At 70.1% G+C, this 112432-nt stretch carries 110 protein-coding genes and 4 tRNA genes (2 of these 114 running past the window's edge); 75 read left to right on the top strand and 39 right to left on the bottom strand.

Annotated elements, in window-relative coordinates; all coding sequences use genetic code 11:
- The 3 genes in view from HW566_RS05290 to HW566_RS05280 are tightly spaced (at most 51 nt apart) and all read left to right on the top strand, a layout consistent with a single transcriptional unit that may run on beyond the window.
- Positions 1–1009, top strand: partial view of an FAD-dependent oxidoreductase gene (locus tag HW566_RS05290; protein WP_178011023.1) — the 3' portion only. Its footprint begins 380 nt before the window's first position; 1009 of the gene's 1389 nt are visible here — the last part of the coding sequence; its start codon lies beyond the left edge, outside the window; it ends in the stop codon at positions 1007–1009.
- 47 nt (positions 1010–1056) lie between these two features.
- Positions 1057–1422: a hypothetical protein gene (locus tag HW566_RS05285; protein ID WP_178011021.1), complete on the top strand. Its 366-nt coding sequence runs from the start codon at positions 1057–1059 to the stop codon at positions 1420–1422.
- A gap of 51 nt (positions 1423–1473) precedes the next feature.
- A complete protein-coding gene (locus HW566_RS05280) occupies positions 1474–2451 on the top strand; it encodes an alpha/beta hydrolase (RefSeq protein WP_178011019.1) in 978 nt (325 codons plus the stop codon).
- A 97-nt stretch (positions 2452–2548) separates the two neighbouring features.
- On the opposite strand, the gene HW566_RS05275 is transcribed toward HW566_RS05280, so the two are convergent.
- The 3 genes from HW566_RS05275 to HW566_RS05265 all read right to left on the bottom strand — a co-directional run bounded on the left by HW566_RS05275 (position 2549) and on the right by HW566_RS05265 (position 3982).
- Positions 2549–3040 (bottom strand): YajQ family cyclic di-GMP-binding protein, encoded by a 492-nt coding sequence (locus HW566_RS05275; RefSeq protein ID WP_178011017.1) that lies wholly within the window; start codon positions 3038–3040, stop codon positions 2549–2551.
- 160 nt (positions 3041–3200) lie between these two features.
- On the bottom strand, positions 3201–3527 hold the full coding sequence (locus tag HW566_RS05270) for a hypothetical protein (protein WP_178011016.1): 327 nt from the start codon (positions 3525–3527) through the stop codon (positions 3201–3203).
- A 119-nt stretch (positions 3528–3646) separates the two neighbouring features.
- On the bottom strand, positions 3647–3982 hold the full coding sequence (locus HW566_RS05265) for a hypothetical protein (RefSeq protein ID WP_178011014.1): 336 nt from the start codon (positions 3980–3982) through the stop codon (positions 3647–3649).
- A 238-nt stretch (positions 3983–4220) separates the two neighbouring features.
- Here HW566_RS05265 and HW566_RS05260 point away from each other — a divergent pair, with 238 nt between their 5' ends.
- The 3 genes from HW566_RS05260 to HW566_RS05250 all read left to right on the top strand — a co-directional run bounded on the left by HW566_RS05260 (position 4221) and on the right by HW566_RS05250 (position 5269).
- A complete protein-coding gene (locus HW566_RS05260) occupies positions 4221–4541 on the top strand; it encodes a hypothetical protein (protein ID WP_256728878.1) in 321 nt (106 codons plus the stop codon).
- A 57-nt stretch (positions 4542–4598) separates the two neighbouring features.
- Positions 4599–5090: an FBP domain-containing protein gene (locus HW566_RS05255; protein ID WP_178011012.1), complete on the top strand. Its 492-nt coding sequence runs from the start codon at positions 4599–4601 to the stop codon at positions 5088–5090.
- A 94-nt stretch (positions 5091–5184) separates the two neighbouring features.
- Positions 5185–5269 (top strand) — tRNA-Tyr (locus tag HW566_RS05250).
- 121 nt (positions 5270–5390) lie between these two features.
- Here HW566_RS05250 and HW566_RS05245 read toward each other — a convergent pair.
- On the bottom strand, positions 5391–6059 hold the full coding sequence (locus tag HW566_RS05245; RefSeq protein WP_178011010.1) for a response regulator transcription factor: 669 nt from the start codon (positions 6057–6059) through the stop codon (positions 5391–5393).
- Between the two features lie 13 nt (positions 6060–6072).
- Positions 6073–7347 carry a sensor histidine kinase gene (locus HW566_RS05240; protein WP_178011008.1) on the bottom strand — a complete coding sequence of 425 codons (1275 nt, stop codon included), beginning with the start codon at positions 7345–7347 and terminating at the stop codon, positions 6073–6075.
- 117 nt (positions 7348–7464) lie between these two features.
- Between HW566_RS05240 and HW566_RS05235 the strand changes: the two genes are divergently transcribed.
- A complete protein-coding gene (locus tag HW566_RS05235; RefSeq protein WP_178011006.1) occupies positions 7465–8352 on the top strand; it encodes a hypothetical protein in 888 nt (295 codons plus the stop codon).
- A gap of 30 nt (positions 8353–8382) precedes the next feature.
- Here HW566_RS05235 and HW566_RS05230 read toward each other — a convergent pair whose 3' ends face one another.
- From HW566_RS05230 to HW566_RS05220, 3 genes are all read right to left on the bottom strand, one after another.
- Positions 8383–9537, bottom strand: coding sequence for a sensor histidine kinase (locus HW566_RS05230; RefSeq protein ID WP_178011004.1), 1155 nt, complete (start codon positions 9535–9537; stop codon positions 8383–8385).
- A 217-nt stretch (positions 9538–9754) separates the two neighbouring features.
- The gene (locus HW566_RS05225) at positions 9755–10264 is read right to left on the bottom strand and encodes a hypothetical protein (protein WP_178011003.1); all 510 of its coding nucleotides are present in this window, start codon (positions 10262–10264) and stop codon (positions 9755–9757) included.
- The gene (locus tag HW566_RS05220; RefSeq protein WP_256728939.1) at positions 10261–10548 is read right to left on the bottom strand and encodes a PadR family transcriptional regulator; all 288 of its coding nucleotides are present in this window, start codon (positions 10546–10548) and stop codon (positions 10261–10263) included. The genes HW566_RS05225 and HW566_RS05220 overlap by 4 nt, the downstream gene beginning before the upstream one ends.
- A gap of 214 nt (positions 10549–10762) precedes the next feature.
- Here HW566_RS05220 and HW566_RS05215 point away from each other — a divergent pair, with 214 nt between their 5' ends.
- The 13 genes from HW566_RS05215 to HW566_RS05155 all read left to right on the top strand — a co-directional run bounded on the left by HW566_RS05215 (position 10763) and on the right by HW566_RS05155 (position 20244).
- Positions 10763–11407, top strand: a complete 645-nt coding sequence (locus HW566_RS05215) for a response regulator (protein WP_178011000.1) — start codon at positions 10763–10765, stop codon at positions 11405–11407.
- A 156-nt stretch (positions 11408–11563) separates the two neighbouring features.
- On the top strand, positions 11564–11872 hold the full coding sequence (locus HW566_RS05210; protein ID WP_178010998.1) for a hypothetical protein: 309 nt from the start codon (positions 11564–11566) through the stop codon (positions 11870–11872).
- Between the two features lie 74 nt (positions 11873–11946).
- A complete protein-coding gene (locus HW566_RS05205) occupies positions 11947–12456 on the top strand; it encodes a hypothetical protein (protein WP_178010997.1) in 510 nt (169 codons plus the stop codon).
- Positions 12453–13046, top strand: a complete 594-nt coding sequence (locus HW566_RS05200) for a hypothetical protein (protein ID WP_178010995.1) — start codon at positions 12453–12455, stop codon at positions 13044–13046. The genes HW566_RS05205 and HW566_RS05200 overlap by 4 nt, the downstream gene beginning before the upstream one ends.
- Positions 13047–13062: 16 nt before the next feature.
- On the top strand, positions 13063–13989 hold the full coding sequence (locus tag HW566_RS05195; protein ID WP_178010993.1) for an ATP-binding cassette domain-containing protein: 927 nt from the start codon (positions 13063–13065) through the stop codon (positions 13987–13989).
- Positions 13986–14843 (top strand): hypothetical protein, encoded by an 858-nt coding sequence (locus tag HW566_RS05190; protein ID WP_178010991.1) that lies wholly within the window; start codon positions 13986–13988, stop codon positions 14841–14843. Before HW566_RS05195 ends, HW566_RS05190 begins: the two co-directional genes overlap by 4 nt.
- Complete coding sequence (locus HW566_RS05185; RefSeq protein ID WP_178010989.1) at positions 14840–16414, top strand: hypothetical protein; 1575 nt, start codon at positions 14840–14842, stop codon at positions 16412–16414. The genes HW566_RS05190 and HW566_RS05185 overlap by 4 nt, the downstream gene beginning before the upstream one ends.
- Positions 16398–17039, top strand: coding sequence for a heme ABC exporter ATP-binding protein CcmA (gene ccmA / locus HW566_RS05180; protein WP_178010987.1), 642 nt, complete (start codon positions 16398–16400; stop codon positions 17037–17039). The genes HW566_RS05185 and ccmA overlap by 17 nt, the downstream gene beginning before the upstream one ends.
- A gap of 10 nt (positions 17040–17049) precedes the next feature.
- Positions 17050–17847, top strand: a complete 798-nt coding sequence (locus HW566_RS05175; RefSeq protein ID WP_178010985.1) for an inositol monophosphatase family protein — start codon at positions 17050–17052, stop codon at positions 17845–17847.
- Positions 17848–17982: 135 nt separating this feature from the next.
- On the top strand, positions 17983–19350 hold the full coding sequence (locus HW566_RS05170; RefSeq protein WP_256728877.1) for a peptidoglycan DD-metalloendopeptidase family protein: 1368 nt from the start codon (positions 17983–17985) through the stop codon (positions 19348–19350).
- A gap of 63 nt (positions 19351–19413) precedes the next feature.
- Positions 19414–19485: transfer RNA gene (locus tag HW566_RS05165), tRNA-Thr, on the top strand.
- 24 nt (positions 19486–19509) lie between these two features.
- Positions 19510–19586 (top strand) — tRNA-Met (locus HW566_RS05160).
- Positions 19587–19731: 145 nt separating this feature from the next.
- A complete protein-coding gene (locus HW566_RS05155; protein WP_178010984.1) occupies positions 19732–20244 on the top strand; it encodes a hypothetical protein in 513 nt (170 codons plus the stop codon).
- Here the strand turns inward: HW566_RS05155 and HW566_RS05150 are convergent.
- A protein-coding gene (locus tag HW566_RS05150) for an IS3 family transposase (RefSeq protein WP_178010982.1) occupies positions 20190–21427 on the bottom strand; the annotation gives its coding sequence in 2 pieces (ribosomal slippage) (positions 20190–21142 and positions 21142–21427; 1239 coding nt in all). The two genes, HW566_RS05155 and HW566_RS05150, sit on opposite strands and share 55 nt — an antisense overlap.
- Positions 21428–21671: 244 nt before the next feature.
- Here HW566_RS05150 and HW566_RS05145 point away from each other — a divergent pair.
- The 3 genes from HW566_RS05145 (at position 21672) to HW566_RS05135 (ending at position 28318) form a co-directional block, all read left to right on the top strand.
- Complete coding sequence (locus HW566_RS05145) at positions 21672–24878, top strand: RHS repeat domain-containing protein (protein ID WP_178010980.1); 3207 nt, start codon at positions 21672–21674, stop codon at positions 24876–24878.
- 736 nt (positions 24879–25614) lie between these two features.
- Positions 25615–26780 (top strand): IS3 family transposase gene (locus HW566_RS05140; protein WP_178009562.1). Its coding sequence is split into 2 segments (ribosomal slippage): positions 25615–25899 and positions 25902–26780, totalling 1164 coding nucleotides; the frame shifts between segments, so codons are not numbered across the junction.
- 566 nt (positions 26781–27346) lie between these two features.
- The gene (locus tag HW566_RS05135) at positions 27347–28318 is read left to right on the top strand and encodes a hypothetical protein (RefSeq protein ID WP_178010978.1); all 972 of its coding nucleotides are present in this window, start codon (positions 27347–27349) and stop codon (positions 28316–28318) included.
- Here the strand turns inward: HW566_RS05135 and HW566_RS05130 are convergent.
- The 4 genes from HW566_RS05130 to HW566_RS05115 are packed head-to-tail and all read right to left on the bottom strand — an operon-like array spanning position 28311 to position 32090.
- Entirely contained in the window at positions 28311–29546 is a 1236-nt protein-coding gene (locus HW566_RS05130; protein ID WP_178010977.1) for a multidrug effflux MFS transporter, read from the bottom strand. The genes HW566_RS05135 and HW566_RS05130 overlap by 8 nt on opposite strands.
- Positions 29536–30504, bottom strand: a complete 969-nt coding sequence (locus HW566_RS05125) for an aldo/keto reductase (protein WP_178010975.1) — start codon at positions 30502–30504, stop codon at positions 29536–29538. The genes HW566_RS05130 and HW566_RS05125 overlap by 11 nt, the downstream gene beginning before the upstream one ends.
- A 39-nt stretch (positions 30505–30543) precedes the next feature.
- Positions 30544–31566: a LacI family DNA-binding transcriptional regulator gene (locus HW566_RS05120; protein WP_178010973.1), complete on the bottom strand. Its 1023-nt coding sequence runs from the start codon at positions 31564–31566 to the stop codon at positions 30544–30546.
- Complete coding sequence (locus HW566_RS05115; RefSeq protein ID WP_178010971.1) at positions 31563–32090, bottom strand: hypothetical protein; 528 nt, start codon at positions 32088–32090, stop codon at positions 31563–31565. Before HW566_RS05115 ends, HW566_RS05120 begins: the two co-directional genes overlap by 4 nt.
- A 39-nt stretch (positions 32091–32129) precedes the next feature.
- Between HW566_RS05115 and HW566_RS05110 the strand changes: the two genes are divergently transcribed.
- The 7 genes from HW566_RS05110 (at position 32130) to HW566_RS05080 (ending at position 39320) form a co-directional block, all read left to right on the top strand.
- A complete protein-coding gene (locus HW566_RS05110) occupies positions 32130–32786 on the top strand; it encodes a ThuA domain-containing protein (protein ID WP_178010969.1) in 657 nt (218 codons plus the stop codon).
- Between the two features lie 73 nt (positions 32787–32859).
- The gene (locus tag HW566_RS05105; protein WP_178010968.1) at positions 32860–34161 is read left to right on the top strand and encodes an ABC transporter substrate-binding protein; all 1302 of its coding nucleotides are present in this window, start codon (positions 32860–32862) and stop codon (positions 34159–34161) included.
- A gap of 59 nt (positions 34162–34220) precedes the next feature.
- Positions 34221–35204 (top strand): carbohydrate ABC transporter permease, encoded by a 984-nt coding sequence (locus tag HW566_RS05100; RefSeq protein WP_178010966.1) that lies wholly within the window; start codon positions 34221–34223, stop codon positions 35202–35204.
- Positions 35205–35215: 11 nt separating this feature from the next.
- Positions 35216–36106: a carbohydrate ABC transporter permease gene (locus tag HW566_RS05095; RefSeq protein WP_178010964.1), complete on the top strand. Its 891-nt coding sequence runs from the start codon at positions 35216–35218 to the stop codon at positions 36104–36106.
- A complete protein-coding gene (locus HW566_RS05090) occupies positions 36103–37107 on the top strand; it encodes an aldo/keto reductase (RefSeq protein ID WP_178010962.1) in 1005 nt (334 codons plus the stop codon). The genes HW566_RS05095 and HW566_RS05090 overlap by 4 nt, the downstream gene beginning before the upstream one ends.
- Entirely contained in the window at positions 37083–38330 is a 1248-nt protein-coding gene (locus HW566_RS05085; protein WP_178010960.1) for a multidrug effflux MFS transporter, read from the top strand. The genes HW566_RS05090 and HW566_RS05085 overlap by 25 nt, the downstream gene beginning before the upstream one ends.
- 90 nt (positions 38331–38420) lie before the next feature.
- Positions 38421–39320, top strand: a complete 900-nt coding sequence (locus HW566_RS05080) for a dihydrodipicolinate synthase family protein (protein ID WP_178010958.1) — start codon at positions 38421–38423, stop codon at positions 39318–39320.
- A gap of 569 nt (positions 39321–39889) precedes the next feature.
- On the opposite strand, the gene HW566_RS05075 is transcribed toward HW566_RS05080, so the two are convergent.
- Positions 39890–41206: a cytochrome P450 gene (locus tag HW566_RS05075; protein WP_178014698.1), complete on the bottom strand. Its 1317-nt coding sequence runs from the start codon at positions 41204–41206 to the stop codon at positions 39890–39892.
- A gap of 65 nt (positions 41207–41271) precedes the next feature.
- Positions 41272–42195 (bottom strand): DUF368 domain-containing protein, encoded by a 924-nt coding sequence (locus HW566_RS05070; RefSeq protein WP_256728875.1) that lies wholly within the window; start codon positions 42193–42195, stop codon positions 41272–41274.
- Positions 42196–42371: 176 nt separating this feature from the next.
- On the opposite strand from HW566_RS05070, the gene HW566_RS05065 reads away from it, so the two are divergent.
- From HW566_RS05065 to HW566_RS05040, 6 genes are all read left to right on the top strand, one after another.
- Positions 42372–42731: a sugar ABC transporter ATPase gene (locus HW566_RS05065; protein WP_178010956.1), complete on the top strand. Its 360-nt coding sequence runs from the start codon at positions 42372–42374 to the stop codon at positions 42729–42731.
- Positions 42728–44518 (top strand): glycoside hydrolase family 15 protein, encoded by a 1791-nt coding sequence (locus HW566_RS05060; RefSeq protein WP_178010955.1) that lies wholly within the window; start codon positions 42728–42730, stop codon positions 44516–44518. The genes HW566_RS05065 and HW566_RS05060 overlap by 4 nt, the downstream gene beginning before the upstream one ends.
- Complete coding sequence (locus HW566_RS05055; RefSeq protein ID WP_256728874.1) at positions 44508–45392, top strand: SMP-30/gluconolactonase/LRE family protein; 885 nt, start codon at positions 44508–44510, stop codon at positions 45390–45392. The genes HW566_RS05060 and HW566_RS05055 overlap by 11 nt, the downstream gene beginning before the upstream one ends.
- A gap of 41 nt (positions 45393–45433) precedes the next feature.
- Positions 45434–46330, top strand: coding sequence for an SDR family oxidoreductase (locus tag HW566_RS05050; RefSeq protein ID WP_178010951.1), 897 nt, complete (start codon positions 45434–45436; stop codon positions 46328–46330).
- Positions 46331–46416: 86 nt separating this feature from the next.
- The gene (locus tag HW566_RS05045) at positions 46417–46908 is read left to right on the top strand and encodes a MarR family winged helix-turn-helix transcriptional regulator (RefSeq protein ID WP_256728873.1); all 492 of its coding nucleotides are present in this window, start codon (positions 46417–46419) and stop codon (positions 46906–46908) included.
- Positions 46905–47327, top strand: a complete 423-nt coding sequence (locus HW566_RS05040) for an organic hydroperoxide resistance protein (RefSeq protein ID WP_178010949.1) — start codon at positions 46905–46907, stop codon at positions 47325–47327. Before HW566_RS05045 ends, HW566_RS05040 begins: the two co-directional genes overlap by 4 nt.
- A 27-nt stretch (positions 47328–47354) precedes the next feature.
- On the opposite strand, the gene HW566_RS05035 is transcribed toward HW566_RS05040, so the two are convergent.
- A complete protein-coding gene (locus HW566_RS05035) occupies positions 47355–48050 on the bottom strand; it encodes a GTP pyrophosphokinase (protein ID WP_178010948.1) in 696 nt (231 codons plus the stop codon).
- A gap of 139 nt (positions 48051–48189) precedes the next feature.
- On the opposite strand from HW566_RS05035, the gene HW566_RS05030 reads away from it, so the two are divergent.
- Genes HW566_RS05030 through HW566_RS05000 form a run of 7 tightly spaced genes read left to right on the top strand, consistent with a single transcriptional unit; the run spans position 48190 to position 55675 of the window.
- Complete coding sequence (locus tag HW566_RS05030) at positions 48190–49917, top strand: ABC transporter ATP-binding protein (protein WP_178010946.1); 1728 nt, start codon at positions 48190–48192, stop codon at positions 49915–49917.
- The gene (locus HW566_RS05025) at positions 49914–51965 is read left to right on the top strand and encodes an ABC transporter ATP-binding protein (protein ID WP_178010944.1); all 2052 of its coding nucleotides are present in this window, start codon (positions 49914–49916) and stop codon (positions 51963–51965) included. The genes HW566_RS05030 and HW566_RS05025 overlap by 4 nt, the downstream gene beginning before the upstream one ends.
- Positions 51966–52009: 44 nt before the next feature.
- Positions 52010–52828 carry a DUF2510 domain-containing protein gene (locus HW566_RS05020; RefSeq protein ID WP_218621650.1) on the top strand — a complete coding sequence of 273 codons (819 nt, stop codon included), beginning with the start codon at positions 52010–52012 and terminating at the stop codon, positions 52826–52828.
- Positions 52828–53673 (top strand): sulfite exporter TauE/SafE family protein, encoded by an 846-nt coding sequence (locus HW566_RS05015; protein WP_178014692.1) that lies wholly within the window; start codon positions 52828–52830, stop codon positions 53671–53673. The genes HW566_RS05020 and HW566_RS05015 overlap by 1 nt, the downstream gene beginning before the upstream one ends.
- 9 nt (positions 53674–53682) lie before the next feature.
- On the top strand, positions 53683–54132 hold the full coding sequence (locus tag HW566_RS05010; protein WP_178010940.1) for an FAS1-like dehydratase domain-containing protein: 450 nt from the start codon (positions 53683–53685) through the stop codon (positions 54130–54132).
- Entirely contained in the window at positions 54129–54536 is a 408-nt protein-coding gene (locus HW566_RS05005; RefSeq protein ID WP_178010938.1) for a MaoC/PaaZ C-terminal domain-containing protein, read from the top strand. The genes HW566_RS05010 and HW566_RS05005 overlap by 4 nt, the downstream gene beginning before the upstream one ends.
- Before the next feature lie 2 nt (positions 54537–54538).
- Positions 54539–55675, top strand: coding sequence for a UDP-N-acetylmuramate dehydrogenase (locus HW566_RS05000; protein WP_178014690.1), 1137 nt, complete (start codon positions 54539–54541; stop codon positions 55673–55675).
- A gap of 12 nt (positions 55676–55687) precedes the next feature.
- On the opposite strand, the gene HW566_RS04995 is transcribed toward HW566_RS05000, so the two are convergent.
- Positions 55688–56887 (bottom strand): pyridoxal phosphate-dependent aminotransferase, encoded by a 1200-nt coding sequence (locus HW566_RS04995; protein ID WP_178010936.1) that lies wholly within the window; start codon positions 56885–56887, stop codon positions 55688–55690.
- Positions 56888–57014: 127 nt separating this feature from the next.
- Between HW566_RS04995 and HW566_RS04990 the strand changes: the two genes are divergently transcribed.
- Positions 57015–58301: a histidine phosphatase family protein gene (locus tag HW566_RS04990; protein ID WP_178010935.1), complete on the top strand. Its 1287-nt coding sequence runs from the start codon at positions 57015–57017 to the stop codon at positions 58299–58301.
- Positions 58302–58328: 27 nt separating this feature from the next.
- Here HW566_RS04990 and HW566_RS04985 read toward each other — a convergent pair whose 3' ends face one another.
- Complete coding sequence (locus HW566_RS04985; protein ID WP_178010933.1) at positions 58329–59882, bottom strand: PucR family transcriptional regulator; 1554 nt, start codon at positions 59880–59882, stop codon at positions 58329–58331.
- An 84-nt stretch (positions 59883–59966) separates the two neighbouring features.
- Between HW566_RS04985 and gabT the strand changes: the two genes are divergently transcribed.
- Genes gabT through HW566_RS04955 form a run of 6 tightly spaced genes read left to right on the top strand, consistent with a single transcriptional unit; the run spans position 59967 to position 68008 of the window.
- Complete coding sequence (gabT, locus tag HW566_RS04980) at positions 59967–61352, top strand: 4-aminobutyrate--2-oxoglutarate transaminase (protein ID WP_178010931.1); 1386 nt, start codon at positions 59967–59969, stop codon at positions 61350–61352.
- Positions 61345–62703 (top strand): flavin monoamine oxidase family protein, encoded by a 1359-nt coding sequence (locus HW566_RS04975; RefSeq protein WP_178010929.1) that lies wholly within the window; start codon positions 61345–61347, stop codon positions 62701–62703. The genes gabT and HW566_RS04975 overlap by 8 nt, the downstream gene beginning before the upstream one ends.
- On the top strand, positions 62700–63602 hold the full coding sequence (locus tag HW566_RS04970; protein ID WP_178010927.1) for a universal stress protein: 903 nt from the start codon (positions 62700–62702) through the stop codon (positions 63600–63602). Before HW566_RS04975 ends, HW566_RS04970 begins: the two co-directional genes overlap by 4 nt.
- Positions 63599–65158 (top strand): APC family permease, encoded by a 1560-nt coding sequence (locus tag HW566_RS04965; RefSeq protein WP_178010925.1) that lies wholly within the window; start codon positions 63599–63601, stop codon positions 65156–65158. The genes HW566_RS04970 and HW566_RS04965 overlap by 4 nt, the downstream gene beginning before the upstream one ends.
- Positions 65155–66621 (top strand): NAD-dependent succinate-semialdehyde dehydrogenase, encoded by a 1467-nt coding sequence (locus tag HW566_RS04960; protein ID WP_178010924.1) that lies wholly within the window; start codon positions 65155–65157, stop codon positions 66619–66621. Before HW566_RS04965 ends, HW566_RS04960 begins: the two co-directional genes overlap by 4 nt.
- Before the next feature lie 19 nt (positions 66622–66640).
- Positions 66641–68008 (top strand): NAD-dependent succinate-semialdehyde dehydrogenase, encoded by a 1368-nt coding sequence (locus HW566_RS04955; protein WP_178010922.1) that lies wholly within the window; start codon positions 66641–66643, stop codon positions 68006–68008.
- A 112-nt stretch (positions 68009–68120) separates the two neighbouring features.
- Here the strand turns inward: HW566_RS04955 and HW566_RS04950 are convergent, their stop codons facing one another.
- Positions 68121–69506: an HNH endonuclease signature motif containing protein gene (locus tag HW566_RS04950; protein WP_256728872.1), complete on the bottom strand. Its 1386-nt coding sequence runs from the start codon at positions 69504–69506 to the stop codon at positions 68121–68123.
- A 304-nt stretch (positions 69507–69810) separates the two neighbouring features.
- On the opposite strand from HW566_RS04950, the gene HW566_RS04945 reads away from it, so the two are divergent.
- The 6 genes from HW566_RS04945 (at position 69811) to HW566_RS04920 (ending at position 73797) form a co-directional block, all read left to right on the top strand.
- Positions 69811–69883 (top strand) — tRNA-Trp (locus HW566_RS04945).
- A gap of 44 nt (positions 69884–69927) precedes the next feature.
- Positions 69928–70185, top strand: coding sequence for a preprotein translocase subunit SecE (secE, locus tag HW566_RS04940; protein ID WP_178010920.1), 258 nt, complete (start codon positions 69928–69930; stop codon positions 70183–70185).
- Positions 70186–70259: 74 nt separating this feature from the next.
- A complete protein-coding gene (gene nusG, locus HW566_RS04935) occupies positions 70260–71321 on the top strand; it encodes a transcription termination/antitermination protein NusG (RefSeq protein ID WP_178010918.1) in 1062 nt (353 codons plus the stop codon).
- Between the two features lie 209 nt (positions 71322–71530).
- Complete coding sequence (gene rplK, locus HW566_RS04930; RefSeq protein ID WP_178010916.1) at positions 71531–71962, top strand: 50S ribosomal protein L11; 432 nt, start codon at positions 71531–71533, stop codon at positions 71960–71962.
- Between the two features lie 13 nt (positions 71963–71975).
- Complete coding sequence (gene rplA, locus HW566_RS04925; RefSeq protein ID WP_178010914.1) at positions 71976–72665, top strand: 50S ribosomal protein L1; 690 nt, start codon at positions 71976–71978, stop codon at positions 72663–72665.
- Positions 72666–72753: 88 nt separating this feature from the next.
- Entirely contained in the window at positions 72754–73797 is a 1044-nt protein-coding gene (locus tag HW566_RS04920) for an NAD(P)H-dependent flavin oxidoreductase (RefSeq protein WP_178010913.1), read from the top strand.
- Between the two features lie 53 nt (positions 73798–73850).
- Here the strand turns inward: HW566_RS04920 and HW566_RS04915 are convergent, their stop codons facing one another.
- Positions 73851–74126 (bottom strand): acylphosphatase, encoded by a 276-nt coding sequence (locus HW566_RS04915; RefSeq protein WP_178010911.1) that lies wholly within the window; start codon positions 74124–74126, stop codon positions 73851–73853.
- A gap of 14 nt (positions 74127–74140) precedes the next feature.
- Positions 74141–74758, bottom strand: a complete 618-nt coding sequence (locus HW566_RS04910; protein ID WP_178010909.1) for a LysE/ArgO family amino acid transporter — start codon at positions 74756–74758, stop codon at positions 74141–74143.
- 70 nt (positions 74759–74828) lie between these two features.
- Here HW566_RS04910 and HW566_RS04905 point away from each other — a divergent pair, with 70 nt between their 5' ends.
- Entirely contained in the window at positions 74829–75710 is an 882-nt protein-coding gene (locus tag HW566_RS04905) for a LysR family transcriptional regulator ArgP (RefSeq protein ID WP_178010907.1), read from the top strand.
- Between the two features lie 27 nt (positions 75711–75737).
- On the opposite strand, the gene HW566_RS04900 is transcribed toward HW566_RS04905, so the two are convergent.
- The 3 genes from HW566_RS04900 to HW566_RS04890 all read right to left on the bottom strand — a co-directional run bounded on the left by HW566_RS04900 (position 75738) and on the right by HW566_RS04890 (position 79151).
- Positions 75738–76766: an NADP-dependent oxidoreductase gene (locus HW566_RS04900; RefSeq protein WP_178010905.1), complete on the bottom strand. Its 1029-nt coding sequence runs from the start codon at positions 76764–76766 to the stop codon at positions 75738–75740.
- A gap of 152 nt (positions 76767–76918) precedes the next feature.
- A complete protein-coding gene (locus HW566_RS04895; RefSeq protein ID WP_178010904.1) occupies positions 76919–77431 on the bottom strand; it encodes a MarR family winged helix-turn-helix transcriptional regulator in 513 nt (170 codons plus the stop codon).
- Between the two features lie 10 nt (positions 77432–77441).
- Positions 77442–79151 carry an MDR family MFS transporter gene (locus tag HW566_RS04890; protein WP_256728871.1) on the bottom strand — a complete coding sequence of 570 codons (1710 nt, stop codon included), beginning with the start codon at positions 79149–79151 and terminating at the stop codon, positions 77442–77444.
- 182 nt (positions 79152–79333) lie between these two features.
- Between HW566_RS04890 and HW566_RS04885 the strand changes: the two genes are divergently transcribed.
- The gene (locus HW566_RS04885; RefSeq protein ID WP_178010902.1) at positions 79334–79846 is read left to right on the top strand and encodes a 2'-5' RNA ligase family protein; all 513 of its coding nucleotides are present in this window, start codon (positions 79334–79336) and stop codon (positions 79844–79846) included.
- Positions 79847–79910: 64 nt separating this feature from the next.
- Here the strand turns inward: HW566_RS04885 and HW566_RS04880 are convergent, their stop codons facing one another.
- Together HW566_RS04880 and HW566_RS04875 are read right to left on the bottom strand one after the other, a co-directional pair.
- Entirely contained in the window at positions 79911–80570 is a 660-nt protein-coding gene (locus HW566_RS04880; protein WP_256728870.1) for a YqaJ viral recombinase family protein, read from the bottom strand.
- A 197-nt stretch (positions 80571–80767) separates the two neighbouring features.
- Entirely contained in the window at positions 80768–81751 is a 984-nt protein-coding gene (locus HW566_RS04875) for a type IV toxin-antitoxin system AbiEi family antitoxin domain-containing protein (RefSeq protein ID WP_178010898.1), read from the bottom strand.
- Positions 81752–82212: 461 nt separating this feature from the next.
- Between HW566_RS04875 and rplJ the strand changes: the two genes are divergently transcribed.
- Complete coding sequence (gene rplJ, locus HW566_RS04870; protein ID WP_178010896.1) at positions 82213–82701, top strand: 50S ribosomal protein L10; 489 nt, start codon at positions 82213–82215, stop codon at positions 82699–82701.
- Between the two features lie 48 nt (positions 82702–82749).
- Positions 82750–83133, top strand: a complete 384-nt coding sequence (rplL, locus tag HW566_RS04865; protein ID WP_178010894.1) for a 50S ribosomal protein L7/L12 — start codon at positions 82750–82752, stop codon at positions 83131–83133.
- An 84-nt stretch (positions 83134–83217) separates the two neighbouring features.
- Here rplL and HW566_RS04860 read toward each other — a convergent pair whose 3' ends face one another.
- Positions 83218–84267: a LacI family DNA-binding transcriptional regulator gene (locus HW566_RS04860; RefSeq protein WP_178010892.1), complete on the bottom strand. Its 1050-nt coding sequence runs from the start codon at positions 84265–84267 to the stop codon at positions 83218–83220.
- A gap of 275 nt (positions 84268–84542) precedes the next feature.
- Between HW566_RS04860 and HW566_RS04855 the strand changes: the two genes are divergently transcribed.
- The 3 genes from HW566_RS04855 to HW566_RS04845 all read left to right on the top strand — a co-directional run bounded on the left by HW566_RS04855 (position 84543) and on the right by HW566_RS04845 (position 88290).
- Positions 84543–85871, top strand: coding sequence for an ABC transporter substrate-binding protein (locus HW566_RS04855; RefSeq protein WP_178010890.1), 1329 nt, complete (start codon positions 84543–84545; stop codon positions 85869–85871).
- Between the two features lie 110 nt (positions 85872–85981).
- A complete protein-coding gene (locus HW566_RS04850; protein WP_178010888.1) occupies positions 85982–87319 on the top strand; it encodes a carbohydrate ABC transporter permease in 1338 nt (445 codons plus the stop codon).
- Positions 87319–88290: a carbohydrate ABC transporter permease gene (locus HW566_RS04845; RefSeq protein ID WP_178010886.1), complete on the top strand. Its 972-nt coding sequence runs from the start codon at positions 87319–87321 to the stop codon at positions 88288–88290. Before HW566_RS04850 ends, HW566_RS04845 begins: the two co-directional genes overlap by 1 nt.
- A gap of 36 nt (positions 88291–88326) precedes the next feature.
- On the opposite strand, the gene HW566_RS04840 is transcribed toward HW566_RS04845, so the two are convergent.
- Positions 88327–89022: a DUF305 domain-containing protein gene (locus tag HW566_RS04840; RefSeq protein ID WP_178010885.1), complete on the bottom strand. Its 696-nt coding sequence runs from the start codon at positions 89020–89022 to the stop codon at positions 88327–88329.
- Entirely contained in the window at positions 89019–89723 is a 705-nt protein-coding gene (locus HW566_RS04835) for a DUF3105 domain-containing protein (protein WP_178010883.1), read from the bottom strand. The genes HW566_RS04840 and HW566_RS04835 overlap by 4 nt, the downstream gene beginning before the upstream one ends.
- A 325-nt stretch (positions 89724–90048) precedes the next feature.
- Here HW566_RS04835 and HW566_RS04830 point away from each other — a divergent pair, with 325 nt between their 5' ends.
- From HW566_RS04830 to HW566_RS04810, 5 genes are all read left to right on the top strand, one after another.
- Positions 90049–91278 (top strand): multidrug effflux MFS transporter, encoded by a 1230-nt coding sequence (locus HW566_RS04830; RefSeq protein ID WP_256728937.1) that lies wholly within the window; start codon positions 90049–90051, stop codon positions 91276–91278.
- A gap of 61 nt (positions 91279–91339) precedes the next feature.
- A complete protein-coding gene (locus HW566_RS04825; RefSeq protein ID WP_178010879.1) occupies positions 91340–93238 on the top strand; it encodes a helicase HerA-like domain-containing protein in 1899 nt (632 codons plus the stop codon).
- A 97-nt stretch (positions 93239–93335) separates the two neighbouring features.
- On the top strand, positions 93336–94955 hold the full coding sequence (locus tag HW566_RS04820; protein ID WP_178010877.1) for an SDR family oxidoreductase: 1620 nt from the start codon (positions 93336–93338) through the stop codon (positions 94953–94955).
- Positions 94956–94964: 9 nt separating this feature from the next.
- On the top strand, positions 94965–95441 hold the full coding sequence (locus tag HW566_RS04815; protein ID WP_178010875.1) for a MogA/MoaB family molybdenum cofactor biosynthesis protein: 477 nt from the start codon (positions 94965–94967) through the stop codon (positions 95439–95441).
- Positions 95438–95866, top strand: a complete 429-nt coding sequence (locus HW566_RS04810; RefSeq protein ID WP_178014684.1) for a molybdenum cofactor biosynthesis protein MoaE — start codon at positions 95438–95440, stop codon at positions 95864–95866. The genes HW566_RS04815 and HW566_RS04810 overlap by 4 nt, the downstream gene beginning before the upstream one ends.
- A gap of 23 nt (positions 95867–95889) precedes the next feature.
- On the opposite strand, the gene HW566_RS04805 is transcribed toward HW566_RS04810, so the two are convergent.
- The 4 genes from HW566_RS04805 to HW566_RS04790 are packed head-to-tail and all read right to left on the bottom strand — an operon-like array spanning position 95890 to position 98987.
- On the bottom strand, positions 95890–96126 hold the full coding sequence (locus tag HW566_RS04805) for a MoaD/ThiS family protein (protein ID WP_178010873.1): 237 nt from the start codon (positions 96124–96126) through the stop codon (positions 95890–95892).
- The gene (moaC, locus tag HW566_RS04800; RefSeq protein ID WP_178010871.1) at positions 96126–96605 is read right to left on the bottom strand and encodes a cyclic pyranopterin monophosphate synthase MoaC; all 480 of its coding nucleotides are present in this window, start codon (positions 96603–96605) and stop codon (positions 96126–96128) included. Before moaC ends, HW566_RS04805 begins: the two co-directional genes overlap by 1 nt.
- Positions 96606–96609: 4 nt before the next feature.
- Entirely contained in the window at positions 96610–97872 is a 1263-nt protein-coding gene (locus HW566_RS04795; protein WP_178010869.1) for a molybdopterin molybdotransferase MoeA, read from the bottom strand.
- Positions 97869–98987 carry a ThiF family adenylyltransferase gene (locus HW566_RS04790; protein ID WP_178010867.1) on the bottom strand — a complete coding sequence of 373 codons (1119 nt, stop codon included), beginning with the start codon at positions 98985–98987 and terminating at the stop codon, positions 97869–97871. Before HW566_RS04790 ends, HW566_RS04795 begins: the two co-directional genes overlap by 4 nt.
- 119 nt (positions 98988–99106) lie before the next feature.
- Between HW566_RS04790 and HW566_RS04785 the strand changes: the two genes are divergently transcribed.
- The 5 genes from HW566_RS04785 to HW566_RS04765 all read left to right on the top strand — a co-directional run bounded on the left by HW566_RS04785 (position 99107) and on the right by HW566_RS04765 (position 102903).
- Positions 99107–99499, top strand: coding sequence for a TOBE domain-containing protein (locus tag HW566_RS04785; protein WP_178010865.1), 393 nt, complete (start codon positions 99107–99109; stop codon positions 99497–99499).
- Positions 99500–99504: 5 nt separating this feature from the next.
- A complete protein-coding gene (modA, locus tag HW566_RS04780; protein ID WP_178010864.1) occupies positions 99505–100320 on the top strand; it encodes a molybdate ABC transporter substrate-binding protein in 816 nt (271 codons plus the stop codon).
- Positions 100321–100382: 62 nt separating this feature from the next.
- Positions 100383–101204 carry an ABC transporter permease gene (locus HW566_RS04775; RefSeq protein WP_178014682.1) on the top strand — a complete coding sequence of 274 codons (822 nt, stop codon included), beginning with the start codon at positions 100383–100385 and terminating at the stop codon, positions 101202–101204.
- Positions 101201–102250, top strand: a complete 1050-nt coding sequence (locus HW566_RS04770; RefSeq protein WP_178010862.1) for an ABC transporter ATP-binding protein — start codon at positions 101201–101203, stop codon at positions 102248–102250. The genes HW566_RS04775 and HW566_RS04770 overlap by 4 nt, the downstream gene beginning before the upstream one ends.
- A gap of 47 nt (positions 102251–102297) precedes the next feature.
- Complete coding sequence (locus tag HW566_RS04765; protein ID WP_178010860.1) at positions 102298–102903, top strand: GNAT family N-acetyltransferase; 606 nt, start codon at positions 102298–102300, stop codon at positions 102901–102903.
- Between the two features lie 3 nt (positions 102904–102906).
- Here HW566_RS04765 and cydC read toward each other — a convergent pair whose 3' ends face one another.
- The 4 genes from cydC to HW566_RS04745 form a co-directional block, all read right to left on the bottom strand.
- On the bottom strand, positions 102907–104571 hold the full coding sequence (gene cydC, locus HW566_RS04760) for a thiol reductant ABC exporter subunit CydC (RefSeq protein ID WP_178010858.1): 1665 nt from the start codon (positions 104569–104571) through the stop codon (positions 102907–102909).
- Complete coding sequence (gene cydD / locus HW566_RS04755; RefSeq protein ID WP_178010857.1) at positions 104568–106286, bottom strand: thiol reductant ABC exporter subunit CydD; 1719 nt, start codon at positions 106284–106286, stop codon at positions 104568–104570. The genes cydC and cydD overlap by 4 nt, the downstream gene beginning before the upstream one ends.
- Positions 106287–106540: 254 nt before the next feature.
- Positions 106541–107572, bottom strand: a complete 1032-nt coding sequence (cydB, locus tag HW566_RS04750) for a cytochrome d ubiquinol oxidase subunit II (protein ID WP_178010855.1) — start codon at positions 107570–107572, stop codon at positions 106541–106543.
- 11 nt (positions 107573–107583) lie between these two features.
- Positions 107584–109011, bottom strand: coding sequence for a cytochrome ubiquinol oxidase subunit I (locus HW566_RS04745; protein WP_178010852.1), 1428 nt, complete (start codon positions 109009–109011; stop codon positions 107584–107586).
- Positions 109012–109206: 195 nt separating this feature from the next.
- Here HW566_RS04745 and moaA point away from each other — a divergent pair, with 195 nt between their 5' ends.
- On the top strand, positions 109207–110217 hold the full coding sequence (gene moaA / locus HW566_RS04740; RefSeq protein WP_178010850.1) for a GTP 3',8-cyclase MoaA: 1011 nt from the start codon (positions 109207–109209) through the stop codon (positions 110215–110217).
- Positions 110218–110227: 10 nt separating this feature from the next.
- Here the strand turns inward: moaA and HW566_RS04735 are convergent, their stop codons facing one another.
- The gene (locus tag HW566_RS04735; protein ID WP_178010848.1) at positions 110228–111382 is read right to left on the bottom strand and encodes an MFS transporter; all 1155 of its coding nucleotides are present in this window, start codon (positions 111380–111382) and stop codon (positions 110228–110230) included.
- A 59-nt stretch (positions 111383–111441) separates the two neighbouring features.
- On the opposite strand from HW566_RS04735, the gene HW566_RS04730 reads away from it, so the two are divergent.
- Positions 111442–112008: a TetR/AcrR family transcriptional regulator gene (locus HW566_RS04730; protein ID WP_178010846.1), complete on the top strand. Its 567-nt coding sequence runs from the start codon at positions 111442–111444 to the stop codon at positions 112006–112008.
- A gap of 15 nt (positions 112009–112023) precedes the next feature.
- Here the strand turns inward: HW566_RS04730 and HW566_RS04725 are convergent, their stop codons facing one another.
- Positions 112024–112432, bottom strand: partial view of a helix-turn-helix transcriptional regulator gene (locus HW566_RS04725; protein WP_178010843.1) — the 3' portion only. Its footprint extends 218 nt past the window's final position; only the last 409 of its 627 coding nucleotides appear in the window; the start codon falls outside the window, past its right edge — the gene reads right to left on this strand; the stop codon is at positions 112024–112026.

The raw sequence follows: 112432 nt of genomic DNA, 5'->3' as shown, positions 1-112432 counted from the left end.
CTGGTACGACGGCCACCCCGACTTCCCGCGTGAATGGCCCCTGGATGCGGCATCCGTCGGAGTCATCGGCAACGGCAACGTCGCTCTCGACGTCGCCCGCGTGCTGGCCAAGCATGCCGACGACATGCTCGTCACCGAGATCCCCGACAACGTCTACCAGGGCCTGCGGCAGTCGGCCGTCACCGACGTCCATGTGTTCGGGCGTCGCGGTCCCGCGCAGGTGAAGTTCACACCGCTCGAGCTGCGCGAGCTCGGCGAGCTGCGTGATGTCGACCTCGTCGTCTACGACGAGGACTTCGACTACGACGAGGGGTCGAAGGCGGCGATCGCGTCGAACAAGCAGGTCATGGTCATCGATCGGGTGCTGCAGTCGTGGCGCAAGCGGCCCGCTGCGAACGGCGCGGGCGGCGACGCCTCGCGGCGTCTGCACCTGCACTTCTACGCCAAGCCCGTCGAGGTCAGGACCGATGCGGACGGTCGCGTCGCCGCACTCGTCTACGAGCGCACCCGGCCCGACGGAGAGGGCGGGGTCGAGGGCACGGGTGAGCTGCGGGAAGTCGCGATGCAGGGTCTGTATCGCGCGGTCGGCTACTTCGGGTCCCCGTTGCCCGATGTGCCGTTCGACGAGACCCACGGCGTGATCCCCAACCAGGAGGGGCAGGTGCTCCACCAGGATTCGAATGAGCGGGTGCCGGGCGTCTACGCCACCGGTTGGATCAAGCGCGGACCGGTCGGCCTCATCGGTCACACCAAGTCCGACGCGATGGAGACCGTCCGCCACGTCATCAACGACCAGGGGTCGTGGTGGCAGCCGGTCGATCCGTCCGAGCAGGGCGTGCTCGATCTGCTCGAGCAGCGCGGCATCGCGTGGACCGATCTGGCCGGATGGCACCGTCTCGACGAGCACGAGATCGCCCTGGGCGAGCCCGCCGAGCGTGCCCGCGTCAAGGTCGTCGACCGTGGCGAGATGGTCTCGATCTCGCGGGGCGAGAACCGGGACGCGCTCTAGGATCGAGTCGACCGCCGCCCCCGCTCGATGATGGAGACGACCGCGCCATGCCCTTTCGCAGCAAGCAGACACTCGACGCGTGGATCGAGGAGTTCCACCGGTTCGGCTATTCGCTCGCCGTGAAGGTGATCCCGCAGGACGGCAGTCTCGGGCGCGACACCGGACTCGTGGCGATCACGATGATGAACGCGCAGACCGTCACCTACATCGAGCCCGACGTGCCCGGCGGCAACAAGTGGCGCATCACCTTCGAGCCGCGCGAGAGCGAGCTGCTCCTGGACGCCGGCGGCGCGTTGCGGCTGTCGACGGAGCTGGCGATGGTGTCGGCGCTGTGCACCTTCCTCGAGACCAAGTCCAACGCGTTCGCCGGTGACGACCCCGCCGCGCCCCCCGGGGATCTCGCCACGGTCTGAGGGCTTCGCAGTGCCGGGACGCTCGAGTGCGGTTCCTTCTAGGGTGGGGGCATGGACCGCGGCGAGGACGTCACCTGGGAGCCGGATCTGCTCGGCGCCGGGTTCGAGCGGGCGACGCTGCCCCTCGGCTCCGATGACGAGGGCGATGTCGTCGCCACACTCGTGCGGTCGATGCCGCACCCGGGCCTGCGTCTGTTCGGGCCGTGGCGCGACGTCGACGTGTTGTACGTGCACGGCTGGTCGGACTACTTCTTCCAGACCGACCTCGCCCGGCTGCTCACCGAACGCGGCGCGCGCTTCCACGCTCTCGATCTGCGCAAGTACGGACGCAGCATCCGTCCGGGGCAGGCCCGCGGCTACATCACCTCGCTCGACGTGTACGACGCCGAGGTCGAGGCGGCGCTCGCGGCGATGGGCACGGAGCGGCAGGGGCGGAGGCTCGTGCTCGTCGGCCACAGCACGGGCGGGCTCACGCTGACGCTGTGGGCGGCGCGCCACCCGGGACGCGCGACGGCACTCGTGCTGAACAGTCCGTGGCTCGAACTCCAGCTGGGACCGCTGGGACGCCAGGCCGTGGCGCCGCTGGTCGAGGTGCGGGCACGTTTCGACCCGCGCGGCAGCCACCCCGTGGTCGACCTCGGGTTCTACACGCGTGCCCAGCGTCAGCTCGGCACCCTCCCGGGCTCGCCCGACGGATGGCGGCCGCCGCAGGGTTTTCCCACCCACCCCGCCTGGCTGGCGGCGGTCATCGCGGGACACGCACGCATCGCGGCCGGGGTCGACGTCGGCTGCCCCGCCCTCGTGCTGCTGTCGGCACGCTCCACGCCGGCGCTGCGCTGGAACGAGGCGATGACCTCGACCGACTCGGTGCTCGTCGTCGACGACATCGCCCGCGCGGCCACCCGGATCGCCGGAACCGTCACGATCTCGCGCATCGATGGCGCGATCCACGACGTGTTCCTCTCGGCGGAGCCCGCCCGGATCGAAGCCGCCGACCGACTCGTGTCGTTCCTCGCCGGAGCCCTCTGACCCGCGCCGCGCCTCGTCGCCGAGAACCGGCATCCGCGCCGAGACTCAGCGCCCGCGGTGGGTTCTCACCGCGGAGGCCGATTCTCGCCGGGCATCCTTACCGGTAGTTGACGAACTGGAGGTCGACGTCGAGGTCGGCGGCCTTCAGCATCCGCTGGAGTTCCTGCAGGTCGTCGCGCGACTTCGACTGCACGCGCAGCTCGTCGCCCTGGATCTGCGACTTGACCGACTTCGGGCCCTCGTCGCGGATCATCTTGCTGATCTTCTTGGCATCCTCCGACGAGATGCCCTCCTTCAGCGTCGACATGATCCGGTACTCACGGCCCGAAGCGGTCGGCTCGCCCGAATCGAGGCTCTTCAGTGAGATGCCGCGCTTGATGAGTTTGGTCTGGAAGACGTCGAGGACGGCCTTCGCGCGCTCCTCCGAGTTCGCCTTGATGAGGATCGACTCGCCGGACCAATCGATCGATGCGTCGGTTCCCTTGAAGTCGTACCGCTGCTCGACCTCCTTGCGCGCCTGGTTGAGGGCGTTGTCGGCCTCCTGGCGATCGATCTTGCTGACGATGTCAAATGAAGAGTCTGCGGCCATGAAAGTGAGTCTACAGCCGCGGAATTCCGGGGATCCGACGGTTGCGGGCTCATTTTCATCGCGGTCTGACGCAACGTGTCGAAGATCGACCAGGAGGTCACACTGGGGCATCCCGCGAACGTCATCGCGCCCCGTGCGCAGTGCCCGCGAGGTGGGCGACCTATTGCTCGAACTCTGCGTTGACGTCAGCGAACTCCGCGACCTCATCGCTCAGGCGCTTCGTCAGCGAGCGCCCGTCGCGCAGCCATCTCTGGCGGTTTGCTTCGGCGTCCCAGCCCTCGAAAGGGTCGGCGTGCGTTTCCCAGAAGGACTGCCACTCGGCAAGGTCTGCGGAGAGTTGCGCGGACAGGCCGTAATCCTCAGGGCCCGTGGTGTAGCCGACATCCCAGGTCGATGTCGAACTCTCCCAGAGTGGATAGACGCGCGAGTAGTCCGGGAAGAGCCGGATGATTCGCCGCTCAGGCGGAGTCTGTGAGTGCGGTTGCATTGGGCGGAACCTGGGGGCTGGTGGTCAGTGGTTATGTGCGCTCGATGTCGAACGAGGAACCTGCCATGTCGAGAGTTTAGCGAAGCAGGGTCTGCGCGACGGAGTCGTCCGTGGGCCGGCTATCGCGCGGCCGGCGCGTAGACGTTCGGGGTGATCGCGGTCAGACCGGCCGGCGGCGTCTGGCCGTCGGGGACGACGGTGAACGAGCCCGCGACGCTGCGGAGCTCGAGCTGGTCGGCACCGCCGCAGCCGAACGCCCAGTTCGTCTCGTCTGGATAGGCGAGGAGGCAGACCTCGAGGCCGGGCGCCTCCTCGCCGGCGCCGCGAGCGAGCCACAGCGAGGTGCCCTCGTGCTCGCCGACGAACCGTTGCGAGCCGAGGCGGATCTGTTCCGTGGCATAGTCGGGCAGCTCGGCGGGAAGCTCGTCCGACGGCCCCGGGTCCCGTTCCAGCACCGCGTACGGTGAGTCTGTCGCGGCACAGCCCGCCAGAACCGATGCCGCGCAGATCGACACCGCGGCCGCCGCCGCCCGCAGGACCGCGGGATGACCGAGACCGCCGGATCGTGTCGGGGCAGGTGGAAGGGTCGGATCTGTCGTCGTGCGCCGCATGCTCTCCAGCTTCTCCCAGGGCGGCGGTGAACGAAAGGGCGGCGACCGACCGAGGGCGGGAGGCAGACAGTAGGCTCACGCCATGACTCGCATCCCTCCGCCACGGCGCCGACGAGCGCTGGCGTGGGGGATCGCGGCGACCGTCGTCTCATCGCTCGGCATCCTCGGCGTCGGCATCGTGATGCTGCTCGCCATCACCGTGGACGAGAACTACGCGTGGCTCCTGTTGGTCGTCCTGCCCGCCGCCCTGATCGGCGGAGCGATCGGCGGCATCCTCGGGGTGGTCGGCCTGGTGTTCGCGCGGATCGACCGCGGCGGATTCGCGTGGCCGGCCGTGGGGCTGGTGCTCGGCGCCGGGCAGCTGCTGGTGGCGACCGCGCTCCTCAACGGCTGGTTCGTCTGACGCCGGCCTGGCACAGCTTCGGAGCCGCCCGCCGGCGCGCTTCGTAGACTGGAATCCATGCAGGCACTGACCGAGGACCAGGTGCGCACAGCATTCGTCAACGCCGTTCCCGATGAGGTGCGCCAGCTCGCGCTCCCTCACGACTTCCCGATCGTCGAGTGGGATCACCTCGACTTCCTCGCATGGCCTGACCCGCGCACCCGCGGTCGCGCGTACGTGCTGGCCGAGCTCGACGGCGAGCCGACCGGTGTGGTGCTCCGTCGCGCCGACGGTCGCAGTGCCGCCCGCGCCGCGATGTGCAACATCTGCCACACGATGCAGCCGGGTGACCAGGTCGCGCTCTTCACGGCGCGCAAAGCGGGGGATGCCGGTGACCGCGGCGACGCGGTAGGCACCTACCTCTGCGCAGACCTGGGGTGTCACGAGAACGTCCGGCTCGCAGCGCCGCTGGCCCCCAGCGAGCTGCGCGCGAGCGTGGATCGACGCATCGACGGCACCCGCCACCGGGCCGAGGCCTTCGTCGGACGTGTCGTCAGCGCGGAGGCCTGACGACCCGCATCCGTGGTTCGGAGCACTCCTTCACCGGGGGTAATATGGGTTCTCGCGCCTCTGGTCGACTGCATAAGCCGGGCGGGTGCGCACTGGCGAGTTACCCAAGCGGCCAAAGGGATCTGACTGTAAATCAGACTGCATTGCATTCGGGGGTTCGAATCCCTCACTCGCCACCATCACGAGACAGGCCCCCGACATTCGGGGGCCTTCGTCGTTTCGGGCGTCGGTCCGCGCCCACGGCCGACGGGTGCCGGCATCCGTCGTCGGTTTTCATCCGGATGGATGAAGCGGGCCAGTTCACACGCGGTTGCGGGCTCCCCACAGGGCGAGCTGTGTGCGGTCGGCGAGGCCGAGCTTCCGAAGCGCCGAGTGCAGCTGCGACCGCACGGTGTGCACCGACACCTGCAGCGATTCGGCGATCGCCTCGTTGCTGGTGACCCCGCGCGAAAGAGCGGAGATGACCCGACGCTCGGCCGCCGTGAGCACGGTGCCGGCCTCCACGTCCTCGGTGGCTGAGCCTCGCCGGACGAACTCCCGGATCAGCGGCGCCGTCACGCGCGACGACACGAGCGCCTCCCCGCGGGACGCGGCGTAGATCGCGCCGACGAGCTGGTCGGAGTCGTGGCTCTTGAGGAGGTACCCCACGGCCCCGGAATCGAGGGCCTCGCTGACATAGCCGTCGACGGCGAAGCTCGTCATGACGATGACGGCGACGGGGGTGGAGTCGTCGTCGGGACGCGCGAGCAGGCGGGTCGCGGCCAACCCCGACATCTGCGGCATCTGGATGTCCATGAGAACGACCTGCACGCGTTCGGCGCGCGCGACATGCACTGCGTCGATGCCGTTGGACACCTCGCCCACGACGTGGATGCCGGGAGCCCCTTCGAGCTGGAGTCGGAGGCCGCGCCGGACCGTGCGATTGTCGTCGGCGATGAGCACGCGGATGCGCTCTGTCGGACGATTCATGCCGTTCTCCTTGTCACGGAAGGGGGTCGATCGGAATCGCGATCCGCACTTCCCACCCGCCGGTGGCGGTCGGCCCCGCGAACAGTGTGCCGCGAAGCAGCTCGACGCGTTCACGCATTCCGCGGAGCCCCCAACCCAGGTCGAGGCCGGGGAGCGGCGCCGATTCCTCGTGTCGTGCGCTGTTGCAGACCCGCACGTCGAGCCGGTCCGCGGTCACGGTCACACTCGCCTCGACGGGAGCGCCCGGGGCGTGCTTCGCGGCGTTGGTGAGTGCCTCTTGGAGGCCGCGGTACGCCGTCGTCGTGACCACGGCAGGCAGATCCGCGACGGCGCCCGACCGCGTGAACGCGATGTGCATGCCCCGCTGCGTCCAGTACTCGACCAGTTCGTTGCTGCGCCGCAGGTCGCGCGTGGTCTCGGCCGGCTCCGCGGAGTCGGCGTGCAGGTCGGTGAGCGCCCCGGCGAGGCTCGCGGCGGCGAACCGGCCCTCGTTGCGCACTTCTCCCACCAGCCGGATTGCTTCGTCCGGACGCGCCGGCGCGAGCGAGATCGCCGCATCCGCCAGGGTCACGAGGCCGGCGAGGTGCTGGCCGGCGACGTCGTGAAGCTCCTGCGCGATGCGCGCACGCTCCCGCTCGCGGGCTTCGGCCACCCGCGCATCGTGGTCGCGTCGTGCGAGCAGGGCCTGCTCGCGAGCGAACTCGACGCGGCGCACCTGGACGTTCCACCAGATGCCGAGGGCGGTCGCGCCGAGCACGGGCGCGGTGAACCCGAGGAATTGGTTCGCCATGAACGACAGGGCCAAACCCGCGTCCCCGGTGTAGAAAACGCCCCAGACGAAGAGGCCGCCCATCTCGAGCAGGATCAGTCCCAGGAGGCAGCCCACGGCGGAGGCCACCGGCAGGCGCGATGCCAGCAGGAACTGCCCCAGGGCGACGACCAGATAGGTGCCGGTGAGCCAGTTGGGGATGTCGAGCCCCATGAGCATCGCGAGATAGACCACGACGGTGGCGAAGACGGCGGTTCGCGGCAGGCGATCGCTCAGCAGCAGGGCGGCGGCCTGCACGGTGCACGCGACGGTCAGGATCAGGAAGATCACCGGCACCGAGAACGCGAAGGGCCAGTCGACCGGTCCCGCGAGCATCGCCGTGATGGGCGATGAGAGCACCTGCAGCGTGCTCATCGCGGCGACGATGACGACGAAGACGATCGACGCGCGGCGGGTGCGGAAGAAGGTCTTGATGGCCACGGAATCGAACCCGACACCGGGTTCTCGAGGGGGAATCACGTCAGCATCCTCTCAGGACGCGGCCGGCGCGCGTCGTCTCGGGCGGGAGCAAGGCCGGACGCGCGACAACCCGGCGTGCCAGGATGAGGTGCACCCACCGCGGAAGGATCACTGCCGATGAGTCAGCCCATCACGTCACCGGAATCGAACAAGCTGCTGCGTGCCGCGATCTGGGTGGCGATCGGAGCCCTCATCGCCGCCGCGATCGTCTGCGTGGTGTGGGTGCTCATCGGATCGGGCACGGGCATCGTCGCACGCGCGTTCCTGACGGTGCTGCTGCTGGCCGCGTTCGCGGGGGTCGCGATCCTCGAATCGCACCTCGCCGGCCGTCGCCCCGCGTGGTTCTCGCTCACGAGCATGGTGACGTGGGTGGTCGCACTGCTCGTCGGTGCGGTGATGATCTGGCTGCCCGCACCCGTCGAGACGTTCGGCTGGGGTTACGAGCGGTTCATGAAGTTCCTGCTGATCGTGCTGATCCTGCAGCTCGCGCTGCTGCACCTGCGCCTGTTCTCGAAGGCCTACGTGCGCAACCCCACGACGTTCCTCTCGATCGTCACCTATGTGACCATCGCGTTCATCGGAATCGTCGCCGTCATGCTCATCGTGCCGCTCGTCGGCGGGGAGTGGTTCTCGTTCCTGCCGATCTACTGGCGAGTCGTCGTCGCGCTGACGATCCTCGCCGCGGTCGGCACCGCCCTCGTCCCGCTCGTGAACGCGCTGCTGCTGCCGCGTCCGCCCAAGCCCGCCGCGTCGACGTGGCCGACCTATGCCGACGGTCGCACGCCGCTGCCCGTTCTCGGCGATGGGTCGCCCGACTGGCAGGCCTACTACACGGGTCGTCCGACCTATCCGCAGGGGTACCTGCCGCAGCAGGCGCCGGGTGCCGGTTACGGCGCCGCCCCGCAGACCGCATCGCCGGCACCGGCATCCGCCCCGGCTCAGCCCGGCTACGGCGACTACCCGCCGCCGCCCCCGCTTCCCGACCAGCCGGTCGCTCCCCGCTGAGCGGCCCGAGTGGGTGGGCGCGGCCTCGCCTCAGGCGATCGGCAGGCCGGCCGTCACCACCCACTCGCGCCCCTCGCGCTGGGAGTCGAACCCGCCGCCGAGCAGGATCGCTCTCTCCCGCATCCGGATACTCCCGTAGGCGCTGGACGGCAGCGGGGTGAGGGGACGGCGCCGACCGAGGCGACTGCGAACGCTCAGCCGGACCGTTCCGTCGACGATGTCCACGGAGATGGAGACCGGCCCCGGGCCCGCGTGCTTCAGGATGTTCGTGACGCTCTCACGGACCATGCGGGCCACGGTGGTATCGATGATCTGGGGAAGCTCGAAGGCGCGATCGGACACGGACGCCGAGAGGGGGAACCCAGCTCGCTCGAGGTCCTGCGCCGCACTGCGCAACGCGGTACGAAGCGGTTCCGTCGCCGATGTGTCGGCACGTTCGTCTTGTACTCGTGCGACGAGTCGATGGAGGTCGCGCAGCGCCCGTCGCGCTGCGTCGCGAATGGTGGCCTGCGATTCGTGCACCGATCCGGGCTCAGCGTCGAGCGACATGAGCTCGGCCTGCATCACGATGATCGTCAGATCCCTCGACACGACGTCGTGGAGCTCGTCGGCGATCAGCAGCCGTTCGGACTGACGCACCTCCTGCTCGATGATCGTCTGCCGGGTGAGCTGCTCGCGAAGGCGCTGCTCGCGGTTCCGGGCGAACCGCAGCAAGAGCCCGGTCGCACCGGAGACCGTCGCAAGCAGCAGACAGATCACGATGATCGACAACTGGTCGGATGCCGCCGAGAAGACCGCCGCGGCGACCGAGACGAGGAGGAGCCCGACGTACGCGGCGAGCAGCCGGGTTCCGGCCGTACGCGCGGCGAGGCCGGTCGCGACGGCGAGCGCGAGGAGCATCTCGGTCGAGGAACCGATGAGCAGAGACAGCCCCATCGACGTGGCGAAGGCGATGATCGTGACTGCTGGGCTGACGAGAAACCCCGCGAACAGTGCGGTGACGACGACTTCGAACGCGGCTTGCCATGCGTTCTCGCCGCCCCTCGTGATCGCGAGCACGGTGCTGGTGATGACAGCGACGACCACGATGGCGAGAACCGCCCAGCGCTCGATCCCCGTCAGGGGCGGTGCTGACGGATGAGCGCCACGCGCGTGCCGCGCCGGCAGGAGTACGCGTTCTGCCATGCGTTCCATCATGGTCGACTCGTCGACCGGTCTCACGAGTGTCGGTCGGACCCGTGTGATCTGCCGTCGTCTCGACCGCGACGGCGGGAGGCGCGGAGCGCGGACGTCACTTACACAGTCCGAGCACTTCGCAGAGCGTGGTCCAGAGACTTGCGGTGGGCAGGATGCCGAAGATGCGCATGCGTTGTTCTCTCTTCGCTGTGGGATGGGTATGGGGTCAGCGCAGTGCGGCAAGCGCCAGGACGAGGCCGGCGAAGCCGATGAAGGTCCACGGCACGAGCAGGAGCAGCGTGGATGCCCGTGACCATTGCGCGTCACTGCGCTGGTCGAGGACATCTCGCAGCGCCGCGGCGACAGCCCGCCGTGTGAGCGAGACAGACAAGGTCACCACGGCGATCATGAGGCCGACGCCTCCGACGATCGACCACGGCGACGCCGAGGCGTCGCCGTCGACCCAGCGCACCGATGCGATCACGAAGACGATGAACATCGCGATCGCCGCGAAGAGAGCGAGGATGATCGACCTGGACGGCACATCGTCAGAACGCGGGCTCGCGAGCGTCGCCGCGTATGCCACCGGGTCTCCGAAGGCATCCTGCGCGTCGTCGTCTCCGTCGCGGAGATGGACTCTCACGGTGTCGACCTCGTCGCGGATACGTTCATCCGACACGTCGCGACGCTCGAGCTCGGTGCTGAAGAGTGCGATCCAGCGTTCATTCGTGTTCATCGAGCGGTCCCTTCGAGAGTGATGAATGTGTCGACGGTCGTCGCGAAGCTCCGCCAATCCCCGGATAGCCGGTCGAGTTCCGCGTGGCCGTGAGGAGTCAATGCGAAGTACTTGCGGCCGGGGCCACCCTCACCGGGTCGCCATTCCGTCGTGACCAGCCCTGCAGACTCGTGACGTGTGAGCAGGGGGTACAACGTGCCGCCTTTGACCCCGCCGAACCCGCATCGCGCAAGACTCGCGCTGATGGCGTAGCCGTACGACGCGCCTTCATGGAGTGATCGCATCACCAGGAGGGGGAGAAGGCCCCGCATCCATTCGCCGTTCCAGGATCCACTGCGACGTGACGCGTTCGGGTCGTCGATTGCGTTCATGAGTAGATAGCAACACGAGCTAGTCCGACGGACCATCTACTTCTGTCCAGAGGAGCCTCGACTTTCGTCCTGTTGCCTCGGTCCGCCCGAGCCGTTGCGATAGCCTCCCGATGTGGGGGAGATCCGAGTGGTCATCGTCGATGACGATTCGCTGGTCCGGCGAGCGTTGGGCGCTTACATCGCCGCGGCAGAGGGCATGCACGTCGTCGGCGAAGCGGAAGACGGTGACGTGGCGGCCGACGTGGTGGTCCGATCAGCGGCCGATGTGGCCCTCGTCGATCTGCGCATGCCCCATGTCGGAGGGTTGGAAGCGACCATTGCGATCCTGGCGGTGAAGCCCGACACGAAGGTGATCGGCATCACGACGATGGCGACGGCTGAAGCGGTGATTCCGGTGCTTCGGGCGGGGGCCGCGGGCTATCTGGTGAAGGATTCGTCTCCGGACGAGATCACGGATGCGATCCGGGCCGTGTATCGCGGTACCGGAGCGCTGTCACCTGCGGTGACCGGACAGCTGATCCGTGCCCTTCAGACGGCGGAGAGCGGCGCGTTGCGGCTGCCCACCGAGTCCGAGAAGCTGTCGGCGCGCGAGGCCGAGACCGTTCAGTATCTGGCAGCGGGCCAGTCGAATGGTGAGATCGCCCGCTCGATGCACGTATCCGAAGGCACGGTCAAGGCGCACCTGAGCAACATCATGCTCAAGTGGAATGCGCGCGATCGAGTTCAGGTGCTCATCACGGCCGCGCGATTCGGGCTTGTCAGCTTCCGATGAAGCGACCCTCCGGCCAAGTGTGGCCGAAAGGCCAGGAAAGTATCGCCTCGAGTCCGACGTGCTGCCAGCCACGTCGCAACTAGCTTCGCTGTCACATCCATTGACCGATCCCGCACCGGGTGGGCTCGGAGGATGCCAGTGAAGGAGAAGCGCTACATGAGTGCAATCACGGCGGGCGTCGCCCGCGAGCAGCAGTCAACCTCGGTCGTGAAGCTGGCCGCCATCGGTGTGGCTCTCGCCGTTGCGATCACCGGTCTGATCGTGACGGGATTCAGCCCGATGTGGATCGCCGGTTCGCTCGGAATCAGCGCGGCGGCCGCGACGCAGCTCGTCGCTGCCATCAAGGCGGGCAAGAACGCGTTTACCGTCATCGCGGCCGTTGCCGGTGCCGGTGTCGCCTCCGCGCTGACCGCGACCATCGTGTGGCTCGTCTTCAACTGGGCCGTCGAGCCCGCCGTCGCCTGAGCGACTCTCATCGGGGCCGGCGGGCTGAGCGCGTCGGCCCCCTCACCCACGTTCTCTCGACTGAAAGCGGAAACATGTCGATCACGCCGTATGCAGCCCCCGTTCGTCCCTCGACGCTCGTGATGGCCTTCTGGCTGCTCCTCGCCTCGGCCGCCCTCACTGTCGTCTCGAGCGCGACTGCGGCCCTCGCCGTGTTCTCGCCCGAGGGGGAGGCGGCGCTGCGAACGAGCCTGGAGGCGACACCGGGGGCGCAGGTCGGCGAGATCGGCACGGACACGCTCGTCGCGGTCTCTCAGACGACCGCCGTGGCCATCCAGGCGTTCCTGGCGGTCTTCTCCGTAGTGATCGTGCTGTGGATCGCGTTCTCGCTCCGGGCCGGTCGCCGGTACATTCGCGTCGTCCTGACCATCTTGACCAGCCTGCAGCTGATCGCGACCTTGGCGGCGCCGTCGGTCATCGCGGTCGTCAGCCTCGTCGTCGTGCTGACGGCGGTCGTGCTCGTCTGGTTGCCGGCTTCGAGCGGGTACCTCAACGCCCGCACCGCGGCGCGTCGTGGTGCGACCGAGCCCGTCATGGTCGGATGACCGCGACTCTCTCCTCCCGCGTTCCGCGGACCCTCTCGCCTCGTGTCCGAGTCGCTGTGCTGGTCACGGTGCTCGTCGTGACGATCGTCGGCGGCGGCGCAGTCGGCGGAGCGCTCGCCGTCGTCGGAGCCACGGCGCCCGGCGAACCGGGCGAGCGTGCCGGACTGTCCGGGGCGAACGGATTCGGCGAGGTGTTCCTGGCCATCGTGGCGTTGAATGCACCCGTTGCGGCCTCGTTGGCTGCCGGCGCGGTGACTGCCGGCATCTTCACCACCGGATCGGGCCTGCTGCTCGGCCTCTATCTCGGAGCCACCGTGACGACGGCGACGAACACCGTCGGCAGTCAGGCGCTGATCGGCTCGGTCGCCGCGTACGTCGGAATCGAGATGCTGGGTCTCGTGATGGCGGCGATCGCCGGTTTCCTTCCCATCGCGAACGCGGTCGCAGGACGACGCGTCCCCGGGCAGGGTGCGGTCCGGCGATACGCATCCGCACTCGCGCCGGCGGGGGTCCTCATGCTTATCGCCTTGGTCCTCGTGCTGGTCGGCGCGCTGATCGAGGCCGCCGTCATCACCGGTGGCGTCGGATGAGCCGGCTGGAGGCGACATGATCGAGATTTTCGACGCGCACAAACGATACGGCTCGTCGGTCGCGCTCGCCGCGGTCGACCTCTCCGCGGAGCCCGGTCAGGTCACCGCCGTCATCGGTCCCAACGGCGCGGGCAAGTCGACGTTGTTCCGTGCCGTCCTGGGGCTGGAGATCCTCGACGCGGGAACCGCGCTCGTGGACGGGCGGCCTTACGAGCGTGCGCGAGCGCCTCTGCGCACCCTGGGTGCCGCTATCGATCCATCGGCGTTCCACCCCGGACGACGGGTCGTCGACGAGGTCCGCATCGCGACCGTCTCGCAGGGTCTGTCGAGCCGTCGCGTCGACGCGGTACTCGATGAGACGGGGCTGGGGCTCGTGCGTCGCCGCCGAATCCGTGCTCTGTCTCTGGGCATGCGGCAGCGGCTGAACCTGGCCGTGGCGCTGATCGGCCGTCCGCGCAATCTCATCCTCGACGAACCGCTCAACGGCCTCGACGTCGACGGCATCCATTGGATGCGCGGTCTGTTGCGCGAGGCTGCAGACGGCGGGTGCGCCGTCCTGATCTCTTCGCACATCCTCTCGGAACTGGAGCGGGTTGCCGATCGGATACATGTCCTCGCGAGCGGGCGGATGATCTCGTCCGCCGATATCGCCTCGGCCGGAGAACCCTCGCGGCATGTTGTCGTCGTGAGCGACGACCCCGAAGCGCTGCGGGCTCTTCTCATCTCTCATGCCACCGACGTCGCTCGCGAAGGACGTGCTCTTCTCGTCAGGGGCATGACCGTCCGAGCCGTCGCCGATGTTGTCTTCCGGAATCGGTTCTTCGTCGAATCGCTCGCGGAGTCCCGCGACTCGCTCGAGAGCGACTACCTCCGCCTGCTGGCCGAGGCGGCTCCCTTCGACCCGGTGCTGAGGGAGTCTCCGCGCCCGGAACGGCCGTCATGACGAGATCGATCGAGTCGACCCCGATCAGGGGCCGCGCGCGCCGGACGCAGCGCCTCGGCGACGTGATCCGGGCGGAGGCGCTGAAGGCCCGCACGCTGCGCGCCCAGACGCTGCTCTGGGTGGCCGGGGTGCTGGGTGCCGTGACGGGCACCGCCGCGGCCCTCCTGTTCGCGAGCATCCTCGGTTCCATCGACGCCGATCTGCCCCAGGGAGAGATCGCCCGACTGGTCGCGCGGGCACCGGTTGCCGGCGCCGGCATCGCCGCGCTGTTCTGGGGGTTCGCCGCCATATACCTCACCGCGAACGAACGTGCCACGGGACGCGAGCGGTTGACGGATATCGAGGTGCCGTCGCGAAGGCGGACATTCACCGCGCGGCTGGTGCTCGCGACCATGGGCTCCGGGGTGCTGGCGTTGGGCACCTACGCACTGGGAGCTGCTGTCACCGCGTCCTTCGGGCTCGTGAGCGGTGGTGAGGTGCTCATCGCGCCGGGCGACGTCGTCGGGTGGCTGTGTGTCGCGCTCGCGACGAGCTTGTGTGTCGTGTGGGCGGCGTGTCTGGGGCTCGCGATCCGCAACGGGATCGTCGCTGCCGCCACGCATCTCGCCGTGTTCGTCGTCGTCCCCGCGGTGTTCGGCTCTCTCGCGGCCACCACACGGCAGGACGTCTACGCCTGGGTCGCGTCGATGATGCCGGCTGGGCGGCTGGGCTTCGTGGTCGATGCGTCCCGTGAGGGTGACGTTCTGCCTCTCCTCGGCGCATGCGGGGTGCTCACGGTGTGGTTCGCGGGTGCGGCCGCGGTCGCCTGGCTGCGCTGGCGCAAGCCAGCGGTCAGAAGTGAGGCGCGCCGGTGATCGCGGATCTGCGCCACGGGGGGATCGTCACCGCCACTCTGGCGACGCGTCGTCTGCGACGCCTCTGGCCGACTCCGTTGCTCGCGCAGCGGACGGTCGTCGCTGTGGCATTCATCACTGTCGGTCTCGCGCTCGGCGTCGGTGTGTGGGCCGGGCACGTGCTTCGCTTGATCGGCGTCTCAGCGCAGACCGGTGCGGGCGTCGTCATCCTCATCGGACTCGTCCTCGGCGTCGGGACGGGAGCTATCTGGGGAGAGGTCCGACCGGCGCTCATCGAGAATCGCAGTTGGCACGTCTTCGCCGATCGCGGGGTCTCGCCTCCGGCCTACCTGCTCGGACGGCACGTCCTTGGACGCTTCATCCGCCTCGTCGCGAGCAGTACGGGCATGCTCGCAGCGCTCCTGGTGCTCGACGGGGCCGCCCGCTCCCTCGACGCCTGGACCTGGGCAGCCGCAGCCCTCGCGGGACCGGGATCAGCCTCGTGCGGCATCGTCTTCGCGCTCCTGCGCATGCCCTCCGCGCGGCGTAGCGCGGCGCTTGCAACCACCTGGGCCCTCGTCGCAGTCGCGTTCGCCGCCGTCACGGTCGGCTGGGTCGGCATGTGGGGCAGCCAGGCCTTCGGAGCCGTGTCAGGCGGTCAGGGGGTGGGGGTCGTGGTGGCGGCCCCGGCCGGTCCGACTGCGGGCTTGGCTCTGTGCTCTCTTGCCGCTGCGGTCGTGGTGGTGGTGGCCTTCCGCCAGGTGCGGGCGATCGAGTGGGCAGACATCGTCGGGCGAGCGGATCGAGTCGGAGGGGGAAGGGCAACCGCGCTGAGGACGAGCCGTTCCTTCAGCGGTCGACGAGTGGCGGCGTTGGCGCTGCTCGATGTCCGCCGCGGTCTGCGGTCTTTCGAGTGGCGCGTCCGGCCGACGCTGTTCACGCTCTTCGCGATGTTCCTCGCCATCATCGCGCTCGGGGCGCTCGGCGGGTGGCTCCTGGCCGAGCCGATCCGGGAACTCACCGCTCAGCCGGTGGGCGCGACGGTCGTCGGCGGAGTCTGCGCAGGGTACGGCTTCGTCGTGTTCTCATCGCTCGCGCCCTGGGTCTCGCTCGACTCCGACCGCCGCGCGGTCGTGCTCATGCGTACCTTGCCCGGAGGCATCCGCTCCTTCGCCGTCACACGAGCGGTCAGCGGCAGCGTGGTGACGGCGGTGGCCGGTGCGGCATTCATCGGCGTGCTCGTCGGGATGACACCGCTCCTTCCACGCGCCATCGGGACGGCGGCGATCGCGTGCGCCGCCGTGTCGGTGGTCGCACCCACGCTGGCCTGCGCCGTCTCGATGAGATATCCGCAGATGGAGTGGAAGGAGGCGAGCGAACTCGGCCAGCGCGGGTGGATGCGCGCCGCCGCGACATATGTCGTGGGCATCATGATCGCCATCGCGCTGTCGGTCGCATCCGCCGTTCCCTGGACGCAATCGTCCGCAACCCTCACCGTCGTCGTTCTGGTCGTCGGGTCACCTCTGGTCACGGCCGCCACGACGGCGCTCCTGCCCACAGCCATCGGAGTACACCATGGTCCTCGTCGTTGATGCTGAGATCGGCTACAGCCGAGGCGTCGTGCTCCACCGGGCGCGATTCCACGTTGCGCCCGGGGAGGCGCTTCTCGTGCGCGGCCCCAACGGAGTCGGCAAGTCGACCCTCTTGTCCACCATCGCGGGCGTGCGACGTCCGCTGCGGGGATCGGTGAACGTGCGCGGATCGAGAGCCACCGCGTCTGCGGCCAAGCGGAGCATCGGCTACGTGACAGACCCGCCGCACCTCTTCGAGGAGCTCTCGCCGGGAGAGCATCTCGAGCTCGCCCGATCGCTGTGGGCCGCGGCGAAGGTCCCGTCGAACGGCGCGGATCTGAGCGGTCGCATCCTCGATCGGACTCCGGACCTCCCCGCTGCGATGCTGTCGCTCGGTCAACGCAAGCGCGTCGGCATCGCGCTCGGGCTCCTCCACGCGCCGCCGTTGTGGGTGCTCGACGAACCCTTCAACGGCCTCGATGCCTCGAGCGTCGACGTACTGCGCGGCCTCATGATCGGTCACCTCGCTCGGGGCGGCGCGGTCGTGTGTGCCACGCACGACGAGAAAGCACTCGAGGCGATCGAACCGCGAGTCCTGGATCTGGGGATCGCGGCGGCGACTCGGATCTCGGGCACGACCCCGTAGCGTTGAGGGCATGGTGGATGCCCGAGAGCTTGCTGACCTTGCCGTCGAGATCGCCCGTGAGGCCGGGGAGCTGGCTCGGCGCCGCCGCGGCGAGGGGGTGGCGATCGCGGCCACCAAGTCGGCGCTCGCCGACATCGTGACCGAGGCCGACCGAGAGGTCGAGCTGCTCATCCGCGACCGCATCGCCGCCGCGCGGCCTGACGACGGGTTCCTCGGCGAGGAGTCCGGAGCGGAGCGGGGCGAGAGCGGGTTGACGTGGGTCGTGGACCCGATCGACGGCACGGTCAACTACGCCTACGGCATCCCGCACTACGCCGTCAGCATCGCCGTCGTCGAGGGTGAGCCCGACCCGCAGGCCTGGGATGCGCTCGCCGGCGTCGTGTACACCCCGGTGGTCGACGAGCTCTTCCGCGCGAGCGCCGGCGACGGCGCGTGGCTCGGAGCGACGCGGCTGACCGTGTCGGAGCCGACGGATGCCGGCGCGCTGCTGGCCACGGGCTTCGGGTACGACCCCGCCACCCACGCGGGGGACCTCGCACGGCTGGGCCGCATCATGCCGATCGCCCGCGACATCCGCCGTGCGGGCGCAGCGTCACTCGATCTGGCGTACGTGGCCGCGGGCCGACTGGACGGCTACGTCGAGCGCGGCCTCCAGCCGTGGGATCACGCCGCCGGAGCGCTCCTGGTGACCGAGGCGGGGGGAGCGGCGACCGGGATGCCGGGGGAGCGGCCGGGGCGCACCATGACGATCGCGGCGTCTGCTGCGCTCCACAGCCGGCTTGCGGAGCGCGTTTTCCACGAGTCCTGACGTGTGGATCGCATTCTCAGCCTCGAGTGGTTAGTGTTTATCCGTTCGTTATCTTCGTTACCCGAGCGGAGCGGCGAACACCACCCGCTTGTTTCCGCCGTGCTTCCGCGCGCGCCGTTTTCGAGAGCCTGCGATTTGACTTCTGAGACCGCCCCCGCCGAGGCCGCGACATCGCGCCCGACCCCCGGGGAACCCGCCCTCGGCGCGGCGACCGGTCTCACCCGTGCACAGTGGCGTCGCATGATGGCCGAGGCCGAGCTGGCCGCGAAGGTCGCCGCCGCCCCCGGGCACGACGTGGCCACGGCCGATGAGCCCGGAGAGCCCGACGAGTCCGTCGCGCAGGAGCCGAGCGATGATCGATCGCAGCCGGCTGATCCGGCTCCTCGGTCGGAGTCGCCCGAACGGGATGCATCGGCGCAGCCCGTGGCGGCCGACGAAGAGATCGTGCTGACCGTAGTCGACAGCGACGCCCACGCCGGCGCCGAGTTCGTTATGCCGTCTCGTCGCCGCCGCGCGCGCGACGAGACGGTCGCCCCGGCGCCGACCCCCGGCGAGTCGTTCGGTCCTGCCGCGACCGCCGCGGGCGATCACGGCGATGAGTCCGGCGGTGCCACCGGATCGAGCGACGGCAACGACGTCGACGAGTTCGAGTTCGCCGCGCGACTGTTCTCGTTCACCGCGCAGACGCCCGTGCAGGTCGCCACCGATGCCATCGTCGAGCAGGAGACGCGCGAGGTGGCCGCCCCGCGTCGGGCACGTCGCCTCCGCCACGTCGGCAAGCGTGTCGCCGCGGCATCCGTGTCGATGACCGCGGTCGCGGCCGTCGGTCTCCTCTCGATCGGCCTGACGAGCCCCGCTGCGGCGGTCTTCGCGTCGGGCGACACCGGCCGCGACATCCGGGCGGAGGCCGCTCAGCCCGTCGCGACCGTCGAGCCCGAAGAGATCCAGGCCTACGTCTCGTCGTCGTCGGCCGGGGTGACCTTCGACCGCAGCGAGACCTTCGACGTCACCTCGGTCTCTGAGCTCGCAGCCGACTCCGGCGTCACCAACTTCGCCGGCACGTGGGTCAACGACCCCAACGCTGCGATCCAGTGGCCGTTCCCGGTCGGCGTGCCGATCTCGGCGGCCTTCGGCTCGGTGTCGTACCTGTCGCAGTTCTCGCGTCCGCACCGCGGCGTCGACCTCACCCCGGGCGCCGGTGCCGAGATCCACGCCGTCGCGGGCGGCACCGTCCGCATCGCCACCGAGGCCGGAGGGGACTACGGCGTCACCGTCGTCATCGACCACGTCATCGACGGTGAGCTCGTCTCGACGCGCTACGGGCACATGCAGTACGGCTCGCTCCAGGTCGAGGTCGGCGACACCGTCGAGGCCGGCCAGGTCATCGGCAAGGTGGGCAGCACGGGCAAGTCCACCGGCGCGCATCTGCATCTCGAGGTGCTCGTCGGTGGCACCACGCAGATCGACCCGATGGCGTGGTTGCAGGAGCACACGAAGAGCTGAGCCGGTTCGGCGCGAGGCCGCCGAGATGGTATCCTCTTCTAGTTGCCCGCTCGCGGGTGGCACGCCCCGATAGCTCAGTGGCAGAGCACTTCCATGGTAAGGAAGGGGTCGTCAGTTCAATCCTGACTCGGGGCTCGCAGCATCCTTCGGATGCGTTGCGGCAGGGTAGCTCAGTTGGTGAGAGCGCACGACTCATAATCGTGAGGTCGCGGGTTCAAGCCCCGCTCCTGCTACCAAGGTATTTTTACTCGAACAAATGACCTTGAGATAAAGGTCTAGAGGTTCAGCTACAGAGGCGTCGGAGATTTCTCCGGCGCGTTTTCCGGGGACTACCGGTTCAGCATCATCGGCTACCAGGAATGGCGTGGCGTTGAGAACACTGTGTCCATCGACGGGCCCGGCGTCTCGTGGAGCCACACGATGCAGGACTTCGTGTTCGCTGCAGACCGTGACATCCCCACCTACATCGACCCGGCCGTCACCGCGCAGTTGAGCACCGGGGAGTATGACGTGACCGTGACAAGCTCCGTCGGCGGAGGCTCTATCGCGCGAACCGCCGCCGACTGCGTCACTGTCCAGTGCGGCGACGTGACTCCGCCGGTCGACCCGACCGACCCGACGGCGCCCGAACCGGCCAGCCCGGACGGGCCCGCCATCGACGAGCAAGCCTTTACGATCACGATTCCGGACGACCGGTTCTCGTACGCCATCGGTGACACGCAACTCGAGACCGGCGTGAACACGCTCGGAGCCATCGGCGCTGGCACCATCACCGCAACTCCGCGAGATGGCGTGACGATTGCTCCCGACGCGGTACTGAATCGGCCTGACTTTTGTTCCTATCGGGAGCCTTGTCCGGCAGGTGCAGGCTGGGCTGATTCCAGGTCAGCGTAGTATGCCTGCTCGACCTCGAGTGGGGTGCGCATGTCGAGCTCGCCGTGGAGGCGCTGGTTGTTCCACCACCACACCCATTCGAGCGTCGCCACCTCGACCTGCTCAACGGTCCGCCAGGGACCGCGTTGGCGGATGAGCTCGGTCTTGTACAGGTTGTTGACCGCTTCTGCCATCGCATTATCGAAACTGTCGCCGACCGTTCCGGTCGAGGGAACGGCGCCGAGTTCGACGATCCGGTCGGTGTAGACCATCGCCCTGTAGTTCGATCCATGATCCGAGTGATGCGTCAGCCCTGTCAGGTCGTCACCGGCGTCCCACGCGGCCATATCGAGCGCCTGCATCGGCAGGATCTCCGCCCGAAGCGTGGCTGCGACGTTCCATCCGACGATGCGCCGAGAGTAGACGTCGGTGACGAACGCGACGTACGCGAACCCAGACCAAGTCGCTACATACGTGACGTCGCAGACCCAGAGCAGGCGGGGACCGTCGGCGGTGAATCGGCGATTGACGAGATCCGTCGGTCGTCGCAGGGCGGGATCGGACTTCGTCGTGAACACTCGCTTGGACTTGCGCACCCCGCGAACACCGGCGAGCCGCATCAGCCGTTCGGTCTGGTCACGCCCGATACCCCACCCCTGTCGTCTCAGCAGCGCGTGCATCTTCCGCCGCCCATAGACGCCGTAGTTCTCCGCGTGCAGCCGGGCAACCTCGGGCACCAGCAGATCATCCTGCAATCGCCTGGCGGACGGAGTCCGATTCACCGCGGCACGGAAGCCGCGTGAGGTGAGGAATCCTCTCACTGCCGGTCGTAGGACCTGGCAGATGAGCTCGACCCCGAAACGATCCCGGTGTTCGCTGATGAACCGGATCATCTCGTCGAGGGGTGGTCGAGCTCCTTCGCGAAAAAGATGCTCGCAGCCTTAAGGATCTCGTTCGCTTTCCGCAACTCCGAGACCTCCTTCTGCAGCCGCTTGATCTCCGCGGCCGCTTCGGTCGTGACGCCGGGCTTCACACCAGCGTCGACCTCGTAGCGACGCTGCCACAACCGCAGCGTCTCCGGACTCATCCCCAGCAACCCGGCCACATGGCGGACCGCGCTCATCATCGTGGGGTGCGACGGCCGCGTCTCCGCGAGCATCCGCAACGCCCGCTCACGCATCTCCGGCGAATACTTCCTGTTCATCGTGTTCCATCCTTACTTGAAGAACGGAACGAAAGTCAGGCCGATTCACTGTGGCCTGCCGGAAACAGCGTCCGGAACCTGGTTTTGGTGGATGTTTGCGGCCGGTCGTTCGTCGAAGCAGTGGGGTGTGGAAAGTTTTTCTATGCGTGGGCTGGGTGTTCGCGGTACGGTGAGCCGCCGCTTACGCAGAGTCGCGCAGGTCGGTGTGTGGTCATTATCGGGGTTGTGACTGTTCGGGGGCGTTGTGGGTTTTGTGCTGTCTCGTCGGGGTTCTTTTCGGGTGAGGTCGATCGGGTTCAGTGTTGCGCTTCTCGCGGCCGCGTTGACGTTCACGGCGGTGTCGCCTTCGTCAGCGGTGCCGCTGGTGGTGACCTTCGGTCTCCCCGCGGGTGGGTATGACGTCGGCGCGGGCGGGGACCGTCCGGGCGCGACAGAGCTTCAGTTCCCAGTCTCCGATTCGGTGACCGCGTTCGTGGACGTGGGGACCGGGAACTTCCGGGTTCAGACCACCGGGCTCAGCCTCCCGGGTGTGACGCAGCAGGTGGGGTTCAGTGAGTCCTACAGCTCTCTCACCCCGACGAGTGGTCCGGTGAGTCCGGTGGCGGCGTCGCGGTGGACGTTCGGGGTGCAGGGCATCGGCGGCCTCAACTCCGGTGCGGCGTCGGGCGTGGTGGAGTACACCGCAGCTGATGGCACCCGCTGGTCGTTCACCCCGGTGTCGGGTTCGACGACAGCGTTTGCGTCTCCGGCGGGGGTGAAGGCGGATCTGGTGAAGGTCGGCACGGATTACCGGCTCACGTTCCGTGAGTCCAGTGTCGTGGCGACATTCAACGCGGATGGGCGGGCGGTGTCGATCGCGGATCGCAACGGCAACACCACCGCCCTGGCGTACGGGTCGACCATGACCGTCACCTCCACCGCCGGCCCGACAGCTGCGCGGACGGCGACGATCACCACGTCGACGACGACCACGACGGTGTCGCAGTCCTCCGGTGGTTTGTCGCGGTCGATGGTGTACACCCGTGACGGTTCCGCGAATCTGACGAAGATCACCGACCTCACGGGTAAGGACACCGTGTTCGGGTATGGGCCGGCGAACACGTTGACTTCGATCACGGCGCCTGATGGCGGTGTGATGACGATCACGTACGACAACCAGAATTCCCGCAAGGTCACCGCCATCTCCCGCGCGAACACCTCGGCTGGTTCCCCGGGGACCTCGGTCACCCGGTTCGCGTACCCATCGGCGACGCAGACCCTTGTGGCGCAGCCGAACACGAACGAGGCCGCGGCGGTGAACACCGTCCCCCGCATCACCTACACGGTCAACGCGACTTCGAAGCTGGTGACCGCATCGACCGACGAGCTCGGGCGCGCCCGCGCGGCGACCTACACCGGCAACGGCGATGTCGCGACAGCAACCCAAGGGTCGGGCGCGACTGCTGGCACGACCACCGCCGGGTACGACGCCAACAACGGCGACTCTCGCACGTCGCTGCAGTCTCCGACTGGCTCCACCGAGTCCGCGGCGTATGCGAACACGGCGGCGTCGACGAAGTATCTTCCGTCCTCGTCGACGGACGGGTCGGGGAACACCACGACGTACACCTACAACGGTGCCGGTAACGCACTGACGTCGTCGAACGCTCTGGCGGCGACGTCGACGCTGACCTACAACACCAACGGCACGCTCGCGACAGCGCTCGCTCCGGGGAACGGGTCGAACAAGACCACCTACGGCTACAACAGCGACTTCCAGCTCAATGCGCTCACCCCCGTCACCGGGTCCTCGCTGGGTGCGAAGGCGTTCACCTACGACGCGTTCGGCCGGGTTCGCACCGCAACCGATGGCAAGGGCGTGACCCTGACCTACACGTATGACAACGCGGACCGGTTGCTGTCGACCGCGTTCACCGGGGGGACGGCGACCGTGACGAACACCTACGACGACAACGGCCGTCAGAAGACCCGCGTAGATGGCAACGGCACAACCACGTACGGGTACGACCAGCTGGGTCGCCTCACCTCCCGGGTCAACACGTTCGCCGGCGGCACCATCACTTATGGGTACGACAAGGCCTCCAACCTCGTCTCCACCACCGACAGCCGCGGCACCACCACGAACACCTTCGATGCTTCCGGCATCCCGGTCTCGATGACCTACCCGGACGACTCCGGGACGGGCCTGCTGAACTTCGCCGTCGATGATCAGGGCCGACGCACCGACACCTGGCTGGACTCCAACACCAGCAACACCGCCTGGAAGGCGCACAGCAAGCAGGAGTACGACAAGTCCGGGCGGGTGTCCCGCGCGATCGCGGAGACCGTCAACAGTGCCGGCAACCCCGTCACCGTCAGCGACATCTCCTACTGCTACAACACCGGCACCGCCGCCCCCACCTGCGGCACCGCCACGAGCGGGGACCGGTCGAAGCTGCAATGGCAGCTCGATAACAAGACCGGTCAGTCGACCACCTACGGTTACGACACCGCGGGACGCCTGGCCTCCGCCACTCAGGCCGGGGGCACGAACCCGACGTCGTGGACGTACACGTACGACGCCCGCGGGAACCGGCTGACGGCGAACACCACTGGCGGCACGACGAGCTCGCAGACTCTCACCTTCAACGCCGGCAACCAGGTCACCACCACCGGGCACACCTTCGACGGTGCCGGCAACCTCACCGCCGACCCCTCCGGCACGTACGCATACAACGGTGCCGAACAGATGACCGGGGTCACCACCCCTGCCGGATCTTTCACATATAAGTACGCCGGGACCAGCCAGGTCGAGATCCTTCAACAGCAGAACGAAACCGCGACACGCAAGCTCACCTACGGCCGCACCAACCAGGTCGGCCAGCCCATCCTCGAGCAGGCGCAGGTCGGGTCGGTGACGGCGTACCTGGAGAACGACCCGGTGACGGGGCAGCCGCTGATGCTGCGCACTTCCACCGGCACCGTCAGCCTCTACGTGTACGACGGGCTCGGGAACCCCACCGCCATCGTCCGAGACACCGGCGGCACCGGATACACCTACCAGTACGACCCGTACGGGCTCCCCACCCTCACCTCCACCAGCGGCGGCGCCGGCACCTCCCAAAACCCGTTCCTGTTCAAGGGCGGCATCCAAGACCGCGCCACCGGATGGATCCTCTTCGGCAACCGCTGGTACAACACCACCATCGGCCGGTGGACCCAGCAAGACACCCTCGACGCACCCATCGACCCGGTCAACGCCAACCGCTACGCCTACGCCGGCGCCGACCCCATCAACCAGACGGACCCGACTGGGCGCAACACATGCAGTACCGTCGCTGGCGTCACCGGCGTTGTTCACTCATTCGCCTGGGGCCTCGCTGTGGGTGCCGCTTTTGGCAATCTCCCGGGCGCGTTGGTCGGCGCTGGAGTAAGCGTATTCTGGCTTGTTATTTCCGAGTTGGGGTGTTGATAGATGGCGGACGAACGGGATCAGAAGGCACCGACTGGGCTCATCATGACGGTCGCTGCATCCCTGCTCGTGGTCGGTGCGCTGGCGCTCGTCGGGCAGGCCGTAGGAGTGGTAGATCGCGCTTCTCTCTTCCCACGTGTGCTGTCAGCGGGAGCCCTGGCTATCCTGACTTCGGCTCTGCTTTGGCGTGTCCTCGAACGTACGACGTGGACAGCGGCTCTCCGGGCGGTTGCGACAGTGATCAACTTTGGCGCAACGGTGTTCCTTGTATGGCTGATCATCAACGCCATCCAAGCGTGATGACCTCTACGTCTCCGATGGACTCGGAAACCTCACCGCCATCGTCCGTGACATCAGCGGCACCGGGTACACCTACCAGCGGGGGTAGTGCGGTGGTACGCACCTTGGCTTGTCGGCGGCTGGGGTGTCTGAGCGGTGGTCCGTCGTGGCCGATCTCGGCGCGCTTCTTCTCTGAGGCGGTTTTGCTGGCGCGCTGAAGACACTGACGGACCGTGGCGCCGCGAAGCGGCGTTCCGACCGGACCTCGCCGTAAACGATGGTGATCTCAACCGGTCAACGCACCATCCGCGCTGTCGAGCGTATCCGCGTCAGTTCGTTGCGCGGCTGAGCTCGCGGTAGATCGTGGTGCGGGACACGTCGAACAGTTGGGACTGCTGCACGAGTAGGTGACATCTGATCTGGCTTGCCCGGAGGGTCGGCCTGGAAGGATGTTGCCGTGCCCAAGCCGTACCCGAGCGAGTTCCGTAGCGACGTGGTCCGCGTCGCGCGCAACCGCGAGCCCGGAATGACGATCGAGCAGATCGCGAAGGACTTCGGTGTTCACCCGATGACGCTGCAGAAGTGGATGCGTCGCGCGAACATCGACGAGGGTGCCAAGCCCGGTCAGACCCGCACCGAGTCCACGGAGCTGCGGGAGGCGCGTAAGCGGATCCGGTTGCTGGAGCAGGAGAACGAGGTGCTGCGGCGGGCGGCGGCGTATCTGTCGCAGGCGAACCTGCCGGGAAAAGGCTCTACCCGCTCGTGACCGAGCTCGCCGCCGACGGGATCCCCGTCGCGGTGACGTGCCGGGTTCTCAAGCTCGCCCGCCAGCCCTACTACCGGTGGCTCGCGGGCCCCATCACCGACGCCGAGGTGATCGAGGCGTATCGCGCCAACGCGTTGTTCGACGCGCACCGTGACGACCCCGAGTTCGGGCACCGGCTGCTCGCCGATGAGGCCCGCGAGGTGGGTGAAGCGATGGCGGATCGCACCGCGTGGCGGATCGCCTCGAGCAACGGCTGGTGGAGCACCTTCGGGAAACGTCGCCGCGGCAAGGGCGGCAAGGTCGGCCCACCCGTGCACGACGACCTCGTCGAGCGGGATTTCACTGCCACCGGTCCGAACCAACTGTGGCTGACCGACATCACCGAGCACCCGACCGGTGAGGGCAAGCTCTATCTCTGCGCGATCAAGGACGTATTTTCCGGAAAGATCGTCGGCTACTCCATCGACTCGAGGATGAAGTCACACCTCGCGGTCAACGCACTCCGCAACGCGGTCGCGATGCGCGGGAACGTCGCCGGCTGCGTCATCCACAGCGACAGAGGATCGCAGTTTCGCAGCCGGAAGTTCCTCCGCGAGATCAGCCACCACCGGATGGTGGGATCCATGGGCCGCGTCGGTGCCGCCGGCGACAACGCCGCGATGGAATCGTTCTTCGCGCTGCTGCAGAAGAACGTCCTCAACCGCCGCACCTGGGGCACCCGCGAAGAGCTGCGGATCGCAGTCGTGACCTGGATCGAGCGGACCTACCACCGACGCCGCCGACAACCCCGCCTGGGCCGTTTGACCCCAGTCGAGTTCGAAGCCATCATGAACACGCCAGCCGCTCTCGCGGCGTGACTAGAAACTGTCACCTATCCGTGCAGCAGTCCCGGTGGCGCAAATGGATCGATGTGTTCTACCGCAACGCGCTCGTCGACCGCGTGCAGGCTTACGACGTGGGTGGCGGCAGAGCCTACTTCCCGTCCTACAACCAGCGCAGAACCGATGACGGTCGGGGCAACGATTCGCCAACCCGAGGTGGCGATTCGAGATTGAACGGTGACCGTACGATCTGACCCGACTCATCGAGTACTCCACGCAGAGCGCGGGTGTGGTGGCGCCTGCTTCGTACCGCGCGACAATCTCGGCCACCACACACGCATCCAGCCGTCGACTCAGGCGGTGCGGAGTCAACTCTTGGCCGAGCGCATCAGCCAAACCCACCTTGAGACTCGCGAGCTTCTCGAGATCCCGAAGGCTCTCCGGCGCATTTTGCGCCGGGATCGACCCACGCATCACGAAGGCGTGAGCCGATCGGCTCCGAAGCCCCGCTCCTACACTCCCTCGATGACAGGCCTCTTGCCCCGTCTCCGCGCTCGTCGCGCCCGTTTGCTTTGTCGATCACGTGAGGGGAGGCTGTGGTCATGATCTCGTTCGAGCGGTTCTTGAGCTCCGCGCGCCGAACACTCGAGGGGCGCGCTCGTGGCCACGGCTACGCGAGGCTCGCCGAGAGCATCGACCACGATCTCTACGGCACGGCGGCCGCGGTCGGCATCCTGATCGGTCTGGGAGAGCGCCCGGAAGGTGAGCTCGCCGCAACGCTCCGCTCGGGCATCCTCGACTTCCGCCAGGCGGACGGGACCTTCGCCGACCCGACCCACGGGGTTCACCACCGGGCCGCGACGGCGCTGACGACGCTGCGCGCTCTCGGAGGCAGCTCGCCGGAGCCGTCGGCCGTCGCGCCGCTTCTTCGGGCAGAGTCGGTCCGACCCTTCCTGGACCAGCTCGACTGGAGCGACCCGTGGTTGACGTCTCACGATGCGGCGGGCGTGCTCGCGATCGGCCTCTCGACCGAGGCCGTCGATGCGCGAGCTCGCCGCCTCTGGCTCGACGCGTATCTGGATTGGCTCGCTGAGAATGTCGACCCCTCGACAGGGCTCTGGCGCAGGGGCGCGATGGGTGATCTCGACGATTTCCCGGGGCTGTTCGGCAACCTCGCCTGCAGCTTCCACCTCCACTTCCTGCTCACGCATCTCGGGCGACCGTGGCCGTATCCGACGCGGGTCGTCGATACCGGTCTGGCGCTGTACCGAGACACCGCGGCCGTCGTGGGAGGAGAGAGAGCCGACTGGGGGTTCCGCCAGCTCGACTGGGTGTACTCCGTCGCTCGCTCCGGTGACGGGGGGCATCGACCCGTCGAGGTCACCGAATGCCTCGTCGACCTGGCCGAGCGAGCTGCGGTCGCGTTCGAGGACCCCGATGCGGCGGCGGGAGACCTCCACGTCCTTCAGGCTCGGGTCTGTCTCGTTGCCGAGCTCAGCCGCCATCTTCCCGATCGTCTCGATGTCGGAGAACGTTCGCTCGTGACGATCCTCGACGAGCGCCCGTTCATCTAGTCGCCGCTCCCGCGCGCCGGTTCCTGCTCGACCGGTAGCCGATCAGAACGACGGTGCATGCCGCCACCGCGCACGCCGCGAGAAAGGCGGATGCGGGAATCGCCGACCCGATCCCGAACCCTGCCACCAGCGGCGCCGCGACCGCGCCCGCGATCATGCTCGCGGCGCCCAGGATCGAGGCCGCCGTGCCCGCGCGTTCCGCGTGCGATTCCAACGCGATGGCCTGCAGGCACGGGCCGAGGACTCCGAAGGCGCCGGTGAAGCCGAACAGGGGGATGAGGAAGGCGATCAGCGTCGCCGGGGGAGCGAGCGTGACGGAGACGACGAGGCTCAGAGCCGAGATCCCCGCCAACGCCGCGCCGACCCTCGCGACACGCGCAGGGCCGAAGCGCCCGGCGAGCACAGCGCTCGCTTGCGCCGCCGCGATCATCACCGCACCGTGTCCTCCGAAGATCACCGCGTACGTCGTCGCGTCCAGGCCGTAGACGCCCTGGAACAAGAAGGACGACGAGGCCATGTAGCCCATCATCCCGGCCCAGATCAGCGTGTTCGCGATCAGGACGACGGCGTACGCGCGATCGCGCATAAGCGCGAGGTAGTCGGTCGCCAGGAGGTGCAGGTCTCGCGCGCGTCGACGTTCCCGCGGCAGCGTCTCGTTCCGCGCGACGGTGAGCGCGACCACGGTGACGAGCAGTGCGCCGAAGGCGACCAGGATCCAGAACAGCCCACGCCAGTCGGTCGCGCCAAGCAGTACCGCGCCGAGGGCCGGCGAGAGCACGACGAACGAGCCGTTGATGAGCTGCAGTCGCGCGAGCAGCCGCACCATCCGGGCACCTGCCGCACAGTCCCGCACGATCGCGAGGGTGATCACCGCGCCCGCCGACGACCCGATGCCCTGGGCGACGCGGGAGGCGATGAGGACCTCGACAGACGGCGCCAGGGCGCAGCCGATGGATGCCACGACGTAGACCCCCAGCGCACCCAGCAGCGGACGCATCCGACCGATTCGGTCGGACAGCGGCCCTGCCGTGAGCTGTCCGGCGGCCATCCCGATGAAAGCGCCGGTGAGCGTGAGCGACACCATCGCCGGGGCCGCTCCGAGATCGCTCTCGATCATCGGGAACGAGGGCAGATAGAGGTCCATGGTGAGCGGCCACAGTGCTTGGACGAATCCGAGCACGATGAACGCGGTGGTCGTGAGCGAGGAAGCCTGCGGCCTACCAGGCATACGCCTCCGGCGCGGGCGCTCCGGGGCCCGGCCACATCCGGTCGAGCGCGGCGAGGTCGTCGCCGCTGAGCTCGACGTCGACGGCATCCAGCGCACTCAGCATGTGTCCCCGTCGCCGCGGTCCGACGATGGGGGCGGTGACGACGGGCTGGTGCAGCAGCCAGGCGATGCCGAGCGTCGCAGGATCGATTCCCCGCTCGTCGGCGAACCGTTCGTACTCGCGGATCTGCGCGGTTCGTTCCGGACTCAGGCGCGATGCATCGCTACGCGACGTGTCGCTCTTGCGGAGGATCCCCGCCAGCTCGCCGCCGGCGAGCGGCGACCAGGGCAGGAGGCCCATCCCGTATGACTCGGCGGCCGGCGCGACCTCGAGCTCGACCGACCGCTGGGCAAGGTTGTAGAGGGACTGTTCCGTGACGAGGGGCGTCTGCCCGGTGGCGGCGGCGACCTCCCGGTACTGGGCGATGTGCCAACCGGCGAAGTTCGACGACCCGAGGTACAGGATCTTGCCCTGATCGCGCAGGCGCGTGAAGGCGTCGAGGACCTCGTCGACCTGCACGTGACGGTCGATGTGGTGCATCTGGTACAGGTCTATGCGATCGGTCTGCAGCCGTCGGAGCGAGTTCTCGACGGCCGCGCGGATGTGCACCGAGGAGAGACCGCGATCGTTCCTTCCGTCGCCCATCGTGCCGTAGACCTTGGTGGCGAGGACCATGTCGTCGCGGCGACCGCGAGACTCGAACCACCGCCCGACGAGTGCTTCGGTCTGACCGGGCTCGTCTCCCCAGGGTGAGCCGCCGTAGACGTCGGCGGTGTCGAGGAACGTCACCCCGCGCTCGAACGCTTCGTCCAAGATCGAGAAGGATTCCTCCTCGTCGATCACCGGGCCCATGTTCATGGTTCCCAATGCGATGCGACTCACGACGGCGCCGGCGCGGCCGAGACGGGTGTACTTCATGCGGGTGCTGCCTTTCGAGCGGACGGGGAAGCAGGAGGATCAGGAGCTGCCTCGGACGACGAGCTCCGGCTGGAACACGACGTGGCTTTCGCCGACGTCGAGCCCGGTGAAGGTCGCCTCGAGCAGTCGGATGGCCGTCTCGCCCATCTCTCGGGCCGGCTGGCGCACGGTCGTCAGGGGGACCGCGGCGGTCTCGGCGGTCTCGATGTCGTCGTAGCCGGTCACAGCCACGTCGATCGGCACGCGGATGCCGGCCATGATGAGCGCGTGCAGCACGCCGAGCGCGATGACATCGGTGGGGCAGACGACGCCGTCGGGACGCTCGCTCTCCGGTCGGTCCACGAGGGTCCGCGCCGCCCGGACGCCGGCGGAGAGGGAGGCGTCCGGCGGTGCGATCGTCTCGAGCGTCACCCCGCTCGCACCGGCGACCGCGCGGCGGACGCCGGCGAGCCGATCGCGCGTCTGGTGGAGGGCGGGGTTCGAGTTGCCGATGAAGGCGATCCGCCGCCGTCCCGACTCGATCAGGTGCTGGGCGGCGAGCCATCCTCCGCGTTCGTCGTCCACGGACACGGAGGGGATGTGCGAGCCCGATGGTGCCGCACGGTCCACGAGGACGACGGGGATGCCCTGCGCGGACAGCCTTTCGACGCGCGCCAGATCCTCGGTCATCGGCGAGAGCAGCACACCACGGACGCGCTGCTCCTCGAACGCGTCGAGGTAGCGCGCTTCGCGGTCCGCGCTCTGGTCGCTGTTGCCCACGAGCACGGCGGTTCCGAAGGCCTCGCACGCGTCGTCGGCGCCGCGCGCGACGTCGGTGAAGAAGGGGTTGGACATATCCAGCACCACGAGGCCGACCATGCGGCTGCGGCCGACGCGCAGCTGTCGCGCGGCATGGTTACGGACGAAGCCGAGCTTGTCGATCGCCTGCTCCACCCGGACGCGGGTCTGCTCGGTGACGCGCTGCGGGTGGTTCAGGGCGTTCGAGACCGTGCCGGGCGAGACGCCGGCCAGCCGCGCCACGTCACGGACGCTGACCTGCTGGCCCGGCGCGACTGACGTCATGCCGGCCCCGCAGGCATCGGGCGGCCGTCGAGCCGTGCGCGGACGCGGAGGTCCGCAGTGCGGGCCAGGACTTTCTCGGGCGCGGGGCCGTGAACGAGGTACACGACGACATTCTCGCCGACGACGACATCGCGATCGGCCTCGGGATGCAGCGAGCCGAGCTCCGTGCCCACGACGGCGAACCCGCCCTGTTTCCAGGTCGCGTCACCCGTCCGCTCGATGACGAGCGTGGTCGCGTCGCGGGCGACGACCGATGCCACGACGCGACCGTGGCTCGTCACATGGACGACGTCCGCGCCAGCCGGCGCTTCGAGGCCCAGATACCCGGACACCAGGCGGCTTCCCGTATCACCGTGATGTGTGTGCGCGTCGGCGAAGGGGGTGCCGACGGCAGCGACCGCGCCGGGCCCTCGGACGAGCGCGATGGTCTCGTAGTGCACGGCGACGGCGGCGACCGGGTCGTGAGCGCCGAAGGACAGAACCCCCGTCGCGGGGGCGACGACTTGCTGCTGCACCGTTGCCATGGCCCGAGTATATTCGAAAAATCGATTTATGGAGGACTGATGCCCAGTGCGATGATCCTGACCGGAATGGAGCCGTACCGTGATCTGTGGCACGGCCTCGGTGCCACGTCGGAGCGCGTCTCGGAGCTGCTGCGGGGGTGGGGGTTCGACACCGAGCTCACCGACGATCTGCTGGCGGGCGTCGATGCCGCGCCGGACCTGCTGGTGGTGAACATCGCGGGGAGGGGATCGCACCCCGACCCGCGCGAGGCGCGGACCGCTCGGGGGCTGAACCGCATCCTCGACGAGCGCGTGCCCGTACTGGCCCTGCACTCCGCGGCCATCGCGTTCGCCGATCAGCCTGTGTGGCGGCAGATCATCGGTGGTCGCTGGGAGCCGGGCATCTCGGGGCATCCGCAGATCGGAACGAGCGCGATCCACGTGTTGCGCGGCCATGAGATCACGCATGAGCTCGATCCGTTCGCTGTCTACGACGAGCGGTACTCGCGCCTGACCCGAGACTCCGGCGTGGCCCTCGCCGAGCACGTCGAGGACGGCGTGCGTCACGAACTCGCGTGGGCACTGGAAGCGGATGACGGGCGTCGAGCGGTCTACGACGGACTCGGTCACGCGGTCGAGTCGTACGACTCGCCGGGCCGCGTCGAGCTGTTCCGTCGCGAGGTGGCGTGGCTCAGCCGCATCCGGATTCGCTCTTGACGGGGCTGCGGCGTCGGCTTTACAGTCGTGCCTGATCGAGTTAAATCGATTTAATAGTTACGAGGAGGTAACTGTGCGGTCACGAAAGCTCGCCACCACGACGGTGGCTGGAATCATCGCTCTGGCGCTCGCCGGTTGCGCCGGAGGGGATGCCGGCGCGGACGCATCGACCGACGATGTCGTCACGCTCGACTGGTGGACGTGGTGGGGCAACGCCGAGGCGTACGCCGACGCGTGGAACGCCGAGAACCCGAACATCCAGATCAAGGTCAGCAACGTCGGCATCGGCGAGGAGCAGACCGCGAAGCTGCTCGCGGCCGTCCGCGCCGGAGAGGGGCCGGACCTCGCGCTCGCCGAGTATCAGACTCTGCCTTCGTACGTGGTGTCCGGCATCGCCGAGGACATCACGCAGTACGTCTCGGACGCCGAGGACCGGTTCACCGAGCCCGTCTGGAATCTGACGACGCTGGAGGGAACGACGTACGGGGTGCCTGTCGACCTCGGCCCGATGATGCTGTTCTACCGGCCGGACCTCTTCGAGCAGTTCGGCATCGACGTCCCCGAGACGTGGGCCGAGTACCGCACGGCAGCCGAGACGGTCAAGGCGCAGGACCCGTCGGTGTTCATGAACGTGTTCTCGCCCATCGACGCCGGCAAGTTCGCCGGTCTCGCCCAGCAGGCCGGCGCCGAATGGTGGACCGTGGAAGACGGAACGTGGTCCGTCGACATCAACGACGACGCCAGCAAGAAGGTGGCCGATTACTGGCAGGGCCTCGTCGACAGCGAGCTCGTCTCGGCGCAGCCGTGGTGGACGCCTGAGTTCTACAAGCTCGTGGCCGACGGCAAGGTGCTGTCGTTCCCGGCGGGCGCGTGGCTGGGCGGCTCGAACTTCGTCACGAACATCGGGCCGGAACAGGCGGGCCTGTGGCGCGCCGCGCCGCTGCCGGTGTGGGACGAGGGCGACCCGACCGGGTACATGGGCTCGTCGACCATCGTCGTCACGACGACGAGCGAGCACCCCGAGCAGGCCGCGGAGTTCGTGAAGTGGCTGGGTGCCACTTCTGAGGGCAACGCCGAGCTCCACGACGTCGGTGCTCCGATCGCGTCGCTCGCCGGGCTCGAGGAATATGCCGACGAGCCCGGCCCCGACGGCAGCATCGTCCAAGGCCAGGAGGAGTACTACGGGCTTCTCGCGACAGTGCTCGAGAACACGGCATCCGTGACGTACGGGCCGAACTCCGTGGCGACCTTCACGGCGTACCGCGACGAGATCGGCCGCGCGCTGCGAGACGGATCGTCGTTCGCCGATGCGCTGGATGCCGTTCAGCAGGCCACGGTCGACGACCTCGAAGCCAGCGGCTTCACCGTCAACTAGTCCGCACTCATCAACGCCGGCTCGGCCCTCAGCGCGCCGGGCCGGCAGAGAGGCCAATCATGTCCGTCACCCTGTCCACTCCGCCGGTCGCGGATGCGGCTCCGACCCCGCTGCCCCCGCGCTTGCGCACCCCACGCGGCGGACGCGGACGCGGCCGGTCCGCGCGCGCGACGCCCTACCTCATGATGGTGCCGGCCATCGTCCTGTTCGTGGCTTTCTTCGTCATCCCGCTGGCGTACGCCGTCTTCCTGTCCTTCCAGACACGGTCGGTCGCGGGCGGGTCCGCCTACGGGCGCCGGGAGCAGGTGTTCGCGGGACTCGACAATTACGCCGCGGCGCTGTCGAACCCCGAGCTGCTCGCGTCGTTCGGACGGCTCGCCGTCTACGGCGTCGTGGTCGTGCCGCTCACCCTGCTGCTCGCGCTCGCCTTCGCGCTGCTGCTCGATCACCCGCGGACGACGTTGGCCAGCCCGTCGCGCATCGCGATCCTGCTGCCCTACGCCGTGCCTGGGGTCATCGCTTCACTGCTGTGGGGCTTCCTCTACCTGCCGAGCACGACGCCGTTCAACGCCGTCACTGGCATCTTCGGGATCCCGCCCACCGACTTCCTCGGATACCCCGAGGTCTTCGGGTCCCTCGCGAACATCGCGATCTGGGGTCACGTCGGCTTCAACATGATCATCATGTTCACGGCCCTCCGCGCGGTACCGGCGGAGATCTACGACTCGGCTCGCGTCGACGGGTGCTCCGAGTGGCAGATCGCGTGGAAGATCAAGATCCCGCTGATCGCTCCGGCGCTGGTGCTGTCCGGACTGTTCGCCTTCATCGGCACGCTGCAGGTGTATTCGGAGCCGACGATCCTCCGCACTCTCACGAGCTCGATCTCGTCGACGTTCTTCCCCCTGATGTCGATCTACCGGGATGCGTTCCATACCGACAACGTCTATGGCGCGGCAGCCACATCCGTGGTGCTCGCGATCGGCACGCTCGTCGTCTCCCTTCTCGTCCTGAAGTTCTTCCAACGTCGCGCGTTCACCGAGTGACCGGAGCCATCATGACCACTCTCACCTCACGTCCCACGCCCAACCGGGCGACGGCATCGCCTGCGCGGCGTCGTCCGCGCGCGGCGATCCTGCCCACCGTCATCCTCGCCGTCGGAGCGCTCTACTGCGTCATCCCGATCGCCTGGGTGCTCATCGCCGCCACGAAGGCCGGCTCCGAGCTCTTCACCACACCGACCTTCCAACCCGGCACCGGCCTGCTGCAGAACCTCGGCGACCTGTTCGGATACTCCTCGGGCATCTTCGGAGCGTGGGCGGCGAACTCGCTGCTCTACGCCTGCGGCGGTGCACTCGGATCCACGCTCGTGTCGGCCCTCGCCGGCTATGCGCTGGCGAAGTACGAGTTCCGCGGCAAGAACGCGATCTTCGTGATCCTGCTCGCCGGGGTGCTCATCCCCGGCATCACCCTGGCCATCCCGCAGTACTTCGTCATGTCGGCGCTGGGGCTCGCGAACACGCACATCTCGGTGCTGCTGCCCGTGCTCATCAGCCCGTTCGGCATCTACCTCACCCGCATCTACGCCAGCGCGTCGGTGCCGGACGAGACCATCGAGGCCGCGCGCATCGATGGGGCCAGCGACGTCCGAATCTTCGGCTCGATCGGCATCCCGATGATGCTGCCGGGCCTGGTCACGGTGTTCCTCCTCCAGTTCATCTGGATCTGGAACAACTTCCTGCTCCCGTACCTGATGCTCAGTGACGACTCGCGCTTTCCGCTCACCCTGGGCTTCTACACGATGATGAACCGCGGCTCGACGGAGCCGGCTCTGTACTCGGCGGTCATCACCGGGTCGGCGATCTCGATCCTCGCGATCATCGCGCTCATGGGGTCGCTGCAGCGCTTCTGGAAACTCGATCTACTCAGCGGAGGACTCAAAGGATGACTACCGACCAGACCACCACGACGACGTCCGCCGTCGACTCCGCCGCTCGCCGTCCGCTCTGGGCCGGCGGCCCCGAGGTGACGGGCCTGTGCATCGGCACGGCGGGCTGGAGCAGCGTCCCGGGCTTCCGCCCGGCCGCTCCCACCCTGCACGAGACCGAGCTCGCCGCCGAACGGCTGTTCGCCGGACCGGTCAACTTCGCCGACACGTCCAACAACTACGGGGGAGGCGAGAGCGAGCAGCGCCTGGGCCACGTCATCGAGCGCAACGGCGGGCTGCCGGACGGCTTCGTTCTGCAGACCAAGCTCGACCGCGACATGACGACGGGCGAGTTCTCGGGGAGTCGCATCCGTCGATCTCTCGAGGAGAGCCTCGAGAGACTCGGGCTCGACCGCCTGCCGATCGCCTATCTGCACGACCCCGAGAACACGACCTTCGACGAGGCGACGGGGCCCGGGGGCCCGGTGGATGAGATGAAGCGGATGCTGGACGAGGGGCTCATCGGTGCGCTCGGCATCTCGGGGGGGCCCGTCGAGATGCTTCTGCAGTACATGGACCTCGGCATCTTCTCGACGGTCATCACGCACAACCGATACACGCTGGTGGATCGATCGGCCGCGCCGGTGCTGGACCGTGCGCGCGAGCTCGGGATGGGAGTGCTGAACGGCGCTCCCTACGGAGGGGGGCTTCTCGCCTCCTACCCGCCGATCACGAACATCTACCACTATGCGCCCGCGCGACCGGCGATCCTCGCGGCAGCGGAGAGCATGGGGGCGCTCCTCCAGGCTCGCGGCATCCCGCTCGCCGCTGCCGCTCTGCAGTTCAGCCTGCGCGAGCCGCGCGTCACCTCCACGATCGTCGGCGCGCTTTACGCCGAACAGATCGACGCGGCCCTCGAGCTGAGCCGGGTGCCCATCGATGAGGACGTCTGGGTGGAGCTCGATGCGCTCACCCCGCCGGCATCCGAGTGGATCCCATGGCCGCTGCCGACGCGGTCGTGACCAAGCGCGATCGGGCGCCGGTCTCACCCGCCGGCCGGCGATATGCGCTTCTGGTCATCACGCTGGGCTTGCTTCACACGCTGGGCACGCTGACGGTCGACATCTATCTGCCCGCCTTCCCGCTCATCGGCGATGAGTTCGACGCGTCGCAAGCCGTCGTGCAGTTCACCTTCACCGGCGCGATGGTCGGGATGATGTTCGGCCAGCTGACGATCGGACCATGGAGCGATCGGGTGGGACGACGACTGCCGCTCGTGCTGTCGAGCGTCGCCCACGTGGCGGCGTCGGTCCTTTGTGCGACAGCCCCGACCATCGAGATCCTGATCGCGGCGAGGTTCCTCCAGGGGGCGGCATCCGCCGCGACGGTCGTCGTCACCATCGCGATCGTCCGCGACCTCTTCATCGGGACGAAGATGCTGCGCCTGCTCGCCAATCTCGCGCTGATCTACGGGACCGCGATCGTCGTGGGGCCATTCCTCGGCTCGCAGCTGTTGCTGGTGATGGACTGGCGGGGGGTGTTCTTCTCGCTCGCCGGCTATGCGGCTGTCATCGGCATCCTCGCCGCCTCGACCCTCGCCGAGACGCTCCCCGCCAGTCGCCGGCGGCAGCCGGGGCTCGCGCCGATCCTCGCGAGTTACCGCGCGGTCGCCCTCGATCGGCAGTTCATGGGGCTGTCCCTGGTGGGCGGGTTCGCCTGGGGAGGGATGTACGCGTACCTGAGCTCGTCGTCGTTCCTGTTCCAGCAGACGTTGGGGCTCAGCCAGTGGCAGTACGGTCTCGCCTTCGCCAGTCATGCGGTCTTCATGCTCGCCGGCTCACAGCTGGCGTCGCTGGCGATCACCTGGTGGCCCGCCCGACGGCTCCTGGCATTCGCGACCGTCAGCCTGCTCGTGGCGCCGGTGGCGCTGCTTCTCCTCCACGGCACGGGGTGGGGGCTGTGGGCGGTTCTGCCCCCGCTGTGGCTGTTCACCCTCGCGCTCGGCATCGCCAAGCCCTGCGTCCAGACGCTCGCCATGTCCCGCGTCACCCACCATGCCGGCGTCGCTTCGTCTCTGCTCGGAGGACTCAACACCGGCGTCGGAGCGCTCGCCACGCCGCTCGTCGGTCTGATCGGAATCACCTCGGCGGTCCCCGTCGCCGCGGTGATGATCGGGTTCGAGCTGCTGGCAGTTCTGGCGCTCGTCCTCGTCGGTCGGCCGGCAACCCCACCCCGCCACGCGTGACGTCTGTGCTTGTCTGGCAGCAGCACCTCGACGTCGACCTCTCGTCCGCGGCATCCGCCCCGGAGAACCGAACCACTCGATAGGAGAATCATGTCCACACTGCCCGACGGCGCCTACCCGGTCATGCTCACACCGTTCACCGATGACGGTGTGGTGGATGTCGACGGGCTGGACCGCTTCACGGACTGGCTCATCGACCGGGGAGCCGCGGGGCTGTTCCCCGTCGCCCTCTCGGGTGAGATGTTCGAGCTGTCCGAACCGGAGCGCTTGGATGTCGCTCGTAGGGTCGTGCAGCGGGCCGCGGGACGTGTGCCGGTGCTCGCCTCCGTCGTCGAGTTCGGCGACGCCGAGGCCGTGGCGGCCGCTACCGCACGTCTGGCTGAGACCGGCGTCGACGTCGTCGTGCTCATCGCCTCGGTGCTCCTCGCCGAATCCGACCCGGAATCGGCGCTGTGGGACAAGATCGACGCCGCGTTGGCGGCGGCACCCGAGGTGAGCTTCGGCGTGTACGAGTGCCCGCTTCCGTACCATCGGATTCTGAGCACGGCAGCCGTCTCGCAGCTGGCGAGCACGGGTCGCTTCACGTTCTTCAAGGAGACGAGCCACGACATCGCGACGATGGCCGAACGTGTCGCGGCCTCCGACGGAACTCCGCTCAAGGTGTTCAACGCGGGAATCGAGTCGCTCGTGGAGTCGCTCGAGGTGGGGGTGTCGGGTCTTTCGGGCTGGATCGTCAACGTTTACCCGGAGCACGTGCAGTGGATCGTCGAGAACGGTGCGACGGCGCGAGCACGCGAGCTGCAGACGGCGCTCGATCACGTCGAACGTTCGATGGGTCCGACCTACCCTGCCTCGGCGAAAGAGCTCGTCGAGCAGCGTGCCGGGCTGGGCTGGGGCCTCGGTGGTCGGTGGCAGCCGCGGGATGTCGATGCGGCAGCGATGTCGCAGCTCCTGGCCGGTGCCGACGCCATCGCGGCGGGCGGCCGCTGAGTCCGGCCCATCGTCGACCTCGGTGAGCCATGATCGGTCCACCGAGCCTTTCGCCGGAGAACGCGCGGGCTGAGCTCGCACAGGCCAGGAGGGCGCCCGGGGCCCCTCCAGAGCCCCGGGCGCAGGCCGGGCGCGAGCGAGGATTGTGCTCGCGGCCGTGGGGTCGAGCAGGCCCGCCCTGCTCCCCAGCAGCGCCGGATCGCGCCCGACGGGACCATCATGCCGCGCATGGCACAGGCGCGACACGGTCGCGTTCGGGTGGCGGGACGAGATAAAGCCCCGGTCAGGCTGCGTAAACGAGATCTCCCGAGCACCGTCTCCGGCCCCGCGCAGCACGACCTTGGGCTCGAGATTTCATCCGATCGGATGACGCGCGGCCGGAAGACACGCGCGCAGACCCGACGTGCGCGACCCGACGACAAGAACGCCCCGGCATCCGAGGATGCGGGGCGTTCTGCGATCCGGGGGAGACCGTCGACGTTCTGCTTCGACGCTACGGCCGGGCGGCGCCGCCGTCGAGTCGGCTCTTCGGGGGACACGGCGGCACGCCGCGGCGGCGGGTCGCACCATCAGCGGCGGTGGAACGGGCAGCGCGCGCCCTCACCGGTCTTCTGCACGCGGCCGCCGGAAGCGGGCTTGGTGGGCAGCCGCCGGAGGTCGACGTCGAGCCCGTCGCCGAGGATGGTCACGCCGGGGTCGCTCAGGACCGTGACGGCGGTCGCGAGGCCCGCGATCGCGAGCTTCTCGCCCGGGCAGCGGTGCCCGGTCGCGACGTCCGCGCCGCCGTGCGGCACGAAGGCCGTCAGCGCCTCGTAGTCCTCGACGCCGACGAAGCGCTCGGGGGCGAACGAGTCCGGGCGCTCCCACGACCGTTCATCGAGGTTCGTGCCGAGGATGTCGAGCACCACGCGACCACCCGCCTGCACGCGCTGGCCGTCGAGCTCGACATCGGCCACCGCGCGGGCGGGCAGCATGGGCACGAACGGGGCCGTGCGCCGGATCTCCTGTGCGAACGCGACCGCGAGCGGCCCGCCGTCGAGCGTGCCGCGGTCGGCGGATTCCGCAGCGATGCGCTCGCGCCATTCCGGCCGCTCGTGCAGTTCCTTCGCCGCGAATGCGACGAATCGTGCCACCGCGATCATCGGACGCATGCTGTTCTGCAGCTCGATGCCGGCGAGGCGCGCCGACAGCAGCACGCCCGACCGGTCCCGGTGCCAGGTCCACGCGCGCAGCGCCGCTCCCTCGGGGGCATCGAGGTCGCCGTCGCGCACCGCTTCGATGAGGCGCTGTGCGTGCCGATCCGACCATGACCGGTTCAGCCACGCGAGTGCGTACTCGGGGGAGTAGGGCACACCGAATCCGTCCACGATCTGGGCGAGGCGTGCGGCCCAGCGGGTCTTCGCCGCGGGGGTTCCGGGCAGGCCCGCCCAGCGCATGACCGCTCGACCGAAGGCGCCCACGGCGGCGTCGTAGGCGGATCGCTCGCCACCGCTCAGCCAGTCGTCGAGCTCCGCCCGCCATTCCGCGGCCAGCAGCGGCCGCAACCGCTCCACCTGTTCGTCTTCGTACGCCACGGTCAGGAACGTCGCCTTGCGGTGGCGGTGCTCCTCGCCGTCGAGGCTGTGCACGGACCCGTGCCCGAAGAGCGTCTCCTGCACGATCCCCGGCATCGCGCCGTGACGACGGATGCGGCTCTCGTCGTAGAACAGCTCGACGCCCTCCGCCCCCCGCACGAACACCGTCGGGTCGCCGAGCAGCCCCATCGGAGCCGACCGGGCGCCCGCCGGCACCCGCCTCCAGATCCGCTTGCCGAACCCGTAGCCGCGCAGCAGCAGGTGGGGCGAGTCGTCTCGCAGCGTCCGGGCGGCGGCGGTGATCGAGGCCATCATCCCCTCACGCTCACACGCCGTGCCCGCGGACCCCAGGGGGAGGCGCATCGCCGGCCGCTGTGCTAGCCGTCGGCGTCGCCGGCATCCAATCGACGGGCGGCGCGCCGGAGCACGGCCGACTCGATGAGCAGCACGCCTCCCACTGCCGCGGCTCCCAGTGCGACGAGCAGCAGGACGGGCACCAGATCGGCCCCGGGGGCCTGCACGACGCCGGCCTCCTGCCACGGCCAGAGCGCCCGCAGGGACCCGATCATGAGCCCGGTCATGGTCGCGAGCATGACGCGGCGCCGGTGGGCCAGAAGCCACTGCAGCACCGAGACGAACAGCCCCAGGCCCACCAACGCGCCGAGGACGAACACGCCGAGATACACCAAGTCGCGCTCATTGACCGCCGCCAGCGTCGGGGCGTACATGCCGACGGCCAGCAGCAGGAACGACCCCGAGACGCCGGGCACGACGAGCGCGCACACGGCGAAGGCGGCGGCCAGGGCGACCACCGGCAACGGTGGTTCGAGAGGATCGACCTGCGGCAGGCTGGTCAGGGCGAAGCCGACCGCGACGCCGAGCGCGGCGAGACCGTACTCGCGGGGCCGCCAGCGCCCGCCGACCATGCGGATCGGCACGACGAGCGACGCGAGGATGAGGCCGCAGAACAGCGCGCGCGAGGCGACCGGCTCGGCCTCGACGATGGGCGCGAGCAGCGCCGACGCCACCACGACGGCCGCGACCATCCCGACGCCCACGGGCAGGATGACCGCCCAGCGCACAGCGGCGAACTCGCGGCCGGCCCGCGCCATCCCGCGACCGCGCACGCCGTCGACGATCGCGTAGGCGATCCCGCGAGCCAGGTGGCCGGCCGATGCGATGAGCGTCTCGTAGACCCCTACGATCAACGCGACGGTGCCGCCGCTGACTCCCGGGATGATCTCCGCGGTTCCGATCAAGGCGCCGCGGCCGGCATCGAACAGCATTCGGGTGACGGGCACGCGGAACCTCCGAGGGAAAGGGGCGGAGTGCTCCAGGGTACCGGCCGCTTCCGGTGCGACCGCTGGATTCGACCCCTGGATGCGGCCGGCGACGAGACGACGTCCACGCGTTACCTCGCGTCCCGGCCTGTCGCAAGTGCCTCGACGGATTCGGTCCCGGCCCCGATCGTGGAGTCATGTCCAACGCATTCAACGACGACCTCGCCCGCCCCGCCGCTGCCGAGGACGTGGGCGTCCAGCCTCTCCGCGACGGAGACGCGACGAGCGAAGCGGACCCCTCGCTCGACCCCGCGCAGCAGGAGTGGGATCGCACGGAGGCCATCGACGATGCGCTCGACGCGGGCGTCGACCCGGCCGAGCTCGACACGGCCACGGCCACCAGCGACGACCCGGCGCACCTGCCCTCGAACGACGACGAGATCCCCGTCGAGGATCTGCCTGCCACCGGCGTTCAGCCCGAGACGCAAGGCGACGATCCGATCATCGCCGAGCTGGGCGAGGACGGCGAGGGCGACATCACCGACGAGGGGCTGTGACCGGCGGCATCGAGTCGTACGCGCCGATCGGAGACGGTCGCACGGTCGCGTTGATCGGGCTCGGCGGCAGCATCGACTGGCTGCCGCTTCCCGACCTGACGAGCACGCCGGTCTTCGCCCGGCTCCTCGACGACGAGACGGGCGGATGCCTCGAGCTCGCGCCCGTCGACGACTTCGAGACGTCACGGCGCTACATCCCCGACACCAACGTCCTCGAGACGACCTTCACCACCGCGACCGGCTCGGTCCTGGTCACCGACGCGATGGTGTCGGGGGTCGCCGGACGGATGCCGTGGGCAGAGCTCGCCCGCCGCATCGACGGGGTCGCGGGCACGGTGCCGATGGCCTGGCGCATCCACCCGGGAACATCGCTGCGGACGGCAGCCCCGTGGATCGAGCGGACCCAGCACGGCGACGTGATCCGCAGCGGGAAGACGGCGATGGTCGTCGTCGGCTTCGAGCACGGCCCCGACGCGCCCGACCCGGACGGCACGAGCGGCCCGCGGCTGACCGGGTCGTTCACGACGCGGCCGGGCTCGCGGCACCTCATCGCGCTGGCCGCGACGCACGACGAGCCCCTGCACCTCCCGGACCCGCGCAAGGTCGACATCGGCATCGACCGGACGATCGGCAACTGGCGGCACTGGTCGGAGGTCTTCTCATACGACGGTCCCTGGGCCGAGCGCATGCAGCGCAGCGCCCTCGCCCTCAAGCTCCTCATCTTCAGCCCCACCGGAGCGATCGCCGCGGCGGCCACCACGTCGTTGCCCGAGAACCCCGAGGGCGGCAAGAACTGGGACTACCGCTACGCCTGGGTGCGCGACCTCGCCTACACCGCGCACGCCCTCGTCCGCTTCGGCCTGCGTGAGGAGACGCACGCCGCGCTGTCGTGGATGCTGCGCACGATCCGTGATCACGGACCCGAACTGCACGTCATGTACACGCTGGGCGGCGAGCTCGTTCCCGATGCGCAGGAGTACCACGTGCCCGGATGGCGCGACATCGGCCCGGTGGTGACCGGGAACCCGGCCCGCGAGCAGCTCCAGCTGGGCGTCTACGGCGACCTCATGGCGATCTGCCGCACCTATGTCGACGCCGGGAACGTGCTCGACATCGGCACGGCGCGCATGCTCGCCGGCGTGGCCGATCGCACCTGCGACCTGTGGCGCAACCCCGACTCGGGCATGTGGGAGCTTCCGGAGGAGCGCCACTACACGTCGTCGAAGATGGGGTGCTGGAAGGCTCTCGACGACGCGGTCGCGCTCGCCGAGAGCGGAGCGATCCCCGGCAGCGCCGACCGGTGGAAGGCCGAGCGCGAGCGCATCCGGCTCTGGATCGAGGAGAACTGCTGGTCTCCCGAACTGCGTGCGTACACCTTCTTCGCCGGGTCGGAGGAGCTCGATGCCTCCGTCCTGCTCCACGCCCCGACGGGTTTCGACCGGGGGGAACGCATGTCGTCGACGATCGACGCCCTCAGCGCCGAGCTGGGTGCGGGTCCGCTGCTCTACCGCTACAGCGGTGTGGCCGCGGAGGAGAAGACCTTCGTGGCCTGCGCGTTCTGGCGCGCCGAGGCCCTCGCCTGCGTCGGACGCCACGACGAGGCGCTCGACCTCGTCGATCAGCTCGTCTCCCACGCCAACGACGTGGGCATCTACGCCGAGATGATCGACGCCGCCGACGGCTCCGCGTGGGGCAACACCCCGCAGGCGCTCAGCCACCTGGCCTTCATCGCCACGGTGCTCACCATCCGCGATGTCGTTCCCGAGGAGGCTCTCCGTGGCAAGTGAGGTCACGGTGTTCCGCGACACCCGTGCGGTGCTCGTCGAGAGCATCTGGTGGGACGCGCGCAGCGACGAGGTGGTCTGGGTCGACATCACCGCCGGCCTGTTGCACCGCGGACCGCTCGACGGCGCCGTGGACGGCAGCGACGACCGGATCGTCGAGCTGCCCCCGCCCCTGTCGGCCGTGCAGCCGGCGGCGGGCGGCGGGTACGTCGCGGCTCTGAAGGATCGCGTCGTGCTCCTCGACGAGCACGGCCGCATCGAGCGGGAGCTGGCGACTCTGCCGCATCGCCACGACGGCATGCGCCTGAACGAGGGCAAGGTCGATCCCTTCGGCCGGTTCGTCGTCGGCGGCATGGAGCTGACCACCGACGACGCCGACGCGACGGTCTGGTCGGTCGACGGCGACGGTGCGGTCCGCGTGATCAGCGGAGGGTTCGCGGTCGCCAACGGGATGGAGTGGTCCGACGACGGCCGCACCATGTACCTCACCGACACCGGCACCTCGACGGTGTATCGCGCGCCTTACGGGCCCGATGGCGAGCTCGGCGAGCTCGAACCGTTCCTCGTCGGCCGCGCGAGCGACGGGCTGACGATGGCGGCCGACGGATCGTTCGCGAACGGGCTGTACGGCGAGGGAGCGGTCGCGCACTGGAACACCGCGGGCGAGATCGTCGACGAGACCGCGATGCCCGCCCCCAACATCACCTCGGTGGCCTTCGTCGGCCCCGACCTCCGCACCCTCCTCGTCGGGTCGGCCCGGGAGAACCTCACCGAGGAGCAGCTGCAGCGGCATCCGCTCTCGGGCGGCATCTTCCGTCTCGACCACCCGATCGGCGGACGCGGCGTCCACACCTTCGGCGTCGCATCCACCCCCTGACCGCACGACCGTCCACGAAAGACCGACCGGAAGGAGACATCATGTCCCGCGACCAGTACACCTTCGTCAACCCCGCCGAGCTCTACTCGGACATCGAACCCGAGAAGCAGGAGATGGACGAGCCGGGCCTCGATGCCGAGATGACGCCCAAGGCGGACCTCGGCGAGGAGAGCTACCGCGGCAGCGGGCGTCTCACCGGCCGCAAGGCGCTCATCACGGGCGGTGACTCGGGCATCGGCGCGGCCACCGCTATCGCGTTCGCGCGCGAGGGTGCGGATGTGGCGATCTCGTACCTCCCCGCAGAGGAGCAGGATGCGCAGCGGATCGCCGGCATCCTGAAGGACGCCGGCGTGACCGTGGCGACTCTCCCGGGGGATCTGCGCGACCCCGAGTACTGCCGTTCACTGGTCGCCGACACGGTGTCGGCGCTCGGCGGCATCGACATCCTCGTCAACAACGGCGGCAAGCAGATCGCCCAGGAGTCGCTCGCCGACATCACGGACGAGCAGTTCGACGACACGTTCAAGACGAACGTGTACGCGATGTTCTGGATCACCAAGGCGGCACTGCCGCACCTGCCCGCCGGTGCGACGATCATCAACACGACCTCGATCCAGGCGTACTCGCCGTCGGAGACGCTGGTCGACTACGCCTCGACCAAGGCGACGATCAACGCGTTCACCAAGGGGCTCGCGCAGCAGCTGGCGCCGAAGGGCATCCGCGTCAACGCCGTCGCACCCGGCCCGATCTGGACACCGCTGCAGCCGAGCGGCGGACAGCCGCAGGACAAGCTCGAGAGCTTCGGCGAGCAGACGCCGCTCGGACGCATGGGCCAGCCCGCCGAGCTCGCCCCGGCCTACGTGTACCTCGCGTCGGCGGAGTCGAGCTACGTCGCGGGGGAGACCCTCAACGTCAACGGCGGCATGCCCACGCCGTGACGCGTCGGACGGCGCCCGTCGGCAACGACGGGCGCCGTTCTCCCGATCGATAGGTTGTGCACAACTAGGTTGTGTACGATGCAAGCATGGAACCCACGGAGCACATGGTCTGCTTCTCGATGTACGCGGCATCGCGCGCGACGACGAAGGCCTACGCCACGCTGCTCGAGCCGCACGGGCTGACCTATCCGCAGTACCTCGTGCTCGTGCTGCTGTGGAGCCGCGACGACCGAAGCGTCCGCGAGCTCGGCGACGCCCTCGACCTCGACTCGGGCACCCTGTCGCCGCTGCTGCGCCGGATGACCCGGGACGGGCTGGTCGAGCGCACGCGGACGAGAGAGGACGAACGGGTCGTCTCGGTCTCGCTGACCTCGCGCGGCCGCGACCTGCGCGCGGAGCTCGCCCACGTCCCCGGCTGCATCGCGCAGGGCATGGGCGTGACCGTCGACGGAGCCCGGGCCCTCATCGCAGCCCTCACCGAACTCGCCGACGGCATGCGCGACACCGCCGCCGGTGCGCGGTCGGCATCCGCCGCCGCGGACACGACCACCCCCGAAAGAGAGAAGGAGCACGCATGAGCGCCCTCTACACCGCTGAAGCACTGTCGACCGGAGCGGGCCGCAACGGCCACGTCCGCAGCACCGACGGACGCGTCGACCTCGAGATGGCGATCCCGAAGGAGATGGGCGGGTCCGGCAACGGATCCAACCCCGAGCAGCTCTTCGCCGCCGGCTACGCCGCCTGCTTCCACTCCGCCCTGCAGATGGTGGCCCGCTCGAAGAAGGTCGACGTGACCGACTCCGCCGTCGGCGGCCAGGTGCAGATCCACCCCACGGATGCCGGTGGCTTCTCGCTCTCGGTGGTCCTGGAGGTCGTGCTGCCGGGCGTCGAGCGCGCGCTCGCACAGGAGCTGGCGGATGCCGCACACCAGGTGTGCCCGTACTCCAACGCCACCCGGGGCAACATCCCGGTGGAGATCACCGTCTCGGAGGACTGACCCCCGGCGCCGCCGCGAGTGGTGCGCTCAGATGCGCACCACTCGCGGGCGGTGGCGGACCTCGCGGTGCAACCGCTCCATCTTCGCGTCGAGCTCGGAGGCCGTGTCGGCGGCATCCTTGAGTTCCGCGAGCAGCTCGGCCGGCACGTTCGCCGCGTACTTGTAATAGATCTTGTGCTCGAGGCTGGCCCAGAAGTCCATCGCGATCGTGCGGAACTGCACCTCGACGGGCACCATCAGCCGCCCCGTCGAGAGGAACACCGGCACTTCGACGATCGCGTGGAGGCTCTTGTAGCCGTTGGGCTTCGGCTCGGCGATGTAGTCCTTCACGAGGCGCACCTGGATGTCGTCCTGGGCGGTGAGCAGGTCGAACAGTCGATAGGCGTCCTGCACGAAGCTGCACGTCACGCGCACGCCCGCGATGTCGGTGATGCTCTCGCGGATGGCGGGGAACTCCGGTTCCACACCCTTGCGCACCACCTTCTCCACGATGCTGTCGGGCGACTTCAGCCGGCTCGAGAGGTGCTCGATGGGGTTGTAGTCGTGCAGCTGCTGGAACTCGTCGCGCAGGATCTGCAGCTTCGTCTCGATCTCCTGCATCCCGAAGCGGTACTCGAGCAGGAACTGCTGGAACTCGTCGCGGAGGCTCCGCAGCTCCTGCGGCGAGAAGTTCTGCAGTCCGTCGGTGATCGAGAGCGGGGGCACGGCGCTGCCGGTCGTCATGAGCTCGACGGTACCGAGGTCTGATCGGCGCGCGCTGTGAGCCCGGCGGTCGTTCGCCGGTGGCGCAACGGCCGCGCCGCGTGCGTGTCGGCGCCCGGCGCTACCATGAACCGTCCGTCCGCCTCGCCCAGGGAGACCCATGCTCGGCAAGCTCCTGATCCGCTATCTGCGCACCTACCGGTGGCTGCTCCTGGGTGTTCTGGTGTTCCAGTTCGCCTCGGCGATGGCCTCGCTCTACCTTCCCCGCCTGAACGCCGACATCATCGACAACGGCGTCGCCCAGGGCGATACCGCCTACATCTGGTCGCGCGGCGGGGTCATGCTGCTCATCGCGCTCGGCCAGATCATCGCGGCCGTCATCGCCACACTGTGCGCCGCCCGCGCCGCGATGGCCGCGGGACGCGACATCCGCCGCGACGTCTTCGAGAAGGTGAGCGGCTTCTCCGAGCGCGAGGTCTCGCGCTTCGGTCCCGGAACCCTGATCACGCGCAACACCAACGACGTGCAGCAGGTGCAGATGCTGGCGATGATGGGGGCGACGATGCTCGTCACCGCCCCGATGCTGGCGATCGGCGGCATCATCATGGCGCTGCAGCAGGACGTCGGGCTGAGCTGGCTCATCGGCGTGGCCGTGCCGCTGCTGCTCGTGATCGCCGGCATCATCATCAGCCGCATGGTTCCGCTCTTCCGCATCTTCCAGACACGGCTCGACAACGTCAACCGCATCATGCGCGAGCAGCTGACGGGCGTGCGGGTGGTCCGCGCGTTCGTGCGCGAGCGCATCGAGGAGGAGCGCTTCCGCGGCGCGAACACCGACATCATGATCGTCGGGCGCAAGGTCGGCTCGCTCTTCGTGCTGATGTTCCCGCTCGCGATGCTCGTGCTGAACGTCACCGTGGTCGGTGTCATCTGGTTCGGCGGCATCCAGGTCGATCAGGGCAGTGTGCAGATCGGCACGCTCTTCGCCTTCATGCAGTACGTCGGCCAGATCCTCATGGGCGTGCTCATGGCGACCTTCATGACGATCATGATCCCGCGCGCCGCCGTGTCGGCCGATCGCATCGGCGAGGTGCTGGCGTCGCACGACGCGCTCGAGCGCCCGGCCGCTCCGGTGGAGACGTTCCCCGAGCCCGGTGCCGTCGAGTTCGACGACGTGTCGTTCACCTATCCGGGGGCCGACTCGCCGGTGCTCGAGGGCATCTCGTTCCGTGCCGCCCCCGGTGAGACGGTCGCCGTGGTCGGGTCGACCGGGTCGGGGAAGACGACGCTGGTCTCGCTGGTGCCGCGGCTGTTCGACGTCACCGGAGGTTCCGTCCGCGTCGCCGGTGTAGACGTCCGGCAGGCGGACCTGGATCTGCTGTGGGCGGGTATCGGCTACGTGCCGCAGCGGGCGTTCCTGTTCACCGGGACGGTCGCCTCCAATCTCAGGTTCGGTCGCGAGGACGCCACCGACGACGAGCTGTGGCGGGCATTGGAGATCGCCCAGGGCCGCGATTTCGTCTCAGAGATGGAGGGCGGGCTCGAGGCGCGCATCGCGCAGGGCGGGACGAACGTCTCCGGCGGTCAGCGGCAACGGCTCGCGATCGCGCGCGCGATCGTGCGGCGGCCCGACGTGCTCGTCTTCGACGACTCGTTCTCGGCGCTCGACCTGTCCACGGACGCGCGGCTTCGCGAGGCGCTCTGGCGAGAGCTGCCCGACGTCACGAAGATCGTCGTCGCGCAACGCATCTCCACCGTGACCGGCGCCGACCGCATCCTCGTCCTCGACGACGGCCGGGTGGCCGGGCTCGGCACGCACGACGAACTGCTGGCAACGAACACGACCTATCGCGAGATCGTCGAGTCGCAGTTGGGGGTGGACGCATGAGCGGCTCCGAGAAGAACCTGACCGACGACGAGCGGCTCGAACTCGAGCTCGCCGAGCAGGCGCGCCAGAATTCGGGCGATTGGGACAGCGTCGCCCCCGGCAAGGCCGCGAAGTTCGGACCGAGCTTCGTGCGCATGATCGGCCTGCTCCGCCCGTACGCCGCCGTGTTCGCGCTCATGACGGTGCTCGGCGCGGTGGGAGTCCTGCTCGCCGTGCTCGCCCCGCGCGTCCTCGGCGACGCGACGAACCTCATCTTCGAGGGGATCGTGTCGGCGAACCTGGCCGGGCAGTTCCCGGCCGGCACGAGCCAGGAGGACGTCGTCGCCGCGCTCAACGCCGCGGGCCAGACGGACATCGCCAACATCGTCGGCGCGATGCAGAACTTCCAGGTCGGCGCCGGCGTCGACTTCGACCGGCTCAAGTGGGTCGTCGTGACCGTGCTCGCGATCTACGTCGGCTCGGCGATCCTCACCTGGCTGCAGGGCTTCGTGATCAACATCATCATGGTGCGCACGATGTGGCGCCTGCGCGAGTCGGTCGAGGCGAAGATCAACCGCCTGCCGCTGTCGTACTTCGACCGCGTGCAGCGCGGCGAGCTGATCTCGCGCGTGACGAACGACATCGACAACATCACCCAGACGATGCAGCAGTCGCTCTCGACCGCCCTGACGAGCGTGCTCACGGTCGTCGGCGTGCTGTTCATGATGTTCTCGATCTCGTGGCAGCTCGCGCTCGTGGCCCTCGTCTCGCTGCCGCTCATGGCCGTCATCTTCGGCGTCATCGGGCCGCGCTCGCAGAAGGCCTTCGCCCTGCAATGGCGCAAGGTCGGCCGGCTGAACGCCCGCGTCGAGGAGTCGTTCTCGGGTCATGCTCTCGTGCGCGTCTACGGCCGCGAGCGCGACGCACGCGAAAAGTTCGAGGCCGAGAACGACGAGCTGTTCGAGGCCGCGTTCAAGGCCCAGTTCCTGTCGGGCCTCATCATGCCCGGGATGATGTTCATCGGAAACCTCACCTACGTCGGCATCGCCGTGCTCGGCGGTCTCATGGTCGCCTCCGGTCAGCTCCGACTCGGTGACGTGCAGGCGTTCATCCAGTACTCGCAGCAGTTCACCCAGCCGCTCTCGGAGCTGGGCGGCATGGCCGCCGTCGTGCAGTCGGGCACCGCATCGGCCGAGCGGGTCTTCGAGCTGCTCGACGAGAACGAGCAGGATCCCGACGACCCCGACGCGCGAGCGACGACCGACGGTCGGGGCGTCATCGAGTTCGAACACGTGCGCTTCGCCTACTCGTCCGACAAGCCTCTGATCCGGGATCTGTCGTTCCGCGTCGAACCGGGTCAGACGGTGGCCATCGTCGGCCCGACCGGCGCGGGCAAGACGACGCTCGTCAACCTGCTGATGCGGTTCTACGAGCTCGACGGCGGACGCATCCTGCTCGATGGGCAGGACATCGCCGCCCTCTCCCGCGACGACGTGCGATCGCGCACCGGCATGGTGCTGCAGGACCCGTGGCTGTTCGCGGGAACGATCCGCGAGAACATCCGGTACGGCCGCCAGAGCGCCACCGATCAAGAGATCGTCGACGCCGCCGTCGCCACCCGGGTCGACCGCTTCGTGCACTCCCTGCCCGAGGGCTACGACACCGTGCTCGACGAGGATGCCGCGAACGTCTCGGCGGGCGAGAAGCAGCTCATCACGATCGCACGGGCCTTCGTCGCACAGCCCGCCGTCCTGATCCTCGACGAGGCGACCAGCTCGGTCGACACCCGCACGGAGCTGCTGCTGCAGCAGGCGATGTCGGCGCTGCGCGAAGGGCGGACGTCGTTCGTGATCGCGCACCGGCTCTCGACGATCCGAGACGCCGACCTCATCCTGGTGATGGAGCACGGCGACATCGTCGAGAAGGGATCGCACGACGAGCTCATCGGCGCACGCGGTGCGTACTGGCGCTTGTACCGCTCGCAGTTCGAACGCGCAGCCGGCGATGACGCGGGGGACGATGCATCAGCATCGGCGACCTCCACCGATGCTCTCGCGACCGACGGATAGGGTGATGTGCGGCGGCAGCCCGCCCGATGCGGAATGAGGAAGAGTTGAGCACTTCGACGCCCCCCGGGTGGTACGACGACGGTCACGGCGCACTCCGCTGGTGGGACGGTGCCCAGTGGACCGAGCACACCCATGTGCCCGAGCAGCCTGCGGTGCCCGAGCAGCCTGCGGTGCCCGAGCAGCCTGCGGTGCCCGAGCCCACGGCGGCGTCGATCGCCGAGAGCCGGCAGTTCGCCGCGTCGACCGACACCGCTACCCCGACCAACGCCGTCCCGCAGATCCCCGTGCCCTCGAACACCGCACCCTGGCAGCACGGCGGTGATGCTCCGAGCGAGGCGCCGCGCAAGAAGTCGAAGCTGTGGATCCTGTTCGTCGCCCTGGGCGCGGTGATCGTCGGACTGATCATCCTCGCCGCGGTCTTCATCCCGCGGTTCGTCGTGGGCCTGCTCGACCCGACCGGCGGACGTCCGGACGCGGGCACGTCGCAGGATGCGGACGCCCGCGCCGCCGAGGACGTCGTCGACGCCTACGACGACGCGTGGGACGACATCGACTGCGCGGCCTACCAGTCGACGCTCACACCGGAGTACCTCACCACCTACGGCTACACCGACTGCGCCGATTTCGACCGCGAGGCCACGGCGTTCAACGAGACGGTCGACGAGTACGAGGTCGCGATCGTCTCGACCTCTCGCGACGGCGACACGATCACCGTCGACACGGTCGAGAGCTTCGTGCAGGTGCGCGACGAGTCGGGCCTGCCGCTCGAGAACCCGGTGCCCGGCAGCTTCTCCTACTCCTACACGCTCGTTCCCGGCGGTTCGGGCTGGCTCATCGACGACTTCGTCGAGTCGCCGCAGTGATGCACGCCGAAAGGGTGCGACGCACTCCCCGCTTCTACCTCGCCTGCGCCGCGATCGGCCTCGGCGCCGGTCTGCTCTCGGGGCTGTTCGGGGTCGGTGGCGGCACCGTCATCGTGCCGATGCTGGTACTGCTGCTCGGCTTCGACCAGCGGCTCGCCGCGGGCACGTCGCTCGCCGCCATCGTGCCCACGGCATCCGTCGGCGTCATCTCCTATGCGATGACGGGATCGGTGGCGTGGATCCCCGCCGTCATCCTGGCCGTCGGCGCCGTCATCGGCGCGCAGATCGGCAGCTGGCTGCTCGCGAAGATCCCGCAGAACGCTCTCCGCTGGGGGTTCGTCGGCTTCCTCCTGGTCGTGGTGGTCATGCTGTTCATCGTCGTGCCGTCGCGGGATGCGGCGCTCGAGCTCAGCTGGCCGGTGGGCATCGGACTGGGTGGCCTCGGACTGTTCACCGGCATCATGGCGGGTCTGCTCGGCGTCGGCGGCGGGGTCATCGTCGTACCGGCATTGATGTTCCTCTTCGGAACGAGCGACCTCGTCGCGAAGGGGACGTCGCTGCTCATGATGATCCCCACCGCCATCTCGGGCACGATCGGCAACGCGCGGCGGCGCAACGTCGACCTCCTCGCTGCGCTCGTGGTCGGGCTCGCCGCGTGCACGACCACCGCGCTCGGTGCGTGGATCGCGACGCTGCTGAATCCGCTCACCGCCAACATCCTCTTCGCCGTCTTCCTCACATTCATCGGCGGGCAGATGGCGTTCCGGGCGATCCGGGTGCACCGCGCGCAGCGCGCCGAGCGGGCGGCGACCCGTGCGCCGAAGCCGCAGCGGGGTCGCCGGTAGAATCGGACGGTGTCCGTGAACCCTGAGCTGGTCGAGCGCGCCTTCGCGCCCACCGCCCCCTACCTCGTGGGCCGCGAGAAGGTGCGCGACTTCGCGCGCGCCGTCTTCGCGACCGATCCGCAGCACACCGACCCCGAGGCGGCGCGTGCGCTGGGCTACGCCGACGTGGTCGCCCCGCCCACCTTCGCGATGGTGATCCAAGACCTCACGCTGCAGCAGCTGCTCGCCGAGCCCGACTCGGGCATCGTGCTCGAACGCACCGTGCACGCCGAACAGCGCTTCCGCTACACCCGCCCGATCGTCGCCGGAGACGAGCTGTCGGCGACGCTGACGGTGACCGGCGTCCGAGCCTTCGGCAAGGGAGCCATGGTCACCAGCGAGGCGGACATCACCGACGCCGACGGGGCGCACGTCGTCACGGCCATCTCGGTTCTGCTGGTCGGAGGGGAGGACGCATGAGCGCGATCGAGATCGGAACGGTCGTCGCCCAGCGCACGGTCGAACTCACGCGCGAATCGCTCGTGCGCTACGCCGGAGCATCGGGAGACTTCAATCCCATCCACTACCGCGACGACGTCGCGACGCGCGTCGGGCTCCCCGGCGTCCTCGCCCACGGCATGCTCACGATGGGGCTCGCCGTCGAGACCATCGTCGAGTGGCTCGGCGACAGCGGCCGCATCGTCGAGTACGGGGTGCGATTCACCCGCCCCGTCGTCGTCGACGCCGAGACGGGTGCCACGGTCACCGTCGTCGCGAAGGTCGGCGCGGCCGACGACGACACCACGCGCATCGACCTCACCGTGAGCTACGGCGACACGGTGGTGCTGGGCAAGGCGCAGGTGCGCGTGCGCACCGCCGCGTGATCGTGGTCGAGATCACCCCCCGCCCCCTCGCCGAGCTGACGACGCTGCGGGCGGGCGCCGTGCCGGCGCGGATGATCGAGGCGCGCACGACCGATGAACTCGTCGCGACGCTGCGTGACCTCTGGGCCGATCGCGAACCCTGGCTCGTCGTGGGCGGCGGCTCGAACCTGCTCGTCGGTGACGAGCCCTTCGACGGGACGGTGGTGGTCGTGCGGACGGACGGCATCGAGCAGCTTCCTTCGCCGCTTCCCGGTCATGTACGCCTCAAGGTGCAGGCCGGACACTCATGGGATGCCCTGGTCGAACACGCCGTGTCGGCGGGGCTGAGCGGGATCGCGGCGATGTCGGGCATCCCGGGCACCGCCGGCGCCGCACCGGTGCAGAACATCGGCGCCTACGGTCAGGAAGTCGTCCAGACCCTCGTCGAGGTCGAGCTGATCGACGAGTCCACGGGCGATGTCTCCGTGGTCCCGGCATCCGATCTCGGTCTCGGCTTCCGCACCTCGGTGCTCAAGCAGCATCACGGGTCGGTGCCCGAGCGGTCCGCGGTCATCCTCTCCATCACTCTCGAGCTCGCCGAGGTCGGACACGGGGAGTTCGTGATCCGCGGCCCCCAGCTCCGCGGTGCGCTCGGGCTCGATCCCGAGGCGGCGGTCTCGCTGCGCTGGGTCCGCGACACCGTCCTGGCGGTCCGGGCGAGCAAGGGCATGGTGCTCGACGACGCCGATCCCGACACCTGGAGCGCCGGGTCCTTCTTCCAGAACGCGATCGTCAGCGCCGCGTTCGCCCGCACGTTGCCGGACGCCTGCCCGCGTTGGCCGGTCGCCCCGGACCCCGTGGCCGACCGGGTCATCCCGCTGAACGAGTACTACGGCGTCTCGCCGACCGCGAGCAGCGCGGAGCCCGACGTCAAGGTCAGCGCCGCCTGGCTCATCGAGCACGCCGGCATCGGCAAGGGGTTCGCGCTTCCCGGATCGCGTGCCGGGCTGTCGACCAAGCATGCTCTGGCGCTGACCAACCGCGGCGGCGCCACCGCCGACCAGCTCGCCGCGTTGGCGCGCTTCGTGCAGCAGCGCGTGCAGGCGGAGTTCGGGCTCATCCTGCAGCCCGAACCGGTCCTCGTCGGCGTCGAGCTCTGACCCCGGCCCGGGTCAGGCGAACAGGCGCTGCAGGCGCTGGATGCCTTCGAGCAGCTGGTCGTCGCCGAGGGCGTACGAAAGCCGCAGGTATCCCGAGGGACCGAAGGCCTCGCCGGGAACGACGGCGACCTCCGCCTGCTCGAGGATCAGGTCCGCGAGCTCGAGCGAGGTCGTGACCTCGACGCCGGCCCACGTGCGGCCCAGCAGCCCGGTGACGTCGGGGTAGACGTAGAACGCGCCGAGCGGGTTCGGTACCTCGACGCCGGGGATCTTCGCCAGCTCCGCCACGATCAGGCGGCGCCGACGGTCGAAGGCCAGGCGCATCTGCTCGGCCTCGTCCTGCGGCCCCGTCAGCGCCGCCAGGGCGGCGCGCTGCGCGACGTTGTTGACGTTCGAGCTCAGGTGGGACTGGAGGTTGCCGGCCAGCTTCATGGCGTCGGAGGGGCCCACCATCCAGCCCACGCGCCAGCCGGTCATCGCATACGTCTTCGCCACGCCGTTGACGAGGATGGTCTGCCCGGCGAGGTCGGGAACCGCCTCGACGATCGAGACCGCGCGCGCACCGTCGTAGACGAGGTTCTGGTAGATCTCGTCGCTGATGACCCAGATGCCGTGCTCGAGGGCCCACGCGCCGATCGCGGCGGTCTCCTCGGGGGTGTAGACGGCACCGGTCGGGTTCGAGGGCGACACGAAGACGAGCACCGTGGTGCGCTCGGTGCGGGCGGCCTCGAGCTGCTCGACGGTCACCTTGTACTCCTGGTCGGCGCCGGCGAAGACCTCGACCGGGATGCCGTCGGCGAGGGCGATCGCCTCGGGGTAGGTCGTCCAGTACGGAGCCGGCAGCAGCACCTCGTCACCGGGGTTCACCACGGTCTGGAAGGCCTGGTACACCGACTGCTTGCCGCCGTTGGTCACGATGACCTGCGAAGGCTGCACCTCGAGGCCCGAGTCGCGGAAGGTCTTCGCGGCGATCGCCTCGCGCAGCACCGGGAGACCGGCGGCGGGCGTGTAGCGGTAGTTCGACGGGTCGGCGAGGGCGTGCTGCGCGGCCTCGACGATGAACGCCGGCGTCGAGAAGTCGGGCTCGCCCGCCGCGTACGAGATGACGGGGCGCCCGGCGGCCTGCAGAGCCTTCGCCTTCGCGTCGACCTTGAGGGTCGCCGACTCGGCGATGGCGGAGAGCTTGCGGGACAGCGGGGCGCGTTCGGTCACCCTCCGAGCGTAGCGGCGCGGCCGCGCGAATGGGATGCCGCACGCGAGCGCGCCTCCACCGAACGGTGGACCCGGTTCGACCGAATAGGGGCTGTCGCGCCGGGGCGGCGCCGGGCACGGTGGGTACATGACGACCCGACCCACCGCACCGACGCTCGTGCGCGGCCTGACGAAGAGATACGGCGATGTCACGGCCGTCGACGACGTGAGCTTCGAGGTGCCGGCGGGCGGGGTGTTCGCGTTCCTCGGCACCAACGGGGCGGGGAAGTCGACGACGATCGGCGCGCTGACGACGGTGATCCAGCCCGATGCCGGGTCGCTCCAGGTGGCCGGCCACGACATCCGCACAGACGGCGACGCGGTGCGCCGTGCGATCGGCGTCGTCTTCCAGGACTCCCTCTTGGACGGAGCGCTCACGGTACGCGAGAACCTCACGGTGCGGGCGCGGCCCTACCTCGGCACCGCGGCGGCGATCCGGGAGCGGATCAACCGGCTCGAGCGCATCATCGACCTCGGCGAGTTCATCGACCGGCGATACAGCCGCCTCTCGGGTGGGCAGCGGCGTCGCGCCGACATCGCCCGTGCGCTGCTGCACGACCCCGAGATCGTCTTCCTCGACGAGCCGACGACCGGACTCGACCCGGCGAGCCGGCAGATGGTGTGGGCGACCATCCACGAACTGCGCGAGCGCGACGGGCTCACCGTCTTCCTCACGACCCACTATCTGGAGGAGACGGAGGAGGCCGATCGGGTCTGCATCATCGATCGCGGCCGGATCGTCGCCGACGGCACCCCCGCCGAGTTGCGAGCTGTTCCACGCCTCGGGGGCGCGGCTGACGGTCGTGGCCCGATGACGGCGCTGCTGCTGGTCCGGCACGGTCCGACGCCCTGGACGGCCGAGCGTCGCCTGCAGGGGCGCACCGACATCGACCTCTCCGAGACCGGTCGGAGCGCGGCGCTGCGGCTGCGCGTCCTGATCGACGAGTGGATGCCGCAGACCGCCGTCGTGTCGCCGCTGTCGCGCGCCCGGTCGACGGTGTCGCTGCTGAGCGGGCTCACCCCCATCGTCGACGAACGGTGGGCCGAGGCGGGACTCGGCTCCTGGGAGGGGGCGGTGCCCGAGGTGCTCGGCGCCGACTACGCCCGGTGGCGGGCGGGGGCCATCGTGCCCCCGGGTGGTGAGCGCCTCGCATCGGTGCAGGAGCGGGTCGCGGCGGCCGCGCACGTGGCGGCCGCCCATCCCGGCCCCGTCCTCGTCGTCACGCACGGCGGGGTGATCCGGGCGGCGCTCGCGCACTTCGTCGGGTTGACGGCGGACCGGATCGAACCCGTCGCCGCTCCGAGCCTGACCGTCCTCGACGCGCCTCCCGCCGCGGAGCGGGCCCGCCTCGTGCGCTTCAACATCACGGCCTGACGCTCCCGGCGCCGCGGCGACCCCGGGTCAGGACGAGAGGCGGAGGGCGGTCCACACGGCTGCGCGGTCGGCGAAGGAGGCCAGATCCCGGCCCAGCAGGCGCTGCGCGAGAGCGATGCGGGCGCGAATGGTGTGGCGGTGCACGCCGAGGGCGCGAGCGGTGCCCTCGTGCGCGCCGTCGTGCTCGAGCCACGCCGTCAGGGTGGATTCGAGGGTGGTGCCGTGGCGCGCGTCGTGGCTGCGCAGAGCGGCCAGCTCGGCCCCCGCGCGGGCGCGGGCGGCGACGGTGGCCAGGTCGTCCAGGAGGTCCCCCGGGGCATCGGCGACATCCGTCGCGGTGCCGGCACGTCCTCGGTCGCGCGCGAGGCGGGCGCGCTCGCGTGCCGCCGGCACCTCGGCGTCGGTCGGGGCCGGCGCGACGCCGAGGCGCCAGGTCAGGTGCTCGGCGATCTCGTCGAGGAGGTGCCGATCGGACGCCGCGGCGATGAGCAGAACGCCATCTCGGTCACGTCCGTAGAACAGGCGGCCCGTCGCGGCGTGATGGTCCAGCAGCTCGCGGGCGCCCGTCGGGGCGGCGGGATCGGCCATGGCGACCACGAACGGCGCGGCGGGGAAGGCGCCCCACGCATCGGTGGCGACCGCCCGGGCGAGATCGAGCCGACCGTCGACGAGGAGGTCGACGAGCGCCGCGCGCAGCCGGCTCCATGCCCCCGCCGTCATCCGGCGCTGCTCGAGCGCGAGACCGGTGGTCGCGACGACCGCGGTCACGACGGCGCGCGCATCGGTGTCGAGCTCGATGCCCGCGGTGGCCAGGACCCCGCGCTGACCGCCCGCCCCCAGCGTCTGCAGGGTGACCGGGCGTCCGAGGAGCGGCATCGCCGCCCCCGTGCCGCCGCCGCGCCGCAGCAGCGCGACGACCTCGGCGTCGACGGCACGCCGCAGCTCCCCGTCGTCGCCCTCGGTCGAATCGGGCGTCCCGGCACCGGCACCGGCGCCCGGCGCCGCGTGCGCGTAAGTCAGGGCGCCCGAGGCGTCGTAGAGGCCGACCCACCCGCCGAGCTGTCGAGCGAGTTCGGCGATCGTGGCGTCGAAACCGTCGGGTCTCAAGGCGGCCAGTGCCAGAGCGCGCTGCGCGTCCAGAGCCCAGCTGCGTCGCGCGTACGCCCGGGCGGCGATCGCTTCGGCTGCGGCGCGGGCCACGGCGATGAAGGGGGTGCGGTAGGGCACCTCGAACAGCGGCATCCCGTCTCGCTCGCACGCGGCTCGCAGCGGGTCGGGGATGCCGTCGCGCACGACCTCCGTGCCGAAGCCGAGGCCGCGCACGCCGCGCGCCCGCAGCCGGCCCACGTAGGCCTCGGCCTCCCGGGTGTCGCCGACGGTGAGCTGGGTTCCCGTGGTCAGCAGCACGACGTCCTCGGTGAGGAAAGGGGTCGGGTCGGTCAGATCCGAGCTGTGGACCCAGCGCACAGGGGCATCGAGGGCGGCGTCGCCCGACGGCGTCGCCAGCCGCAGCCGCAGCTCACGACGGGACAGCAGCGCCCGCACGGTGGGCGCGGGGGGCGTGGCGGCAGTCGACGGCATCCTGTACACCTCGGCGATAAGACGTGCGCTCACTGTACACGGCGGCGAGTGCGGGTGTGCCGGCCCGAGTCCTAGTGTCGCGGGATGAGCACCTCGACCCCGACGCCGACCATCCCCCTCGGCGGCCCGACCCTCCCGCAGGAGCGCCGCGTCGTCACCGCCATCCCCGGACCGCGCTCGGCCGAGCTGCTGGCGCGCAAGGCCGCGGCGGTGCCGGCCGGAGTCGGACACACCGCGCCGATCCACGCCGTAGCCGCCGGCGGCGGGGTCGTCGTCGACGCGGACGGCAACTCGCTCATCGACCTGGGCTCGGGCATCGCCGTCACCTCGGTCGGCAACGCGCACCCGGCGGTCGTCGCCGCAGTGCAGGCCCAGGTGGCGCAGTTCACCCACACCTGCTTCATGATCTCTCCCTACGAGTCGTACGTCGCGGTGGCCGAGGCGCTGAACCGGCTGACGCCGGGCGATCACGAGAAGAAGACGGCGCTGTTCAACTCCGGCGCCGAGGCGGTCGAGAACGCCGTCAAGATCGCACGCAAGGCGACCGGTCGCCAGGCCGTCGTCGCCTTCGATCACGGCTACCACGGCCGCACCAACCTGACGATGGCGCTGACGGCGAAGTCGATGCCCTACAAGAGCGGGTTCGGTCCGTTCGCCCCCGAGGTCTACCGCGCGCCGCTGTCGTACCCGTTCCGCGACGGTCTGTCGGGCCCGGACGCCGCGGCCCGAGCCATCTCGCAGATCGAGAAGCAGGTCGGCGCCGACAACCTCGCCGCCGTCATCATCGAGCCCATCCAGGGCGAGGGCGGCTTCATCGTCCCCGCCGCCGGTTTCCTGCCGGCGATCGCCGACTGGTGCCGCGAGAACGGCGTCGTGTTCATCGCGGACGAGGTGCAGACCGGCTTCGCGCGGACCGGCGCGATGTTCGCCAGCGAGCACTTCGGGATCGTGCCCGATCTGATCACGACCGCCAAGGGCATCGCCGCAGGCCTGCCGCTGGCGGCGGTCACGGGACGCGCCGACCTGATGGACGCCTCGCACCCGGGCGGGCTGGGCGGCACGTACGGCGGCAACCCGATCGCCTGCGCCGCTGCGCTCGCGTCGATCGACGCCTTCGAGAACGACGGGCTCATCGAGCGCGCCCAGCAGATCGGCGCCCGGCTCACGGCACGCCTGAACCGGCTGCGCGGAACCGACCCGCGCGTCGGCGACGTCCGCGGTCTCGGAGCCATGGTCGCCGCGGAGTTCGTCGATCCGGAGACCGGCGATCCGGATGCCGCGCTCACCTCCGCCGTCGCGAAGGCGTGCATCGCCGAGGGTGTCATCGTGCTCACGTGCGGTACCTACGGCAACGTCATCCGTTTCCTGCCCCCGCTGTCGATCGGCGACGACCTGCTCGACGAGGGCCTCGACGTCATCGCAGCGGCGCTCGCCGCCCAGCCCCAGAACGAAGGAGTCGCACATGACTGAGATCACCCGAGACGTCGCGATCATCGGCGCCGGAGCGGCCGGCCTGACCGCGGCCAACGACCTGAAGAAGGCGGGGCTGTCGGTCGTCGTGCTCGAGGCGCGCAGTCGCGTGGGAGGGCGCCTGTGGACCGATGAGATCGACGGGGCCATGCTCGAGCTCGGCGGGCAGTGGGTCTCGCCCGACCAGCACGCGCTCATCGAGACGCTGGCCGACCTGGGGCTCGAGACCTATGCCCGCTACCGCGAGGGCGAGAGCGTGTATGTCGGAGCCGACGGCGAGGCTCGCCGCTTCACGGGGGAGATGTTCCCGGTGGCACCCGAGACCGAGCGCGTGATCGACGAGATCACCGCACGCCTCGACGCGATGGTCGCCGAGATCGACCCCGACCGCCCCTGGGCCCATGAGAAGGCCGCCGAGTGGGACCGCATCTCGTGGGATGCGTGGCTGCGCCAGCAGACCGACGACGACGAGGCGGTGCGCAACCTCGCCTTCGCGACCGGCTCGGCGATGCTGACCAAGCCGACCCACACCTTCTCGCTGCTCCAGTCGCTGCAGATGGCCGCCTCGGCAGGGTCGTACTCGCACCTCGTCGATGCCGACTTCATCCTCGACAAACGCGTCGTGGGCGGCCTGCAGCAGGTTCCGCTCCGGCTGGCGGAGCGCTTGGGGGACGACGTCGTGCTCGACCAGCCGGTGCGCACCGTCGAGTACACCGACGGTGGCGCAGTGGTGCGCACCGACGCGGTCACCGTTCGTGCCCGTCGCGTCGTGCTCGCCCTGGCCCCCGTGCTCTACAACCGGATCTCGTTCGTCCCGCCGCTGCCGCGTCTGAAGCACCAGATGCACCAGCATTTCTCGATGGGGTTCGTCATCAAGGTGCACGCGGTCTACGACCGGCCATTCTGGCGCGAGCAGGGTCTGTCGGGCACGGCCTTCAGCCCGTACCAGCTGGTGCACGAGGCCTATGACAACACCAACCACGCCGATCAGCGCGGCACCCTCGTCGGCTTCGTCTCGGACCGCACCGCCGACGATCTCTTCCGACTCGGCGCCGACGAACGCCGCGAGCGGATTCTGGAGTCGCTGTCGCACTATTACGGGCCCGAGGCGAAGGACCCCGTCGTGTACTACGAGAGCGACTGGGGCAGCGAGGAGTGGACCCGGGGCGCGTACGCCGCCAGTTTCGACCTCGGCGGCCTGACGCGCTACGGCGCCGAGCAGCTCGAGCTCGTCAGCCCGCTCCACGTCGCCTGCAGCGATCTGGCCGGGCTCGGGTACCAGCACGTCGACGGCGCGATCCGGATGGGACACCGCGTCGCCGAGGAGATCCTCGAAGCGGACCGGTCGTGAGCACGCCGACCCCGACCGACCGCATCGTCGTCGGCTACACCGCGACGAAGGCGGGACGGGATGCCGTCGCTTTCGCGAGCCGCCTCGCCGCCGCATCGGGTGCCGGGCTGCATCTGGTGCTCGTGCTCCCGGCGCAGAAGCCGGGCATCGTCCCGCCCGACGCCGGCTACGAGCGTCTGGTGCGCGAGCAGGCGGCCGGCTGGCTGCGCGATGGTGCCGCCGAGGTGCCGGACGGCATCGCCCATCGGGCCCACGTCCGGTACGGCGAGTCGGTCGCCGCGGGGCTGGTCGATGCGGCCGATGAGCTGGGTGCGTCCCTGATCGTCGTCGGAGCGGCCGATGGCGGCAACCGCGGTCGGCACCGGCTGGGGACGACGACGACCGAGCTCGTGCATTCGTCGGATGTCCCGGTGGCACTCGTGCCCCGGGGTGCGCGGCGGGTTCCGGCCGAGACCGGCGTCACCCGCCTCACCGCAGCAGTGGGTGAACGCGAAGGCACCGAGTTGCTGGTCGACCAGACCATCCGACTGGCGGCCGCGACGGGCGTGCCGGTACGCCTGCTCTCGCTGGTGGCGCTCGATCTGCCCGCCGGGCTCGACACGGGCGCCATCCGCACGGTGGGCGACACCCATGCGCAGGACGTGCTGGCCGAGGTGCGGGCGGCGCTTCCCGCCGACGCCGACGTCGCCGCGGTCGTCGCCACCGGTGACGGCATCGAGGACGCCGCCTCCCACCTCGAGTGGGAGGCCGGAGAGATCGTGCTCGTCGGGTCGAGCCGGCTGGCGCAGCCGCGGCGCCTGTTCCTCGGCTCGACCGCGGCGAGGATGCTGCGCGTGGTGACCGTCCCGATGATCGTGGTGCCCCGCACCCGCAGCGAGCGAGAAGGAGCGAGCGCATGACCAGAGCAGAGCAGGCCGGGTCGCCGGCGGCCGACCCCGTCACCGGGGGGATCTCCCGCAAGGGGCTGAGCGCGGGCACCGTCGGGCTCCTCGGGGCCGTCGTCATCGGCATCTCGTGCATCGCGCCGGCCTACACGTTCACGGCGGCGGTGGGTCCGACGGCATCCGAGGTCGGCACACAGGTGCCGGCGATCGTGCTGGTCGGTTTCATCCCGATGCTGCTCGTCGCCTTCGGCTACCGCGAGCTCAACAGCCGGATGCCCGACTCCGGCACGAGCTTCACCTGGGCCGCTCGCGCCTTCGGCCCCTGGGTGGGCTGGATGGCGGGGTGGGGACTCGTCGCCGCGACGATCCTCGTGCTCTCGAATCTCGCGGGGGTCGCCGTCGACTTCCTCTTCCTGCTGATCGCGCAGCTGACCGGTCAGGAATCGGTCGCGGATCTGGCCGGCATCACCTGGATCAACGTGCTCGTGTGCGTCGTCTTCGTGGCGGCTGCGACCTTCGTGTCGTATCGCGACATGCAGACCACGCAGAAGCTGCAGTACGGCCTCGTCGCGTTCCAGGTGGTCGTGCTCGTGCTGTTCGCAGGCGCCGCCATCGTCGAGGCGTCGTCGGGCAACGCCTTCGACGCGACGCCCTTCGACTGGTCATGGTTCAACCCGTTCGCCGTGCCCTCGTTCAGCGCGTTCGCCGCGGGCCTGTCGCTGTCGATCTTCATCTTCTGGGGGTGGGACGTCACCCTCACGATGAACGAGGAGACCAAGGACCCCGAACGCACGCCCGGCCGCGCCGCGACGATCACGGTCGTGATGATCGTGGCCCTCTACCTGTTGCTCGCCGTCGCGATGATCATGTTCGCCGGCGTCGGCTCGGGCGATCTCGGGCTCGGCAACGCCGACATCCAGGAGAACGTCTTCTTCCACCTGTCGGGACCCATCCTCGGTCCGCTGGCGTTCCTCGTCTCACTCGCCGTCCTCACCAGCTCGGCCTCGTCGCTGCAGTCGACCTTCGTCGGCCCGGCGCGGACGCTGCTCGCGATGGGGCACTACGGCGCCCTGCCGGAGAGCTTCGCGAAGGTCAGCCCGCGCTTCTTCACGCCCGGCTACGCCACGGTCGTCTCGGCCATCGTCGCCTCCGGCTTCTACGTCGTGATGCGCATCGTCAGCGAGAACGTCCTGTGGGACACGATCCTCGCGCTCGGCATGATGATCTGCTTCTACTACGGCCTGACCGCGTTCGCGTGCGTGTGGTATTTCCGGAAGCAGTGGTTCGACTCGGTGCGGAACGTGTTCTTCACCCTGCTCTTCCCTCTCGTGGGCGGCCTGATCCTCGCGGTGCTGTTCGTGACGACCCTCATCGACACCATGGATCCGGCGTACGGCAGCGGGTCGCAGATCGGCGGCGTGGGCCTGGTCTTCATCCTCGGCGTGGGAGTCATCCTCGTCGGCGTCGTCGTGATGGTGTGGCAGGCCGTGAAGCGCCCCGCGTTCTTCCGGGGCGAGACCTTGACCAAGGATGCGCCGGCGAGCCGGCGCGCGAGAGGAGCTGCGCGATGACGCACGAGAGCGAGACACGACTGCTGGCCGGGCTGCAGCGCGGACTGTTCATCGGCGGGGAGTGGGTGGACGCCGAGGGCGGCGCGACCTTCGCCGTCGCCGATCCCGCGACCGGCCGCACGCTGATCGAGATCGCCGACGCGTCGCCGGCGGACGGCATCCGCGCCCTCGACGCGGCCGTGGCCGCCCAGGAGGGGTGGGCCGGCACGGCGCCGCGGGTGCGCAGCGACATCCTCCGCCGCGCCTTCGATCTCGTCCAGCAGCGCAAGGAGGACCTCGCGCTGCTGATGACGCTCGAGATGGGCAAGCCCCTTGCCGAGGCTCGAGGCGAGGTCGGGTACGGCGGCGAGTTCCTGCGGTGGTTCAGCGAGGAGGCCGTGCGCATCACGGGCCGGTACGGTCTGAACCCCGAGGGCACCGGACGGATGGTCGTCTCGCAACGGCCCGTGGGCCCCTCGTTCTTCATCACGCCGTGGAACTTCCCGCTGGCGATGGCCACGCGCAAGATCGCGCCCGCGCTCGCCGCCGGGTGCACCGTCGTCGTCAAGCCGGCGGCGCTCACCCCGCTGACCACGACCCTGTTCGTGCAGATCCTCGAAGAGGCCGGCCTGCCGGCGGGGGTGGTGAACGTGGTCAACGCGACGCGCTCGAGCGAGGTCGCGGCGCCGATCATCGCCGATCCCCGGCTGCGCAAACTGTCGTTCACCGGTTCCACGCCGGTGGGCAAGAAGCTCATCGCGCAGGCGTCCGAGGGCGTCCTGCGGGTGTCGATGGAGCTCGGCGGCAATGCGCCGTTCATCGTGTTCGAGGACGCCGATCTCGACAAGGCGGTGGAGGGCGCGATGCTCGCGAAGTTCCGCAACATCGGGCAGGCGTGCACGGCGGCCAATCGCTTCATCGTGCACGAATCGGTCGTCGACGCCTTCGCCGACCGGCTGACCGAGCGTGTCGCGGCGATGAAGATCGGCCGCGGCACCGAGGAGAACGTGCAGATCGGACCTCTCATCGACGACAGGGCAGTCGCCAAGACGGGCGCGCTCGTCGAGGATGCCGTCGCCCGGGGAGCCACGGTGCGCACCGGCGGGTCTGCCATCGCGGGGGAGGGGAGCTTCTTCGAGCCCACGGTCGTCACCGAGGTCGTCGCCGGCAGCGACATCCTGCGCGAAGAGATCTTCGGCCCGGTGCTCGCGATCGCGACGTTCGCCGACGAGGATGAGGCGATCCGGCTCGCCAACGACACGGAGTACGGGCTGGTCTCGTACGTGTTCACGCAGGACCTCGCGCGCGGCCACCGGATGATCGACCGGCTCGAGACGGGCATGATGGGCCTCAACGTCGGCGTCGTCTCGAACGCCGCCGCGCCGTTCGGCGGTGTCAAGCAGTCCGGTGTGGGCCGCGAGGGCGGCCTCGAGGGCATCCATGAGTACCTGTCGACCAAGTACACCCTGATCCCGGCCGACTGAGGCCGACGGAGGAGAACCGATGAGCACGTATGCCGTGACCAATCCCGCGACGGGCGAGACCCTGGCGACGTATGAGCCCGCCACCGACGCCGACGTCGAGGATGCGCTCGCCACCGCGGACGCCGCCTACCGGTCGTGGGCGCGCCCGGCCGCGCCCGCGGAGCGAGCCGACCTGCTTCGCCGCGTCGCCGAGCTGCACCGTGAGCGCCGTGCCGAACTGGCCGCGATCATCGTGCGCGAGATGGGCAAGCCGCTGGCCGCGGCCGAGGGCGAGGTCGACTTCGCGGCCGATATCACCGCCTACTACGCCGACCACATCGATGAGATCACCGGCGATTCGCCGATCCCCATCGAGGGCGAGGGCGCCGCCGTGATCCGGCGGAGCCCGCTCGGGGTGCTGCTGGGGATCATGCCGTGGAACTTCCCCTACTACCAGGTGGCGCGCTTCGCCGCTCCGAACATCGCGGTGGGCAACACGATCGTGCTGAAGCACGCACCGCAGTGCCCGGAGTCGGCGGCGGCCATCGAGGCGATCTATCGGGATGCCGGCTTCCCGGAGGGCGTGTACACCAACCTCTACGCCAGCAACGAGCAGGCGGCCACGATCATCGCCGATCGGCGGGTGCAGGGAGTGTCGGTGACGGGCTCCGAGCGTGCGGGGTCGGCGGTGGCGGAGGTCGCAGGTCGACACCTGAAGAAGGTGGCGCTGGAGCTCGGCGGGTCCGACCCGTTCATCCTGCTGTCGACCGACGACCTGGATGCCGCCGTCGCCGCGGCCGCCGAGGCACGGCTCGACAACGTGGGGCAATCCTGCAACGGCGCCAAGCGCTTCATCATCGTCGACGGGCTGTACGACGCCTTCGTGGAGAAGTTCGCCGCCGCGCTTCGAGACGCGAAGGTGGGCGATCCGTTCGAGGAGGACACCGTGCTGGGGCCGCTCTCGTCGCTGACGGCCGCCGAGCGTCTGGCGGAGCAGGTCGATCGCGCGGTCGCCCAGGGTGCGACCCTCGTGACCGGCGGAGAGCGCGACGGCGCCTTCTACCCCGGGACCGTGCTGACCGGGGTCACCCCCGAGATGGACGCCTACCGCGAGGAGTTCTTCGGGCCCGTCGGCGTCGTCTATCGCGTCGCGGACGAGGCAGAGGCCGTCGAGGTCGCGAACGACACGCCGTTCGGACTGGGCTCGTACGTGTTCACCACCGACCCGGACCAGGCCGCGCGCGTGGCGGACGCCATCGACGCGGGGATGGTCTACGTCAACGTGGTCCTCGCCGACGAGGCGGGCCTGCCGTTCGGCGGGGTCAAGCGCAGCGGCACTTCGCGTGAACTGGGGCTGCTCGCCGCAGACGAGTTCGTCAACAAGAAGCTCATCCGCACGGGCGCGTGACCGGTCGGTGCTCGGCTCGCTGTCCGACGTCGCTGTCCGACGTCGTCGGCAGCGGGCCAACAGCGCGCGCTCGAACCGAGGCCGTGTTGCTCGGACCTGAACGTCGGAAGCGTCAGAAGGGTGGTGGCGCGCCGGGTGGCGCACCGGCGCCTCGGCCGGGCGGTGCGGGTGGTGGTGTGGCGAGTTCTGGTGTGAAGCAGACGGTGGGGATGGGGACGTCTTCGCGGTAGACCCGCCCGAGGGGTGAGGTCCACACGAGCACTCCGCCGCCGGCCTGCCGGACCTGCCATTTCGTGAATTGCTTCATGGAGTGGTGTCGTTGGCAGAGGTGGGCGAGGTTGTAGATGTGGGTGTGGCCGCCTGTGGCGTGGTCGATGGTGTGGTCGATCTCGCATCGGATCGCGGCTCTGCGGCAGCCGGGGAACCGGCAGTGCTGGTCGCGGGTCTGCAGCAGTCGCCGCATCGCGGGCAATGGCCGGTAGGCGTCGGTCTCGACCGGGGTGCGGGTGATCGGGTCGATGAACATCCGGTCCCACGTCCCCGTCTGTGAGGCGAGTTCCCGGACGGTGTCGGCGTCGATGAGTCCGGTGCCGTTCGCTTCGGCGGGGTGTTCGTCCTTCCCTGTGAGGGTGTCTGAGGTGATCACGACCTGCACTTTCGCCCGGATCGCACCGAGCGTCCCGCGCCCGTCGGTGCCGGTGGTGGGGTCGATGACGGGTGCGCCGCCGAGGACGAGGTCGGACAGCACGTCGGCACGGAGCTGATCCATCGTCCGAGCATCGGGCGCAGCGGCACCGCCCGCGCCACCCACCGCGCCCGCGGCATCCACCGCCACGGCATCCGCCCGGGCGTCCTTCACGGTTTGCGCCATCTGCGTCAACCGGTCGTAGATCCCCGCGGCGATCACCATCGGCACCGTCGCGGAGAGGTCGGCCATCCCGTCCTGCCCCGGCGATAACCGCACGCACCGCCCGGCGGCGGCCTCCCGGTGACGCTCCGAGAACGATCGCGGGTGCATCCGCTCCGCCAGGTTCTGCAACGCCCCGGCCACACGCGTCGCGATATCCCGCTGGCACACGGCCACTGCGGCGGCGTCGAACTCCGGTCGTACCTCCTCCGGCACCACCCGCCCGACCTTCACCACCACATCGACGTGCTCGCGGGTGACGAGGCGCTGCTCCCACGCCGCGAACATCGCCGGGTACTCATCCACCACCGTCATCGCGTGGTCGATCTCCCACTGCACCCGCCGGTCACCCCGCCGCGCCATCCCCGCCGCCTCCGCGGCGACCGACCGCAGCTCCATGTCAGAGGCCATACCCCGCACGCCATCGCGGCGTGCCTCGTGCAACGCCGACCGTCCCAGCTTCGCCAAGGCTCGCACGGACGCGATCTCACCGGCGTGCGCGAGTGTCAACGCGTGGGCGAACTCCACGAACGCCGCCGCGTGCGGCGCCCCGCCTGCCACCTCGTCGCCTCTGCCGCCGTTCGCTTGCATGTTCCCATCTTTGCAGCCCCCACCGACACGCTGTGAGAACATACGTACGCCCGGGAATGCCTCCACAATCGCCCTCTCTGTGGAGGAAGCCACGCTGAACGCTCGCGAACGCTAGCCGTCGTGCACCTGCGAATGCCCCACCGGCCGTCGTCTCGTCCCCGCATGCTCGTTCGCGACCATCGCGCGCATGACGTACACTGGGAGGTGCAGTCGAAATCTGCATTCTTTCGCCATGCCCAAGCGTCGACGACGTGACGAATGGTGATGGGATGCGGGTGTAGACCCCGAGGTCCGCAGGATCTCTAGGGCGGTAGCTCAATTGGCAGAGCAGCGGTCTCCAAAACCGCAGGTTGCAGGTTCGATTCCTGTCCGCCCTGCGCGTCGGCGTCAGCCGGCACACGGAAGGTATCAGGTGGGTTCGATGGTCCAAGAGGGTGGCGAAGTCGTCGCCGCAGGTGGCGCGCCCCGCGAGAAGAAGCCCAACGTCTTCGCGCGGATCATCATCTTCATCCGCCAGGTGTTCGCCGAACTCCGCAAGGTCGTCACCCCGACTCGCCAGGAGCTCGTGAAGTTCACGGCAGTGGTCCTCGGCTTCGTCGTCGTGATGATGGCGCTCGTGTACGGCCTGGACGTCCTGTTCGTCTGGATCACGACCGTCGTGTTCGGCGTCCCGGGCTGATCGACGGGCCCAGCCCGCACGACCCGCGAATGCCTGCTGAGCAGGCATCCCGACAATCGATGGAAGAGAACGCAGTGTCAGAACGCATCCCCGACGACGTCGACTGGGCCACGGCCGCCGAGCAGTCCAGCGAGGACGACGAAGCCCAGGAGGGCAACGTTCTCGCCGGGCAGGAGCAGGCCTCCGACGCCGCCGAGCACGTCGCCGTCCACGTGGTGGAAGACGACGCTGTCGAGGACGGCACCGACCTCGACGGCGTCGAGATCGACGACCCCGACGCAGACGCCGTCGTCAACGACGCTCTCGAGATCGACGAGACCGCCGAGGCCGAGGCCGCCGCCGAGGTGCTCACCGACTCGCTCGAGGAGGAGCTTGCCGAGCAGGCCGCCGAGGCCGCGGACGAGGTCGAGCCCTACGACGGACCGGAGCCCGAGCTCGAGGCCTCCGACGAGACGGTCGACTACCTCTCCGAGTTCGAGGCCGCCGCCGGTATCGAGATCTCGGTGGGCGACGACGAGGACCCGTACGACGCGTTCCGCACCGAGCTGCGCATGCTCCCGGGCAAGTGGTACGTCATCCACTCCTACGCTGGTTTCGAGCGCAAGGTGAAGGCCAACATCGAGCAGCGCAAGTCGACGCTCGAGGTCGAGGAAGACATCTATCAGGTCGAGGTCCCCATGGAGGACGTCGTCGAGATCAAGAACGGTCAGCGCAAGATGGTCACGCGCGTCCGGATCCCCGGCTACGTGCTCGTTCGCATGGAGCTGACCGAAGACACCTGGTCGGTCGTGCGTCACACGCCCGGCGTCACCGGCTTCGTCGGCAACGCCCACAACCCGACTCCGCTGCGCTTCGACGAGGCGTTCAACATGCTGAAGTCGCTCGTCGAGGTCAAGGAGGCCGCGCCGGCCAAGGCGGGCGCCGCCAAGGGTGTCGCCGCTCCGACCCGCAGCCTCGTCACCGAGGTCGACTTCGAGGTCGGCGAGACCATCACGATCAAGGAGGGCTCGTTCGCGGGGCTTCCGGGGTCGATCAGCGAGATCAAGCCCGAGAGCGGCAAGCTCACGGTGCTCGTGTCGCTCTTCGAGCGCGAGACCCCGGTCGAGCTCTCGTTCGATCAGGTCACCAAGCAGTAACGCGTCCGCGTCGTTCGAAGCGCTCCGCCGGTCCGCCGGTCGGGGCGCTTCGTCGTCCCGGTCCCTCGGCCGAGCGACCCGGTGACCGGATGCGCTAGACTTGGGGAGTTTGCGGGCGTTCGCGCGCCCGCACATCACACCGTCGCCCGGAACCGCCGGACGCGCGGGAGAGGGATGCCGCCGGCATCCGCTCGACGAAAGGAAAACGAATGGCACCGAAGAAGAAGGTGACCGGCCTGATCAAGCTTCAGATCAACGCCGGAGCCGCCAACCCGGCGCCGCCGATCGGCCCCGCGCTCGGTCAGCATGGCGTCAACATCATGGAGTTCTGCAAGGCGTACAACGCCGCGACCGAGTCGCAGCGCGGCAACGTCATCCCCGTGGAGATCACCGTCTACGAGGACCGCAGCTTCACCTTCGTCCTGAAGACCCCGCCCGCCGCGGAGCTCATCAAGAAGGCTGCCGGCGTTCCCAAGGGATCGGCGACGCCGCACACGACCAAGGTCGCGAAGCTCACCAAGGACCAGGTCCGCGAGATCGCCGAGGCCAAGATGCCCGACCTGAACGCCAACGACATCGAGGCCGCCTCGCTGATCATCGCTGGCACCGCCCGTTCCATGGGCATCACGGTCGAGAGCTGAGGGGGAGACGACAATGGCTAAGTCCAAGGTTTACGAAGCAGCCGCGGCGAAGATCGACCGCGACAAGTTCTACAGCTCCACCGAGGCCGTCGCGCTGGCGAAGGACACCGGTTCGAAGAAGTTCGACTCGACCGTCGAGGTCGCGCTGAAGCTCGCCGTCGACCCGCGCAAGGCGGACCAGATGGTCCGCGGCACGGTCATCCTGCCCCACGGCACCGGCAAGACCGCCCGCGTCATCGTGTTCGCGACCGGACCGGCCGCCGAGGCCGCCATCGCCGCGGGTGCCGATGAGGTCGGCGGCGCCGAGCTCATCGAGAAGGTCGCCGGCGGCTGGACCGCTTTCGACTCGGCCGTCTCGACGCCCGAGCTCATGGGCCAGGTCGGTCGTCTCGGCAAGGTGCTGGGCCCCCGTGGCCTCATGCCCAACCCCAAGACCGGCACCGTGACCCCCAACCCGGCCAAGGCCGTCGAGGAGATCAAGGGCGGAAAGATCGAGTTCCGCGTCGACAAGCACGCGAACGTGCACTTCGTCGTCGGCAAGGCCTCGTTCTCGGCCGAGCAGCTCGAGGAGAACTTCAACACCGCGGTCGAGGAGATCGTGCGTCTGAAGCCGTCGAGCGCCAAGGGCCGCTACATCCAGAAGGGCGCCGTGTCGACCACGTTCGGCCCCGGCATCCCGCTGGACGTCAACGCTTTCGCCTGATCGCGTCGAACGGACGGGGTCTCGCCTTCGGGCGGGCCCCGTTCGTCGTCTTCGGACGTAGGCGTACACCCCGCGGTACCGTCGGATCATGACGCGCGACCTCGTCGACATGCTCGGCATCGACCTCCCCATCGTGCTGGGGCCCTTCGGCGGCTTGTCGTCGTCCGCGCTCACCTCCGCGGTGAGCGAGGGCGGCGGGCTCGGGTCCTACGGTCTGTACGGCTACGACGGCCCGCGGATCCGCGAGACGGCCGGCCAACTCCGAGCGCTCACCGCGCGCCCCTTCGCGTTCAACCTCTGGCTTCCCCTGGGCGACGAGGTCGCGCCCGGAACGATGGACATCACGCCGTTCCGTGACGCGCTGCGCCCGCTCTACGCCGCTGCCGGCGCGGCCGTGCCACACGACCCCGAACGGTTCCTGCCGTCCCTCGAGGAGCAGCTCGCGGCCGTGTGGGATGCCGCGCCGGCGGTGCTCAGCGTCGTCTACGGCGTCCCTGCGGCGGACGTCATCACCGAGGCGCATCGGCGCGGCATCCGGGTCATCGGAACCGCGACCTCGGTCGCGGAGGCGGTCGCGCTGGAACGGGGAGGGGTGGATGCCGTCGTCGCGAGTGGCGCGGAAGCCGCCGGTCACCGGGTGTCGTTCCTCGCCGCCCCCGAGCGCTCGCTGGTCGGCACGTTCGCCCTGGTGCCGCAGGTCGTCGACGCGGTCGACATCCCGGTCATCGCGGCCGGCGGCATCGCCGATCACCGGGGCGTCGCCGCAGCGTTGGCGCTCGGAGCCTCCGGCGTGCAGGTCGGAACAGCCTTCCTGCGCACACGGCAATCGGCGGCCTCGGCGGGCCACCGTACCGCCATCGCGGCGGCTGCCGACACCGATACCGTCCTCACCCGGGCGATGAGCGGTCGCCTCGCCCGCGGCATCCCCAACCGGGCGACGCGCGATATCGAGGCGAGCGGCCTGATCGCACCGTTCCCCGCTCAGAACTGGCTCACCGGCGTCTTCCGCACCGCCGCGGGCGGCGAGCCGGAGCTCTCGTCGCTGTGGGCGGGGCAGGCCGCGGCGCTGGCCAGACGCGAGGACGCTGACGAGGTGCTCGCCGACCTCGCGGCCGGTCTGCCCTCGCGCTGATCCGCACCGGATGGACGTGGCCACCGCCCCGCGGGTCGTCCGCGCATCCCGGGTCAGGCGGTGTCGCGCACCTCGAACGAGGTGGAACTTTCGGGGTCGATCTCGGTCACACGAGCGCGACGGACGCGGGCCCCGGGTGGGCCCTCCGCCATCCACGCGAGGACGTCATCGACGGCGACATCCGTCCCCTCCAGCACAGCCTCGACCGTGCCCTCGGAGCGGTTGCGCACCCAGCCGGCCACCCCGGCGCGGTCAGCCTCGAGCCGCAGGCTGTACCGGTAACCCACTCCCTGGACACCGCCGTCGACGATCACATGAACGCTTCGCATGCTGTCATCCTCTCTCACGGCCAGACGAGGCTCACCGCGATCGCGATCATCACCACCGCCACGACGGCGTCGAGGACGCGCCAGGCGCGCGGCGTCGCCAGCACGCGGCCGAGCAGGCGGGCGCCGAAGGCGAGCGAGAAGAACCACACGATGCTCGCGGCGACCGCGCCGACGGCGAACCAGCCGCGGTCCTCGCCGTGCGTGCCCGCGATGCTGCCGAGCAGGAACACGGTGTCGAGGTACACGTGCGGGTTCAGCCAGGTCAGCGCGAGGCAGGTGAGGGCGACCGCCGCGGCGCCCGCCGGTGTCCGCCGTCCGTCGGCCGGACGCGCGTCGAGCACCTCTCCGCTGGGACGCCAGGCCCGCCGCGCGGCGAGCAGCCCGTAGACGAGGAGGAAGACCGCACCCGCCCACCGCACCACCGGCACGAGCCAGGGAATGCTCTGCAGCACCAGCCCCAGACCCGCGACCCCGGCGATGATCAGCGCGGCGTCGGAGACGGCGCAGATGGTCGCGACCAGCAGGACGTGCTCGCGACGGATACCCTGGCGCAGCACGAACAGGTTCTGCGCGCCGATGGCGACGATGAGCGAGAGGCCGAGGCCGAAGCCGGCGAGAGAGGCGGTGAGCACATGTCGACGGTAGGGGCGGCGTCACGTACAGTCCAGATCATGGAACTTCACCTGCGTAAGCACGACTGACGTGCGCGTGCCGCACGAGCTCGTCGAGACCCTCGTGGTCGTCCTCGACGAAGGAAGCCTGGATGCCGCCGCGCGGCGCTTGCACGTCACGCCGTCCGCGATCAGCCAGCGTGTCCGAGCGCTCGAACGGATCGCCGGTCAGGTGCTTCTCGTACGGTCCAAACCGGTGCGCGCCACCGAGGCCGCGCATCCGTTCGTGCGGTACGCCCGGCAGCTCGCGCTGCTCGAGCGCGACGCGCTCGTCGGCCTCGACCAGGCGGTCGTCAGCGTTCCCCTCGCCGTCAACGCCGACTCCCTCGCGACGTGGTTCCTCTCGCCGCTCGCGCGCCTGAGCGCGGCCCACGAGGTCGTGTTCGACCTGCACCGCGACGATCAGGACTTCACCGCCGGCCTCCTCGAGAGCGGCACCGTGATGGGCGCCGTCACTTCGCGTGAGACGCCGGTGGCCGGGTGCCGTGCGAGTGTGCTCGGCGCCCTGCGCTACGAGGCCGTGGCCGCCCCGGGCTTCGCCGCCCGATGGTTCGCCGGCGGCGTCGATGCGGCGGCGCTCGCACCGGCGCCCGTCGTCGACTTCGACCGCCGAGACGAGCTGCAGACGCGCTGGCTGCGCGGTCGGGGGGTCGATGCGGGCCTGCCGCCGCGTCACCGCGTGCCGGCGTCGCAGGACTTCGCCGCGGCCGTGCTGCTCGGTCTCGGGTGGGCGCTGCTGCCGACCCTGCAGTCGGCTCCGCACCTCGCCCGCGGCGAGCTCGTCACGCTCGGCGGGGACGACGTCGTGGTCCCGCTGTTCTGGCAGCAGTGGAACCTCCGCTCGCCGCTTCTCGATGAGGTCGCCGACGAGATCGTGGCGGAGGCGCGGCGCGTGCTCGAACCCGTCGTGTGAGTCCGATCACGCGGCGGCGAGCGTGCCTCAGCTCTCCGAGACCGTGAGGACGACCTTGCCCCGAGCGTGGCCGCGCTCGACCTCGGCGTGCGCGGCGGCGGCGTCGGCGAGGTCGTGGACGCCGTCGACGAAGACCTGGATCGCGCCGGAGTCGAGCAGGCGCGCGAGGGTCGCGAGCACGCTGCCGTCGGGGATCACCTTGTAGCCGGTGGCCCGGACCCCCGCGGAGGCGGCTTCGTCGGCGTACTCGGGCCAGCCGCCGGTGGGCACCATGACGTACAGCCCGCCCGGTCGGATGACGCCGAGCGAGCGCGAGCCGGTGTCGTCGTGGACATTCCCGACGAGGTCGATGACGACGTCCATCTCGCCGACGACATCCTCGAACCGGGTCGTGGCGTAGTCGATCGCGACGGAAGCGCCGAGCTCGCGCAGCCACGGCAGATTGCGCTCGGAGCCGGTCGCGGTGACCTGGGCGCCGAAGTAGGCCGCGAGCTGGACGGCGAAGTGCCCGACCCCGCCCGAGCCGGCGTGGATCAGCATCCGCTGCCCCTCGTGCGCATGGGCGGTCTCGACGACGAGGCCCCACGCCGTCAGGGCGGCCAGAGGCACGCCCGCCGCCTCCACGTGGGAGAGGCTCGCGGGCTTGCGCGTGACCGACAGCGACGGCACGACGGCGTACTCGGCGTAGCTTCCGCCGGACCGGGGGAAGGGCAGCATCCCGAAGACCTCGGTACCGGGCTGGAGCTCGTGCGTCTCGTACGGACTGGCGACCACGACGCCGCTGAAGTCGAATCCCAGGGTGCTCGGCCACCGGTCGATGAGACCGGCGACCCCGCGTCCGGAACGGGTCTTCGCATCGATGGGGTTGACCCCCGCCGCCACGATCCGCACGAGCACCTCGCTGAGCGCCGGCGCCGGGACCGGGAGGTCCGTCACCCGCAACACCTCGGGTGAGCCGGGGGCGTCGAACACGACGGCTCGCATCGTCTCGGGCGGAGCCTCGACCGGGGCGGCGGGCTGGGGGGCGGTTGCTGTTCGCAGCGGCCGGAATCTCATCCGTCGCTCCTTCCTCACGCCGCCGACGTCGGCAGCGGTGATGCTCGGTCGACCTCAGTCAATCGTGACATTGTCTCGACCGTGTTACGGAGCGGTCACCGCGCCGAGAAGCTCGTCGTCCCCGCGGCCCATCGTCTCGTCGGGGGCGCGGGTCAACCGGGCGTCTCGGACGACGACAGCGCGTGCAGCAGGCGCGTGAGCTCGCGGATGTCGTCGACGTGCCAGGCCTCGAGTGCGGTCAGCAGCGAGTTCTCGCGCGGCGCGCGAACGGCGTGCAGTCGTTCGACTCCGGCGGGCGTGGCAGACAGCAGGCTCGAGCGACCGTCGGCGGGGTCGGGGGTGCGCTGCACCAGACCGAGGTCTTCGAGCTCGCGCACCGCGCGACTGATCTGCCCCTTGTCGGAGTGCAGGTTCTCGGCGAGAGCAGACAGGGTGACCTCGCCCCGCCGGACGATGGTGGTGAACACCTTGTACGCGCCGGGGAGCATCCCCGGGCTCAGGCGTTCGGCGTTCTCGGCGAACAGGCGACGGACGTGCGTGAACAGCTCCCCGAACTCGAGCTCCAGCGCCCGCACGGCCGCGGTCCGCTCGTCCGGTGCCCCGTCCCGCCGGACGCTCCCGGGGGCGGTGCCCCGGGAGCCGTCGGACGCGGATGCAGCGGTCATCCCGATCACCCTATCGAGCCGATCGTGTCGACTCGGACGTGCTGTCGCCGGCGGAATCCGCCGTCGTGGTCGGTACCGATCCGGTGGCGGTGAGCACGCCCATACCCTCCGGCACCGAGACGGTCGCCAAGTCCGCTTCGCCCGCCTGGAGGCGCTCGGTCGTCGTCATGGTGTTCAGCGGCTTGTTGGGCAGGAACACGATGGCGATGAGGCTGAGCACGGCGAACGGAACCGCGATCAGGAACGAGCTCGAGATCCCGGTCGCATAGATGTCCTCGAACACGATCCGGAGCGCCTCGGGCATGGCCGAGACCTGGGGGAGCGTACCCGACTGCAGCTGAGCCGCCCAGACCGGCGCCTGGTCGCCGAGCGTCGCCAGGGCGCCCTGGATGTCGGCGGCCCGGTCGCTCGCGAGCGAGGTGACCTGAGAGGCGAGGGCAGCACCCATCACCGAGACGCCGATCGTTCCGCCGAGGCTGCGGAAGAAGGTGACGCCCGAGCTCGCGACGCCGATCTCACTCGGCCGCGAGGTGTTCTGGACGACCAGCACGAGGTTCTGCATCGTCATGCCGATGCCCGCACCGAGCATGGCCATGTAGATCGAGACGAGCGTGAAGTCGGTGTCGTAGTGGATGGTCGACAGCATGAACGAGCCGCCGATGAGCAGCACCGCCCCGACGATCAGGAAGGGCTTCCACGTGCCGGTGCGCGTGATGAGCGCGCCGACGCCGATCGAGGCGACGAGGAGGCCGCCGATCATGGGGATGGTCATCAGGCCGGCCTCGGTCGGGGTGGCGCCCCGGGCGAGCTGCATGTACTGGCTCAGGAACACCGACGCGCCGAACATCGCGATGCCGGTCGCGATCGATGCGATGACCGACAGCGTGAAGGTGAGGTTGCGGAAGAGCGTGAGGGGCACGAGGGGCTCGCGCACCTTGAGCTCGGTGATCACGAACAGCACCGCGCCGATGACGGCACCGCCGACCATGAGGAGCGTCTCGATGCTCATCCACTCGAACGTGTCGCCGGCGAGGGTGACCCAGATCAGCAGCAGCGAGACCGAGACCGAGAGCAGCACGATGCCCAGGTAGTCGATGCTCGTCTGCTTGCGCGGGTGCGCCGGGAGGTGCAGCGTGCGCTGCACGATCACGAGTGCGGCGACGGCGACCGGCAGGGCGACGAAGAAGTTCCAGCGCCAGCCCCAGGCGTCGGTGATGACGCCGCCGAGCAGCGGACCGCCGATCGTGGCGACGGCCATGACGGCGCCGAACAGACCCATGTAGCGGCCGCGCTCACGCGGGCTGATGATGTCGGCCATGAGCACCTGGCTCAGGGCGGCGAGTCCGCCGGCGCCGATGCCCTGCACCGCGCGGAACCCGATGAGCATCTCGGGACTCTGCGAGAACCCGGCGGCCGCAGTGGCCAGCACGAAGATGACGATCGCGAGCTGGTAGAGCACCTTGCGGTTGGTGAGGTCGGCGAGCTTGCCCCAGATCGGCGTCGAGATCGCCGTGGTCAGCAGCGTGGCCGTCACGACCCAGGTGAACGCTGTCTGCGTCCCGTCGAGATCGTGGATGATGACCGGCAGTGAGGTCGAGACGACGGTCGAGGCCAGCATCGACACGAACATGCCGAGCAGCAGGCCGGAGAGGGCCTCCAGCACGCCTCGGCGAGACATCGTCTGGCCCGCCGCGGCGGGGGATGGGGAGACTGCGGACATGTGTCCTCCTGAGAAGCGGACGGACGCGGCGGCGCTGGCGCGGAATCGTCGGTGGCGGCTCGTCGAGAGCCGATGACGGGAACTGATTGACGTTGGTCAACCGTTGAGATTGGTCAACTATATGTCTAATCGTTGAGATTCGTCAACTATTCCCGGACCCGCGCATCGACGAGGATGGAGCCATGTTCAGCGTCGAGATGGTGCCCGACGACCGCGTCGACTCCGCGGTGCGGGCGGACTGGTCGGCCCTCATCGAGGCCGGTCTGCCCAGCGCCGGGCGGCATCCGTCCGATTCGAACCGGCCGCACGTGACGGTCGCGTTGTGCGACGAACTCCCCGCCGATGCCATCGCCGGCCTGCGGAGTCTTGCCGAGGCCCTGCCGCTCGCGTGCAGCTGGGGTGGAGTGACGGTGTTCCCCGCGGGGGAGCGTTTCGTGCTCGCTCGCCCGCTGGTGGTCACGGCCGAGCTGCTCGCCGTCCACCGGCGGATCGTCGGGTTCCTCGGTCCACCGCCGGAGCGCTATGCGGTGACGGCGATCGACGGCTGGACGCCGCATCTCACGCTCGCGCGGCGCTTGACGGGCGAGCAGGTGGGACGTGCCCTCGCGCTGCTGGGCGCCGAGCCCGTCGCGGGTGAGATCACCGGCATGCGGCTCTGGGACGCGGAGCGGAAGGTCGTGACGCCGCTGCGCTGAGCCGCGGTGTTCGACGACGCCGGGGGCGCGCCCGTGGGGGCGGTCGTCGCCGCGCGTCGCGGGCTCAGTCGGCGAGGGCGAGCGCGCGGAACGGCTCGCGCGGTGCCGCCGCCGGCATCCGGGGCATCTCGACGGCGCGACGCTGCATGGTTCGGCGGTAGAGCTCATCGATGAGTTCCGTCGCGAGGTTCACGAGGAGCCGGATCTCGCGCTCGTCGCGCTCGACCCAGGCGCAACGCGGCTCGTCGTCGATCGGCACGAAACCGTCGTGCTGCTCCCACACCACGAGGGTGCGCTCGGCGCCGAGCACATGCTGCTGCCACCAGACCTGCCGCAGGTAGGTGCGGGGGATCGAGCGCCAGCTCTTGTTCGTCGTCTTGATCTCGGCCAGGACGACGCGCCCGTCCGCGTCGAGGCCCACGCCGTCGGGGGTGGCCAGGTGCCGCTTCTCGACCACGGCGTGGAAGAGCGCGGACGACGGCTGGATGCCGTGCGTCGCAGCGACCCACGCGGCGATCTCCGGCTCACGACGACGACCGTGATCGGTGTAGGCGTTGCCCGAGAATCCCGAGCCCATGAGCTTGGAGTCCGCCGCGCGGGCGATCGCCTTGGGGCTGGTGAGGGCGGCGACGTCCGTCGCGGTGATCCCGCGGGAGCGGGCCCGGATCCAGGCCACGCGGTCGCGGGAGTCCGCGACGATGCGAGCGGTGAGTTCGGGAGTCACGCAATCGACCATAACCCGGGTCTCCGGCATCCTTCGTCGAACGCGCCGTGTCGCCCGGCCGCTCCCGCCGGCTCGCGCGCCGACGCACGGCTTCGCACCGGATGCACGGTTTCGCGCCGGATGCACGGCTTTCGTGCGCGCTCTTCGCGTGCACTCGACGCCAAGTCGTGCGGTCGGCGAGCGTCGACAGAGAGGCGTCACCGTGGCGGGCGGATGCCGAACGCGGTCAGACGCGCGGCGAGGGTGGCGGCGTCGGTCACGTGGGCATCCTCCCAGCGGACCAGGCGGCGGCCGGTCGTCCCGCGGATCCAGTCCTCGCGCCGCTTCTCGTCGAGCACCACGTCCTCGGCGCTCCGGCCCGATCGCAGCCCCGCGTCGACGTACTTGCGGGTGCCGTCGCACTCGCCCCACGCGTCGACGTCGTCGAGGCCGAAGTCGACGCGGTACTCGGTGCCGCGCGGCGCCGGGACGGCCACCTGGAGGCGGACCCGCCGGAAGCCGATCTGATGCAGGCGGAAGCGGCTCACGCTCTCGAGTGTCGTCTCGGCGAGTCCGTCGGCGAATGCCGTCACCCAGCGGGCACGCCGGATGCCGCGGGCGCCCGCGGCGCGCGCGATGCGTTCGGCCATCGCGTCTCGCCACGCCGCGACGTCGTGGGGCGTCGCACCCCCGGTGCGACCGGCCGACTGCCGTTCGGCGCCGTCGGCGATGACGAGCGCGGGTTCCGGCGGCAGGGTCCGCGCGACGTCGAAGACGGTGCGGGCGAGTGTCGTGCACCGGATGCCGCGCACGTGGGTGATGTCGTCCTCGTCGAGGTCGGTGCAGTGGCGGAACACGTCGGAGTTGCTCGAGATGCGAGCCGCCGTCGAGGTCGTCAGGTGCACGCGGCGGGGATGACGCCGATAGAGGTCGAGTCCGTGCAGCACGGCCGCGGACTCGTGCGAGACGACCCCGCCGCCGCGCACGTCGCGCGAGACGGCCAGCACATGCAGCAGATGCCGGTCCTCGGCGAACAGGCGGTCGTACTCAGACCGGAGCACGAACCAGCCCCGTCGCACCCGATGGAGGATGCCGCGGCCAACGCCGTCGGCGATCTCTCGCTCGCTCCGGCCCGCTTCGAGGAGATCGCGCCGGCGGAGGAGGAGCGCCTCGACCGCATCCGGTTCTCGCCGTGTCCGCATGCGGCCAGCATCCTCGCCCGATCCCCACCCCCGAGCCGCGTCGCCTCCGCGGTGCCATCTCACCCCCCAAGCCTTCCCTGGGGAGGAGGCACCGCTGGGCGCGAGTGCACGGCTTCGCGTCCGGTGCACGGCAACCGCACGTGTGGAGACCGTGCGCTCGGCAGCAGGCCGTGCGCTCGGCAGTAGGCCGTGCACTCGCGCGGCGGGTCGGTGAGGGGATTTGGGACAGGAGGGAGGAGGGGGTATGGTGGGGGTAAGCCAAAGACCGCTGGTCATCGTCGTGTGCGTAAGCATGCGGGTGATCGAAGCTCTGCACAGCAGGGGCCCGCGCAGGTGACACTGAACTTCTCCTTCGGGAACCGAGCTCCGTGCCTCTGCGCCGGAGCTTTTGTCATGTCCGGGGCTGGTCGAGGCCGGCGCTCCGCCACCGCGGCGCGTCAGGCACACATCAAGGAGTGACCATGGTGCAGAAGGACGCATCGGTCGCCGAGCTCACGAAGTCATTCGAGGACTCGACTGCCGTACTGCTGACCGAGTACCGCGGTCTGACGGTCGCCCAGCTCAAGCAGCTGCGCAACAACATCCGTCAGGACGCGAACTACGCCGTGGTGAAGAACACGCTGACCAAGATCGCCGCCAACAACGCGGGGATCACGGCGCTCGACGAGGACCTCAAGGGTCCCTCGGCCGTGGCGTTCGTGCACGGCGACTTCGTCGCCACCGCCAAGGCTCTGCGTGACTTCGCCAAGGCCAACCCGCTTCTCGTCATCAAGGGCGGCATCTTCGAGGGCAACGCCCTCAGCGCCGACGAGGTCGACAAGTACGCCTCGCTCGAGAGCCGCGAGGTTCTGCTGGCCAAGGCCGCGGGCATGATGAAGGCGACGATGGGCAAGGCTGCCGCCACCATCGACGCGCTTCGCGAAAAGCTGGAGACCGCCGACGCCGCGTGAGCGACAGGCGAGCTCTTACACCAACCCCATCTATCTAGGAGATACATCATGGCGAAGCTTTCCACTGAGGAGCTGCTCGAGCAGTTCGCTGGCCTGACCCTCGTCGAGCTGAGCGATTTCGTGAAGGCGTTCGAGGAGAAGTTCGACGTCACCGCCGCCGCCCCCGCCGCCGTTGCCGGTGCTGCCGGTGGCGCGGGTGCCGCTGAGGCCGAGGAGGAGAAGGACTCGTTCGACGTCATCCTCGAGGCTGCCGGCGACAAGAAGATCCAGGTCATCAAGACGGTCCGCGAGCTCACCTCGCTGGGCCTCGGCGAGGCCAAGGCCGTCGTCGACGGTGCTCCCAAGGCCGTGCTCGAGGGCGCGAACAAGGAGACCGCCGAGAAGGCGAAGGAGGCCCTCGAGGCCGCCGGCGCCACGGTCACCCTCAAGTAATTCCCCGCTCTCACTCGAGAGCAGTGCGACGGCCCCGGATGCTGCATCCGGGGCCGTCGTCGTGTTCGCGCGGCGTACCGGTGCTCACTCCCGCGACGAGAGCCCCGAGTCGCGAACCGCCACCGAGCTGTGCCCCGGGGCCCCTGCGGTGGAGCCGCGGACGACCATGCGGGGCTTGATGCGGATGGTCACCGTCTCGGCGTCGGGCTCGTCGAAGTGGCGCAGGAGGAGGTCGACGGCGGCGCGGCCCTGCTCGCGCGGAACCTGCCGCAACGTCGTGAGGGCGAACATCTCGGCGTTGACGTGATCGTCGATGCCGACGACGCTGAGCGAGGACGGGACGAGGATGCCGAGGCGACGGGCCGCGATGATCGCACCGATCGCGACCTCGTCGCACGCCGCCACGATCCCGGTCGGCCGCGACGAGGCGTCGCTCAGCATGTCGACGGCTGCGGCGTAGCCCGCGGGCATCGAGAGCTCGGCGGGCGTGCGGGAGATCTCGTCGTCGAGTCCGGCGCGACGCATCTCGGAGGCGTAGCCGGCGTAGCGCTCGGACTCGACGTGCGGCCAGTGCGTCGACTCGGTGCCGCCGAGGAAGGCGATACGGCGGTGACCGAGCTCGAGGAGGTGCGCCGTCGCCAGCGCCGTGGCGTGGGAGTCGTCGAGGGTCACGACACTCGTCGCGCCCTCGGTGCCGATGACGCTGACCACCGGCTTGCCCAGGGCGAGGAGGGCGTCCAGCTCGCTCTCGGCCGGCTCGAGGCCCACCGCGATCACCCCGTCGAAACGACGGCGGGCGAGGAAGTCCTCGAACACCCGCCGGCGCGTGTCGGTACCGGGGTTCGCGTCGTAGAGGGTGAGGTCGAGCCCGTGTTCGAGCAGGGCGGCCTGGATGCCTTCGAGCACCTCGCCGAAGAACCACCGGCTGACATGCGGCATGACCACGCCGACCGTCTGGGTGCGACCGGTCGCGAGACTCATCGCCGAGGAGTGGGCCACGTAGGTCAGCTCGCGCGCCGCGGCGACCACGCGCACGCGCGTCTCCTCCGAGACGTAGCCCCGCCCGGACAGCGCTCGACTCGCCGTCGCCTTCGATACCCCGGCACGACGGGCGACGTCGGTGATGGTGCTCATGGGACCTCCTCGTCCGCTCGGGCACGGAGGGCACTGCCCGCGGCTCTCCCCGAGATCGTAGCGTTTTTCACGTCGACGAGGAACCGGTTCCAGGCGTCGAGAATGTGAGCGCTCCCACGAGAATGGGGCGATTCGGATCAGATGGTTGTCATCTCGTGATGTTCGGCTGTTGTGCGCGGGGCATCGCGGCCAGTAAGTTGTCCTGGAATCGGTTCCCCAATGGATGCGGACAAGGCTCCTCTGGGCGGACGATGATCCCGAAAGAGGAGAAGTACATGGCATTGTCACAGCGATACCGCCTTCTTGCCCCGGTCGCCCTCATGGGCGCGGCAGCACTGGTGCTGGCAGGGTGCGCGGAAGGCGGCACCGAAGGCGACGGCGGCGGCGAGGCGAAGACGACCGTCCGCATCTCGGGCGGCATCACCGGCGGCGAGGCCGACGCGCTGAACGAGTCGTTCGCGCAGTTCACCGAAGACACCGGCATCACCGTCGAGTACACCGGAGACAAGGCGTTCGAGGGCAACATCGTCACGAAGGTGACCGGTGGCGACGCTCCCGACATCGCGATCGTCCCCCAGCCCGGCCTGCTCAAGACGCTCGTCGAGACCGGCAAGGTGCTTCCCGCGCCCGAGGCCGTCGAGACCGCCGTCGACGAGAACTGGTCGCCCGACTGGAAGCAGTACGGCACCTTCGACGACACCTTCTACGCGGCCCCGATGCTCGCGAACCTGAAGGGCTACGTCTGGTACTCGCCCAAGCAGTTCGCCGAGTGGGGTGTCGAGGTCCCCAAGACGTGGGACGAGATGATCGCCCTCACCAACACGATCGTCGAGACCACCGGCGGCCCCGCGTGGTGCGCCGGCTTCGCCTCCGACGCCGCGTCGGGCTGGCCGGGCACCGACTGGATCGAGGACCTCGTCCTGCGCCAGTCCGGGCCCGAGGTCTACGACCAGTGGGTCGCGGGCGACGTGAAGTTCACCGACCCCGAGATCAAGGAGGCGTTCGACGCCGTCGGCGAGATCCTGCTGAACCCGGAGTACGTCAACGCCGGATACGGCGACGTCAAGAGCATCAACGCGACGGCCTTCGGTGATGTCGCGGCGGCCGTGGCGAGCGGCGACTGCGCCCTCACCCACCAGGCCTCGTTCCTCTCGGCGAACTTCCTCGACGTGCAGACCGCGGACGGCGCGACCCCCGAGGTCGCACCCGACGGTGACGTGTACGCGTTCCTCACCCCGGGTTACACCGAGGGCGAGCTCCAGATCGAGGGCGGCGGCGAGTTCGTCGCGGCCTTCTCCGACGACGAGTCGACCCAGCAGGTGCTGGAGTTCATGGCTTCGCCCGAGTTCGCCGACGCGCGCGTCGAGCTGGGCGGCGTCATCTCGGCGAACAAGAACGCCGACCCCTCGCTCGCCTCGAGCGAGTTCCTCCAGGAAGCGATGACCACGCTGCAGGACGAGACCACGGTCTTCCGCTTCGACGCGTCCGACCTGATGCCCTCCACGGTGGGCCAGGGCTCGTTCTGGAAGGGCATGGTCGACTGGATCGACGGCAAGGACACCGAGACGGTCCTGTCCGACATCCAGGCCGGTTACGAGAACTGATCGTCGCTTGACGATCGGCTGAGCCGAGCGGGGCCGGGCTGCACAAGCCCGGCCCCGCTCCTCCCATCCGTACCGCCCTGGTACGCCGCTGTACTCAGAAGGGGATCCACATGTCGCAGACGACCGTCGACAGGCCCGTCGACACCGAACCTCCCGTCACCACCCACGCCACGGACCCGAAGGGCCGATCGATCACCCGGATCGTCGTCGCCACGGGCTTCGTCCTGATCGTCGCCGTCCTGCTCCTGCTGGTCTTCACCGGCTCCAGCGAGGAGTCCGCGCGGATCACGATCGGGTTCTCGCTCAACAGCTTCTTCCTCTGGCTGGGCGCGATGAACCCGCTCGTCCAGATCCCCGTGATCCTCGCGGTCTTCGGACTTGTGGTCGGCATCATCCTGGTGCTCATCGAGTACGCACCGCGCCCGGGCCGCGGCTACTTCATCATGCGACTGGTCGCGTGCCTGGTCATCCCGGTCCTGGCCTTCCTGCTGCTCCGGCCGTACGCGAACGCCGTCCTGTACGTCGTCGCGATCGCACTTCTGGTGGGCGCGCTGCTCTTCTTCGCCGACTTCCGTTCGCGTCAGGGAGCGGGATACCTCTTCCAGCTCATCCTGTTCATGGCCCCGGCCAGCATCATGCTGGCCCTCGGCCTGATCTACCCGGCGATCGCCACCATCTTCAAGTCGTTCTACGACAAGACCGGCGAGCAGTTCGTGGGGCTGGAGAACTACTTCTGGGTCTTCACCAACCCGACGGGCACGGCCTCGGTCGTGAACACGATCCTCTGGGCGGTTCTCGCACCCACGATCTCGGTCGTCATCGGCCTGGCCTACGCGGTGTTCATCGACCGTGCACGCGGCGAGAAGATCCTGAAGGTGCTCGTCTTCATGCCCGTCGCGATCTCGTTCGTCGGCGCCGGCATCATCTGGAAGTTCATGTACGACGCCCGCCAGGGCGAGCAGGTCGGTCTGCTCAACGCGATCGTCACCGCGTTCGGGGCGGATCCGGTGCAGTGGCTGGCCATCAAGCCCGTCATCAACACGCTCATGCTGCTCGTGGTGTTCATCTGGACGCAGACCGGCTTCGCCATGGTGATCCTCTCGGCGGCGATCAAGGCGGTGCCCACCGAGCAGCTGGAGGCCGCTCAGCTCGACGGCACCAACGCCTGGCAGCGCTTCCGCAACGTCACGGTCCCCGGCATCCGGTCGTCGCTGATCGTCGTGCTCACCACGATCACGATCGCCTCGCTGAAGGTGTACGACATCGTCGCCGTCATGACCGGCGGTCGAGACGAGACGACCGTCCTCGGCTTCGAGATGGTCAACCAGCAGCAGCGGTTCCAGAGCTACGGCCACTCGTCCGCTCTCGCCGTCGTGCTGTTCCTGTTCGTCCTGCCGCTGATCATCTACAACGCCCGATCGCTGGCCAAGCAGAGGGAGATCCGCTGATGACCGTTACCGCTCCGGCCGCGCCCGTCGACACCCGCACCAAGCGCCAGGTCGCGCGCGACACCCGCCGCAACGAGGCCATCGCCCACAAGAAGCTGACGTCGAAGGGAGCGACGATCGCGGCCGTCATCATCGCGATCTTCTGGACGATCCCGACGTTCGGCCTCTTCGTGACGTCGTTCCGTCCGGGAGCCGACACGCAGTCCACCGGGTGGTGGACCGTGTTCACCAACCCCGAGTTCACCCTCGACAACTACGCCGAGGCATTCACCGCGGGCGGGACGTCGACGACCCTGGCCTCGGCCTTCGTGAACTCGCTGGCGATCACCATCCCCGCGACGGTCTTCCCGATCGTCATGGCGGCATTGGCGGCGTACGCGTTCGCGTGGATCGACTTCAAGGGGCGCAGCGCGCTTTTCATCTTCGTCTTCGCGCTGCAGATCGTCCCGCTGCAGATGGCACTCGTGCCGTTGCTGAGCCTCTTCTCCGAGGGGCTCACGATCGGCGACGTGCCCATCTTCCCCGGATTCGGTCTGAACGAGGTTCAGTACAGCTTCGCGCGGGTGTGGATCGCGCACGCGATCTTCGCGCTGCCGCTGGCGACGTTCATGCTGCACAACTTCATCGCCGAGATCCCGGGCGAGATCATCGAGGCGGCCCGCGTCGACGGCGCCGGACACGGACAGGTGTTCTTCCGCATCATCCTCCCGCTCGCGGCCCCCGCCATCGCGTCGTTCGGCATCTTCCAGTTCCTCTGGGTCTGGAATGATCTGCTCGTCGCGACGATCTTCGCCTCGCCGGGTGCGCTGCCGATCACACAGGCGCTGAACTCGCTGTCGGGCACCTGGGGCAACCGGTGGTTCCTGCAGTCGGCCGGTACGTTCATCTCGATCATCGTGCCGCTCATCGTGTTCTTCGCCCTGCAGCGCTTCTTCGTCCGCGGCCTGCTGGCGGGCGCCACGAAGGGCTGAGTCAGCAGATCGGATGCCGCTGGGGTGCGGGGGCTGTCAGCCCTCGCACCCCAGTTGCTGCTGCAGGGAGCGCATGAGGTCGATCTCCGCGCTCTGGGTCTGCACGATGCCCCCGGCGACCTGGAGGGCACGCGGATCGCTGCCGAGCTCGACCAGTGCCTGCGCCATCGGGATCGCGCCCTGGTGGTGCCGGATCATGAGACCCAGGAAGAGGCAGTCGGCCGCCGACCCGGTCGCGCTGTCGAGTTCGGCGAGCTGGGCGGGCGTGGCCATGCCCATCTCGTCGCGCAGCTCGTCGTCGCTCGGCCGCTCGGCGCCCCCGCCGTGGCTGTGCTCGGGCAGCCCCGCCATCCATTGCATGAGGGGTGCCGTGGAGGCCTGGGGGAGACCCCACTGCACGAGCCAGTCGAAGAACTCGCCGCGCTGACCGGCCTGCGCCGTGGCGATGTCGAAGGCGAGCGTCCGGACACCCTCGTCATCGGTCTTGCGATAGATGGTCATGGCCATCTCGATGGCCTGGGTGTGATGCACCTGCATGTCGCGGGCGAAGCCTGCCTCGGGCGAGGCGTCTCCCGGCACCGCGGGCGATGTGCCGAACGCCGAGAAGCGGCCGACGGCGAAGGCGACGCCGGCCACGGCGATCACGACGAGCAGGACCGCCCACCAGCGGAGCCCACGTGCCGGCGGCCGCTCGTCGGCGCCGACGTACCCCGCCGCGGGCGCCCCGCTCACGCCTTGCCGGGCCCGTCGATGGCGCCGGAGCAGATCGCGTTCGGCTCGGGGACGTTCTGGCTGCGCCAGTACTCCGTGAAGAACTCTTCGATGCGCTCGTCGTCGGCGGAGTCCACCTTCAGCTGCGCGTTCCATGCGCTGACGGCGATGGGGGTGTCCATGTCGGGGTAGGGCGAGAGCAGCGCGTAGGTGCTCGGCATGTAGCCCTCGAGCGTCTCGATGTCGGCTTCGCTGACCTGAGCGGGGTCGTACGTGACCCACACCGCGCCGTGCTCCATCGAATGCACCGCGTTCTCGTTGGCCTGCGGCTCGGTGTAGACGCCGCAATTGAGCCAGTAAGGGTTGTGCTCGCCACCGGCGGGCGGCGTCTGCGGGTACTCGACCGTGCCCTCCACGTGGGTGGTGATGTTCTCGAAGGTCTCGACGCCGGCGATCTCACGGCCGGTGCTGTTGCCCGCCTCGTAGGTGACGGGCTTGGGCGCGAAGACCACCGAGGCCACGATGAGCCCGATCACGGCGACACCGGCGGTGGAGCCGACGACCCACCAGACGAGTTTGCTGCGGCGGCGCTTGGCGAGCTGCTTCTGATATTCGGCGAGCTTCGCCTGCTTCTGCTGCTCGCGCTGCTGCTTGACGGTGAGGGCGATCTTGGCCTGTGCGGCCGGATTGCCGCTCGTGCGCTTGTCGTCGGACGGAGTCATTGCTGTGACCTCGGTTCGGGGGCAAGGAAGGGGCGCGTGCAGCGCCGCTCCAGCCTATGCGGGTGAATGGTGAATCGGCTGGGAAGCGGGTACATCGATGTACCGCCGAGGAGATACGATGGCAGGTCGCTCTCCCGCGCAGTTGCCACGAAACGAAGAAGACGTGCCCGAAGACATCCCATCGAATCCTTCCCCCACCGCACCGCACACCTCCACAGACACCGTCCGGACCGCGACCGGTTCGCTCCGCACCTCCACAGGCGCCCCCCGGACCTCGACGGGTGCGATCCGCACTCTCGGACCGAACCCCGCCACGGCCCCGATCATGCTGCACCCCGGCGACGCGCTCCCGACGTCGCGGCGTGTCATCTACATCATCCTGCTGGGGGCGCTGACAGCCCTCGGCCCGTTCACGATCGACCTCTACCTGCCGGCGTTCCCGGCCCTGGAGGCCGATTTCCAGACCACGGCCGCCGCGATCCAGCTGACCCTCACCGGGACGATGGTGGGCTTCGCGCTCGGGCAGCTGGTCGTCGGCCCGCTCAGCGACAAGCTCGGCCGCCGCGTGCCGCTGCTGTGCGTGACCGCACTGCACGTGCTCGCCAGCACCGCGGCGGCGATCGCCCCCACCCTCGAGCTGCTGAGCGCCGCCCGCGTGTTCATGGGCATCGGGGCGGCCGCGGGAGGCGTGGTGGCGATGGCCATCGTGCGCGACCTGTTCGGCGGTCGCCGCCTCGTCGTGATGCTCAGCCGGCTGGCGCTCGTCTCGGGCGTCGCCCCCGTCGCCGCACCGCTGATCGGATCGGGCCTCCTGGTGGTCATGCCCTGGCGCGGCATCTTCGTCGTGCTGGCCGCCTACGGCGCGGTGATGCTCATCGCGTCGCTGTTCCTCGTGCCCGAGACGCTCCCGAAGGCGCGACGCACCGACAGCGGTTCGGCGACGGTGTGGCAGCGCTACCGCAGCGTGTTGAGCGACCGCATCTTCATCGGCGTGCTCATCATCGGCGGCATGACCTTCAGCGGTCTGTTCTCGTATCTGTCGTCGTCGTCGTTCCTGTTCCAGCAGACCTACGGCTTCGACCCGCAGCAATACGGCGTCCTCTTCGCGGTCAACTCGCTCGGAGTCGTGCTGGGAGTGCAGACCGCCTCGCGGCTCGCGGCCCGCTTCGGGCCCCAGTGGGTCATGGCGGTCTCGACGGCGGTACTCGTCGTCGCGGGCGCCGCGATCATCGTCACCGACCAGCTCGGACTGGGGCTGTGGGGGACGGTCGTACCGCTGTTCTTCTTCATCACGGCCTGCGGCTTCACCTTCCCGTGCGTTCAGGTGCTCGCCCTCGACCGCCACGGTCGCGCCGCCGGCACCGCGGCCTCGCTCATCGGGGCCGTCAACTTCGGCGTCGCGGGCTTCATCTCGCCCCTCGCCGCCTGGATCTCGGGCGACGGCGGCATCACCGCGACGACGATGGCCTCGGTCATGGCCGGATGCGCGGTGGTGGCGGTGCTCTCGCTCTGGCTCGTCGTGCGTCCGCGCACGGTGCCGCAGCTCTCGCCCTGACCCCGCCGCCCGCACCACGGAGCGGGTGCGGCGGACCGGCGCCCGGACTAGGCTCACCGCCATGAGCGCCCCGCCGCCGGCTTCCGACCCTCCCGCCGCCGACGACCGGGCGGCCGCCGCAGCCCGCGCCGAGCTGGCGCGCCTGCGCGCCGAGGCCGCGGCGGCGGACGCCGCACTCGCGGCAGCGCGAGCCCGGGCGGCGCTCGCCGCGGCCGAGGCGGAAGCGGCCCGCGCTGCCGCCGCACCGGGGGAGGCCCCCGAGGCGCCACCCCGGCCCGAACCCGAATCCGCGCGCATCGCCGCGCCGTCCGGCCCGCTCGGTGTGGACGAGGTCGATGCGGTCCGTCGCGGCTATGCGTTCGCGGGCCCCGTGCTCGAGCTGGGGGCGCTCGTGAACGGCGTACCCGAGCCGACCGCCCCGGTCCGCATCCCGCTGGCAATGGTCAATCGGCACGGCCTCGTCGCGGGGGCCACGGGAACCGGCAAGACCCGCACTCTGCAGGTGCTCCTCGAGCAGCTCTCGGCACACGGCGTTCCGGTCTTCGCGGCCGATATCAAGGGCGATCTCTCGGGCATCGCCACACCGGGCGAACACAGCGACAAGCTCATCGCGCGCACGAGCGCCATCGGGCAGGACTGGGTGCCGCACGCCTATCCGACGGACTTCTTCGCGCTGGGCGGTGTCGGGGCCGGAGTGCCGGTGCGAGCCACGGTGTCGGGGTTCGGGCCGCTCCTGCTCAGTCGTGTGCTCGGATTGAACGCCACCCAGGAGTCCAGCCTCGGTCTCGTCTTCCACTACGCCGACCGCAACGGTCTGGCCCTGGTCGATCTCGCCGATCTGCGGGCGGTGCTCGGCTACCTCACCGGCGACGAGGGCAAGGAGGAGCTCCGCGAGCTCGGCGGTCTCTCGAAGGCCACCGCCGGCGTCATCCTGCGCGAGCTCATCACGTTCGCCGATGCCGGTGCCGACGTCTTCTTCGGCGAGCCGGAATTCGACGTGCGCGACCTGATGCGCACGGCAGAGGGCGGCGAGGGGATCGTCAGCCTGCTCGAGGTTCCCGGGGTGGCCGATCAGCCCGTGCTCTTCTCGTCCTTTCTGATGTACCTGCTCGCCGAGCTGTTCGAGGTGCTGCCCGAGGTCGGCGACCTCGATGCGCCCAAGCTCGTGTTCTTCTTCGACGAGGCGCATCTTCTGTTCCGCGGTGCCTCCCAGGACTTCCTCGCAGCCGTCGTCCAGACCGTGCGGCTGATCCGGTCGAAGGGCGTCGGGGTTTTCTTCATCACCCAGACCCCGAAGGACGTTCCCGCCGACGTGCTCGCGCAGCTCGGTTCGCGCGTTCAGCACGCCCTGCGCGCGTTCACCCCCGATGACGCCAAGGCGCTGCGGGCGACCGTCGGTACCTATCCGACGTCGGGGTACGACCTCGAGCGCGTGTTGCAGGAGCTCGGCACCGGAGAGGCCATCGTGACCGTGATCGACGAGCGCGGGGTGCCGACCCCGGTGGCGTGGACCCGTTTGCGCGCACCGCAGGCGCTGATGGCGCCGACGCCCGCCGCGCGCCTCGACGCGCACATCGCTTCCTCCCCCCTGCAGCGAACCTACGGAATCGCGATCGACAGGGAATCGGCGCGCGAGATCCTGACCGCCCGCATGAACGCCGCGCGGGCCGCCCTCGATGCCGCCGAGGCCGAGGCGGCGCGTCGCACGGCAGAGCAGGATGCGGCGAAGCTCCGTGCCAGAGCCGATGCCGAGTACGCCAAGCAGCTCGCGGCGATCCGAAAGCAGGCCGCGGCCGAGGAGGCGAAGGAGAGGCGCGAGCACGACCGGCTGCTGCGCGGCTCGAGCGGGAGCTCACGCTCCCGACGCGCGACGCCGGTGGAGCAGATCCTCGGGTCGCGCGCGGCGCGCGACGTTCTCACCGGCGTCGTGCGCGGCATCTTCGGCACCGGGCGTCGGTGACGGCTCGGGGTCGCCGCCGAGCCCCGGCCTGGACGGGGTGGGTGAGGCCCGCTGTCAAGTCGTGTCGGCACGCGGCCGTCCGGCCTAGCGTCGGAGCATGAGCGAGCTGACCGCACCCACTGGACGCGAACCCGAGCTGCAGGCCGATCCGAGGACCGACGGGTCGGCGCCGCGGGCGCTCGTGCTCGGTGCCACGGGATACATCGGCGGACGCCTGGTGCCGCGTCTGGTCGCGGCGGGCTACCGGGTCCGCGTCCTCGCGCGCACGCCCGAGCGCGTCGCGAGCTTCCCCTGGGGCGCTGACGTCGAGGTCGTCGGCGGATCGGCGGACGACGCGGATGCCGTCGCCGAGGCGGCGCGCGACGTCGATGTGCTGTACTACCTCATCCACTCGATGGGGGCGGGTGCCGGTTTCGAGGAGGCCGACGAACGCGCCGCCCGCACCGTGGCGGATGCTGCCGCGACGGCATCCGTGCGCCGCATCGTCTACCTCGGCGGCCTCCACCCCTCGGACGCCCCGCTGTCGCCGCACCTGCGCTCGCGCGTCGAGGTGGGCGAGATCCTGCTCGCATCGAGCGTGCCGACCCTGGTGCTCCAGGCCGGTGTCGTCATCGGTTCGGGGTCGGCCTCGTTCGAGATGGTGCGTCACCTGACCGACGTGCTGCCGTACATGCCCGCGCCGCGGTGGGTGCGCAACCGCATCCAGCCGATCGCGGTGCGCGACGTGCTCTACTACCTGCTTGGCGCGGCCCGCGTCGACGGCGACGTCAACCGCGCCGTCGACATCGGCGGACCGGACGTCCTGCGCTACGGGCAGATGATGAACGGCTACGCACTCGAGGCCGGGTTGCGTCAGCGCGCGATCGCGGCTCTGCCGGTGCTGACCCCCGGGCTGGCCTCGCACTGGGTCAATCTCGTGACCCCGGTGCCGCGGTCGATCGCCCGGCCGCTGATCGCCTCGCTGCAGAACGAGTGCGTCATGGACGATCACGACATCGACGCGATCATCCCGCCGCCGGAGGGGGGACTGACGCCGTATCGCAAGGCGGTGCACCTGGCGCTGCATCGCGTCGACGCCGACGAGGTCGAGACCAGCTGGCAGGACGCCGACGTGCTCGGCGCCCCCAGCGACCCGCTGCCGAGCGACCCCGACTGGGCCGGGCGCACGGTCTTCACCGACGAGCGCAGCGCCGACACGACAGCCTCGCCGGAGCGGCTGTGGACGGTCATCTCGGGCATCGGCGGCACCAACGGCTGGTACTCGGCCCGGGCGCTGTGGGAGATCCGCGGCTGGATGGACCGGCTCGTCGGCGGGATCGGTCTGGCGCGCGGCCGGCGCAGTCGCGGCAAGGTGCGGGTCGGTGACGCGATCGACTTCTGGCGGGTGGAGGCCGTCGAGGAGGGGCGGCTGCTTCGCCTGCGGGCTGAGATGCGCGTTCCGGGCGAGGCCTGGCTCGAGCTGAAGGTCGCGCCCCGGGCCGAGGGGGCACGCTACGAGCAGCGGGCCATCTTCTTCCCCAAGGGGCTCGCCGGGCGGCTGTACTGGCTCGGCGTGCTGCCCTTCCACGGCCTGATCTTCACCGCGATGGCCACCCGTATCACCGAGATGGCCGAGGGGCGCGTCGAGACCGGCCCCACCGTCGGATCAGCCCAGGACGACGGCGACGCCGGTCCGGCCGACCACTCCGAGGGCGCGGCGGCCGCCGAGCGTGTCTAGGGTGAGAGCATGAGCCGCACCGCCGTCGTCCTGACCGTCTCCGACCGATCGGCGCGCGGCGATCGCGCCGACACCGCCGGCCCCGCAGCGGTGTCGGCGTTGCGCGAGGCCGGGTTCGACTGCGGTGACGCGATCGTCGTGACCGACGGTGCGGAGGTCGTCGCCCAAGCGCTGCGCACGGCCATCGACGGCGGAGCGCGGCTCGTCGTGACCACGGGCGGCACCGGGGTGGCACCGCGCGACCAGACCCCGGAAGGGACCGCGGTCGTCATCGAGCGCGAACTCCCCGGCGTCGCCGAGGAACTGCGTCGCCGTGGCGTCGGCGAGACTCCGACGGCGGTGCTCTCGCGTGGGATCGCGGGGGTGTCGGGGCGGACGCTGATCGTCAACCTGCCCGGCTCTCCCGGGGCCGTCGCGTCCGGCATCGCGGTCGTGACCGGCATCGCCGGACACGTCCTCTCGCAGCTCGACGGGCACGATCACTGATGCCGGTGCGGATCGCGCGCATCACGGCCGAACCCCTCGACGTCGCCGCACATCTGTCAGCGGTGGGGTCGGCGACGGCCGGTGCCGTGACGAGCTTCATCGGAACCGTCCGTGACCACGACCCGGATGCCGCCGCACCGGTGACCGGGCTGCACTACGAGGCGCATCCCGATGCCGAGGCGACGCTCCGCCGCATCGCCGACGAGGCGCTGGGCGGCCGGGAGGGCGACGTCGCGGTGAGCCACCGCATCGGCGACCTAAGCGTGGGAGACGCGGCCGTCGTCATCGCGGTGGGCACGGCGCACCGGGCGGAGGCGTTCGAGGTGTGCCGGGAGCTCATCGAGGCGATCAAACGCGAACTGCCCATCTGGAAGCAGCAGGTGCAGAGCGACGGCACGACGGCGTGGAAGGGCATCGGCGGCTGAGAGCCGCGATCGGGTGGCCCCGCTCAGCCGCCGGCGAACGGCGGCAGCACGTCGACGGTCGCATCGACGCCCAGCGGTGCGTCGTCGTCGTCGATCCGCGAACCGTCGACCAGCACCGCGCACCGCGGCAGGATCGCGCCGAGGCCGGGGCGCTCCGTGGCCAGGGCGCCGAGCAGGGCGCCGAGCGTCGTCTCGTCGCGACGTTCCTCGGGCACACCCGCCCGCTCGGCGGCCGCCGCGAAGAAGCGTACGTTCGCCATCAGTCGGCCTCGCCCGGCCGGCGCCAGTCGCCACTGCGGCCGCCCGACTTGGCGACGATGCGGATGTCGTCCATCGAGGTGGCCTTGTCGAGTCCCTTCACCATGTCGACGATCGCGAGCGCGGCGACCGAGACGGCGGTGAGCGCCTCCATCTCGACCCCGGTACGGTCGGCGGTGCGGACGGTGGCCTCCACCTCGACGCCGTCGTCGGTGATGACCAGGTCGAGGACGACCCCGTGCACACCGATGACGTGAGCGAGGGGCAGGAGTTCGGGCGTGCGTTTGGCCGCCTGGATCCCCGCGACACGGGCGACGGCGAGCACGTCGCCCTTGGGGACCGCACCGTCGCGCAGCGCGTCGACGACGGCGGCCGAGCACCGGACCAGCCCGCGGGCGGTCGCGGAGCGGACGGTGGGCTGCTTGGCCGTGACGTCGACCATCCGGGCGTGCCCGGCGTCATCCAGGTGTGTGAAGGACATGGACTCATCCTCCCAGCAGCAGCACGTCGACGAGGTCGCCCGCCGCGACGGATGCCACCTCGGCGGGGACGACGGCGTACGCCTCGGCGAGGGCGAGCCCGCCCGCCAGATGGGACCCCGAGCCTCCGTGGGTGGCCGGCCGCACGGTCCAGCGCGCGGGATCGCTGCGGTCGATCGCTGCGGGCAGGTACTGGCGACGGCCCGGCGGGGTCCGCCACGCCGCCGATGCCGGCAGTCGCAGTGCGGGACGCCGCACGAGCGTGCGTCCCTGCAGAGCGAGAAGGGCTGGGCGGACGAACACCTCGAACGACACCGCCGCGCTGACCGGGTTACCCGGCAGCCCGAACACGATCGTCCCCGACGGCAGCACACCGAACGCCTGGGGCTTGCCCGGCTGCATGGCGACGCGCGAGAACCGCAGCGCATCGGCCAGCTCGCTCTTGACGACCTCGTAGGCCCCTGCGCTCACGCCCCCCGACGTGATGAGGACGTCGGCGCGCCCGGGCCCCGTCGCGAGCTCCTCGATCACGCGGCGCAGACTTGCTCCGTCGTCGTCGACGCGCTCGCGGCCGATGACCGTCGCGCCGCCGGCCTCGACGAGCCCTGCGAGGAGGAGCCCGTTGGACTCCGGGATCTGCCCGCGCTCGCGGGGGCGGCCCGTCTCGACCAGCTCGCTTCCGGTCGAGACGATGACGACGCGCGGACGCTCCGAGACGGTGAGCTCGGGGATGTCGGCGGCCGCGGCGGCGGCCAGCTGCAACGGTCCCAGCACCACGCCCGCCTCGAGCACCGTGTCGCCGGGGCGGATGTCGTCGTGCGCACGTCGGATGAACGCACCGCGACCCGAGGGGGTGCGCTCCACGTGCACGACGCCGAGCGAGTCCGCGAGGCCGCCGCGGGTGTCCTCGAACGGCACGATCGCGTCGGCGTCGGCGGGGACCGGCGCGCCGGTCATGATGCGCGCCGCCTGTCCCGGCCGCAGCGCGGGGTCGTCGGCGGTGCCCGCCGGCAGGTCGGCGACGACCTCGAGCACCACCGGACGCTCGGCCCCCGCCCCGGCGACGTCGTCGAAGCGAACCGCGAACCCGTCCATGGCCGAGTTGTCGAACGCGGGGATGCCGCCGCGGGCGACGGCGGGCTCCCGCAGAGTGGCTCCGCCGGCGTCGTGCAGCCGGGCGACGCGCGTGGGCAACGGGGTCACGGCGGCGAGGACCTCGTCGAGCTGCTGCTCGACGGTGCGCAGACCCGGGGTGTTCGTCTCGCTCATCCTGCCCACTCTGCCAGTCCACCGGCGAGCACGGTCGCATCGACGCCTCGGGAGCGCAGCGCATCGGCCGCCCGGTGGGCTCGGATGCCGCGGGCGCAGACGACCACGACCCGCTCCGCCTCGATCTGCTCGGGACGGGCGAGGAGATCGGCGAGGGGGACGAGGACCGACCCGGGAAGCGTGCCGTCCGCCGTCTCGTGCGGCTCTCGCACGTCCACGACGATCGCGCCGGCCCGCTGTGCGGAGCGCAAGCCCTCGAGGTCGACCTCGGGGGCGGCCGGTTCTGCTGCGGTCCCGGCCGCGGGTGACGCCGCGCCGTGGCCGGCGGGCGCCGTCACCCGGGGCCCCCGAGCGGGCCGCAGCGGCACCTCGCGTTGCGATCCGCTGAGCCCGTCGACGACGACGAGCCGGCCGAAGAGCGGCTCGCCGATGCCGGTCACGAGTTTGATCGCCTCGGTGGCGAGCATGCCGCCGACCGTCATGCAGAGCGATCCGAGGACGCCGACCTCGGCGCAGGTGGGCAGCTCGCCCGCGCTTCCGGGCGGGTAGAGATCGGCGAGGTCGATGCCGGGGGCTCCGCCGGGCGGCGCCGACCAGAAGACGGTGACCTGGGCGTGGAACTCCTGGATCACCCCCCACACCAGCGGCAGCCCCCGATCGGCGCACGCCGCGGCGACGACCGTGCGGGTCTCGAAGGTGTCGGTGCCGTCGATGACGAGATGGCACCCGTCCAGCAGGCGGGCGGCGTTCCCGGCGTCGAGACGCTCGCGGCGCACCACGACCCGGGTCTCGGGGGAGAGCGCGGCGACCGCGCGGACGGCGGATTCGACCTTCGGGGAGCCCACGTCGTCGATGCGGTGGATGACCTGTCGTTGCAGGTTCGCGTGCTCGACGTCGTCGTCGTCGATGACGGTGATCGTCCCCACTCCGGCGGCGGCGAGGGCGAGGATGACGGGTGACCCCAGGCCGCCCACCCCCACGATGCCGACGTGGGCGGCGGCCAGGCGCCGCTGCCCGGAATCACCGAGACCCGCGAGCACGCGGTGTCTCGCGGTGCGGCGGAGTTCGGTATCCGAGAGCCGGGGAGCGGGGTCGACGAGGGGCGGGAAGGCCATGGCATCAGGCTAGACGCGCTCTCGAGCCCGACGGGTCGTCTCGGGCGAGCCCGCCTCGAGATCCGCGGATGCGGCAGAATATCGGCTCCGATGCCGCTGATGCGGGTATCTTCAGCGATATGACCGCCTACCGAATCTCCGAAGCAGCGCGCCTGCTCGGCGTCAGCGACGACACCGTGCGCCGTTGGATCGATCACGGCACGCTTCCGGCCACCGATGAGAGCCCGGTTCGCATCCCCGGCGACGCCCTCGCGGCCCACGCCGCTGAGCTCGCGACCGCCGCATCCGATCCCCTCGATCAGCTCACCAGCGCCCGCAACCGCTTCGTCGGCCTGGTCACGCGCGTGCAGGTGGACGGTGTGATGGCCCAGGTCGACATCCAGGCGGGGTCGCACCGGGTCGTGTCGTTGATGTCGGCCGAAGCGGTGCGCGAGCTCGCCCTCGAGCCCGGATCGCTCGCCGTCGCGGTCGTGAAGGCCACCACCGTCGTCGTCGAGATCCCGAAGCAGTGAGGGCGATGATGCGCACGAACCGGACACCGCTCGCGGCGCTCGCCGCCGTGATGCTGACGCTGGCGGGCTGCGCCGCCGGCGGAGGTCCCGACGTGGACCCGGAGGCGAGCGGAGCCGCCGCGTCACCGGGCGAGGTGACGCGCGAGGTCTCGGGCGAGGTGACCGTCTTCGCCGCCGCCTCGTTGAAGGCCGGCTTCGACACCCTCGCGGAGCAGTTCGAGCAGCGGCATCCGAGTGTCGAGGTCCGTCCGATCAGCTACGACGGGTCGTCGACCTTGGCGACGCAGATCGTCGAGGGGGCGCCGGCGGACGTGTTCGCCTCGGCCGACGAGGCGAACATGCAGCGGGTCGTCGACGCGGGGCTGGCATCGTCGCCGCTTCTGTTCGCCTCGAACCGCCTCACGATCGTCGTGCCCGCGGGCAATCCGGGCCAGGTGACCGGACTGGCCGACCTGGCCGATCCCGATCGCGTGGTCGTGCTGTGCGCAGACGCCGTGCCGTGCGGCGCGGCGTCCGTGACGCTCCTCGAGGCCGCCGGGGTCGTCGCGGATGTCGACAGCTACGAGCAGAACGTCACCGCGGTGCTGACCAAGGTCGCCACGGGCGAAGCCGATGCCGGCCTGGTCTACATCACGGATGCCGCGACCACCGGTGACGTCGAGGCGGTGGCGACCGCCGGCGCCGAGACGGTCGTGAACCGCTATCCGATCGCCGCGCTCTCGACGGCCGCGTCCCCGGCGGCGGCTGCCGCCTTCGTCGACTTCGTGGTGTCGGATGCGGGTCGAGCGGTGCTCGGGGATCTGGGATTCGGCGTCCCGTGATCCCCGCTGCCGATGACCGGACGCGGGCCGCCGACGCCGGCCGCCCGTTCCCCTCGCGGCGCGTGGCCGGGACCGGCGAGACCGGTGCGGCGGCGCGAGGCTACCTGCCCCGGATCGTGCTGCTGCCGGCGGTCATCGGCCTCGCCCTGCTCGTGGTCCCCCTGGCCGCGCTCGTCGCACGCGTCGACCTGTCCACGCTGTGGCGGGACATCACCTCGCCGGAGGCCGTCTCGGCGCTGATCCTCTCGATGCAGACCGCCCTCGCCGCGACGGCGGCGTGCATCGTGCTGGGCGTCCCGCTCGCGCTGACCATCGCCCGGTCGGGCGCCCGCGTGGCGGCGGTGCTGCGTGCTGCGGTGACCGTGCCGCTCGTCCTGCCGCCCATGGTCGGCGGGGTCGCACTGCTGTTCCTCTTCGGGCGCAACGGCTGGCTCGGGGTCGCGCTCGAGGGCGTGGGCATCCGGATCCCCTTCACCGCCGCAGCCGTCGTGCTGGCGCAGACCTTCGTCGCGCTGCCCTTCCTCGTGCTCGCTCTCGAAGGGGCGCTGCGGGGGGCCGGCGTGCGGTACGAGCAGGCTGCCGCCGCGCTGGGGGCGGGCCGGTGGCGCATCCTCTGGCGCGTGACGATGCCGCTGGCGGCCCCCGGGCTCGTCGCGGGCATCGTGCTCTGCTTCGCCCGTGCGCTCGGGGAGTTCGGTGCGACCGCGCTGTTCGCGGGGAACGCCCCGGGTTCGACCCAGACGATGCCACTGGCGATCTACACGGCCTTCAACGGCGCCGGAGTGTCTCAGGGGACGGCCGTCGCCCTCTCGCTGCTGCTGCTGGTGACCGCCGTCGCGGTGCTGCTGCTCGTCCGCGGCTGGCGTCCCGGGACGTCGCGATGAGCGCGCGGCTGAGCGCGCACCTGCGCGTGCGACGTCGCGATCTCGCCGTCTCGGTCGACCTGACGGCCGAGACCGGCGAGATCGTCGCGGTCATGGGCCCGAGCGGTGCGGGGAAGACCACGACGGTCGAGGCGATCGCGGGCCTGTGCCCGATCGATGCGGGATCGGTGCGCATCGACGACGAGGTGGTCGCGGCTCCCGGCGTCCAGGTCGCCCCGCAGCGTCGCGGCACCGTGCTGCTGCGCCAGGACCCCTGTCTGTTCCCGCACCTCTCGGCGCGCGAGAACGTCGCGTTCGGTCTCCGCTCGCGCGGGGTGGCGGCGCGGCGGGCGCGGGCGGAGGCCGACGACTGGCTCGACCGCGTGGGCCTCGCCGCCGCCGGCCCCCGCGCGCCGCGCGAGCTGTCGGGCGGGCAGCAGCAGCGCGTCGCCCTCGCCCGGGCGCTCGCCGCTGCGCCGCGGCTCGTGCTGCTCGACGAGCCGTTCACCGCGCTCGATCCCGAGACCGTCGCGGCGCTGCGCACGATGCTCGCCGAGCAGTTGCGGTCGGCGGGGGCGACGGCCGTGCTGGTCACGCACGACGCGCTCGACGCCGCCACCGTCGCCGATCGGCTCGTCATCCTCGAAGCCGGCGAGGTGACCCAGAGTGGCGACGTGCGCGCGGTGCTCGGCGCCCCGGCGACCGCGTTCGGTGCTGCGATCGCGGGGCTGAACCGGGTCGTCGGCGCCGGAGAGCGGGGGAGCTGGCGGGCCGGCGCCCTCACCGTCGCCGGTCGTGGCTCCGAGGAGGGCCGCGTGGCGCTCTTCCGTCCCGCCGACGTCCGCCTCTGGATCGGGGACCTGCCCGACGCCCCGGCGGGCCGCCCCGCCGCGGAGATCGTCTGGCACGCGATCGTCGACCGGCTCGAGCCCACCGTCGGCGGCGTGCGGGTGTTCGTGCGCGACCCCGCCGTCGCCGTCGACCTCTCCGTCGCGCGTGCGGCGGAGGTGCGGCCCGGAGCGCGCGTGGCGCTCGGCGTCGCCGCGTCCGCGGTCACCTGGGCCTGAGGTCGTCGGTGCGTGCGCACGCGCGCTCCGAATGCCACGATGAGGGGATGCTCCACCTGCGCTCCGCCCGGCCGGGCGACGAGAACGCCCTCGCCCGGATCTGCCTGCGCACCGCCGATCACGGCGCCGATGCGACCGGACTGTTCGCCGACGACGACATCTGGGCCGCGGTGTTCGTCCTGCCCTACGCCGAACGGCATCCCGAGCTCGCGTTCGTCGTCGCCGACGATGCCGACGACCCGGTGGGCTACATCGTCGCGACATCCGACACCGATGCGTTCGAGGAGTGGTTCCGCACCGACTGGTGGCCGCGTTTCGCCGGCCGCTGGCCCCGCCCCGCCTCGGACGACGACTCGCGGCAGGCGCGCACGCTGCGGTACGCATACTCCCGGGCTGCCGGCGTCGAGGCGCTCGCCGCGTCCCACCCCGCGCATCTGCACATCGACCTTCTTCCGGCCGCGCAGGGCCAGGGGTGGGGGCGCCGCCTCGTGGAGCGGCTGTCGGCGGAGCTGCGCAGTGCGGGGGTGGCGGGGCTGCACCTGGTGGCGTCGGCCGACAACACCGGCGCGGTGGCCTTCTACGACCGGCTCGGCCTCGAGCGGCTCGTCTCCGCCCCGGGAACGCAGGCCTTCGGCAGGCGCCTCACCGTATAGCGCTCAACCGGATCCGACGATACGACCGGCTTCGATCCGCACGGTGCGGTCGATCAGGGCGTCCGGCACGCGCACGTGGGAGATGAGCACGACGGCGCGATCGTCGTCCACGGCCATCAGCAGGTCGTGCAGCAGCGCGTCGGAAGCCGCGGGGTCGACGCCGGCCGTCGGCTCGTCGAGCACGAGCACCGGAAAGCCGTGCAGCAGCGCGCGGGCCAGCGCGATGCGCTGGGCCTGGCCGCCCGACACGAGTGCGCCGTGCTCGCCCACCCGGGCGTCGAGCCCGCCGCGCTCCCGCAGCCACGTGCCGAGGCCCACCCGTTCCAATACGGCCTCCAGCTCGGCGTCGGTGGCGGTGTCGCGGGCGAACAGGAGGTTCTGACGGATGTCCTCGTCGAAGAGCATCGGCTGCTGCTCGCACAGGCCGACCGTCGAGCGGACGTCGTCCGGGGCGAGGTGCCGCATGTCGGCGTCTCCGAGGCGATAGGTTCCCTCGACCTCGAGGAACCGGACGAGCGCGTGGGCGAGGGTGGACTTGCCGGCGCCGCTCGATCCCACCACGAGCAGACGCTCGCCGGGGCGGACGTCGAGGTCGACCTCGGTCAGCGCGGGACGATCGGCGCCGGGCCACGACACCGAGACGCCCCGCAGGTGCAGGCCGTCACCCAGCTGCGGAGGTTGCCCGGTCGGCGCCACCGCGTTCTCGACGAGGCCGTCGGGAATGTCGCTCGGAACCGTCTCGGCGATGCGTTGCGCCGAGGCGCGGACCTGCCGCCAGGAGGCCGCGGCCAGAGGCACGGTGGTGAAGACCTCGAACACGGCCAGGGGAACCAGCGCCGCGACCGCCAGCCACGGGCCGCCGAGCGACGACACCTGGGGTGCCGTCACCGCCACCGCGAGGATCGAGGCCGCGCCGGCCGCCAGCGAGACGATGGCCGTGCTGCCCGCCTGTGCGCCGGCCCGGCGCACGACGGCCCGGCGCAGGTCGCGGTCGGCGGCGCCGATGCGCGCCCGGCTGTCGGCCTCGGCGCCGTACGCGAGGAGGACGTCGAGGCTGCCGAGATGGTCGGCCACGGCGTCGGCGAGGCGAGCGCGCAGCGGGGCGATGGTCCGCTCCGCGCGGGCGCCGGCGATCCAGCCCCACCCGGTCGCCGCGATCGCCGCGACCACGAGACACCCGAGCAGCGTCAGCGCCGCCGGCCACGAGACGATCGCGACGAAGACGACCGATGCCAGGGCGACGGTCGCCGACGCGACGAGGGGCTCCACGACCCGCAGCGGAAGATTCTGGAGGTCGTCGACATCGTCGACCAGAGCCGAGAGCGCGGAGCCCCGGCGGATGCGGCCGAGGCCGTCGGGGGCGAGCGGGATGAGCCGGCGCACGAGGTCGGTGCGCGTGACCGCGAGCTGGCGCAGCGCCGCGTCGTGGGAGGTGAGCCGCTCGAGGTAGCGGAAGACGGCGCGGCTGATCGCGAACGCGCGGACACCGACGACGGCCGCCATGACGTACATGACCGCGGGCTGCTCGCTCGCGCGGACGATCAGCCAGGCGCTGCACGCGAGCAGGGCGATGGCCGAGGCCTCGGTGGCGAAGCCCGTCGCCAGCGCGGGCCAGAAGCGGCGAGGGGTGGGCATCGCACCCCTCAGCACGTCGGTCGTCGTCGTCACGCGGTCACCGCCTGCCGGGCGCGCACCGGGACCTGCAGGTCGGCGATCGAGCGTGCGGATGCGCGGTGCGAGATCAGCAGCACCGTCGCGCCGCCGTCGGCCAGGCCGCGGAGGCTCCGCCACAGCGCGGCCTCGGTCTCGGCGTCGAGCGCGGCGCTGGGCTCGTCGAGGGCGATGACGCCCGCCGAGCCGCAAAGGTGCCGGAACAGCGCGCGCGCCACCGCGACGCGCTGGGCCTGTCCGCCCGACAGCCCCGAACCGCGGACGCCCAGTTCGAGAGCGGGATCGATCGAGCACGCCCCGGCGAGATCGAGCGCGCGTCGGAGCATCCGGCGGCCCTCGGGCTGCGCGAGGGTCTCGGCGGGGGAGCCCAGGACGACGTTGTCGGCGACCGTCCCCGCGATGAGGCCGGGCTCCTGCCCCGCCCACGCGAGCCACGTGGATGCCGGGGGAAGCGAGGAGCCGTCGAGCGTCACGGTGCCCTCGGCCTCGGCCACTCCGCGCAGCGCGGCGAAGACACTCGACTTGCCGGAACCACTCGGCCCCGACAGCAGCGTGACCGTACCCGGCTGTGCCGCGAACGACACCGGCTCGAGCAGCGCATCGCCGCGGCGGACCCGCAGGCCGTCGGCCCGGACGACCCGCCCCCCTCCGGCTGCGGCCCGCGCCGAGCCCGATGCCGCAGCCGGAGCACCGGCGCCCGCGGGGGCGGGGGCGGAGGGCAGCTCACGGGCGGCGTCGAGCACCTCGAAGACGTCGTCGGTGGCCGCGACGCCCTCGGCGGCGGCGTGGAACTGCACGCCGACCTGCCGGAGCGGGAGATAGGCCTCGGGTGCCAGCAGCAGGACGAAGAGGCCGACGGCCAGCCCGAGGGATCCGTCGATGAGTCGGAACCCGATCGAGACGGCGACGATTGCCACCGAGATCGAGGCGAGGAACTCCAGGGCGAAGCCCGAGAGGAACGACACACGGAGCACCCGCATCGTCTCGGCCCGATAGGTCTCGGTCACGCGCTCGATCGACGTCGCCGCGCGGTGCTGGCGGCCGAAGACGGTCAGGGTCGCGAGCCCGCGCACGGTGTCGGCGAAGCGAGCGGCGAGCTGGCGCAGGGTCTGCCACTGGGCCCGCTGCACCGTGCGGGTGGCGAGGCCGATGAGCACCATGAAGAGGGGGATGAGCGGCATCGTCAGGAGCACCGTCAGTCCCGAGATGGCGTCGTTCCACCAGATCACGGCGATGAGCAGCGGCGTCGCGACCGCGGTGAGCACGAGCTGGGGCAGATAGCGCCCGAAATAGGCGTCGAGGGCGTCGAGACCGCGCCCGGCGGTGACCGCGAGCTGGGCCGAGTTCCGTCCGGCGAGCCAGCCCGGTCCGAGGCGGCCGACGGCCGTGGTGAGCGCATCGCGCAGTTCGCTGCGTACCCGGGCTGCGGCGCGGGCGGAGATCGACTCGCGCAGCCAGAGCAGTCCCGCGCGCGCTGCGACGACGCCCCCGAGAGCGGCGAGCACGCTCGCGAGCTCGGACGCCGGGATGCCCTCGACGGCTCCGACGATCGCTCGGGTCAGCAGCCAGGCGAAGGCGGCCACGACGACGGTCTGCGCGAGACCGATCGCCCCGATGGCGACGAAGAACAGCCGCGAGGTCCGTGCGTAGCGGAGCAGGCGCGGGTCTACGGGCCGGCCGCTCGAGCGCGCGGGCGTCTCGGGCTCGTCCATGCTCACTCCTCGATCCTGCCTTACCCGCGGCGTCGCCGGCCCGCCCGAGCGTGGCTGCGCCTGTTCGCCTGCGATCGTTCCTCGTGTTCGGGGTGCGTCGTTCACCTTGGGGCGTGTGGATCCCGCCCCAAGGGGCACGAAGCGCCCCAGTCCGGGAATGCGGCGCCCCGAACAGCGGATGCCGGAAACCGGCGCCTCGAACCCTCGAACGACCCCGCGCCGGTGATCGTCGCCGTGGCGGGGACCTCCGATGCTCAATGTGCGACGAGCTCGGCCTCCTCGATGCGCGCGCGGGTGACGCGCTTGCGGAAGACCCAGTACGTCCAGCCCTGGTAGAGGAGCACGAGCGGGAGGAAGATCACGGCAGCCCACGTCATGATCGTGAGCGTGTAGTCGGTCGACGACGCGTTCTCGATCGTGAGGTTCCACGCCGGGTCGGTCGAGGAGGGCATCACGTTGGGGAACAGCGAGAGCCAGAGCGTCAGCACCGCGAACATCACGGTGCCCGCTCCCGCGGCGAACGCCCAGCCCTCGCGCCCGCGGAGGTTCGCGATGATCGCCCCGATCAGCAGCACGGCGGCCAGGGATGCCGCGATGAATACCAACGGCAGCAGCGGGGCGTTCGCCCCCATCGCCGACATCACCGTCCACGCCAGGAAGACCGCCGCCGCCACGAGAGTCAGCAGTCCCGATCGGTTCGCCAGGCTCCGCGCCCGGGTGCGCACGTCACCGTCGGTCTTGAGCGCGACGAAGTACACGCCATGGGTGAAGAAGAGCAGGAGGGTCACGACACCGCCGAGCAGACCGTAGGGATTGAGCAGGGTCAGGAGCGTGCCGGTGAACTCCTTGTCGGCGTCGATCGGCACTCCCTGCACGATGTTGGCCACGGCGACACCCCAGAGGAAGGCCGGGAGCGCCGAGCCGACGACGATCATGAGGTCGAAGCGACGACGCCAGGTGGCGTCGTCGCGCTGGTGGCGGTACTCGAAGGACACCCCGCGCAGGATGAGCGCGATGAGGATGAGCAGCAGCGGCAGGTAGAACCCGCTGAAGAGGGTCGCGTACCACTCGGGGAAGGCCGCGAACAGGCAGGCGCCGGCGACGATGACCCAGGTCTCGTTGAGGTCCCAGACCGGTCCGATCGTGTTGATGATCTGACGGCGCGAGACGTTGTCGCGGCCGAGGAAGGGCAACGACATCCCGACGCCGAAGTCGAAGCCGTCCAGGACGAAGTAGCCGACGAACAGGATGCCGACGATGAAGAACCAGACGTATGCGAGATCCATGGTCGTGCTCCTCAGTAGACGGTGGTCTGGGTGTGGGAGGCCGCCGGATCCTCGGCCTCGGGCGAGCCCGGTTCGGGCAGGGGATCCGGACCCTGCTGTGCGGCCTTGCGGATGAGCCCGAACTCGACGACGGCGAGGGAGGCGTACACGGCGGTGAAGGCGATGACCGAGATGAGCACGGTCCAGCCGGGGACGTTGGGGGAGACGCCGTCCTCGGTCAGCATGAGGCCGAACACGATCCAGGGCTGGCGGCCCATCTCGGTGAACACCCAGCCGACCAGGCTGCCGAGGAGGGGGAGGGGGGCCGACCAGATGGCCACCTTCCACATCCAGCGGGCCACCGGGCGCTGAGCCTTCTTGCGGGTGACCCACAGGCCCGCGACCGAGATCAGGGTGGCGGCGCCGCCCAGGCCGATCATCCAGCGGAACGACCAGTAGGTGACCCAGACGATCGGGCGGTAGTCGACGCCCGCGCCGAAGGTCTCGGTGTACTGCGCCTGCAGGTCGTTCAGACCCTCCACGCAGCCGTCGAAGCTGTGGGTCGACAGGAACGACAGCAGGTAGGGCACCCGCAGCGACCACACCTCCTCGGTGCCGTCGGGTGTGCCGATGGAGAAGATCGAGAACGACGCGTCCGCACCGCACGCGCTGTTCCACATCGCCTCGGCGGCGGCCATCTTCATCGGCTGCGTCGCGACCATCACGAGGCTGAGCTGGTCGCCCGAGAGGGCGACGCCGACGAACGACACGATCATGCCCCACATGCCGAAGCGGAGAGCCGGACGCATGGTCTCGATGTGCTGAGCGCGCGAGAGGTGCCACGCGGCGACGGCGATGACCACGGCCGCGGCGAACATCCACGCGGCGAAGATGGTGTGCGGGAACGCCGCGAGCACGATCGGGTTCGTCAGCACCGCGCCGAAGTCGATGAGCTCCGCCCGCCCGCCGTCGGCGGCCATCTGGTAGCCGACGGGATTCTGCATGAACGCGTTGGCGGCGAGGATGAAGTACGCCGAAAGCGTCGACCCGAGCACCACCATCCAGATCGACAGCAGGTGGAGCGCTCGCGGGAGCTTGTCCCAACCGAAGATCCACAGGCCGATGAAGGTCGCCTCGAAGAAGAAGGCCAGGAGCCCCTCGAACGCCAGGGGGGCGCCGAAGACGTCGCCGACGAATCGCGAGTACGCCGACCAGTTCATGCCGAACTGGAACTCCTGCACGATGCCGGTCACCACACCCATGGCGAAGTTGATCAGGAAGATCTTGCCGAACAGGCGCGTCAGGTGCAGCCACTTCACATCGCCCGTGCGGTGCCACACCGACTGGAAGATCGCCACCACCAGGGCCATGCCGAGGGTCAGCGGGACGAACAGGTAGTGGTAGAGCGTCGTCAGGCCGAACTGCCAGCGGGCCAGCAGGAGCGGATCGAGGAAGTCCATCGGGCGGTGCCTTTCGGGGAGGCGAAGGTTTCGTCAGGCTGAAGGTATCGAGCGGGTTTTTCCCGGGTACGGGTGGGGGCCGGGAATAATGCTAAGCGTGGTCTGACCACAAATCAAGGTGGTGTCAGACCACAGACGCGGCCCGCAATGCGCAACGCCGGCCCCTTCGGGCTCACGGGCGGATACGCTCGCATGATGGGGCAGCCACTCGTCGACCGATTCGCCCGGGTCCACCGCGACCTGCGCATCTCGCTGACCGACCGCTGCTCGCTGCGCTGCACGTACTGCATGCCCGAGCAGGGCAACGAGTGGCTGGCGCGGCAGAGCATCCTCACCCTCGACGAGATCGTCGAGGTCGCCCGCGTCGCCGCGGCATCCGGCATCACGACGTTCCGACTCACCGGCGGCGAGCCGCTGCTGCGCACCGACATCGTCGAGATCGTCCGCCGCCTCGCCGCGCTCGAGTCGCCCGCGGGCCCCATCGAGATCGCGATGACGACCAACGGCATCCGCCTGCCCGAGGTGCTGCCGGATCTCGTCGATGCGGGCCTCGCCCGCCTGAACATCTCGCTCGACACGATCGACCGCGAACGCTTCCACGCCCTCACCCGTCGCGACCGACTCGACGACGTGCTGGCGGGTGTGCGCGCCGCGCAGCTCGCGGGCCTGCGTCCCCTGAAGATCAACGCCGTGGCGATGCGCGGGGTGAACGACGGCGAGCTCGCCGACCTCGTGGCCTTCGCCATCGCGCACGACGCCCAGATGCGTTTCATCGAGCAGATGCCGCTCGACGCCGGTCACACCTGGGACCGATCCACCATGGTCACCCGCGAGGAGATCCTTGCGGCGCTGTCGGAGCGGTGGGCGCTGACCCCTGTGCCCGGCCGCGGCGGCGCTCCCGCAGAGCAGTGGCGGCTCGACGACGGGCCGCACGTGGTGGGTGTCATCGCCTCGGTGACGGCTCCCTTCTGCGGCGCCTGCGATCGGATGCGCCTGACTGCCGACGGGCAGCTGCGCAACTGTCTGTTCTCGATCGACGAGTACGACCTGCTGCCGGTGCTGCGCTCGGAGGTGGCGCCTTCGGAGCGCGCCGCCGACGTCGACCGGATCCTCCGCAACTGCATCGCCGGAAAGAAGGCGGGCCACGCGATCGACGATCCGTCCTTCCTCCAGCCCGCGCGCGGGATGAACGCGATCGGCGGCTGACCCGCCCCCGTCAGGCTCCGACCGCCTCGGGCGCGAGCGAGCTGCTCCGCGTCCCGGCGATGAGGCCGGCGACGGCGGCCGCCGCGGCAGCCGCGGCGAAGGCGGCGACCGGACCGATCAGCGGCAGGATCGCGCCGAGGGTCGCCGCGCCCGCCGCCTGGCCCACCATGAAGATCACGAACAGCATCGCGGTGCCTGCCGCCGCGTGGGCGGGGTCGATCGCTGCCGTGCAGCCGATGAGCGCACCCGTGGCCGTGACGTAGGCCCAGCCGAACGCTGCGCACGCGGCTCCGGCGATGATCGGATGCGCCGCTCCCGCCCCCAGGATGACGGTCGCCAGCGCCATCGTCACCGCCGAGACCAGCAGCAGCCGCGGTGGCGAGAGGCGCCGGACGACGGGCGAGGTGGCGATGACGGCTGCTCCGCCGCATCCGAGCAGCACCCACGTCATCACCGACTGCGCCGCGGACGCACCGGTGTCGACGAGGATCACGCGCCCGTAGTTCCAGGTGGCGGCGGCTCCGACGCCGAGCAGGAGAGCGGCGGCGATCGGTGCTCGGTGCGATCGCCACCACGGTCGCGGCGGCAGCAGCGGGCGGCGCCTCCGCGCTGCGCCGTCGACGTGGGTCCGGTCGTCGGCGCGCGCGCGGCCGGTGACCAGGACGGCGACGCCCGCGGCCAGCGTGGTGGCGGCGGCGATGGCCCAGCACAGCCGCCAGTCGGGGGCGAGGGCCAGGGTGATCAGGCCGGCCGCGACGAGACCGGGTCCGGTTCCGGCGTTCACGACCGCCTGCGCCGTGCCGGCGGGGCCGCCCGCGAAGGTCCGTCCGATGATGCTCACCAGCGCCGGCGACGCCAGGCCGGCGCCGGCGGATGCGATCGCCGAGGCGACGGCGAACGTCGCGGCATCCGGTGCGAGGGCGACGCCGATCGCCCCGCCGGCCGCCGTGGCCGTCGCCGCGATGACGAGCGCGCGCGGACGGCGCTCGCCGGCGAGGAATCCCACGACGGCCGCCACCGCGTAGACGATGGACCCCGCCGCCGAGACGACACCGGCCGCGGCGGTCTCGAGTGCGAGGTCGGCGCTGATGTCGGGCAGGTGCAGCCCGAACGCCAGGCGCACGAGGCCGTACGTCGCCGCGATCAGGGCGACGCCGGAGGCCACGGTCGCCCACCGAGAAAACAAAAACGAGCGTTTCACTTTATCGAGCATAGAGTGCTGACATGGGATTGCGGCCGGCGACCGAGACGCGCATCCTCGATGCCGCCGAGGATCTCTTCTTCACCCGGGGCATCGCGGCCACCCCGATCGATGCGGTCATCGAGCGCGCCGGGGTGTCGGCGGCCACGCTGTATCGCGGCTATCCCAGCAAGGAGCTTCTGCTCGCCGCCGCTCTCGACCGGCGACAGGGCGCGTGGCGCGAGACCTGGGACGCAGCCGTGGCTCGGAAAGGCGACGCCGAGGGGCGACTGCTGGCGGTGTTCGACGCGCTCGAGGACTTCCGAGGCGAACCGCGGGGGTCGCGGTGGTGCGCGTTTCTGGGGGCCGCGGCCGAATACGCCGATCCGCCGCCGGAGGTGGCATCCGCCGTCCGTGCCGACACCGAGGGCATGCGCGGGCGTCTGATCGACCTCGCTCGCCCCGTCGCCGGGGAGCGCGCCTCCGAGCTCGCGGAGCGTCTGCTCCTCGTCGTCAGCGGCGACCTGGCGATGCGACTGCGCGAACCGGCGCACCGCGTCGACGTCGCACGCTCGACCGCTGCGATCCTCGTGGCCGCGACGTCGCGCTGACCGTCGTCGTCGGGCTCAGTCGTGGGTCTTGGCGGCGTGCAGGAGCTGGATGATGCACACCGAGGGGTCGCACGATGACCGCATCCCGTCGACGGCGAGCGGTCCGCCCGCTTCGGTGAGCACGCCCTGCAGCAGGCTGAGGTGGACGCTGCACAGCACCTCGCGATGGTCTGCCTGCGCGGTGGCGTGGGCGCAGGGGGTGAGGTCGACCGTGAGGGCGGTGTCGTCGATGACGGGGTCGAACCCCTCGTCTTCGAGCTCCTCGACCAGCGCGTCGATCTGATGGACCGCCGCGGTCTCGAGCGCATCCGGCACGTCGAGGGTGAGAACGCGACGCATGAGGTCGCCGCGCTGTGCGGCGTCTCGCACCTTGCGGCGCTGCACTGCGCTCCGGGTGGCAGCGCCGTCGGCCGCGCTGTAGAGC

Origin of the sequence: Microbacterium oleivorans, assembly GCF_013389665.1 — a bacterium.
GTDB lineage: Bacteria > Actinomycetota > Actinomycetes > Actinomycetales > Microbacteriaceae > Microbacterium > Microbacterium oleivorans_C.
Note: the sequence above shows the minus strand (reverse complement) of the source record. Positions and strands in the feature narration are given on the sequence as shown.

Coding starts and splice junctions, on each gene's coding strand:
- HW566_RS04920 (WP_178010913.1), top strand. CDS start 72,754: ATGACGCGCGACCTCGTCGACATGCTCGGCATCGACCTCCCCATCGTG.
- HW566_RS04730 (WP_178010846.1), top strand. CDS start 111,442: ATGGGATTGCGGCCGGCGACCGAGACGCGCATCCTCGATGCCGCCGAG.
- HW566_RS04805 (WP_178010873.1), bottom strand. CDS start 96,126: ATGGCGAACGTACGCTTCTTCGCGGCGGCCGCCGAGCGGGCGGGTGTG.
- HW566_RS04820 (WP_178010877.1), top strand. CDS start 93,336: ATGAGCGAGCTGACCGCACCCACTGGACGCGAACCCGAGCTGCAGGCC.
- HW566_RS04845 (WP_178010886.1), top strand. CDS start 87,319: ATGACCGTTACCGCTCCGGCCGCGCCCGTCGACACCCGCACCAAGCGC.
- HW566_RS05025 (WP_178010944.1), top strand. CDS start 49,914: ATGAGCGGCTCCGAGAAGAACCTGACCGACGACGAGCGGCTCGAACTC.
- HW566_RS04855 (WP_178010890.1), top strand. CDS start 84,543: ATGGCATTGTCACAGCGATACCGCCTTCTTGCCCCGGTCGCCCTCATG.
- HW566_RS05035 (WP_178010948.1), bottom strand. CDS start 48,050: ATGACGACCGGCAGCGCCGTGCCCCCGCTCTCGATCACCGACGGACTG.
- HW566_RS05090 (WP_178010962.1), top strand. CDS start 36,103: ATGACTACCGACCAGACCACCACGACGACGTCCGCCGTCGACTCCGCC.
- HW566_RS04885 (WP_178010902.1), top strand. CDS start 79,334: ATGTTCAGCGTCGAGATGGTGCCCGACGACCGCGTCGACTCCGCGGTG.
- HW566_RS05205 (WP_178010997.1), top strand. CDS start 11,947: ATGTCGATCACGCCGTATGCAGCCCCCGTTCGTCCCTCGACGCTCGTG.
- HW566_RS05275 (WP_178011017.1), bottom strand. CDS start 3,040: ATGGCCGCAGACTCTTCATTTGACATCGTCAGCAAGATCGATCGCCAG.
- HW566_RS05130 (WP_178010977.1), bottom strand. CDS start 29,546: ATGCCTGGTAGGCCGCAGGCTTCCTCGCTCACGACCACCGCGTTCATC.
- HW566_RS05050 (WP_178010951.1), top strand. CDS start 45,434: ATGTCCCGCGACCAGTACACCTTCGTCAACCCCGCCGAGCTCTACTCG.
- HW566_RS05270 (WP_178011016.1), bottom strand. CDS start 3,527: ATGCAACCGCACTCACAGACTCCGCCTGAGCGGCGAATCATCCGGCTC.
- HW566_RS05075 (WP_178014698.1), bottom strand. CDS start 41,206: ATGGCCTCGATCACCGCCGCCGCCCGGACGCTGCGAGACGACTCGCCC.
- HW566_RS05230 (WP_178011004.1), bottom strand. CDS start 9,537: ATGGCAGAACGCGTACTCCTGCCGGCGCGGCACGCGCGTGGCGCTCAT.
- HW566_RS04770 (WP_178010862.1), top strand. CDS start 101,201: ATGAGCGCGCGGCTGAGCGCGCACCTGCGCGTGCGACGTCGCGATCTC.
- HW566_RS05095 (WP_178010964.1), top strand. CDS start 35,216: ATGACCACTCTCACCTCACGTCCCACGCCCAACCGGGCGACGGCATCG.
- HW566_RS04860 (WP_178010892.1), bottom strand. CDS start 84,267: ATGAGCACCATCACCGACGTCGCCCGTCGTGCCGGGGTATCGAAGGCG.
- cydB (WP_178010855.1), bottom strand. CDS start 107,572: ATGGATCTCGCATACGTCTGGTTCTTCATCGTCGGCATCCTGTTCGTC.
- HW566_RS05125 (WP_178010975.1), bottom strand. CDS start 30,504: ATGAAGTACACCCGTCTCGGCCGCGCCGGCGCCGTCGTGAGTCGCATC.
- HW566_RS04765 (WP_178010860.1), top strand. CDS start 102,298: ATGCTCCACCTGCGCTCCGCCCGGCCGGGCGACGAGAACGCCCTCGCC.
- rplL (WP_178010894.1), top strand. CDS start 82,750: ATGGCGAAGCTTTCCACTGAGGAGCTGCTCGAGCAGTTCGCTGGCCTG.
- HW566_RS05210 (WP_178010998.1), top strand. CDS start 11,564: ATGAGTGCAATCACGGCGGGCGTCGCCCGCGAGCAGCAGTCAACCTCG.
- HW566_RS05110 (WP_178010969.1), top strand. CDS start 32,130: ATGCCCAGTGCGATGATCCTGACCGGAATGGAGCCGTACCGTGATCTG.
- HW566_RS04875 (WP_178010898.1), bottom strand. CDS start 81,751: ATGCGGACACGGCGAGAACCGGATGCGGTCGAGGCGCTCCTCCTCCGC.
- HW566_RS05120 (WP_178010973.1), bottom strand. CDS start 31,566: ATGACGTCAGTCGCGCCGGGCCAGCAGGTCAGCGTCCGTGACGTGGCG.
- HW566_RS05255 (WP_178011012.1), top strand. CDS start 4,599: ATGCAGGCACTGACCGAGGACCAGGTGCGCACAGCATTCGTCAACGCC.
- HW566_RS04900 (WP_178010905.1), bottom strand. CDS start 76,766: ATGAGATTCCGGCCGCTGCGAACAGCAACCGCCCCCCAGCCCGCCGCC.
- ccmA (WP_178010987.1), top strand. CDS start 16,398: ATGGTCCTCGTCGTTGATGCTGAGATCGGCTACAGCCGAGGCGTCGTG.
- rplK (WP_178010916.1), top strand. CDS start 71,531: ATGGCACCGAAGAAGAAGGTGACCGGCCTGATCAAGCTTCAGATCAAC.
- HW566_RS05065 (WP_178010956.1), top strand. CDS start 42,372: ATGTCCAACGCATTCAACGACGACCTCGCCCGCCCCGCCGCTGCCGAG.
- HW566_RS04835 (WP_178010883.1), bottom strand. CDS start 89,723: ATGACTCCGTCCGACGACAAGCGCACGAGCGGCAATCCGGCCGCACAG.
- HW566_RS05245 (WP_178011010.1), bottom strand. CDS start 6,059: ATGAATCGTCCGACAGAGCGCATCCGCGTGCTCATCGCCGACGACAAT.
- HW566_RS05115 (WP_178010971.1), bottom strand. CDS start 32,090: ATGGCAACGGTGCAGCAGCAAGTCGTCGCCCCCGCGACGGGGGTTCTG.
- HW566_RS04745 (WP_178010852.1), bottom strand. CDS start 109,011: ATGGACTTCCTCGATCCGCTCCTGCTGGCCCGCTGGCAGTTCGGCCTG.
- HW566_RS05195 (WP_178010993.1), top strand. CDS start 13,063: ATGATCGAGATTTTCGACGCGCACAAACGATACGGCTCGTCGGTCGCG.
- HW566_RS04915 (WP_178010911.1), bottom strand. CDS start 74,126: ATGCGAAGCGTTCATGTGATCGTCGACGGCGGTGTCCAGGGAGTGGGT.
- HW566_RS05175 (WP_178010985.1), top strand. CDS start 17,050: ATGGTGGATGCCCGAGAGCTTGCTGACCTTGCCGTCGAGATCGCCCGT.
- HW566_RS05045 (WP_256728873.1), top strand. CDS start 46,417: ATGGAACCCACGGAGCACATGGTCTGCTTCTCGATGTACGCGGCATCG.
- modA (WP_178010864.1), top strand. CDS start 99,505: ATGATGCGCACGAACCGGACACCGCTCGCGGCGCTCGCCGCCGTGATG.
- HW566_RS05005 (WP_178010938.1), top strand. CDS start 54,129: ATGAGCGCGATCGAGATCGGAACGGTCGTCGCCCAGCGCACGGTCGAA.
- HW566_RS04955 (WP_178010922.1), top strand. CDS start 66,641: ATGAGCACGTATGCCGTGACCAATCCCGCGACGGGCGAGACCCTGGCG.
- moaC (WP_178010871.1), bottom strand. CDS start 96,605: ATGTCCTTCACACACCTGGATGACGCCGGGCACGCCCGGATGGTCGAC.
- HW566_RS05085 (WP_178010960.1), top strand. CDS start 37,083: ATGGCCGCTGCCGACGCGGTCGTGACCAAGCGCGATCGGGCGCCGGTC.
- HW566_RS04795 (WP_178010869.1), bottom strand. CDS start 97,872: ATGAGCGAGACGAACACCCCGGGTCTGCGCACCGTCGAGCAGCAGCTC.
- HW566_RS04985 (WP_178010933.1), bottom strand. CDS start 59,882: ATGCCGTCGACTGCCGCCACGCCCCCCGCGCCCACCGTGCGGGCGCTG.
- HW566_RS04815 (WP_178010875.1), top strand. CDS start 94,965: ATGAGCCGCACCGCCGTCGTCCTGACCGTCTCCGACCGATCGGCGCGC.
- HW566_RS04785 (WP_178010865.1), top strand. CDS start 99,107: ATGACCGCCTACCGAATCTCCGAAGCAGCGCGCCTGCTCGGCGTCAGC.
- HW566_RS04890 (WP_256728871.1), bottom strand. CDS start 79,151: ATGTCCGCAGTCTCCCCATCCCCCGCCGCGGCGGGCCAGACGATGTCT.
- HW566_RS05040 (WP_178010949.1), top strand. CDS start 46,905: ATGAGCGCCCTCTACACCGCTGAAGCACTGTCGACCGGAGCGGGCCGC.
- moaA (WP_178010850.1), top strand. CDS start 109,207: ATGGGGCAGCCACTCGTCGACCGATTCGCCCGGGTCCACCGCGACCTG.
- HW566_RS05100 (WP_178010966.1), top strand. CDS start 34,221: ATGTCCGTCACCCTGTCCACTCCGCCGGTCGCGGATGCGGCTCCGACC.
- HW566_RS04965 (WP_178010925.1), top strand. CDS start 63,599: ATGACCAGAGCAGAGCAGGCCGGGTCGCCGGCGGCCGACCCCGTCACC.
- HW566_RS05285 (WP_178011021.1), top strand. CDS start 1,057: ATGCCCTTTCGCAGCAAGCAGACACTCGACGCGTGGATCGAGGAGTTC.
- HW566_RS05200 (WP_178010995.1), top strand. CDS start 12,453: ATGACCGCGACTCTCTCCTCCCGCGTTCCGCGGACCCTCTCGCCTCGT.
- secE (WP_178010920.1), top strand. CDS start 69,928: ATGGTCCAAGAGGGTGGCGAAGTCGTCGCCGCAGGTGGCGCGCCCCGC.
- HW566_RS05280 (WP_178011019.1), top strand. CDS start 1,474: ATGGACCGCGGCGAGGACGTCACCTGGGAGCCGGATCTGCTCGGCGCC.
- HW566_RS04950 (WP_256728872.1), bottom strand. CDS start 69,506: ATGCAAGCGAACGGCGGCAGAGGCGACGAGGTGGCAGGCGGGGCGCCG.
- gabT (WP_178010931.1), top strand. CDS start 59,967: ATGAGCACCTCGACCCCGACGCCGACCATCCCCCTCGGCGGCCCGACC.
- HW566_RS04830 (WP_256728937.1), top strand. CDS start 90,049: ATGCTGCACCCCGGCGACGCGCTCCCGACGTCGCGGCGTGTCATCTAC.
- HW566_RS04850 (WP_178010888.1), top strand. CDS start 85,982: ATGTCGCAGACGACCGTCGACAGGCCCGTCGACACCGAACCTCCCGTC.
- HW566_RS05080 (WP_178010958.1), top strand. CDS start 38,421: ATGTCCACACTGCCCGACGGCGCCTACCCGGTCATGCTCACACCGTTC.
- HW566_RS05190 (WP_178010991.1), top strand. CDS start 13,986: ATGACGAGATCGATCGAGTCGACCCCGATCAGGGGCCGCGCGCGCCGG.
- HW566_RS04895 (WP_178010904.1), bottom strand. CDS start 77,431: ATGACCGCTGCATCCGCGTCCGACGGCTCCCGGGGCACCGCCCCCGGG.
- HW566_RS04790 (WP_178010867.1), bottom strand. CDS start 98,987: ATGGCCTTCCCGCCCCTCGTCGACCCCGCTCCCCGGCTCTCGGATACC.
- rplA (WP_178010914.1), top strand. CDS start 71,976: ATGGCTAAGTCCAAGGTTTACGAAGCAGCCGCGGCGAAGATCGACCGC.
- HW566_RS05030 (WP_178010946.1), top strand. CDS start 48,190: ATGCTCGGCAAGCTCCTGATCCGCTATCTGCGCACCTACCGGTGGCTG.
- HW566_RS04990 (WP_178010935.1), top strand. CDS start 57,015: ATGACGACCCGACCCACCGCACCGACGCTCGTGCGCGGCCTGACGAAG.
- HW566_RS05260 (WP_256728878.1), top strand. CDS start 4,221: ATGACTCGCATCCCTCCGCCACGGCGCCGACGAGCGCTGGCGTGGGGG.
- HW566_RS05135 (WP_178010978.1), top strand. CDS start 27,347: ATGATCTCGTTCGAGCGGTTCTTGAGCTCCGCGCGCCGAACACTCGAG.
- HW566_RS05015 (WP_178014692.1), top strand. CDS start 52,828: ATGCACGCCGAAAGGGTGCGACGCACTCCCCGCTTCTACCTCGCCTGC.
- HW566_RS04960 (WP_178010924.1), top strand. CDS start 65,155: ATGACGCACGAGAGCGAGACACGACTGCTGGCCGGGCTGCAGCGCGGA.
- HW566_RS05235 (WP_178011006.1), top strand. CDS start 7,465: ATGAGTCAGCCCATCACGTCACCGGAATCGAACAAGCTGCTGCGTGCC.
- HW566_RS05220 (WP_256728939.1), bottom strand. CDS start 10,548: ATGCGATCACTCCATGAAGGCGCGTCGTACGGCTACGCCATCAGCGCG.
- HW566_RS05225 (WP_178011003.1), bottom strand. CDS start 10,264: ATGAACACGAATGAACGCTGGATCGCACTCTTCAGCACCGAGCTCGAG.
- rplJ (WP_178010896.1), top strand. CDS start 82,213: ATGGTGCAGAAGGACGCATCGGTCGCCGAGCTCACGAAGTCATTCGAG.
- HW566_RS04975 (WP_178010929.1), top strand. CDS start 61,345: ATGACTGAGATCACCCGAGACGTCGCGATCATCGGCGCCGGAGCGGCC.
- HW566_RS04825 (WP_178010879.1), top strand. CDS start 91,340: ATGAGCGCCCCGCCGCCGGCTTCCGACCCTCCCGCCGCCGACGACCGG.
- cydD (WP_178010857.1), bottom strand. CDS start 106,286: ATGGACGAGCCCGAGACGCCCGCGCGCTCGAGCGGCCGGCCCGTAGAC.